This is a genomic window from Pseudomonas orientalis (assembly GCF_001439815.1).
GTDB classification, from domain to species: Bacteria; Pseudomonadota; Gammaproteobacteria; order Pseudomonadales; family Pseudomonadaceae; genus Aquipseudomonas; species Aquipseudomonas orientalis.
Genome location: NZ_JYLM01000003.1, coordinates 1 through 115,343, shown reverse-complemented (window position 1 = coordinate 115,343; position 115,343 = coordinate 1). Strand labels below are relative to the sequence as shown.

The 115,343-nt window shown below is 61.7% G+C and carries 102 protein-coding genes and 3 pseudogenes (1 of these 105 running past the window's edge); 61 read left to right on the top strand and 44 right to left on the bottom strand.

The features are described from left to right. From TU82_RS08600 to TU82_RS08570, 7 genes are all read left to right on the top strand, one after another. On the top strand, window positions 1-2,724 hold the 3' portion of the coding sequence (locus TU82_RS08600) for a 2-oxoglutarate dehydrogenase E1 component (protein WP_057722683.1). The gene continues 108 nt to the left of window position 1, outside the view; the window shows 2,724 of its 2,832 coding nt (coding positions 109-2,832); its start codon lies beyond the left edge, outside the window; the stop codon is at window positions 2,722-2,724. A gap of 44 nt (window positions 2,725-2,768) precedes the next feature. Beyond that, the gene (gene odhB, locus TU82_RS08595) at window positions 2,769-3,992 is read left to right on the top strand and encodes a 2-oxoglutarate dehydrogenase complex dihydrolipoyllysine-residue succinyltransferase (protein WP_057722681.1); all 1,224 of its coding nucleotides are present in this window, start codon (window positions 2,769-2,771) and stop codon (window positions 3,990-3,992) included. Window positions 3,993-4,091: 99 nt separating this feature from the next. Further along, complete coding sequence (gene lpdA / locus TU82_RS08590; RefSeq protein ID WP_057722679.1) at window positions 4,092-5,528, top strand: dihydrolipoyl dehydrogenase; 1,437 nt, start codon at window positions 4,092-4,094, stop codon at window positions 5,526-5,528. 204 nt (window positions 5,529-5,732) lie between these two features. Beyond that, window positions 5,733-6,899: an ADP-forming succinate--CoA ligase subunit beta gene (gene sucC / locus TU82_RS08585; protein ID WP_016979559.1), complete on the top strand. Its 1,167-nt coding sequence runs from the start codon at window positions 5,733-5,735 to the stop codon at window positions 6,897-6,899. Then, entirely contained in the window at window positions 6,899-7,780 is an 882-nt protein-coding gene (sucD, locus tag TU82_RS08580) for a succinate--CoA ligase subunit alpha (protein ID WP_057722677.1), read from the top strand. The genes sucC and sucD overlap by 1 nt, the downstream gene beginning before the upstream one ends. Before the next feature lie 432 nt (window positions 7,781-8,212). Further along, a complete protein-coding gene (brnQ, locus tag TU82_RS08575) occupies window positions 8,213-9,526 on the top strand; it encodes a branched-chain amino acid transport system II carrier protein (protein WP_057722675.1) in 1,314 nt (437 codons plus the stop codon). A 234-nt stretch (window positions 9,527-9,760) separates the two neighbouring features. Next, complete coding sequence (locus tag TU82_RS08570) at window positions 9,761-10,501, top strand: DUF599 domain-containing protein (RefSeq protein WP_057722674.1); 741 nt, start codon at window positions 9,761-9,763, stop codon at window positions 10,499-10,501. Between the two features lie 85 nt (window positions 10,502-10,586). Here TU82_RS08570 and TU82_RS08565 read toward each other — a convergent pair whose 3' ends face one another. Further along, a complete protein-coding gene (locus TU82_RS08565; protein WP_057722672.1) occupies window positions 10,587-10,844 on the bottom strand; it encodes a hypothetical protein in 258 nt (85 codons plus the stop codon). A 155-nt stretch (window positions 10,845-10,999) separates the two neighbouring features. Between TU82_RS08565 and TU82_RS08560 the strand changes: the two genes are divergently transcribed. The 4 genes from TU82_RS08560 to TU82_RS08545 all read left to right on the top strand — a co-directional run bounded on the left by TU82_RS08560 (window position 11,000) and on the right by TU82_RS08545 (window position 14,828). Continuing rightward, a complete protein-coding gene (locus tag TU82_RS08560; RefSeq protein ID WP_057722670.1) occupies window positions 11,000-11,476 on the top strand; it encodes a PaaI family thioesterase in 477 nt (158 codons plus the stop codon). After that, window positions 11,473-11,937 carry a PaaI family thioesterase gene (locus TU82_RS08555; RefSeq protein ID WP_057722668.1) on the top strand — a complete coding sequence of 155 codons (465 nt, stop codon included), beginning with the start codon at window positions 11,473-11,475 and terminating at the stop codon, window positions 11,935-11,937. The genes TU82_RS08560 and TU82_RS08555 overlap by 4 nt, the downstream gene beginning before the upstream one ends. A 75-nt stretch (window positions 11,938-12,012) precedes the next feature. Then, the gene (gene htpG / locus TU82_RS08550) at window positions 12,013-13,917 is read left to right on the top strand and encodes a molecular chaperone HtpG (RefSeq protein ID WP_057723270.1); all 1,905 of its coding nucleotides are present in this window, start codon (window positions 12,013-12,015) and stop codon (window positions 13,915-13,917) included. 182 nt (window positions 13,918-14,099) lie between these two features. After that, on the top strand, window positions 14,100-14,828 hold the full coding sequence (locus tag TU82_RS08545) for a dienelactone hydrolase family protein (RefSeq protein ID WP_057723269.1): 729 nt from the start codon (window positions 14,100-14,102) through the stop codon (window positions 14,826-14,828). A gap of 98 nt (window positions 14,829-14,926) precedes the next feature. Here the strand turns inward: TU82_RS08545 and TU82_RS08540 are convergent, their stop codons facing one another. Then, window positions 14,927-15,793 carry a pirin family protein gene (locus tag TU82_RS08540; protein ID WP_057722666.1) on the bottom strand — a complete coding sequence of 289 codons (867 nt, stop codon included), beginning with the start codon at window positions 15,791-15,793 and terminating at the stop codon, window positions 14,927-14,929. A 66-nt stretch (window positions 15,794-15,859) separates the two neighbouring features. Beyond that, window positions 15,860-16,276 (bottom strand): OsmC family protein, encoded by a 417-nt coding sequence (locus TU82_RS08535; protein ID WP_057723268.1) that lies wholly within the window; start codon window positions 16,274-16,276, stop codon window positions 15,860-15,862. A 170-nt stretch (window positions 16,277-16,446) separates the two neighbouring features. Between TU82_RS08535 and TU82_RS08530 the strand changes: the two genes are divergently transcribed. Further along, complete coding sequence (locus TU82_RS08530; RefSeq protein WP_057723267.1) at window positions 16,447-17,439, top strand: amidohydrolase family protein; 993 nt, start codon at window positions 16,447-16,449, stop codon at window positions 17,437-17,439. A gap of 601 nt (window positions 17,440-18,040) precedes the next feature. Here the strand turns inward: TU82_RS08530 and TU82_RS08525 are convergent. The 3 genes from TU82_RS08525 to TU82_RS08515 all read right to left on the bottom strand — a co-directional run bounded on the left by TU82_RS08525 (window position 18,041) and on the right by TU82_RS08515 (window position 20,566). Then, on the bottom strand, window positions 18,041-19,168 hold the full coding sequence (locus TU82_RS08525; protein WP_057722001.1) for an alkene reductase: 1,128 nt from the start codon (window positions 19,166-19,168) through the stop codon (window positions 18,041-18,043). Window positions 19,169-19,262: 94 nt separating this feature from the next. After that, window positions 19,263-19,940 (bottom strand): type 1 glutamine amidotransferase domain-containing protein, encoded by a 678-nt coding sequence (locus tag TU82_RS08520; RefSeq protein WP_057722000.1) that lies wholly within the window; start codon window positions 19,938-19,940, stop codon window positions 19,263-19,265. Then, complete coding sequence (locus TU82_RS08515; protein WP_057721999.1) at window positions 19,937-20,566, bottom strand: TetR/AcrR family transcriptional regulator; 630 nt, start codon at window positions 20,564-20,566, stop codon at window positions 19,937-19,939. The genes TU82_RS08520 and TU82_RS08515 overlap by 4 nt, the downstream gene beginning before the upstream one ends. Window positions 20,567-20,739: 173 nt before the next feature. On the opposite strand from TU82_RS08515, the gene TU82_RS08510 reads away from it, so the two are divergent. Next, window positions 20,740-21,708 (top strand): GlxA family transcriptional regulator, encoded by a 969-nt coding sequence (locus tag TU82_RS08510; protein ID WP_057721998.1) that lies wholly within the window; start codon window positions 20,740-20,742, stop codon window positions 21,706-21,708. On the opposite strand, the gene TU82_RS08505 is transcribed toward TU82_RS08510, so the two are convergent. Next, complete coding sequence (locus tag TU82_RS08505; RefSeq protein WP_057722595.1) at window positions 21,686-22,192, bottom strand: GNAT family N-acetyltransferase; 507 nt, start codon at window positions 22,190-22,192, stop codon at window positions 21,686-21,688. The genes TU82_RS08510 and TU82_RS08505 overlap by 23 nt on opposite strands. Window positions 22,193-22,369: 177 nt before the next feature. Here TU82_RS08505 and TU82_RS08500 point away from each other — a divergent pair, with 177 nt between their 5' ends. Beyond that, a complete protein-coding gene (locus tag TU82_RS08500; RefSeq protein WP_057721997.1) occupies window positions 22,370-23,242 on the top strand; it encodes an undecaprenyl-diphosphate phosphatase in 873 nt (290 codons plus the stop codon). Here the strand turns inward: TU82_RS08500 and TU82_RS08495 are convergent. The 4 genes from TU82_RS08495 to TU82_RS08480 are packed head-to-tail and all read right to left on the bottom strand — an operon-like array spanning window position 23,182 to window position 26,718. Further along, window positions 23,182-24,069, bottom strand: coding sequence for a sugar phosphate isomerase/epimerase family protein (locus TU82_RS08495; protein ID WP_231982747.1), 888 nt, complete (start codon window positions 24,067-24,069; stop codon window positions 23,182-23,184). The two genes, TU82_RS08500 and TU82_RS08495, sit on opposite strands and share 61 nt — an antisense overlap. 1 nt (window position 24,070) lies before the next feature. After that, window positions 24,071-25,270 (bottom strand): NAD(P)/FAD-dependent oxidoreductase, encoded by a 1,200-nt coding sequence (locus TU82_RS08490; protein WP_057721996.1) that lies wholly within the window; start codon window positions 25,268-25,270, stop codon window positions 24,071-24,073. A 2-nt stretch (window positions 25,271-25,272) separates the two neighbouring features. Beyond that, complete coding sequence (locus TU82_RS08485) at window positions 25,273-25,593, bottom strand: MocE family 2Fe-2S type ferredoxin (RefSeq protein ID WP_057721995.1); 321 nt, start codon at window positions 25,591-25,593, stop codon at window positions 25,273-25,275. Window positions 25,594-25,626: 33 nt separating this feature from the next. After that, entirely contained in the window at window positions 25,627-26,718 is a 1,092-nt protein-coding gene (locus tag TU82_RS08480) for a fatty acid desaturase family protein (RefSeq protein ID WP_057721994.1), read from the bottom strand. Between the two features lie 161 nt (window positions 26,719-26,879). Here TU82_RS08480 and TU82_RS08475 point away from each other — a divergent pair, with 161 nt between their 5' ends. Then, window positions 26,880-27,929, top strand: coding sequence for a LacI family DNA-binding transcriptional regulator (locus tag TU82_RS08475; protein WP_057721993.1), 1,050 nt, complete (start codon window positions 26,880-26,882; stop codon window positions 27,927-27,929). A 590-nt stretch (window positions 27,930-28,519) separates the two neighbouring features. Here the strand turns inward: TU82_RS08475 and TU82_RS08470 are convergent. Then, window positions 28,520-30,481 (bottom strand): sigma-54 interaction domain-containing protein, encoded by a 1,962-nt coding sequence (locus tag TU82_RS08470; protein ID WP_057721992.1) that lies wholly within the window; start codon window positions 30,479-30,481, stop codon window positions 28,520-28,522. Between the two features lie 173 nt (window positions 30,482-30,654). Here TU82_RS08470 and TU82_RS08465 point away from each other — a divergent pair, with 173 nt between their 5' ends. Genes TU82_RS08465 through TU82_RS08455 form a run of 3 tightly spaced genes read left to right on the top strand, consistent with a single transcriptional unit; the run spans window position 30,655 to window position 33,380 of the window. Next, window positions 30,655-31,659: a Gfo/Idh/MocA family oxidoreductase gene (locus TU82_RS08465; protein ID WP_057721991.1), complete on the top strand. Its 1,005-nt coding sequence runs from the start codon at window positions 30,655-30,657 to the stop codon at window positions 31,657-31,659. Further along, entirely contained in the window at window positions 31,656-32,435 is a 780-nt protein-coding gene (locus TU82_RS08460) for a TIM barrel protein (RefSeq protein WP_082631964.1), read from the top strand. The genes TU82_RS08465 and TU82_RS08460 overlap by 4 nt, the downstream gene beginning before the upstream one ends. Before the next feature lie 18 nt (window positions 32,436-32,453). Beyond that, a complete protein-coding gene (locus TU82_RS08455; RefSeq protein ID WP_057721990.1) occupies window positions 32,454-33,380 on the top strand; it encodes a sugar ABC transporter substrate-binding protein in 927 nt (308 codons plus the stop codon). Window positions 33,381-33,861: 481 nt separating this feature from the next. Here the strand turns inward: TU82_RS08455 and yghU are convergent, their stop codons facing one another. After that, on the bottom strand, window positions 33,862-34,689 hold the full coding sequence (gene yghU / locus TU82_RS08450; protein ID WP_057721989.1) for a glutathione-dependent disulfide-bond oxidoreductase: 828 nt from the start codon (window positions 34,687-34,689) through the stop codon (window positions 33,862-33,864). A 45-nt stretch (window positions 34,690-34,734) separates the two neighbouring features. Then, window positions 34,735-35,961, bottom strand: a complete 1,227-nt coding sequence (locus tag TU82_RS08445; protein ID WP_057721988.1) for an MFS transporter — start codon at window positions 35,959-35,961, stop codon at window positions 34,735-34,737. A gap of 64 nt (window positions 35,962-36,025) precedes the next feature. Between TU82_RS08445 and TU82_RS08440 the strand changes: the two genes are divergently transcribed. Then, on the top strand, window positions 36,026-37,012 hold the full coding sequence (locus tag TU82_RS08440; RefSeq protein WP_057722592.1) for an AraC family transcriptional regulator: 987 nt from the start codon (window positions 36,026-36,028) through the stop codon (window positions 37,010-37,012). 153 nt (window positions 37,013-37,165) lie between these two features. Here the strand turns inward: TU82_RS08440 and TU82_RS08435 are convergent, their stop codons facing one another. Next, window positions 37,166-37,933 carry an SDR family NAD(P)-dependent oxidoreductase gene (locus TU82_RS08435; protein WP_057721987.1) on the bottom strand — a complete coding sequence of 256 codons (768 nt, stop codon included), beginning with the start codon at window positions 37,931-37,933 and terminating at the stop codon, window positions 37,166-37,168. A 138-nt stretch (window positions 37,934-38,071) separates the two neighbouring features. Between TU82_RS08435 and TU82_RS08430 the strand changes: the two genes are divergently transcribed. Then, a complete protein-coding gene (locus TU82_RS08430) occupies window positions 38,072-39,220 on the top strand; it encodes an aldose epimerase family protein (RefSeq protein ID WP_057721986.1) in 1,149 nt (382 codons plus the stop codon). 114 nt (window positions 39,221-39,334) lie between these two features. On the opposite strand, the gene araH is transcribed toward TU82_RS08430, so the two are convergent. The 7 genes from araH to TU82_RS08395 form a co-directional block, all read right to left on the bottom strand. Beyond that, window positions 39,335-40,303, bottom strand: a complete 969-nt coding sequence (gene araH, locus TU82_RS08425) for an L-arabinose ABC transporter permease AraH (RefSeq protein WP_057721985.1) — start codon at window positions 40,301-40,303, stop codon at window positions 39,335-39,337. 9 nt (window positions 40,304-40,312) lie between these two features. Next, entirely contained in the window at window positions 40,313-41,815 is a 1,503-nt protein-coding gene (araG, locus tag TU82_RS08420; protein ID WP_057721984.1) for an L-arabinose ABC transporter ATP-binding protein AraG, read from the bottom strand. Further along, the gene (locus TU82_RS08415) at window positions 41,812-42,816 is read right to left on the bottom strand and encodes a substrate-binding domain-containing protein (RefSeq protein WP_057721983.1); all 1,005 of its coding nucleotides are present in this window, start codon (window positions 42,814-42,816) and stop codon (window positions 41,812-41,814) included. Before TU82_RS08415 ends, araG begins: the two co-directional genes overlap by 4 nt. A gap of 138 nt (window positions 42,817-42,954) precedes the next feature. Next, window positions 42,955-43,818 (bottom strand): SMP-30/gluconolactonase/LRE family protein, encoded by an 864-nt coding sequence (locus TU82_RS08410; protein ID WP_057721982.1) that lies wholly within the window; start codon window positions 43,816-43,818, stop codon window positions 42,955-42,957. 36 nt (window positions 43,819-43,854) lie between these two features. Next, on the bottom strand, window positions 43,855-45,435 hold the full coding sequence (locus tag TU82_RS08405; RefSeq protein WP_057721981.1) for an aldehyde dehydrogenase (NADP(+)): 1,581 nt from the start codon (window positions 45,433-45,435) through the stop codon (window positions 43,855-43,857). A gap of 11 nt (window positions 45,436-45,446) precedes the next feature. Then, entirely contained in the window at window positions 45,447-46,436 is a 990-nt protein-coding gene (araD1, locus tag TU82_RS08400) for an AraD1 family protein (RefSeq protein WP_057721980.1), read from the bottom strand. Between the two features lie 14 nt (window positions 46,437-46,450). Continuing rightward, complete coding sequence (locus tag TU82_RS08395) at window positions 46,451-47,773, bottom strand: MFS transporter (RefSeq protein WP_057721979.1); 1,323 nt, start codon at window positions 47,771-47,773, stop codon at window positions 46,451-46,453. A 192-nt stretch (window positions 47,774-47,965) separates the two neighbouring features. Between TU82_RS08395 and TU82_RS08390 the strand changes: the two genes are divergently transcribed. Further along, complete coding sequence (locus TU82_RS08390) at window positions 47,966-49,702, top strand: IlvD/Edd family dehydratase (protein WP_057721978.1); 1,737 nt, start codon at window positions 47,966-47,968, stop codon at window positions 49,700-49,702. 48 nt (window positions 49,703-49,750) lie between these two features. Beyond that, window positions 49,751-50,473 (top strand): FadR/GntR family transcriptional regulator, encoded by a 723-nt coding sequence (locus TU82_RS08385; protein WP_057721977.1) that lies wholly within the window; start codon window positions 49,751-49,753, stop codon window positions 50,471-50,473. A 134-nt stretch (window positions 50,474-50,607) separates the two neighbouring features. Here TU82_RS08385 and TU82_RS08380 read toward each other — a convergent pair whose 3' ends face one another. Further along, window positions 50,608-52,734, bottom strand: coding sequence for a TonB-dependent siderophore receptor (locus tag TU82_RS08380; protein ID WP_057721976.1), 2,127 nt, complete (start codon window positions 52,732-52,734; stop codon window positions 50,608-50,610). A gap of 285 nt (window positions 52,735-53,019) precedes the next feature. Continuing rightward, entirely contained in the window at window positions 53,020-54,111 is a 1,092-nt protein-coding gene (locus TU82_RS08375) for an NADH:flavin oxidoreductase/NADH oxidase (RefSeq protein WP_057721975.1), read from the bottom strand. A gap of 91 nt (window positions 54,112-54,202) precedes the next feature. Between TU82_RS08375 and TU82_RS08370 the strand changes: the two genes are divergently transcribed. Further along, a complete protein-coding gene (locus tag TU82_RS08370) occupies window positions 54,203-54,502 on the top strand; it encodes an ArsR/SmtB family transcription factor (protein ID WP_057721974.1) in 300 nt (99 codons plus the stop codon). Window positions 54,503-54,519: 17 nt separating this feature from the next. On the opposite strand, the gene TU82_RS08365 is transcribed toward TU82_RS08370, so the two are convergent. Then, the gene (locus TU82_RS08365) at window positions 54,520-55,545 is read right to left on the bottom strand and encodes a GGDEF domain-containing protein (protein WP_057721973.1); all 1,026 of its coding nucleotides are present in this window, start codon (window positions 55,543-55,545) and stop codon (window positions 54,520-54,522) included. Between the two features lie 2 nt (window positions 55,546-55,547). Beyond that, on the bottom strand, window positions 55,548-56,399 hold the full coding sequence (locus TU82_RS08360; protein WP_173667466.1) for a hypothetical protein: 852 nt from the start codon (window positions 56,397-56,399) through the stop codon (window positions 55,548-55,550). Window positions 56,400-56,741: 342 nt separating this feature from the next. Here TU82_RS08360 and TU82_RS08355 point away from each other — a divergent pair, with 342 nt between their 5' ends. The 10 genes and pseudogenes from TU82_RS08355 to TU82_RS08315 all read left to right on the top strand — a co-directional run bounded on the left by TU82_RS08355 (window position 56,742) and on the right by TU82_RS08315 (window position 65,151). Further along, on the top strand, window positions 56,742-57,632 hold the full coding sequence (locus TU82_RS08355) for a bestrophin family protein (protein ID WP_057721971.1): 891 nt from the start codon (window positions 56,742-56,744) through the stop codon (window positions 57,630-57,632). Window positions 57,633-57,773: 141 nt separating this feature from the next. Then, a pseudogene (locus tag TU82_RS29545) lies at window positions 57,774-58,856 on the top strand (HAMP domain-containing protein); the annotation flags it as partial. A 345-nt stretch (window positions 58,857-59,201) separates the two neighbouring features. Beyond that, a pseudogene (locus tag TU82_RS29540) lies at window positions 59,202-59,717 on the top strand (methyl-accepting chemotaxis protein); the annotation flags it as partial. 249 nt (window positions 59,718-59,966) lie between these two features. Beyond that, window positions 59,967-60,557, top strand: coding sequence for an amino acid synthesis family protein (locus tag TU82_RS08345; RefSeq protein ID WP_057721969.1), 591 nt, complete (start codon window positions 59,967-59,969; stop codon window positions 60,555-60,557). A 39-nt stretch (window positions 60,558-60,596) separates the two neighbouring features. Then, a complete protein-coding gene (locus tag TU82_RS08340) occupies window positions 60,597-61,430 on the top strand; it encodes an alpha/beta fold hydrolase (protein WP_057721968.1) in 834 nt (277 codons plus the stop codon). Continuing rightward, window positions 61,427-62,908 (top strand): aldehyde dehydrogenase, encoded by a 1,482-nt coding sequence (locus TU82_RS08335; protein ID WP_057721967.1) that lies wholly within the window; start codon window positions 61,427-61,429, stop codon window positions 62,906-62,908. Before TU82_RS08340 ends, TU82_RS08335 begins: the two co-directional genes overlap by 4 nt. 12 nt (window positions 62,909-62,920) lie before the next feature. Beyond that, window positions 62,921-63,406 (top strand): flavin reductase family protein, encoded by a 486-nt coding sequence (locus TU82_RS08330; protein WP_057721966.1) that lies wholly within the window; start codon window positions 62,921-62,923, stop codon window positions 63,404-63,406. 13 nt (window positions 63,407-63,419) lie between these two features. Next, window positions 63,420-63,809: a carboxymuconolactone decarboxylase family protein gene (locus TU82_RS08325; RefSeq protein WP_057721965.1), complete on the top strand. Its 390-nt coding sequence runs from the start codon at window positions 63,420-63,422 to the stop codon at window positions 63,807-63,809. 23 nt (window positions 63,810-63,832) lie between these two features. Further along, window positions 63,833-64,585, top strand: coding sequence for a GntR family transcriptional regulator (locus TU82_RS08320; RefSeq protein ID WP_057721964.1), 753 nt, complete (start codon window positions 63,833-63,835; stop codon window positions 64,583-64,585). A gap of 2 nt (window positions 64,586-64,587) precedes the next feature. Then, window positions 64,588-65,151: an NUDIX hydrolase gene (locus TU82_RS08315; protein ID WP_057721963.1), complete on the top strand. Its 564-nt coding sequence runs from the start codon at window positions 64,588-64,590 to the stop codon at window positions 65,149-65,151. Window positions 65,152-65,291: 140 nt separating this feature from the next. On the opposite strand, the gene TU82_RS08310 is transcribed toward TU82_RS08315, so the two are convergent. Next, window positions 65,292-65,585, bottom strand: a complete 294-nt coding sequence (locus TU82_RS08310) for a DUF1330 domain-containing protein (protein WP_057721962.1) — start codon at window positions 65,583-65,585, stop codon at window positions 65,292-65,294. A 69-nt stretch (window positions 65,586-65,654) separates the two neighbouring features. Between TU82_RS08310 and ribBA the strand changes: the two genes are divergently transcribed. The 5 genes from ribBA to TU82_RS08285 all read left to right on the top strand — a co-directional run bounded on the left by ribBA (window position 65,655) and on the right by TU82_RS08285 (window position 70,858). Then, window positions 65,655-66,761 carry a bifunctional 3,4-dihydroxy-2-butanone-4-phosphate synthase/GTP cyclohydrolase II gene (ribBA, locus tag TU82_RS08305; protein ID WP_057721961.1) on the top strand — a complete coding sequence of 369 codons (1,107 nt, stop codon included), beginning with the start codon at window positions 65,655-65,657 and terminating at the stop codon, window positions 66,759-66,761. Window positions 66,762-66,939: 178 nt separating this feature from the next. Then, window positions 66,940-67,965, top strand: a complete 1,026-nt coding sequence (locus TU82_RS08300) for an ABC transporter substrate-binding protein (protein WP_057721960.1) — start codon at window positions 66,940-66,942, stop codon at window positions 67,963-67,965. Beyond that, entirely contained in the window at window positions 67,950-68,873 is a 924-nt protein-coding gene (locus tag TU82_RS08295; protein ID WP_420892996.1) for an ABC transporter permease, read from the top strand. Before TU82_RS08300 ends, TU82_RS08295 begins: the two co-directional genes overlap by 16 nt. A 6-nt stretch (window positions 68,874-68,879) precedes the next feature. Next, a complete protein-coding gene (locus TU82_RS08290) occupies window positions 68,880-69,689 on the top strand; it encodes an ABC transporter permease (protein ID WP_057721958.1) in 810 nt (269 codons plus the stop codon). A gap of 17 nt (window positions 69,690-69,706) precedes the next feature. Then, window positions 69,707-70,858, top strand: a complete 1,152-nt coding sequence (locus TU82_RS08285; protein ID WP_057721957.1) for an ABC transporter ATP-binding protein — start codon at window positions 69,707-69,709, stop codon at window positions 70,856-70,858. Window positions 70,859-71,144: 286 nt separating this feature from the next. Here TU82_RS08285 and TU82_RS08280 read toward each other — a convergent pair whose 3' ends face one another. Continuing rightward, complete coding sequence (locus TU82_RS08280; RefSeq protein WP_057721956.1) at window positions 71,145-72,551, bottom strand: purine-cytosine permease family protein; 1,407 nt, start codon at window positions 72,549-72,551, stop codon at window positions 71,145-71,147. 318 nt (window positions 72,552-72,869) lie between these two features. On the opposite strand from TU82_RS08280, the gene TU82_RS08275 reads away from it, so the two are divergent. Both TU82_RS08275 and TU82_RS08270 read left to right on the top strand, forming a co-directional pair. Then, complete coding sequence (locus TU82_RS08275) at window positions 72,870-73,355, top strand: flavin reductase family protein (protein WP_057721955.1); 486 nt, start codon at window positions 72,870-72,872, stop codon at window positions 73,353-73,355. A gap of 55 nt (window positions 73,356-73,410) precedes the next feature. Further along, on the top strand, window positions 73,411-74,454 hold the full coding sequence (locus TU82_RS08270; RefSeq protein ID WP_057721954.1) for an LLM class flavin-dependent oxidoreductase: 1,044 nt from the start codon (window positions 73,411-73,413) through the stop codon (window positions 74,452-74,454). A 51-nt stretch (window positions 74,455-74,505) separates the two neighbouring features. Here TU82_RS08270 and TU82_RS08265 read toward each other — a convergent pair whose 3' ends face one another. Then, window positions 74,506-75,807, bottom strand: coding sequence for an Nramp family divalent metal transporter (locus TU82_RS08265; RefSeq protein ID WP_057721953.1), 1,302 nt, complete (start codon window positions 75,805-75,807; stop codon window positions 74,506-74,508). 415 nt (window positions 75,808-76,222) lie between these two features. Here TU82_RS08265 and TU82_RS08260 point away from each other — a divergent pair, with 415 nt between their 5' ends. Further along, complete coding sequence (locus TU82_RS08260; protein WP_057721952.1) at window positions 76,223-78,631, top strand: glucose/quinate/shikimate family membrane-bound PQQ-dependent dehydrogenase; 2,409 nt, start codon at window positions 76,223-76,225, stop codon at window positions 78,629-78,631. 95 nt (window positions 78,632-78,726) lie between these two features. Here the strand turns inward: TU82_RS08260 and TU82_RS08255 are convergent, their stop codons facing one another. Then, complete coding sequence (locus tag TU82_RS08255) at window positions 78,727-79,902, bottom strand: XylR family transcriptional regulator (RefSeq protein ID WP_057721951.1); 1,176 nt, start codon at window positions 79,900-79,902, stop codon at window positions 78,727-78,729. Window positions 79,903-80,041: 139 nt separating this feature from the next. Here TU82_RS08255 and xylA point away from each other — a divergent pair, with 139 nt between their 5' ends. From xylA to TU82_RS08235, 4 genes are all read left to right on the top strand, one after another. Continuing rightward, window positions 80,042-81,358: a xylose isomerase gene (gene xylA, locus TU82_RS08250; RefSeq protein WP_057721950.1), complete on the top strand. Its 1,317-nt coding sequence runs from the start codon at window positions 80,042-80,044 to the stop codon at window positions 81,356-81,358. Between the two features lie 220 nt (window positions 81,359-81,578). Further along, a complete protein-coding gene (gene xylF / locus TU82_RS08245) occupies window positions 81,579-82,580 on the top strand; it encodes a D-xylose ABC transporter substrate-binding protein (RefSeq protein ID WP_057721949.1) in 1,002 nt (333 codons plus the stop codon). 163 nt (window positions 82,581-82,743) lie between these two features. Beyond that, on the top strand, window positions 82,744-84,288 hold the full coding sequence (gene xylG, locus TU82_RS08240) for a D-xylose ABC transporter ATP-binding protein (protein ID WP_057721948.1): 1,545 nt from the start codon (window positions 82,744-82,746) through the stop codon (window positions 84,286-84,288). After that, complete coding sequence (locus tag TU82_RS08235) at window positions 84,289-85,425, top strand: sugar ABC transporter permease (RefSeq protein ID WP_057721947.1); 1,137 nt, start codon at window positions 84,289-84,291, stop codon at window positions 85,423-85,425. Between the two features lie 147 nt (window positions 85,426-85,572). On the opposite strand, the gene TU82_RS08230 is transcribed toward TU82_RS08235, so the two are convergent. From TU82_RS08230 to TU82_RS08220, 4 genes and pseudogenes are all read right to left on the bottom strand, one after another. Then, on the bottom strand, window positions 85,573-86,493 hold the full coding sequence (locus TU82_RS08230; RefSeq protein ID WP_057721946.1) for a substrate-binding domain-containing protein: 921 nt from the start codon (window positions 86,491-86,493) through the stop codon (window positions 85,573-85,575). 17 nt (window positions 86,494-86,510) lie between these two features. Next, a complete protein-coding gene (locus tag TU82_RS29535) occupies window positions 86,511-87,266 on the bottom strand; it encodes a methyl-accepting chemotaxis protein (protein ID WP_420893013.1) in 756 nt (251 codons plus the stop codon). Window positions 87,267-87,368: 102 nt separating this feature from the next. Then, window positions 87,369-87,788 (bottom strand): annotated as a pseudogene (locus tag TU82_RS29530) (HAMP domain-containing protein); the annotation flags it as partial. Window positions 87,789-88,757: 969 nt separating this feature from the next. After that, window positions 88,758-90,008 carry a glycoside hydrolase family 68 protein gene (locus tag TU82_RS08220; RefSeq protein WP_057721944.1) on the bottom strand — a complete coding sequence of 417 codons (1,251 nt, stop codon included), beginning with the start codon at window positions 90,006-90,008 and terminating at the stop codon, window positions 88,758-88,760. 892 nt (window positions 90,009-90,900) lie between these two features. On the opposite strand from TU82_RS08220, the gene TU82_RS08215 reads away from it, so the two are divergent. Both TU82_RS08215 and TU82_RS08210 read left to right on the top strand, forming a co-directional pair. Further along, on the top strand, window positions 90,901-91,209 hold the full coding sequence (locus TU82_RS08215; RefSeq protein WP_057721943.1) for a DUF6124 family protein: 309 nt from the start codon (window positions 90,901-90,903) through the stop codon (window positions 91,207-91,209). A gap of 605 nt (window positions 91,210-91,814) precedes the next feature. Then, window positions 91,815-92,123: a DUF6124 family protein gene (locus TU82_RS08210; RefSeq protein ID WP_057721942.1), complete on the top strand. Its 309-nt coding sequence runs from the start codon at window positions 91,815-91,817 to the stop codon at window positions 92,121-92,123. A gap of 128 nt (window positions 92,124-92,251) precedes the next feature. Here TU82_RS08210 and TU82_RS08205 read toward each other — a convergent pair whose 3' ends face one another. Next, entirely contained in the window at window positions 92,252-93,751 is a 1,500-nt protein-coding gene (locus tag TU82_RS08205) for a CoA-acylating methylmalonate-semialdehyde dehydrogenase (RefSeq protein ID WP_057721941.1), read from the bottom strand. A gap of 108 nt (window positions 93,752-93,859) precedes the next feature. Here TU82_RS08205 and TU82_RS08200 point away from each other — a divergent pair, with 108 nt between their 5' ends. Then, window positions 93,860-94,798 (top strand): LysR family transcriptional regulator, encoded by a 939-nt coding sequence (locus tag TU82_RS08200; protein ID WP_057721940.1) that lies wholly within the window; start codon window positions 93,860-93,862, stop codon window positions 94,796-94,798. Window positions 94,799-94,857: 59 nt separating this feature from the next. Here TU82_RS08200 and TU82_RS08195 read toward each other — a convergent pair whose 3' ends face one another. Beyond that, window positions 94,858-96,132 (bottom strand): glucarate dehydratase family protein, encoded by a 1,275-nt coding sequence (locus TU82_RS08195; protein WP_057721939.1) that lies wholly within the window; start codon window positions 96,130-96,132, stop codon window positions 94,858-94,860. Then, window positions 96,129-97,490: an MFS transporter gene (locus TU82_RS08190; protein WP_057722590.1), complete on the bottom strand. Its 1,362-nt coding sequence runs from the start codon at window positions 97,488-97,490 to the stop codon at window positions 96,129-96,131. The genes TU82_RS08195 and TU82_RS08190 overlap by 4 nt, the downstream gene beginning before the upstream one ends. A 106-nt stretch (window positions 97,491-97,596) precedes the next feature. Here TU82_RS08190 and TU82_RS08185 point away from each other — a divergent pair, with 106 nt between their 5' ends. From TU82_RS08185 to TU82_RS08170, 4 genes are all read left to right on the top strand, one after another. Beyond that, a complete protein-coding gene (locus TU82_RS08185) occupies window positions 97,597-98,502 on the top strand; it encodes a LysR family transcriptional regulator (RefSeq protein ID WP_057721938.1) in 906 nt (301 codons plus the stop codon). A gap of 160 nt (window positions 98,503-98,662) precedes the next feature. Next, window positions 98,663-99,121, top strand: coding sequence for a (2Fe-2S)-binding protein (locus TU82_RS08180; RefSeq protein WP_057721937.1), 459 nt, complete (start codon window positions 98,663-98,665; stop codon window positions 99,119-99,121). Continuing rightward, window positions 99,121-101,349, top strand: a complete 2,229-nt coding sequence (locus TU82_RS08175; RefSeq protein ID WP_057721936.1) for a xanthine dehydrogenase family protein molybdopterin-binding subunit — start codon at window positions 99,121-99,123, stop codon at window positions 101,347-101,349. Before TU82_RS08180 ends, TU82_RS08175 begins: the two co-directional genes overlap by 1 nt. Window positions 101,350-101,365: 16 nt before the next feature. Continuing rightward, a complete protein-coding gene (locus tag TU82_RS08170) occupies window positions 101,366-102,706 on the top strand; it encodes a c-type cytochrome (protein ID WP_057721935.1) in 1,341 nt (446 codons plus the stop codon). 162 nt (window positions 102,707-102,868) lie between these two features. On the opposite strand, the gene TU82_RS28885 is transcribed toward TU82_RS08170, so the two are convergent. Beyond that, window positions 102,869-103,018, bottom strand: coding sequence for a hypothetical protein (locus TU82_RS28885; RefSeq protein ID WP_169794953.1), 150 nt, complete (start codon window positions 103,016-103,018; stop codon window positions 102,869-102,871). Between the two features lie 185 nt (window positions 103,019-103,203). Between TU82_RS28885 and TU82_RS08165 the strand changes: the two genes are divergently transcribed. Together TU82_RS08165 and TU82_RS08160 are read left to right on the top strand one after the other, a co-directional pair. Further along, entirely contained in the window at window positions 103,204-103,458 is a 255-nt protein-coding gene (locus TU82_RS08165; protein WP_057721934.1) for a DUF1652 domain-containing protein, read from the top strand. A 31-nt stretch (window positions 103,459-103,489) separates the two neighbouring features. Next, window positions 103,490-103,786, top strand: coding sequence for a hypothetical protein (locus TU82_RS08160; protein WP_057721933.1), 297 nt, complete (start codon window positions 103,490-103,492; stop codon window positions 103,784-103,786). Between the two features lie 3 nt (window positions 103,787-103,789). On the opposite strand, the gene TU82_RS08155 is transcribed toward TU82_RS08160, so the two are convergent. Together TU82_RS08155 and TU82_RS08150 are read right to left on the bottom strand one after the other, a co-directional pair. Continuing rightward, the gene (locus tag TU82_RS08155) at window positions 103,790-104,290 is read right to left on the bottom strand and encodes a CinA family protein (protein WP_057721932.1); all 501 of its coding nucleotides are present in this window, start codon (window positions 104,288-104,290) and stop codon (window positions 103,790-103,792) included. 18 nt (window positions 104,291-104,308) lie between these two features. Next, window positions 104,309-105,403: a zinc-binding metallopeptidase family protein gene (locus TU82_RS08150; protein ID WP_057721931.1), complete on the bottom strand. Its 1,095-nt coding sequence runs from the start codon at window positions 105,401-105,403 to the stop codon at window positions 104,309-104,311. A gap of 170 nt (window positions 105,404-105,573) precedes the next feature. Here TU82_RS08150 and TU82_RS08145 point away from each other — a divergent pair, with 170 nt between their 5' ends. The 4 genes from TU82_RS08145 to TU82_RS08130 all read left to right on the top strand — a co-directional run bounded on the left by TU82_RS08145 (window position 105,574) and on the right by TU82_RS08130 (window position 107,301). After that, window positions 105,574-106,338, top strand: coding sequence for an OBAP family protein (locus TU82_RS08145; RefSeq protein WP_057721930.1), 765 nt, complete (start codon window positions 105,574-105,576; stop codon window positions 106,336-106,338). A 97-nt stretch (window positions 106,339-106,435) separates the two neighbouring features. Beyond that, on the top strand, window positions 106,436-106,717 hold the full coding sequence (locus TU82_RS08140) for a hypothetical protein (RefSeq protein ID WP_057721929.1): 282 nt from the start codon (window positions 106,436-106,438) through the stop codon (window positions 106,715-106,717). 90 nt (window positions 106,718-106,807) lie between these two features. Further along, window positions 106,808-107,062 carry a DUF6555 family protein gene (locus TU82_RS08135; protein WP_057721928.1) on the top strand — a complete coding sequence of 85 codons (255 nt, stop codon included), beginning with the start codon at window positions 106,808-106,810 and terminating at the stop codon, window positions 107,060-107,062. Further along, window positions 107,062-107,301, top strand: coding sequence for a hypothetical protein (locus tag TU82_RS08130; RefSeq protein ID WP_057721927.1), 240 nt, complete (start codon window positions 107,062-107,064; stop codon window positions 107,299-107,301). Before TU82_RS08135 ends, TU82_RS08130 begins: the two co-directional genes overlap by 1 nt. A gap of 406 nt (window positions 107,302-107,707) precedes the next feature. Here TU82_RS08130 and TU82_RS08125 read toward each other — a convergent pair whose 3' ends face one another. Then, entirely contained in the window at window positions 107,708-108,565 is an 858-nt protein-coding gene (locus tag TU82_RS08125) for an SDR family oxidoreductase (RefSeq protein ID WP_057721926.1), read from the bottom strand. A gap of 307 nt (window positions 108,566-108,872) precedes the next feature. On the opposite strand from TU82_RS08125, the gene TU82_RS08120 reads away from it, so the two are divergent. Further along, the gene (locus TU82_RS08120; RefSeq protein WP_057721925.1) at window positions 108,873-113,018 is read left to right on the top strand and encodes a CheR family methyltransferase; all 4,146 of its coding nucleotides are present in this window, start codon (window positions 108,873-108,875) and stop codon (window positions 113,016-113,018) included. Window positions 113,019-113,024: 6 nt separating this feature from the next. On the opposite strand, the gene TU82_RS08115 is transcribed toward TU82_RS08120, so the two are convergent. From TU82_RS08115 to TU82_RS08105, 3 genes are read right to left on the bottom strand one after another with little or no spacing between them, the layout of a single operon-like run. Next, complete coding sequence (locus tag TU82_RS08115) at window positions 113,025-113,468, bottom strand: DUF421 domain-containing protein (protein WP_057721924.1); 444 nt, start codon at window positions 113,466-113,468, stop codon at window positions 113,025-113,027. 9 nt (window positions 113,469-113,477) lie between these two features. Next, on the bottom strand, window positions 113,478-113,993 hold the full coding sequence (locus TU82_RS08110) for a hypothetical protein (RefSeq protein WP_057721923.1): 516 nt from the start codon (window positions 113,991-113,993) through the stop codon (window positions 113,478-113,480). 13 nt (window positions 113,994-114,006) lie between these two features. Further along, a complete protein-coding gene (locus TU82_RS08105; protein ID WP_057721922.1) occupies window positions 114,007-114,228 on the bottom strand; it encodes a PLD nuclease N-terminal domain-containing protein in 222 nt (73 codons plus the stop codon). A 211-nt stretch (window positions 114,229-114,439) separates the two neighbouring features. Between TU82_RS08105 and TU82_RS08100 the strand changes: the two genes are divergently transcribed. After that, window positions 114,440-114,742, top strand: coding sequence for a hypothetical protein (locus TU82_RS08100; protein WP_057721921.1), 303 nt, complete (start codon window positions 114,440-114,442; stop codon window positions 114,740-114,742). Continuing rightward, a complete protein-coding gene (locus tag TU82_RS08095) occupies window positions 114,742-114,960 on the top strand; it encodes a hypothetical protein (protein WP_057721920.1) in 219 nt (72 codons plus the stop codon). Before TU82_RS08100 ends, TU82_RS08095 begins: the two co-directional genes overlap by 1 nt. The last annotated feature ends 383 nt before the right edge of the window (window positions 114,961-115,343 follow it).

The following is a 115,343-nucleotide window of genomic DNA, read 5'->3' as shown; positions in this document are numbered from 1 at the left end:
GTGCCAGAAGAATGGCGCACCAAATTTCAGACGTTGTCTTCAGACGGCAACGCTGCCACCGATGTATCGCATGCTGCGATTCGCGATCATTTCGTGCTGCTGGCAAAGAACCAGCGCCGCGCCCAACCGGTTTCCGCCGGCAGCGTGAGCAGTGAGCACGAGAAGAAGCAAGTTGAAGTACTGCGACTGATCCAGGCCTACCGCATGCGCGGCCACCAGGCGGCCCAGCTTGACCCGCTGGGGCTCTGGCAGCGTCCTGCACCGGCTGACCTGTCGATCAATCATTACGGCTTGACCAATGCCGATCTTGATACGACCTTCCGTGCCGGCGACCTGTTCATCGGCAAAGAGGAAGCGAGCCTACGCGAAATTCACGAAGCGTTGCAGCAGACATATTGCCGCACCATCGGCGCTGAATTCACGCACATCACCGATTCCGAGCAGCGCCAGTGGTTCCAGCATCGCCTGGAAGGCGTGCGTGGCCGCCCGGTATTGTCCGCCGATGTGCGCAGCCACCTGCTTGAGCGCGTGACTGCCGCTGAAGGTCTCGAAAAATACCTGGGTACCAAATACCCGGGCACCAAGCGTTTCGGCCTGGAAGGCGGTGAAAGCCTGATTCCGATGCTCGACGAGCTGATTCAGCGTTCCGGTTCCTACGGCACCAAGGAAGTCGTGATCGGCATGGCTCACCGTGGTCGCCTGAACGTGTTGGTCAACACCTTCGGCAAGAACCCGCGCGAGCTGTTCGACGAGTTCGAAGGCAAGAAGAAGGTCGAGCTGGGTTCCGGTGACGTCAAGTACCACCAGGGTTTCTCGTCCAACGTGATGACCACCGGCGGTGAAGTTCACCTGGCCATGGCGTTCAACCCATCCCACCTGGAAATCGTTTCTCCGGTGGTCGAGGGGTCGGTGCGTGCGCGCCAGGATCGTCGTAACGACGCCACTGGCGAGAAGGTCCTGCCGATTTCCATCCACGGTGACGCGGCATTCGCCGGTCAAGGCGTGGTCCTGGAAACGTTCCAGATGTCGCAGACTCGCGGCTTCAAGACTGGCGGTACCGTTCACATCGTCATCAACAACCAGGTTGGCTTCACCATCAGCAACCCGCTGGATGCGCGCTCCACCGAGTACGCCACCGACGTTGCCAAGATGATCCAGGCGCCGATCCTGCACGTGAATGGCGATGATCCGGAAGCCGTACTGTTCGTGACCCAACTGGCTGTCGACTACCGCATGCAGTTCAAGCGTGACGTGGTCATCGACCTGGTTTGCTATCGCCGTCGCGGTCACAACGAAGCGGATGAGCCAAGCGGCACACAGCCGTTGATGTATCAGCAGATCGCCAAGCAGCGCACTACCCGTGAGCTGTATGCCGAAAGCCTGACCAAGGCCGGTATTGTTGATGAGGCGCGTGTTCAGGCGAAGATCGATGAATACCGCAACGCGCTGGACAATGGTCTGCATGTTGTAAAAAGTCTGGTCAAGGAACCGAACAAAGAGCTGTTCGTCGACTGGCGTCCGTACCTGGGCCACGCCTGGACTGCGCGTCACGATACGACCTTCGATCTGAAGACCTTGCAGGAATTGTCCGCCAAGCTGCTGGAAATTCCGGAAGGCTTCGTGGTTCAGCGCCAGGTCTCGAAGATCTACGAAGATCGTCAGAAGATGCAAGCCGGCGGCCTGCCGATCAACTGGGGTTACGCCGAAACCATGGCGTACGCGACCCTGGCGTTCGAAGGTCACCCGATCCGCATGACCGGCCAGGACATCGGCCGCGGTACGTTCTCGCACCGCCATGCCGTGTTGCACAACCAGAAAGACGCCGGCACCTACATCCCGTTGCAGAACCTGTACGCAGGCCAGCCGCGTTTCGACCTGTACGATTCGTTCCTGTCCGAAGAAGCCGTACTCGCGTTCGAATACGGCTACTCGACCACCACGCCTCAGGCGCTGGTGATCTGGGAAGCCCAGTTCGGCGACTTCGCCAACGGTGCCCAGGTGGTTATCGACCAGTTCATCACCAGCGGCGAGCACAAGTGGGGCCGTCTGTGCGGTCTGACCATGCTGCTGCCACACGGTTATGAAGGTCAGGGCCCTGAGCACTCCTCGGCCCGTCTGGAGCGTTACCTGCAGCTGTGCGCCGAGCACAACATCCAGGTGTGCGTGCCGACGACCCCGGCGCAGATCTACCACTTGCTGCGTCGCCAGGTGATCCGCCCGCTGCGCAAGCCACTGGTCGTGCTGACTCCGAAATCGCTGTTGCGTCACAAACTGGCCGTTTCGACCCTGGAAGATCTGGCCGAAGGTTCGTTCCAGACCGTGATTCCGGAAATCGATACGCTGGACGCCGCCAAGGTCACTCGCCTGATCCTGTGCAGCGGCAAGGTCTATTACGATCTGCTGGAAAAACGCCGTGCCGAAGGCCGCGAAGACATCGCCATCGTGCGTATCGAGCAGCTTTACCCGTTCCCGGAAGATGACCTCATGGAGATCATCGCGCCTTACACCAACCTCACGAATGTGGTGTGGTGTCAGGAAGAACCGATGAACCAGGGCGCCTGGTACAGCAGCCAGCATCATTTGCGTCGCAGCATCGGCAACCACAACAGGGCCCTGGGCCTGGAGTACGCCGGTCGTGATGCGTCTGCTGCACCTGCCTGTGGTTATGCGTCGATGCACGCCGAGCAGCAGGAAAAACTGCTGCAAGATGCTTTCACCGTTTAACGCTTTCGCGCTGACTGAAACCGAATTTTAAGGACCTACAGATAATGGCTATCGAAATCAAAGCCCCGTCATTCCCGGAATCGGTTGCCGATGGCACCGTCGCCACCTGGCACAAGAAACCAGGCGAGGCCGTCAAGCGTGACGACCTGATCGTCGACATCGAGACTGATAAAGTCGTACTGGAAGTGCTGGCCGAAGCCGACGGCGTGCTGGGCCCGATCGTGGCGGAAGAGGGCGCTACCGTTCTGTCGAACCAGGTACTGGGCTCGATCGAAGAGGGCAGCGCTGCTGCTCCGGCCCCTGCTGCGGCAGCACCGGCTGCCGCTTCGGCACCTGCCGCCGCACCGGCTGCGGGTGGCGAAGACCCAATCGCTGCACCGGCTGCGCGTCAATTGGCTGAAGAAAACGGCATCAACCTGGCTTCCATCAAGGGCACCGGCAAAGACGGCCGTGTCACCAAGGAAGATGTGGTGGCCGCGGTTGAAGCCAAGAAAAACGCGCCGGCTGCCGCACCTGCCAAGCCAGCTGCACCTGCTGCCGCTGCGCCTGTGTTTGCCGCCGGCGACCGCACCGAGAAACGCGTGCCGATGACTCGTGTACGTGCCACCGTGGCCAAGCGCCTGGTTGAAGCACAGTCGAACATGGCGATGCTGACCACGTTCAACGAAGTCGACATGACTGAAGTCATGGCGCTGCGTTCGAAGTACAAGGACCTCTTTGAGAAGAGCCACAACGGCGTGCGCCTGGGCTTCATGTCGTTCTTCGTGAAAGCGGCCACCGAAGCGCTGAAACGCTTCCCGGCAGTCAACGCTTCCATCGACGGCGCCGACATCGTCTACCATGGCTATGCAGACATCGGCGTTGCCGTGTCCAGCGATCGTGGCCTGGTGGTTCCGGTTCTGCGTAATGCCGAGCTGATGAGCCTGGCCGAAATCGAAGGCGGCATCGCCGGCTTCGGCAAGAAAGCCCGTGACGGCAAGCTGACCATTGATGAGATGACCGGCGGTACCTTCACCATCACCAACGGTGGTACCTTCGGTTCGATGATGTCGACGCCGATCGTCAACCCACCGCAAGCCGCGATTCTGGGCATGCACAACATCATCCAGCGTCCGATGGCCATCAACGGCCAGGTCGTGATCCGCCCAATGATGTACTTGGCGCTGTCTTACGATCACCGCCTGATCGATGGTAAAGAAGCCGTGACGTTCCTGGTGACCATCAAGAACCTGCTGGAAGACCCGGCTCGTCTGCTGCTGGATATCTGATTGAAGCCGCTTCAGGTTGCGAGCTACAAGCTGTAGGAAAAAGCAGCTTGGCTTGCAGCCTGGGGCTAGAAGCTTGTCGCAAATAGAGGATCTATTTTCATGACACAGAAATTTGACGTTGTAGTGATTGGTGCAGGCCCTGGCGGCTATGTTGCCGCCATCAAGGCCGCGCAACTGGGCCTCTCCACTGCTTGCATCGAAAAGTACACCGACAAGGAAGGCAAACTGGCGCTGGGCGGTACCTGCCTCAACGTCGGTTGCATTCCTTCCAAGGCGCTGCTGGACAGCTCCTGGAAATTCCACGAAGCCCAGGATGGTTTCGCGATCCACGGTATCAACCACGCCGGCGTGACCATGGACGTGCCAGCGATGGTCGGCCGCAAAGCCAACATCGTCAAAGGCCTGACTTCCGGCGTTGCGACCTTGTTCAAGGCCAACGGCGTCACTTCCCTGCAAGGCCACGGCAAACTGCTGGCCGGCAAGAAAGTTGAAATCACCAAGCCGGACGGCTCGGTTGAAGTCATCGAAGCCGAAAACGTGATCCTGGCACCGGGCTCGCGTCCAATCGACATTCCACCTGCTCCCGTTGATCAGAACGTGATCGTCGATTCCACCGGCGCCCTGGAATTCCAGGCCGTCCCCAAGCGCCTGGGCGTGATCGGCGCCGGCGTCATCGGCCTGGAGCTGGGTTCGGTATGGTCCCGCCTGGGTTCGCAAGTGACCGTGCTCGAAGCCCTGGACACCTTCCTGCTGGCTGCCGACACCGCGGTGTCCAAGGAAGCCTACAAGACCCTGACCAAACAGGGTCTGGACATCAAGCTGGGCGCCCGTGTGACCGGTTCCAAGGTCAACGGCGAAGAAGTTGTAGTGACCTACACCGACAAGGAAGGCGAGCAGACCATCACCTTCGACAAGCTGATCGTAGCCGTTGGTCGCCGTCCAGTGACCACCGACCTGCTGGCCTCCGACAGCGGTGTGAGCATCGATGAGCGTGGTTTCATCCACGTTGACGATCACTGCGCAACCACCGTACCGGGCGTTTACGCGATCGGCGACGTGGTTCGTGGCATGATGCTGGCCCACAAGGCTTCCGAGGAAGGCATCATGGTTGTCGAGCGCATCAAGGGTCACAAGACCCAGATGAACTACGACCTGATTCCATCGGTTATCTACACCCATCCGGAAATTGCATGGGTTGGGAAGAACGAACAGCAGTTGAAAGCTGAAGGCGTTGAAGTTAACGTCGGCACCTTCCCGTTTGCCGCTTCTGGCCGTGCCATGGCAGCCAACGACACCGGTGGTTTTGTCAAAGTCATCGCTGATGCCAAGACTGACCGCGTATTGGGCGTCCACGTGATTGGCCCGAGCGCTGCAGAACTGGTTCAGCAAGGCGCTATCGGTATGGAATTCGGCACCAGTGCCGAGGACCTGGGCATGATGGTCTTCTCCCATCCGACCCTGTCCGAAGCGTTGCATGAAGCGGCGTTGGCGGTGAATGGCGGCGCCATCCACATCGCCAACCGCAAGAAGCGCTAAGCGAGATAATAAGAAACCACGGCGGAGTTGCCCGTCGTGAGCCTTGCGCGCAAGACTCACCGCGGAATATCCGCTGGACGCAGCCTTGTGCAGCTTTACGGGCCATAAGCCCCGCAGGTTGTGCAAGCAGCAGTCACAGGTGGCGCGGCACTCATAATGAGCGCAGCGCCGAATGCGCAGTACCTAACGAAGACGGTAAAAAGCATGAATCTTCACGAGTATCAGGGTAAGCAGCTGTTCGCTGAATACGGCCTGCCAGTTTCCAAGGGCTACGCAGTAGACACCCCGGAAGCAGCAGCAGAAGCCTGCGACAAGATCGGCGGCAGCGAGTGGGTTGTCAAAGCCCAGGTCCACGCCGGTGGTCGCGGTAAAGCGGGCGGCGTCAAGCTGGTTCGCAGCAAAGAAGACGCCAAGGCCTTCGCACAGCAGTGGCTGGGCAAGCGTCTGGTGACTTACCAGACTGATGCCAATGGCCAGCCAGTCACCAAGATCCTGGTTGAATCGTGCACTGATATCGCTAAAGAGCTGTACCTGGGCGCTGTCGTTGACCGTTCGAGCCGTCGCATCGTGTTCATGGCTTCCACCGAAGGTGGCGTGGACATTGAAAAGATTGCCGAAGAAACCCCAGAAAAAATTCTGAAAGCCACTATCGATCCACTGGTCGGCGCTCAGCCCTTCCAGGGTCGCGAGCTGGCTTTCCAGCTGGGCCTGGAAGGCAAGCAAGTTGCCCAGTTCGCCAAGATCTTCGTCGGTCTGGCCAAACTGTTCCAGGATCACGATCTGGCCCTGCTGGAAGTGAACCCGCTGGTGATCAAGGCTGACGGCGATCTGCATTGCCTGGACGCCAAGATCAACATCGACGCCAACGCCATGTACCGTCAGCCGAAGCTGAAGACTTTCCACGATCCGTCGCAGGACGATCCGCGCGAAGCGCACGCCGCCAAGTTCGAACTGAACTATGTGGCCCTGGAAGGTAACATCGGTTGCATGGTCAACGGTGCCGGCCTGGCCATGGGTACCATGGACATCGTCAACCTGCATGGCGGCAAACCAGCCAACTTCCTCGACGTAGGTGGTGGCGCTACCAAGGAACGCGTTACCGAAGCGTTCAAGATCATCCTGTCCGACTCCAACGTCGCCGCAGTACTGGTCAACATCTTCGGCGGCATCGTTCGTTGCGACATGATTGCCGAAGGCATCATCGGCGCAGTGAAAGAAGTCGGCGTTAAAATCCCGGTTGTTGTTCGCCTTGAAGGCAACAACGCTGAACTGGGCGCTAAAGTACTGGCAGAAAGCGGTTTGAACATCATCGCGGCTACCAGCCTGACCGACGCTGCTCAACAAGTTGTCAAAGCTGCGGAGGGCAAATAATGAGCGTCCTGATCAATAAAGACACCAAAGTTATCTGCCAGGGTATTACCGGTTCGCAAGGTAGTTTCCACACCCAGCAAGCCATCGAATACGGCACCAAGATGGTGGGTGGCGTAACCCCTGGTAAAGGCGGCACCGAGCACCTGGGCCTGCCCGTGTTCAATACCGTGAAAGATGCTGTAGAAAAAACTGGCGCTACCGCCAGCGTGATCTACGTTCCAGCACCTTTCTGCAAAGACTCCATCCTGGAAGCGGCATTCGGCGGCATCAAGCTGATCGTGTGCATCACCGAAGGCATTCCTACCCTGGACATGCTGGACGCTAAAGTGAAGTGCGACGAGCTGGGCGTGGTCCTGATCGGCCCTAACTGCCCAGGCGTGATCACCCCAGGCGAATGCAAGATCGGCATCATGCCCGGTCACATTCACTTGCCAGGCAAAGTCGGTATCGTTTCCCGTTCCGGCACCCTGACCTACGAAGCTGTGAAGCAGACCACTGACGCCGGTTTCGGTCAGTCGACTTGCGTCGGCATCGGTGGTGACCCGATCCCGGGCTCCAACTTCATCGACATCCTGAAGCTGTTCCAGGAAGACCCGAAGACCGAAGCGATCGTGATGATCGGCGAGATCGGCGGTTCGGCTGAAGAAGAAGCGGCTGCCTACATCAAGGCACACGTGACCAAGCCGGTTGTTTCCTACATCGCTGGTGTGACTGCCCCTGCGGGCAAGCGCATGGGCCATGCTGGCGCAATCATCTCCGGTGGCAAGGGTACTGCAGACGAGAAGTTTGCTGCCCTGGAAGACGCAGGCGTTAAAACCGTGCGTTCGCTGGCAGACATCGGCAAGGCTTTGTCCGAGCTGACCGGCTGGGCTGTCAAGTAAGCCTCGCGCTTAGCTGACGCTTCATCCACACAAAGGCCACCTTCGGGTGGCCTTTGTGCATTCGGGGTTCAGCAACATATCTGAGGTTGGTAGAGATCCAAATGTGGGAGGGGGCTTGCCCCCGATTGCGGAGTGTCAGTCATGATGATGTGACTGAACCACCGCAATCGGGGGCAAGCCCCCTCCCACATTTGATTGCATTGTCAGATTAAGTATGAAAACGCGACATTTGAATGTCGCTTATCGGACAGTCCGCCCCGCAACAGTGCGTTTGTCAGTCTAATTCTGTACCCTTACCGCCTCTTTATGCGCCCGCATCCCAAAAGGAAGCTGCGCGCCAGACGGTCGGTCCCTATAAGGGCCGGCAGTATTTCCCTCATCCATAGGGAATCCCCCTCTAAATTCCGATTCAGTAGTGTGGTATTTCCTCAAATGAAAGTGTTGAAAGGCCAGGACATCCTGGCGTTGGGCTTTATGACGTTTGCCCTGTTCGTGGGCGCCGGCAATATCATCTTCCCGCCTATCGTTGGCTTGCAGTCCGGGCCTCACGTCTGGATGGCGGCCCTGGGGTTCCTGATAACAGCAGTCGGCCTGCCGGTCGTCACCGTGATCGCGTTGGCCAAGGTGGGCGGCGGTATGGATGCGTTGAGCAGCCCGATCGGCAAGATCGCCGGTGGCCTGCTGGCGGCGGCGGCGTACCTGGCGGTAGGGCCGCTGTTCGCCACGCCGCGTACCGCGACCGTATCGTTCGAAGTGGGCCTGGCGCCGCTGACCGGCGAAAGCCCGCTGGCGCTGTTCCTCTACAGTTCGGTGTACTTCCTGGTGGTGTTCTTTGTCTCCCTGTATCCGGGACGGCTGCTGGATACCGTAGGTCGCTTTCTCGCGCCGCTGAAGATCATCGCGTTGGCCATCCTCGGCATTGCCGCGTTTGCCTTGCCGGCCGGTGACGTCGGTGTCGCAACGCCTGAATACGTCGCTGCGCCGTTCTCCCAGGGCTTTATCAATGGCTACCTGACCATGGATACCCTTGGCGCGCTGGTATTCGGTATCGTCATCGTCAATGCGATTCGCTCCCGTGGCGTCGAGTCGCCGAAGCTGATCACGCGTTACGCGATCATTGCCGGGCTGATTGCCGGCGTAGGTCTGGCGTTGGTGTACGTCAGCCTGTTCCGGCTGGGCTCGGGCAGCCATGAAGTCGCCGCCGGGGCGGCCAATGGCGCCGCTGTATTGCACGCCTATGTGCAACATACCTTCGGCTCCCTGGGCAGTGGCTTCCTTGCCGTGCTGATTTCCCTGGCGTGCCTGGTCACCGCCGTGGGCCTGACTTGTGCCTGTGCTGAGTACTTCAGCAAAGTTCTGCCGCTGTCCTACAAGACCCTGGTGGTGATCCTGGCGCTGTTTTCGCTGTTCGTGTCCAACCTGGGCCTGACCAAGCTGATCGCGTTCTCCATCCCGGTGCTCACTGCGATCTACCCGCCGTGCATCGTGTTGGTGGCCTTGAGCTTCTGTAAGGATTTCTGGCAGGAGCAGGGCCGTATCGTTGGTCCGGTGATGCTGGTGTCGTTTATTTTCGGCTGCATTGATGCACTCAAGGGCGCTGGCTTGGCCGATTGGATGCCGGCGCAGCTGGCTAACTTGCCACTGAGCGAGCAAGGCCTGGCGTGGCTGGTGCCGTCGGTGATGGTGCTGGTTGTGGCGGTGGTGGTTGATCGCCTGTTGGGCAAGCGCAGCGAAGCCATCGCGTAATACCGGTTCAACGCATTACCGAAATGCCCCGTATCAATCGATACGGGGCATTTTTTATGCTTGAGAGGCCACAACCTTCTAAAGTTGGAATGCTTTAAAAATGTGGGAGGGGGCTTGCCCCCGATAGCGGTGGGTCAGTCACAGATGCAGTGACTGGCAGCAAGCCATCGGGGGCAAGCCCCCTCCCACATTTGGTCTGCATTCCGTCACCCAGCACCGTATAAAAGGACCCGCATGTCGTTCGTTCAAACCAATCAAATCCACCTGCTTGCCGCCCTATGGTTCATCCTGTGTTGGGGCGGCTACACCCGTTACGCCACCTGGAAAGCCCGGGACACCGCCTGCCTGGCCAGCGTGCTGCACCTGTATCGCGAAGACTGGATGCGCCGCATGCTGCTGCGCGATAACCGCATCGCCGACGCCAGTGTGATCGGTAACCTGGAGCGTAACGCCTCGTTCTTCGCCTCCAGCACGTTGATCATCCTCGCCGGCATTCTCACCGTGCTGGGCGCTTCGGAGCGGGCGGTGTCATTGCTGGCGGATATCCCCTTGGTACAGCAGGCCTCCCAGGGCATGTCGGAAATCAAGTTGCTGTGCCTGGCGCTGGTGTTCGTCTACGCGTTCTTCACCTTCAGTTGGTGCATGCGCCAGTACAACTTCGCCGCGGTACTGGTGGGATCGGCGCCGATGATCGGCGAGCGGCATGTATCGGAACAGGAGCGCAATGCATTTGCCTTGCGCGCGGCGCGGGTTATTTCGATGGCGGCCAACCAGTTCAACTTTGGCCTGCGAGCTTATTATTTCGGCATGACCATGCTGGCCTGGTTCGTCAGCCCCTGGTTGTTCATGTTGATGAGCAGCGGGGTGGTGTTAGTGCTTTACCGCCGCGAGTTTCACTCCGACGTTTTGCAGGTGATGGTGTATACCCCGACAAATATGCAGGCCCCGGATCCCGCAAAAGACAGCGTGACTTAAAGAGCCTGGATAAACAGCAGACAAAGAAAAGCCCGCTCTAATAAGCGGGCTATCTTTTGCAGCACTACAGCGTTACACCCTGCAATTACTGCTTGGCAGGCTCTGCAGGTGCGGCAGGTGCAGCTTCTTTGGCGGCGGCAGCGTTCGATTCAGCCTGAGCTTTGGCAGCATCGGCGTTTTCTTTCGCAGCGTCGTTCACTTTATCCTGTGCTTTCGCCATGTCTTGCTGAGCTTGCTCAGAATGTGCGGCGGCGTCTTGGGCTTTGTCTTCGGATTTCTTGTCGCAGGCAGCCAGACCGAGAGCAGCGGCCAGCATCATGGAAATAGCTAATGTCTTGCGCATGGGTGTTTCTCCTTATTGAAGATATCTACTGGCCTTTCGAACTCAAGGGGCCAGCATTAGTTCCTTGTGTTCCACAGATATATAAAGCTTTTCGCCAGGAACTTTCCAAATTATTACCTATCCGGCCGATCCAGACTAATAAGAATTTAAAAAACATGAATGAAAGCCCCTTGTTAGACCGCGCTATCCGCTTTGTTTGGGCGCTTCGCCACTGCCAGGTACTGGGGATTACGGTCCATGCCGCGACAGAGCAGGGCATGACTTTGGTGATGCCCTATGGCGCGCATATCGTCGGTGATCCCCGTACCGGCATCATCCACGGTGGCGCGCTGACGTCATTGATGGACACCGCCTGCGGCATGGCCACTTTGTGCGTACTGCCTGAGTTCGAGGTCTGCCCGACCCTGGATTTGCGCATCGACTATATGCATCCCGCCGAACCGCATAAGCCGGTGTATGGCTTCGCCCAATGCTACCGGGTCACCACCGATGTGATTTTTACTCGTGGCTTTGCCTACCAGGACGACCCGCAGCAGCCCATTGCCCATGTGGTGGGCACATTCATGCGCATGGGCAAGCGACTCAAGGGCACCCAGGGCCTGGGCAGCGTGATCAAGGGAGAGCAGGCATGACCCATCGATTCAAGACGCGCCTGGAGCAAGCCCTTGAGCACGGCGATTACGCGGCACTGCTCGATCTGGTGCCCTACGCAAAGCTGATCGGCGTCGAATGCACACGCTCAGGAGACGAATTGCTGTTTCGCCTGCCGGCCAACCGGGACAACATTGGTAACCCTATATTACCGGCGCTGCATGGCGGGGTGATCGCCGGCTTCATGGAGCTGTCGGCGGCACTGCACCTGCTCGTCTTCACCGGCGTCCCGGGTCTGCCGAAAATCATCGACTTTTCCCTGGATTACCTGCGCGCCGGCCAGTTTCGCGACACCTACGCCACCTGCCAGGTGTGCCGCCAGGGGCGGCGTGTAGCCAATGTGGCGATCACCGCCTGGCAAACCGCCCCCACCGAGCCGATTGCCACCGCTCGCGCCCATTTCAAGATCGAGGAATTGCCGCTCTTGAAATCCCGGTCTTAGCCCCCAACTTTGATGACAACCCGCCGCCAACCCTTCCGGGTGCGGCCACTGCCATCCAATTGGAGTTTGATGACCATGAGTGTGGAAACTCAAAAGGAAACCCTGGGCTTCCAGACCGAGGTGAAGCAACTGCTGCACCTCATGATCCATTCGCTGTATTCCAACAAGGAAATCTTCCTTCGCGAATTGATCTCGAACGCCTCTGACGCTGTCGATAAATTACGCTTCGAAGCCCTGTCCAAGCCTGAGTTGCTGGAAGGTGGCGCCGAACTGAAAATCCGTGTGAGCTACGACAAAGACGCCAAGACCGTCACTCTCGAAGACAACGGTATCGGCATGAGCCGTGAAGACGCGATTACCCATTTGGGTACCATCGCCAAATCCGGCACCGCAGATTTTATGAAGAACCTGTCGGGCGACCAGAAAAAAGATTCTCACCTGATCGGCCAATTCGGCGTGGGCTTCTACTCGGCTTTCATCGTTGCCGACAAGGTTGAAGTGTTCAGCCGCCGCGCCGGCCTCGACGCCAGCGAAGGTGTGCACTGGGCGTCCAAAGGCGAGGGCGAGTTCGAAATCGCCACCCTCGACAAGCCTGACCGCGGCACCCGTATCGTGTTGCACCTCAAGGATGGCGAAGACGAATTCGCCGACGGCTGGCGCCTGCGCAACATCATCAAGAAATACTCCGACCACATCGCCTTGCCGATCGAGCTGCCGAAAGAGCAAACGGTTGCCGAAGGCGAAGAGAAGCCGGCCGAGGAATGGGAAACCGTCAACCGCGCCAGTGCTCTGTGGACCCGTCCGCGTACCGAGATCAAGGACGAGGAATATCAGGAGTTCTACAAGCACATCGGTCACGACTACGAAAACCCGCTGAGCTGGAGCCACAACAAGGTCGAAGGCAAGCTGGAATACAGCTCGCTGCTCTACGTACCGGCCCGCGCGCCGTTCGACCTGTACCAGCGCGAAGCGCCGAAGGGCCTGAAGCTGTACGTACAGCGTGTGTTCGTGATGGACCAGGCGGAATCCTTCCTGCCGCTGTACCTGCGCTTCATCAAGGGTGTGGTCGACTCCAACGACTTGTCGCTGAACGTGTCGCGGGAAATCCTGCAGAAAGACCCGATCATCGATTCCATGAAGTCGGCGCTGACCAAGCGCGTGCTCGACATGCTGGAAAAGCTGGCGAAGAACGAGCCTGAGAAATACCAGGGCTTCTGGAAAAACTTCGGCCAGGTCATGAAAGAAGGCCCGGCGGAAGATTTTGCCAACAAGGAAAAAATTGCCGGCCTGCTGCGTTTTGCCTCGACTCAAGGTGACGACGGCGAGCAGGTTGTGTCCCTGGCCGACTACCTGGCACGTGCCAAGGAAGGTCAGGACAAGATCTACTACCTCACTGGCGAAACCTACGCTCAGGTCAAGAACAGCCCGCACCTGGAAGTCTTCCGCAAGAAAGGCATCGAAGTGCTGCTGCTGACCGACCGTATTGATGAGTGGCTGATGAGCTACCTCACCGAGTTCGACGGCAAGTCGTTCGTCGACGTTGCCCGTGGCGACCTGGATCTGGGCAACCTGGACTCCGAAGAGGACAAGAAAGCCGCGGAAGAAGTCGCCAAATCCAAAGAAGGCCTGGTTGAGCGGATCAAGGCTTCCCTGGGCGAAGCGGTCAGTGAAGTGCGGGTTTCCCACCGTCTGACCGACTCCCCGGCGATCCTGGCCATTGGCGAGCAGGACCTGGGCATGCAAATGCGCCAGATCCTCGAAGCCAGCGGGCAGAAGGTGCCGGATTCCAAGCCGATCTTCGAATTCAACCCGGCTCACCCGCTGATCGAGAAACTCGACGGTGAGCAGAACGAGGAGCGGTTTGGCGACCTGTCGCACATCCTCTTCGACCAGGCGGCCCTGGCCGCTGGCGACAGCCTGAAAGACCCGGCCGCCTATGTGCGCCGACTGAACAAGCTGTTGGTTGAACTGTCGGTTTAACACCGTTGTAGAAAAACCCGCTTCGGCGGGTTTTTTCGTTTGTAGGAGCGAGCTTGCTCGCGAAAAGCGTCAACGATAACGCCCACATCCTGAATCAACGCGGTGCGCTGAAGTTTTTCGCGAGCAAGCTCGCTCCTACCGTTGCATTACTGCTTCTGCGTGTACTTCAACTGGAGAAAACGATGAGCCAAGTCACAGTACGTTCAGTGGTCTATCAGATTGATGGCCAGTCTTATGAAAGCCGCCTGGCGTTCGATGCCAGCCACAAGGGCCCGCTGCCGGGGCTGCTGATGGCACCGAACTGGATGGGCGTGAGCGCGGGCGCCGAAGAGATCGCCAAGACCGTCGCCAGCAAGGGCTATGTGGTGCTGATTGCCGACTTGTATGGGCAAACCGTGCGGCCGACCAATGGCGATGAAGCCGGCGCGGCGATGATGCCGTTGAAAAATGATCGCCCGTTGTTGAACAAGCGTATGCAAGCGGCCTTTGAGCAACTGCAAGGCCAGACCGAGGCGGCGGTTGATACGTCGAAGCTGGCGACCTTCGGGTTCTGCTTCGGCGGCTGCTGCTCCCTGGAATTGGCGCGTACCGGCGCGCCGGTGAAGGCGGCTATCTCGTTCCACGGCACACTCGACACGCCGAACCCGGCGGATGCGCAGAACATCAAGGGTGCAGTGCTGGTGCTGCATGGCGCCTGCGACCCATTGGTTCCGAAAGAACAACTGCCGGCGTTCGAAGAGGAAATGAACGCAGCGGGTGTGGATTGGCAGTTGCTCAGCTACGGCGGTGCGGTGCATTCCTTTACCGATCCCCATGCCAATGTGCCGGGCAAGATGATGTACGACGCGAAGACCGCTGCGCGGGCGTTCCAGTCGATGCATAACTTGCTGGATGAAGTGTTCAAGGGCTGATTCTTCAGCGCCTGTTCGGGCCTCATCGGGGGCAAGCCCCCTCCCACACTTGAATTGTGAATACATCCAAAATGTGGGAGGGGGCTTGCCCCCGATAGCTATCTGGCAGGCAACTCAATTCTTTCTAACTCCCCAGGCACCGTCGGCCAATCCCCAGCCGCCCACCTCTGCCGCGCCTGCTCGATCACCGCCGGATCACTCGCCACAAAATTCCAGTTGATCCGCCGCGGCCCATCCAGTGGCGCGCCACCCAACACCACTGCATGGCAATCGGTTTCGGCAAACAGCGTCATCTCCTGCCCGGCAGGCAGAACCACCAGGCTATGCACCGCCAGCGGTTCGCCGTCGAGCTGTGCGTCACCCTCCAGCACATACACCGCGCGTTCTTCATGCTCATCGGGGATCAGCAGGGTAGTGGCCGTCTGCATCCGAACCTCGGCATACAGCGTGGGCGACAGCACCGGTACGGGCGACTTGAGGCAAAACCCGTCGCCGGCGATCAGGCGCACCTGCACGCCCAGGTTATCGCTGACCGGCAAACTGGCCGCCGGGTGATGACTATAGTGGCCCGGCCCGGTTTCGTGGTGCTTGGGCGATGCCAGCCACACCTGCAACCCATGCAGGTTAAAACCGCTGGCCTTGACCGCCTCGGGTGTGCGCTCGACATGAGCAATCGCACCGCCGGCGGTCATCCAGCTGACTTCGCCGGCCTTCACCATCTGGTCCGAACCCAGGCTGTCCTTGTGCTGCAACGTGCCTTCGAACAGATAGGTGAGTGTAGAAAGCCCGATATGGGGATGCTGGCGGATGTTCATGCCGCTGCCCGGTGCATAACGATTGGGCAGCATATGGTCGAAAAACACGAAAGGCCCGACGCTGCGGCGTTCACGCGAGGGCAGGGGGCGCAGGATAGGCTGGCCTTCCACATCTTCGCGGCGCGGGCTAATGACGGTGAGCGTGGTCATGGGATGCATCCCTGTCTGAGCGGGTTCGATGGCACTGAGCATAACCCGCCCGACCGGAAGTTGGCGTTACTGGCTGAAGGCGCCTTCCGACAGTGTTGTCTCGATGCTGACCTCGGCAGTGGTCATCAATTTGTGCACCGGACACTTGTCGGCGACGCGGTGCAGCTCATCGCGCTGTGCGTCGGTGAGCACGCCCTTGAGGGTCAGCTTGACGTTGAGCGTGTACTTACCTTTTTGCTCTTCGGCGGCGTCGTGGGTCACTTCTACCGTAACGCCGGTGAGCGGAATGTCTTTCTTCTGCGCATAGAGCCTGACGGTCAAGGCTTTGCACGACGCCAGCGCTGCATCGAAATAGTCGTGAGGAGAGGGGGCGGAGTCGTCACCGCCCAGGCTCTTGGGCAGGTCGGTAAACAGCTCATGGTTGTTGATCGTGACGCTGTGACGGAAGTTTTCAGCGTTCAACGTATTGACGGTAACAGGCATGGCAAACCTCACAAGGCTGTGGATGACGGTCTTGCAGTAATAGAACATGCCAATACCTGGGTGTTCCAGGTTTTTGTCCGTGCTGAACCCCGATACGCGGCGCAGGGTCTACCCGTATCAGTCCCTACCGAGGTATCACTGTGTTCTGGACCCGTGTGAGTTTTGCCCTGATGCTCGCCGCCAGCAGTCTTGCCGTGCAGGCCCGCGACTATGCCTACAGCGACGCCCACCTGCATTACGTGGATTTTTTCCAGGAAACGGCGGGCATGGACAAGCTGCTCAAGGCCATGGCGGACAATCGCATCGAGCATGTGATGATTTCCGGCATTCCCGTGGCCAAGAAATGGCACGAAGACGAACCCAAGCGCCCGCGCTATTACGCAGGCGACGATGCCGATGCCTATTGGTACAGCGCCACCGATGTCATCGTCGCCGCCGCGGTCAATAAGCTCGCCCCTGAACAGCGCCGACGCTTTCATCCATTCCTGTCCGGTTTCAATCCTAACGACAAGAATTCTGCCGCCCACATCCAGCGCATGCTCGACCTCAACCCAGGGCTGTGGCAGGGCATTGGCGAAGTGTTTACCCGCCACGACGATCTCACCGCGCTGACCTCCGGTGATACACCGCGCGCCAACAACGAAGCCATGACGCGTATCTATCACTTGGCGGCCGAAAACGACCTGCCGGTGATGCTGCACTCCAACATCACCTCCAAGCGCGAGCGCAACCCGTTGTACCTGGCCGAAGTCGAGCAACCGTTGCGCAATCATCCGCATACGCGCTTTATCTGGGCCCATGCCGGTACCAGCAAGGAAATCCACCGCCATCAAGTGCAAATGGATTTCCTGCTGCCTACCCTGAGCCGCCTGCTCGAGGCTTATCCCAACCTGTATATCGACCTGTCCTGGAGCGTGCTCACGCCCTATCTGCTGGATGATGCGGGCACGCCCAGGCCGGAGTGGGTCAAGCTGGTGGAGCGCTTCCCTGATCGCTTCATGCTCGGCTCTGACGTGGTAGGACGCTTCAACAAGCTGGGTAAGGAGATGCGCCGTTTTGATCCCTTCCTCGATGCATTGCCTGAAGACGTTGCCCACAAGGTCGCGCGGGATAACTTTCTGGCCATCCTGCCCAAGTCGACCCGCAATGAGGGTGCGCATTGAGGTCGGGTTTTGGTGTTGCGCAATTGAGGTGATCCTATCGCGCATAGGTATCTCCACAACTGTGTAGCGCCCAACGCAAACCACGATGCGAAGCGAGTCGCTCTTGATCTTGATCTGCTTTTGATCTTAGGCGCCCCGTTAAACCACGCTGGCCGAACGCAGGCTTGAATCCGTGGGTAACCCGGCAGGACGCCGGGTTAGCCGCACTGGGCCAGGGATGGCCCATTGCGGCGGCCCATGGATTCAAGTCTGCGTTCGGGCACACCGAGCCTAAGCGAGGTGCCGAGTGGTGGGGCAAGAGCGTTTTGCTTACTTTTGCGCTTTTCAAAAGTGAGCCGCTGTAAAAGCGGAACCATTAGCAGCCATGACCGCAGAAACGGATATGTACTCGGTCCAATCCAACATCCTGGTCGGCCCGGAGGCCGCCATCGGGGGCAAGCCCCCTCCCACATTTGGATTGTGGAGCATCAGCAAGATAGTCACAGGCTGACGAGTAGCCACGGGGAGCAAGTCGAATCGTCGCACCGCCCCTCCCACATTTGGATCTCGGAGCGTCAGGTAGATACCCGTTAGCTCCCTCGCCACAGGGTAGCTGTCGAGCTCAGCCTGGTTGAATATATTCCGGATAATCCACATACCCCGCGGCAGTCCCGCCATACAACCCCTCAGCCTTCAACGCATTCAACGGCCAGCCATTGAAGATCCGCTGCGGCAGGTCCGGGTTGGCAATGAACGGACGACCGAAGGCAATCAGGTCCGCCAGCCCGGCTTCCACCAGTTTTGCGCCGCGTTCGGCGGTGTAGCGGCCGGCATAGATGATGCGCCCGCTGAAGGTGCTGCGCACGGCCTGGCGGAAGCTGTCGGGCAGGTCGGGGGCATTGTCCCAGTCGGCTTCGGCGATGGAGACATAAGCGATACCCGACTGTTCCAGCACCTTGATCGCTTCGATGTAGGTGTGGTGCGGGTCTTCTTCCACCAGGCCGATGTAGACACGCTCCTGATCGGTGCCACTGAACAACGGCGAAAAACGCACGCCTACGCGCTCAGGGCCCACTACTCGGCACACCGCTTCGACAATTTCGCGCAAAAAGCGCAGGCGATTGTCCAGCGTGCCACCGTATTCATCATCGCGCTGGTTGGAATGGGCCGAGATAAACTGGTTGACCAGGTAACCGTTGGCCGAATGGATCTCCACACCGTCGAAGCCGGCGTCCAGTGCATTGCGCGCGGCCTGTGCGTAGTGACCGACCAGTTCCTCGATCTCCAGCACCGTGAGGGCGCGGGGCACCGGCGGTTGTTTCAGCTCGCCGACGCCCGGAGCGGTTTCGATAAAGGCCTTGGCCTGCAGGGCCTGGATCGCCGAGGGCGCGACCGGCGCGGCGCCGTCGGGTTGCAAGGCGTTATGGGACACGCGGCCCACATGCCACAACTGGGCGAAGATCACGCCGCCCTCGGCATGCACCGCCTCGGTGACCTTGCGCCAGCCGTCAATCTGCGCCGGCGTGTAGATCCCCGGCGTCCACGCGTAACCCTGGCCACGGGGCTCGATCTGGGTGCCCTCGCTGACCATGAAACCGGCGCTGGCGCGTTGGCGGTAGTACGTGGCCATCAAGTCGGTGGCGATATCGCCGGGTTGGGCGCTGCGCTGACGCGTCAAGGGCGGCAATACGACGCGGTTGTTCAAGGTGTGATGCCCCAGTTTTACCGGGGTGTTCAAGGCATGAGCCATGGGAATATTCCAAATTCAGGACGAGCGAAAACACTGGCGGCTCTTGCGAGCCGCCACATGCATCAATCGGCGGGGTTAAGTCGGTAGGGTTAAGTTAAGCGGTGAGTTTCAACAGGGCCTTGGCCACTTCACTGGAGCTGCCGGGGTTCTGCCCGGTTACCAGCAGGCCATCGACGATCACGAACGACTGCCAATCGGCGCCCTTCTCGTACTTGCCGCCCAGTTTTTTGAATTCATCTTCAATCAGAAATGGCACCACCTCGGTCAGTCCCACTGCGGCTTCTTCCGAGTTGGAGAACCCGGTGACGCGACGGCCCTTGATCAATGGCTCGCCGTTGACCGCCTTGACGTGACGCAAGGCGCCCGGGGCATGGCAGACCAGGCCGACAGGCTTGCCGGCACGCTCGAACGACTCGATCAGCGCGATGGACACCGGCGACTCGGCCAGGTCCCACAGCGGGCCGTGTCCACCTGGGTAGAACACGGTGTCGAAGTCATCGGCGTTGACCGAGTCCAATTTCACCGTAGTGGCAAGGGCCTGCTGCGCAGCCGGGTCGGCGTTGAAACGGTGGGTCTGTTCGGTCTGGGCGTCCGGCTGGTCACTGACCGGGTCCAGCGGCGGCTGGCCACCGGCAGGCGATGCCAGCACCACCTCGGCACCGGCGTCCTTGAACGCGTAATAGGGAGCGGCAAACTCTTCGAGCCAGAAGCCGGTCTTGCGGCCGGTATCGCCCAGCTGGTCGTGAGAGGTCAGTACCATTAATACTTTCATTTTCCAGTGCCTCGATCGTGGTGAATAGCAGGGTTTTCGGGGTGGCCCAACAACTGTCGGGTCAGGCCCAGCGCCTCATCGAACGGCGCGGTGGTACGGGTGATCTTGCCCATGACGCTGGTCCCCAGCCACAACGCATACAGGCGTCTGGCCAGGCTTTCGGGCGGTTGCTCAAGCATCAGCGAACCGTCTTGCACGCCCTGCTGCAACGCCATGGCGAGCAACTCGATGGTGCGTGAAGTGCCGCGCTGCAACGCCAGGCGCATCGGCTCTGAAAGGTCTGACACCTCGGCGCCGAGTTTGACGGCAAGGCATTTGCCGGCGTCGGTGCAGCCAGTGTGGTTGTCGATCCAGGCCTGCCAGTAGCGCATCAGCTTGGCGTAGTGGGACATACCCGGTTGGCTGAAAAGCTGCTGCATGCCTTCGACGTAGTGATCGAAGTAGGTGTCGAGCAGCACCACACCGAACGCATCCTTGGAGGTGAAGTAGTGATAGAACGAGCCCTTGGGTACGTCGGCGGCTTGCAGGATTTCATTCAACCCCACCGCGGAAAATCCCTTGGCGCCCACAATCGCCTGTGCACTCTCAAGAATGGTCTGCCGTGCGCTTCTGGTTTCGCTGCTCATGCTTGGCCCCTTTCGATTAGACCAGTCGTCTAGTTCGTTGGGGCAATCTTAGGCACGTGGGGGCAGGCTCACAATGTCATATCCGCAAGGATTACGGACATCCGCCACCGGCAGTTGCCGTTTACCCGGCACGCGCCGACAATCCCCCCTCCCGCGCCCCTTGGAGAATGACGATGCACAGCGTTGCGCTGATGGTTTACCCGAACTTCCAGTCCTTGAGTCTCAGCCTGGGCTCGGTGTTCGAGTGCGCCAACCTGCTGCGGGGCGAGCCGGCCTATGCGTTTCATCTGGTGTCGGAAAGCGGTGGCGCCGTGATGACGTCCCAGGGATTTTCGGTGAACACCACGGCGATCCGTCCCGAGGGCTATGACACGCTGATCGTCAGCGGCTACCTGGAATTTCGCCTGCCGGAAGCCAACCTGATGGAGATGGTCAAGGCGGCGTCTGCGCAATCGCGCCGCGTGGCCTCGCTGTGCATGGGCATTTTCGTGCTGGCCGAAGCCGGTTTGCTCGACGGCAAGCGCACCACCACCCACTGGATCCACGCGCCGGCGTTTCGCAAGCGCTACCCGGATATCCATCTGGAAGAAGACAAGTTATTCGTAGTGGACGGCCAAGTGTGGACCGGCGCCGGCATGAGCGCCGGGGTCGACCTGGCGCTGGCGATGGTGGAGAACGACCTGGGCAGCGACCTGGCGCGGCGCATCGCCCGCAAGCTGGTGATCGCCCAACGGCGCGGCAGTGAGCAATCGCAACTGTCGGCCTTGCTGGAACTGGACCCCAAGTCCGACCGCGTGCAACTGGCCCTGGCCTACGCCCGCGAAAACCTCACCCACGACCTGTCGGTGGACGCCCTGGCCGATGTCGCCCGCCTCAGCCCGCGCCAGTTCAGCCGGGTGTTTCGCGAAGAAACCGGGCAGACGCCGGCCAAGGCCATCGAAGCCCTGCGCGTGGAAGCGGCACGCGCCATGATGGAAACCAGTCGCCACCCGGTCGAAGTCGTGGCCCGGGAAACCGGCTTCGGTGATCGCGAGCGCATGCGTCAGGCGTTTCTCAGGGCGTTCGGGCAACCGCCGCAGGCGATGCAGCAACGGCTCTGCGGGCGGGGCCAGTATTCGATCAATGCAGTGAAGCGCGGGTAACCAGGTAACTCACCAACTGCGGCTCATCGTCCAGTTCCAGGGTCTGCACCGGACGCGGCAGGTTATCCAGCACCGTGCGCCAGAACGCCTGGGACACTTCGTCCTGGTCATAAAAACGCACCAACCAATTGTCCTCGCCGCTGCACAGCACCTGGGTGGCGATGGCGCGGCCGATGCCTTTGCGGCGGTAGCGCTTGAGGATGAACAGGTCGGCCAGTTCCAGGGCATCGATACCCGGCAATTCGCTGCCTTCGATCAGCAGGAAGCCGGCGATATAACCGTCCACCAGTAACAGGTTGGCGCTCCATTGCGGGTCTTGCCAATAACGGGCCAGGTGCTCGTCGTGGATGTAGAAACGGCCATCGGCCTCGACGTCTTCCTGTTCCCAGTCCGAAGACTCATATGCGTAGTACTGATAGAGATTGCGGATCAGCTCGGCGTGTTCAGGGCCGGTCTGGATCAATTCGACGGTGGTTTCAGGCATGGGGCTCTCGGTGAAAAAACGCAGGGCGCCATTGTTCACAAAAGCGCAGGCCAGGCCAATACATTGCCCAACCTTTCTATTGGCTGAACCGATTGCAGATAGCGATCACCCTGGCCGAAATCCTGAAACATTTAGAATAAACTTCGCCGGTTATCCCTTTTTTCAAGGACACCTATTTTGACTAACGTCTGCTCCGCCGGCCTGGATGTGGGGTTCGCCTCCCTGGATTACCTGCAGATTTTCATCCTGGGGGTGATCCAGGGCATCACCGAGCTGCTGCCGGTGTCGTCCACCGCCCACATGCGCGTGGTGCCCGCCCTGCTCGGCTGGCAAGATCCGGGCTCGGCGTTTTCCGCTGCGATGCAATTGGCGGCGCTCGCGGCGGTGGTAATTTACTTCTGGCGCGACGTGCAGCAAGTGGCCACCGGCAGCATCAGTGCCGTACGCCGGGGCGACTACAACGACCGCTGGTTCAAGCTGGCGGTGGCGATTGTGCTGGCAACGATCCCGATCTGCATCGCCGGCCTGGTGCTGTCCTCGACCTTGAACACCTGCAACTCGCCGTTGCGCGGGCTGATGGTGATCGGGATTGCCTGTGTGGTGATGGCGGTGTTGCTGGCGGCGGCTGAACTGCGCGCCCGCCACACCCGCGACGTAAGCCAGATGCGTCTGCGTGATGCGCTGATCGTCGGGGTCGCGCAGATTGGCGCGCTGATCCCCGGCGTATCGCGTTCGGGCTCGACCTTGACCGCGGCGCTGTTCCTGAACTTTAAACGCGAAGAAGCCGCACGGTTCTCGTTCCTGCTGGGCCTGCCCGCCATTGCCCTGGCCGGTTTGAAAGAACTCTGGGTACTGCTGCACGCCGACATGCCCGCCCACGCCTGGCCGCATTTGATTTTCGGCCTGGTGGTGGCGAGCATTTCGGCGTTCTTCGCGATCTGGGGCCTGATGAAGTTTCTGGAACGCTTCTCCACCTGGCCGTTCGTGATCTACCGCGCGCTGCTGGGGGTGTTTTTGATTGTGGCGGTCAGCACCGGATTGCTGGCCTGATGCTGTGTTGTCGCCAGTGAGCGGTGCCACACCTGGCGAATCAATGCTTTGAGCTTCAGCGCCTCGGCCCAGCGATCAGTGAGTTCTCGGCCGTCCGCGCCGGTGATCGCGTAGGGCGGCGGGCCGAGTTCGCAGGTGAACGACAGGCTTGGGGGTGTGTCGGGGCGGGCCAGCCAGTCTTCGATCCCGTAGCGCCACCAGCCGGTAAATCGTTCCACCCACGGCTGATGCTGGGGGAAGTCCAGGCCAACCTGCACCTGTTCACTGCTGGCCACGCGCCCATGAAAGCCCCAGCTATGGCGCAGAATGGTGCGTATCTGCTCATCGTCATCGGCGGCGCCGGGTTCGGGCAATTCGCGCCCGACCACGTAGTGGGACAAGTCCGCGAGCAGTTTCAAGTCAGGCATTTGCGCCAGCAGGTCGAGGGTGAACAACAGGTCACTGGTCAGGCGATAGCGGTGGGTTTCCAGCAGGATCGGGAAATCCACCTGTTCGGCCAGGCGTTGCCAGCCCTCGATCAAGCGGCCCGCCTCGGCCTGGGTACGCGGACGCACGTCGGCTTGCAGGGTGAGGTGATGACAGCCGTAGCGGCTGATCACCTCCAGCGCGCATGCCAGGTCGTCCACCGTCTGCGGGAACAGTTGGCCTTCGATCTGCAAGCCGCGCGCGGCGGTGGCCGCGTGCAGGCGTGCAACCTCGGCGGCCTGCCAGTAGTGATCGGTGACACCATCGAAACCGGCGGCGGCGATGCGGTCCAGCTGCGCCTCGAGCGGGCCGGGTTCGGTGTGCATCGCCCATAAGGATTGAAATACCAGCAATTGGCGCATATCAGCCTCGCAGCCATTGTTTGAGAGAAACAGCCGGATCAGCCAGGGCAGCCGATGACAACGGCACACGGGCGGCGATCAGGCGTTCGCACAGCTTGATGTCCCTGGCCACGCGGTTGCCCGGTGCCCAACCGCAGGCGCCCTGTAACAGCCCATGGTCATCGAGGTAGAACAGCAGCAGGCCGCCCTCGGGCAATGCCCGGCTGACCACGTTCGGCGTCATCACACCGACCGTCTGCAAACCCCAGTCATACTGGTCGGACCAAAACCCCGGCACGGCCTCGAAAGGCAATGCGCGGCCGAGCAGATTCAAGGCCGCATGCCGACCCTGGGCCTCGGCGTTGCGCCAGGTTTCCTGGCGCTGGTAGAGACCGCCGAGACGGAACTCGCAGACGTCCCCGGCCGCGTAGATATCCGCCGCGCTGGTGCGCAACTGCGCGTCGACACGAATGCCCTGCCCCACGTCCAGCCCGGCCGCCGCCGCCAGTTCGAGATTGGGTTGCATGCCGATGCCGACCACCACCAGGTCGCACGGCAGCGTTTGCCCGTCCATCAGGTGCACAGCGTCGGCCTCGATGGACGCCACCGTGACATTCAAGCGTACGTCCACACCCTGCTCGCGGTGCAAAGCCAGCAGCGCGTCACTGATGATCGCCGGCAATACCCTGCCCGCCAGGCGTGGCCCGGCTTCGAGCAGCGTCACCGCACAGCCCAGGCCGCGCGCGGTCGCCGCTACTTCCAGGCCGATAAAGCCGCCGCCGACAACCACCAGCCGAGTACCGGGGCGTAACTGCTCGCGCAGGGCCAGGGCTTCGTCATGGGTGCGCAGGTAAAGCACATTGCACTGCGCCTGCGGCAGACGCCGCGCACGGCCGCCGGTAGCCAGCAGTAGTCCGCTGTAGGGCAGCCAGCGGCCATCGGCCAACTGCAGCCGATGCTGCGGCGGCGCCAGCCGGCTGACCGCGTTGCCCGCGATATGCTCGATACCCAGCTCGGCCAGGCGCACGCTGTCGCACAGGCTGCACCCGGCCAGGTCCTGGCTGCCTTGCAACAGGCCCTTGGACAGGGGCGGTCGTTCGTAGGGCACATGGGGTTCGTCGCCGATCAGGATCAGCCGACCGCTATAGCCTTCTTCGCGCAGGGTCAACGCCGCACGGCCACCGGCATGGCCGGCGCCGACGATAATCAGGGGTACGTCCATCATCAGGCCGTGACGGCGAGCAGCACCCGCCCCGCTTCGACCCGTACCGGGTAGGTTTGCAGATTGACGCACACCGGCGCGCCCAGGGCCTTGCCGGAGCGGTAATCGAAGCGCCCGTTGTGCTTGGGGCATTCGATCACATGGTCCATGACCAGGCCGTCGGCCAGGTGGATTTTTTCATGGGTGCACAGGCCCGCGGTGGCGAAAAACTCATTCTCGGCCGAGCGAAATACCGCGTAGGTGTGCGCCCCATGGTCGAAGCGCAGCACGTCTTCTTCGTCTATGTCGCCCACGGCGCAGACGTCGATCCATTGATCGTTCATGTTTTTTTATCTCTTATTAAAGGGAAACGAACTTCAGCCGGCAGAAACTTCTGCGTGCAGAGAGGCTGGGGCAGATTCAGGCTGCCGTCGGATCGGACGCTGGACGAAATAGGTCGGATCGCTGCGCTGCTTCCAGACCGTCGGGAGGATCTCCTTGTACGCCGCCCACAGATTGGCGTAAGGCGGCGGGCAGTCGCGACGGATCTCTTCGTGCAATTGCGCCAGTGCGTGGTATGGCACCATCGGGTACATGTGGTGCTCGAGGTGGTAGTTCATGTTCATGTAGATAAAGCGCAGCACGCGGTTCATGTAGATGGTGCGGCAGTTGCTGCGATGGTCCAGCACGTCTTCGGCCAGGCCCACGTGCTGGGTAAGGCCGAACAAGTAGCCAAGCCAGGCGCCATAGATGCTCGGCAAGCCCACCAGCATCAGCGGCAGCCAGCTGTGCAGGTACAAGGCGCTGCCGATGATCAGCGCATAGAGGCCCACCCAGATGCGCGCGGCGCGAAATACCTTCGGCCATTCGGATTCGGGGATGAAATCCCGTTCCTGGGCGCTCATCCGGCCGATGGCATGGCGCGCCACGCCACTGAAGGTCTTCCACGCCAGGGGCAGATTGAACAGGCTCAGGAACATCATCAAAAAGCTCGGCGGACGCGGCTCGACGATCTCCGGGTCGCGGCCGACGACGATGGTGTCGGTGTGATGCCGGGCATGGCTCCAGCGCCACACATGGGGTTCGAAAATGCACATGAAGCTCGCCACCTGGTACAGCGCGTCATTCATCCAGCGGGTCTTGAACGCCGTGCCATGGCCGGTTTCGTGCCAGCGCGGATTGGAGGCGGTGCCGTAGAGCACGCCATAGGCCAGGAAGAACGGCACACAGGCCCAGGAGCCCCAGAACCAGTAGCCGCCAAAGCCGGTTGCGAACAACGCCGCGAACCAGATGACCGTGTCGACCAGCGCCGGGCCGTCGCGGCGCTGCATCAGTTCCTTCATGCGTTTGCGCGGTACCGGCGACTGATACCAGCGGGCCGAGACCAGGCCTTTTTCCGCGGCGCGGGCGGCCTCGGGGCCGGTCAGGCTGTAGTCGCGCCGGGCGCGGTGAGCGGTGTGTTCAGGCATTGTTATTATTCTCCGCAGCGGGTGATTTCAGAAACGTTGCGAAACCAACCATAGAGCGCGGCTAAATCACCCTCAAGGCCTTGAATCCATTCCCTATCAAGCTATCATCCAGGCCCAGCGGGGCTTGATAGTTTTCTATCAAGACGCTCAAGGGGCTCGTCATGACCAACCATAAACGCCCGACCATCGCCACCGTTGCCGCCCACGCGGGCCTCAGCGTAGCCACCGTCGACCGCGTGTTGAACGCCCGCGCACCGGTCAATCCGCAAACCGCCGAACAGGTGTTCCAGGCCGCCGAAGCCGTGGGTTATTTCGCCGCGCGGCTGATCGGCCAGCGCATTCGCGAACGGCGCCCGACCTACCGCTTCGGCATTCTCCTGCTGGGCACCGCCCAGGCGTTCTATGCCAACCTGGCCCAGTCCATCGGCGACGCGGCGCAGCATCACGCCACGGCCAACCTGAGTTGCCAGTTCGACTACATCAACGACCGCACGCCCAGCGCCATCGTCGCGCAGATAGAACAGCTGGCCGTGCAGTGCGACGCCCTGGCGGTGGTCAGCTTCGCCCATCCGCTGATCAATGCCTGCCTTGCGCAAATCCGCGAAGCCGGCGTGCCGGTGGTGGCATTGCTTTCGGACATTCATGAGCAAGCCCTGGAACCGTATGTGGGCCAGGACAATCACGTCGTCGGACGCACCATGGGCTGGCTGTTGGCGCGCACGTGCGGCGCGCGCAAAGGCAGCGTGGGCATTCTGCTCGGCGGCCATCGTTTTCTCGGCCACCAGGCGCGGGTCGAAGGCCTGCACAGCTACCTGGCCGAACACGCGCCGGGGCTCAAGCCGCTGGAACCGCTGATCAATCTGGACAACTGCGACATCACTGAGGAGGCCACCCTCGACCTGCTCAGCCGCCACACCGACCTGCGCGGATTGTGCGTAGTCGGCGGTGGCGGCGACGGCGTGATCAGCGCCCTGGCGCAACTGCCCAAGCGCCCGGCGTTGTGCTGCATCCTGCAGGAGTCCACCGAGTTGTCGCGCCAGGCGCTGAGCCAAGGGTTGATCGATGTGGTGATGGACTCGCAACCGCGCCAGACGGCGCTGGCGTTGGTGGAGTTGCTGGTGCAATTGCAGAGCGCCGAGGGGTTCGATGCAATACGGCATCGGGTGCATATCCCGCCGCACATTGTCACCTCGGAAAACCTGGGCACCTGAGACATGTTCAGTAAAATGTGGGAGGGGGCTTGCCCCCGATGGCGGCCTCAGGACCGACCAGGATGTTGGATCAGATCGAGTACATATCCGTTTCTTCGGTAAAGGCTACTTAGGGTTCCGCTTTTACAGCGGCTCACTTTTGAAAAGCGCAAAAGTAAGCAAAACGCTCTTGCCCCACCACTCGGCACCTCGCCCAGGCTCGGTGTGCCCGAACGCAGGCTTGAATCCGTGGGCCGCCGCAATGGGCCATCCATGGCCCAGTGCGGCTAACCCGGCGTCCTGCCGGGTTACCCACGAGTTCAAGCCTGCGTTCGGCCAGCGTGGTTTAACGGGGCGCCTGAGATCAAAAGCAAAAGCGCGGCGGCCTTAGAGCCGACCGGTATCTTTTGCCGATCCGCGATCCAAATGTGGGAGGGGCGGTGCGACGATTCGACTTGCCCCCGATGGCTGTGTGTCAGTCACTGATGTGCTCACTGACTCTCCCTCATCGGGGGCAAGCCCCCTCCCACATTTTGACCTCGGAACGTCAGGTAAATACGCATCGGCTGTCCGGCCGTCACGGGAGCAAGAGCCCTCCCCTGAGTAACCGTTCACAGGCCGCGAAAATCCCCGGCACTCAACCCAAACCGATTCATCTTGTTGTACAGCCCGCCCCGGGACACATTCAGCTGCCGGGCGGCCAGGCGGATATTGCCACCGGTGTTTTTCAGCGCGGCGACGATGGCGTGCATTTCGTGGCTGCTCAAGTTCTGGGAGGGTTGCGGCACATAGGCATGGGCCAATGAACGAGGCTTGCTGTCCAACGGCAAGTCACTCACCTGGATCAACTCACCCATGGCCAGGTTGGTCGCCCGTTCGATGGCGTTTTCCAGCTCGCGTACATTGCCCGGCCAGGCATGAGCGCAAAGCACGGCCAGCGCGTCCGGCGCGAAACCCTGCACCGACTTGCGCAACGAGCGCGCGCAGCGCTTGAGGAAGTACCGCGCCAGCAGCGGGATGTCGTCGCGGCGCATCCGCAGCGGCGGCACCGTCAGGTTCAGCACATTCAGGCGGTAGTAGAGGTCTTCGCGAAACGCACCTTCGGCGACTGCCTGGCTGAGATTGCGGTGGGTGGCGGCGATGATGCGTACATCCACCTGGCGTGCACTTTTTGCGCCGACCCGCGCGACTTCGCCCTCCTGCAACACCCGCAACAGGCTGACCTGGGCATCGAAGGACATGTCACCAATCTCATCCAGGAAAATGGTGCCGCCATCGGCCAGCTCGAACTTGCCCGCCGAGCCGCCACGGGCCGAGCCGGTGAACGCGCCCTCGACGTGCCCGAACAATTCACTCTGCACCAGGTCCCGTGGAATCGCGCCGCAGTTGACCGCCACGAACGGGCCGTGGCAACGCTCGCTGGCGTTATGAATAGCCTGGGCGAACAACTCCTTGCCGGTGCCGCTTTCCCCGAGAATCAGCGTGGTCGAATCACTGCGGCTGGCGATGCGCCCCAGGTGCAGCGCGTCCTGGATTGCCCGCGAGCTGCCCTGGATGGTGTCGAAGGTATAACGCGCCTGGGTGCCGACAAGGCGCCGGGTGATTTCGCGGATGCGGCGGTTTTCGCGCAGCGACACAATCACCCCGCCCTGCTCCAGTGGGCACACCGAGACCAGGCAGGCGAGTTGGCTGCGGTCGTGCAGGTGGAACGTGCAATCCAGGTCGCGCACAGCCTCGCCCAGCGCCTCGCTCAATTCACTGCGGCCCAGGTGCTGGAAAGGACTGCCAATCAGCTCCAGTCCCACCCCGAACAACTGCCGGGCATAGCGGTTGAGCGCCTTGATGCAGCCGCGTTCATCCACCACCACGAGGCCTTCGTTGAGCACCTCGAGCACGGTCTGCTGTTCTTCCAGCAGCGCCTGCAGCGCCATCTGCCGCGACACAGCTTCCGCGGCCGCCTGCACGGTGCCCAGGGTATGAAAGTGAAACCAGCCGGGTTCGGCGGTGAGTGTCAGCACGGCCAGGGTCTGGCCCTGGGCATTCTTGATCGGCGCGGCGGCGCAGTGCATGCGGCGTTGACGCAGGCCGACCGCGAAGTTTTCTTCGGCCAGCACATACACCAGGTGATCTTCAGCCAGCGCCAGGCCGGTGCAGTTGGTGCCCTGGACCGATTCGAGCAGGCGACTGCCCACGGGGGTGATATCCAGCCCGCAGAAATACAAGGTGGTGCCGTGGGCATCAGTGAGGTTGATATGCCCGCGCAGGTTGTACGCCAGCAAGCCCTGCATGACTTGCGCGGCGGCGGCGATCAGCACGCGGTGGCTGGCCAGCGTGGCCGTCAGGCGGTCGGCGGCAATGAAGCGGTACGCGCTGTCGACGGGGTCGATGCCGGCCTTGACGCTGCGCCGCCAGGAATCCCAGATCGTTTGACGCACCTTGTCCGGGCGCTGCACCTGGCCGCGCAGGCAGGCCTGCCACGCCTGCTCCAACGCCGCGACCGGGCCATCGTTGAGCGCAGCGGGCCCGAGCGTCGTCAGGTAATCGAGGTCTTGCGCACTGATTGCCAGGCTCATAAGGGGGGTCCATGTTCATGTTTTCGACATGTCAGCATAGACATGTCATTTAAATGAACACTTTATTTTTTAAACTCTATAGATATCAGTTATTTACATTCTGGCACAGCCTTTGCTCTTGCCCCTTTGCCAGCCAGGATTGTCCTGAGGCCAACAATAAAAAGGGGTCATACATGAATACCAAACGCATTCGCCTGGGCTTGATCGGCGCCGGTCGCATGGGCAGCTTCCACGGCCTTACCGCCGCCAGGCATATTCCCGGCGCCTGCCTCGCCGCCATCGCCGACCCGACCCCAGGGCAAGCCGCACGCCTGGCGGCGGAGCTGGGTGTGGACAAGGTCTACACCGACCCACAGCAGTTGCTCGACGACCCGGACATCGACGCCATCCTCATCGCCGCCCCCGCCCGCAGCCATGCGGAACTGGTGATCAGCGCCGCCCGCGCCGGCAAGGGGATCTTCTGCGAGAAACCCATGGCCATCACCCTCGATGAAGCCGACCGCGCCATCGCCGCCGCGGCCGATGCCCGTGTGACCCTGCAGGTCGGCTTCAACCGGCGTTTTGCCAAGAGCTTTCGCAGCGCCCACCTCGACGTTGCGGCAGGACGCATCGGCACCCCGCAGTTGCTGCGCTCACTGACCCGCGACCCGGCGCTGAACAACCCTGGCGCCTCACCGCAATGGGTGATTTTCCTGGAAACCCTGATCCACGACTTCGACACCCTGCGCTACCTCAACCCCGGTGCCGAAGCGGTGCAGGTGCACGTAATGGCCGACGCCCTGATCGCCCCGGAATACAAAAGCCGAGGCTTGCTCGACACCGCCGTGGTCACGATCCGCTTCGATAACGGTGCCATTGCCACCGCCGAAGCCAGCTTCCAGGCCGTGTATGGCTACGACGTACGCGGTGAAGTGTTCGGCAGCGCCGGCATGCTGACCATGGGCGGCGTGCAGGCATCCGACCTTGTGCGCTACCAGGCCCCAGGCATCCAGGCCGACACCCAGCGCCTGGACACCGACCTGTTGCGCGACGCCTACATCGCCGAGCTCAACCACTTTGTCGACTGCCTGCGCAGCGGCGCCAAACCCCTGGCCAGCGGCGAAGATGCCCGCGCCGCCCTGGCGATTGCGCGCGCGTGTATCGAGTCCTACGAGCAAGGCACGGCGGTGAGCCTGTGATCCCGTTCAAGCTGGCGGTCAGTGCCGAGATGGTGTTCCTTGACCTGCCGTTCGTGGAGCGGGTCAAACGCATTCATGCTCTGGGTTTCAGCGCCGAAATCTGGAGCTGGACAAACAAGGACATCAACGCCCTGGCCGCGACAGGCGCGGACTTCACCTCGATGACCGGCTACATCAGCGGCACGCTGACCGACCCTGACGGTGTCCGCCACTTGCTCGACAGCGCCCGCCAATCCTTGCGCGTTGCCGAGCGCCTGAACTGCCCCAGCCTGAATCTGCACGGTACCGGCCTGGGTGACGGCGGCCTGCCGGTGCAGCCCGTCAGCCGGACCACCGGGCGCATGTGGCTGAGCGCCTGCAAGACCCTGGAAAGGATCGCACGCCTGGGCGAGGACGCCGGCCGCGTGTTCCTGCTGGAAAACCTCAACACCGAGGTGGACCACCCCGGCACCCCGTTCGCCCGCGCCGACGACACCCTGGCCCTGATCGAAGCGGTGGGCAGCGCGCACCTGAAGATGAACCTGGACCTGTACCACGCGCAGATCGGCGAAGGCAACCTGATCGAACTGATCCAGCGCGCAGGCCCCGCCATCGGAGAAATCCAGGTGGCCGACGTGCCCGGACGCCAGGAGCCCGGCACCGGCGAAATCCACTACCCGGCGATTGCCAGGGCGCTGCATGCCATGGGCTACAGCGGCGTGGTCGGCCTGGAAGGTTGGGCCAGCGGCGACAGCGACAGGGCCCTGGAGCGTTTCCGCCAAGCGTTCACCCTATAACAACAAGAGGAACACCTCATGCATCGCTATTCATTGATCGTGGCCACACTGCTATTGCTGTTCAGTCAATCGAGCTTCGCCGCGTATCGCATCGGCGTGAGCATCGCGCGGGTCGACGATAACTTCATGACCTACGTGCGCACCGGTCTTGAAGCGGCCGCCACGCAACAGGACGTGCAGATCCAGTTCGAGGACGCCCAGGGCGACGTGGTGCGCCAGCTCAACCAGGTCGAAGGCTTCCTCAACCAGAACGTCGACGCAGTGATCGTACTGCCGGTGGACACCGCCGCCACCGCCAACATCACCCGTGCCGCCGTCGCCAGCAAAACCCCGCTGGTGTACGTCAACCGTCACCCGGATGAGCGCACGTTGCCCAAGGGTGTGGTCACCGTGGCCTCCAACGACATTGAAGCCGGACAATTGCAGATGCGCTACCTCGCGCAAAAGCTCGGCGGCAAGGGCAACGTGGCGATCATCATGGGCGACCTGGCGCAAAACGCCACCCGCGACCGCACTGAAGGCGCCAGGCAGGTGCTCAAGGACTTTCCCGGCATCAGGATCGTTGAGCAGCAAAGTGCCGAATGGCAACGCAGCAAGGCCATGGACCTGACCAGCAACTGGCTGTTGGCGGGCACGCAGTTCGATGCGATCGTGGCCAACAACGATGAAATGGCGATTGGCGCGGCCATGGCTTTGCAGCAAGCGGGCAAGGCCAAGGGCGAGGTGGCGATTGTGGGGATCGACGGCTTGCCCGACGGGCTGGCGGCGATCCGGCGCGGCGTGCTCAGCGCATCGGTGTTCCAGGACCCCAAAGCCCAGGCGACCCAGGCGGTACAGGCAGCAGTGCGGATGATCAAGGGCGAGCCGATTGAGTCGGAGGTGTGGGTGCCTTTCGAGCTGATCAAGCCCGAACAGGTGGCCGTCTTCGAGCAACGCTACAAATAAATCGAAGGCAAGTCCCCTCCCACAAACAACGTATCCACGATGCGAAGCGAGCCGCTCTTGATCTTGCTTTTGATCTTAGGCGCCCCGTTAAACCACGCTGGCCGAACGCAGGCTTGAATCCGTGGGTAACCCGGCAGGACGCCGGGTTAGCCGCACTGGGCCAGGGATGGCCCATTGCGGCGGCCCACGGATTCAAGCCTGCGTTCGGGCACACCGAGCCCAAGCGAGGTGCCGAGTGGTGGGGCAAGAGCGTTTTGCTTACTTTTGCGCTTTTCAAAAGTGAGCCGCTGTAAAAGCGGAACCCTAAGTGGCCGTCACCTAAATAATGGATATGTACTCGGTCTGATCCAAGATACTTGCCAGCCCAGAGACCGCCATCGGGGGCAAGCCCCCTCCCACATTTGGACCTCGGAGCGTCAGGTAGATACCCGTCGGCTGTCAGGCGGTCACAGGAGCCCCCCCTCCCACACTTGGATTTCACTCAGTCCAGATCACGTGCATCATGGCGCTCGGCCAACTGATCGTCGCCCGACACCCGATTCACCCGCCGCCCGCGCTGCACCGCCGGCCGCGCATCGATCGCATCGGCCCAGCGCAGCACATGCTTGTACTCATGCACCGAGAGAAACTCCGCCGCCCCATACAACCGCCCTTTCACCAAGCCGCCGTACCAGGGCCAGATGGCGATATCGGCAATGGTGTATTCATCACCGGCAATGTACTCGCTCACCGCCAGGCGCTTGTCCAGCACATCCAGCTGACGCTTGGCCTCCATGGCAAAGCGATTGATCGGGTACTCCATCTTGCTCGGCGCATACGCATAGAAATGCCCGAAGCCGCCGCCCAGATACGGCGCGCTGCCCATCTGCCAGAACAGCCACGACAGGCACTCGGCACGTGCCGCAGGTTCGGAGGGGAAGAATGCACCGAATTTCTCGCCCAGGTACTGCAGGATCGCGCCCGACTCGAACACGCGGATCGGCGTCGCGCCGCTGTGATCCATCAACGCCGGAATCTTCGAGTTCGGGTTGACGCCCACGAAGCCGCTGCCGAACTGGTCACCGTCGCCGATCTTGATCAGCCAGGCGTCGTATTCGGCGCCGGTGTGCCCGAGGGCCAACAACTCTTCGAGCAGGATGGTGACCTTCTGCCCGTTGGGCGTGGCCAGGGAATACAACTGCAAGGGGTGCTTGCCCACCGGCAACGCTTTTTCATGGGTGGCGCCGGCGATGGGCCGGTTGATGCTGGCGAAGGTGCCGCCGCTTTCGGCGTCCCAGGTCCAGACCTTGGGGGGTACGTAGTCAGTCATGCTCAGTGCTCCTGGGGGCGTTTGCGATCAACGAAGGGTTTCAGACTAAACCAAAGACTGATGGCGCGTCACACTTCGGTCACCTTCTGGCCCTGGTACCTGCACACGCAGTGCAATAAGCAAGGCCGCGAACAGTATCAACACACCCGCCCCGACAAACACGCCACCAATGCCGCTGACGCTGAACATCAACCCGCCACCGGCAGCGCCTGCGGCGATGGCCGACTGCACCGACGCGACCACCATGCCGCCGGCACTTTCGGCCTGGTCCGGTACCGCTCGCGCCACCCAGTTCGACCACGCCACCGGCACGCCGCCAAACGCCATGCCCCATAGCGCCAGAAGCAGCGCCTGGGTCGGCAGTGACGCAGGCAGCCAGACCAGCGCCAGTGCCGCAATGCCCACCAGCACCGGCATCAACACCAGTGTTGCCCGTGGGTAGCGCACCAGCAACCAACCGGCGAACAGCGTGCCGGCAAAATTCGCTACGCCAAAACCCAGCAGCATCAGCGCCAGCCCTTCGGTACCGACCCCGGTGGTGCTTTCCAGGAACGGCCGGATATAGGTGAACAGCGCGAAATGCGCGGTGTGCACCAGCACGCAGCCGAACATGCCCATGGCGATGCCGGGGCGCTGCAGCACATGCAACACGGTGCGCAGGCGCGCGGTGCCATTGGGTGCCAGGCGCGGCAGCGTGAACGACTGGAACGCCAGGGTCACCAGGCCGACGGCGGCCGCCGCGATAAACGCACTGCGCCAGCCGTACAGGCCACCCAGGTAGCTGCCCAGCGGCACGGCGACCACGGTGCCCAGCGCGATGCCGCTGAAAATGATCGACAGCGCACGGGGCAAGGACGCCGCAGGCACCAGGCGCATCGCCACCGCCGCCGCCATGCTCCAGAAACCGCCAAGGGCGATGCCCAGCAGGATGCGCATCAACAACAGCACCGTCAGGCTCGAGGACAACGCCACCAGCAGGTTGGAGGCGATCATCAGCGTGGAAAAGCCCAGCAGCACGATGCGTCGGTCGATACCACGGGTCAGCCCCGGCACCAGCAAACCGGCGAACAGCGCGACCACCGCCGTCACCGTGACGGCTTGCCCGGCCAGCGCCTCTGTAACGCCCAGGTCCAGGGCCATCGGCGTCAACAGGCTGGCCGGCAAGTACTCAGCCGTGAGCAAGCCGAACACCCCCATCGCCAGGGAAAATACCGCCAGCCAGGCCGGCTCCGCCACAATGCCCGCAGGCGCACGGGCTGCACAATCGGTCATAACAAGTCTCCTCCAGTCATTTACGTGGCGCTCAGTCTAGGTAGGCCCATCAGGATGATCTATGATGCAGAACCTTGAATTCTTGACTGAAACCCCGAATATGACTGCAGTGGACGCTTTCACCGCTTCCTCCGACCTGATCAATGAGTTGCTGCGCGGCATGCGCCTGCGGGGTGTGCAGTACCGGCGCATCCAGGCCGGGCCTACGTTCGGCATCGGTTTTGACGCCAGGCCGGGCCACGCCTATTTCCACTTCCTCGCGGCCGGTAACGCCACGCTGCGCGCCGAAGACGGCAGCCTTTTCGCACTGTCGGCCGGCAACGCCGTGTTCGTGTCCCATGGCGGCGCGCACGCGTTGCTGTCCACAGCGGATGCCGCTGTGCAGGACATCAGCCAGTTCGACAGCGCGCCGTTGGGGGATACCGTCTGCGCCGTGGATGCGTCACCCGATACCGTCCCCGACAGGCTGTTGTTCAGTGCCTGCATGGAGTTCGAGCTCGGCAGCCTCCAGGGCCTGGGCAACCTGATGCCGGCCTTGATGCTGATTGATGCAACAGGCCAGCGTTACCCGGGACTGATGCCGATCCTGGCGGTCATGGAACGCGAAGTGTCCACGGCGCGCGTGGGTTATGCCGGTATTCTCGCGCGCCTCGCCGATGTGGTGGCGGCGATGATCGTACGGGGCTGGGTCGAGTGCGCCTGTGGCAACGCCTCGGGCCTGGCGGCGGCATTGCGCGACCCGCGCCTGGCCCGCGCCCTGCTCGCCCTGCACCAGCAACCGGGCCACGAGTGGAGCGTGGCGGAGCTTGCCGCCCAATGTCATACCTCACGCTCGGTGTTCGCCGATCGCTTCCAGGCCGTCCTCGGCGTACCGCCGCTGCGTTACGCCACGCAACTGCGCATGCGCCTGGCCAGCCAATGGCTGACTCTGGAGCGCATGCCCATCGAAACCGTGGCGCAGCGCCTCGGCTACACCTCCCAGGCGGCGTTCAGCCGTGCCTTCAAGCGCATTACCGGACAGCCGCCCGGCGCGGCGAGGCGTTCGATATGAAGGCCTGGAGCAGCACGCGGCCTTCATAAGCACCACTGTTCAAATGTGGGAGGGGGCTTGCCCCCGATAGCGGTTTGTCAGCCGGCTTATATGTTGATTGGTACACCGCCATCGGGGGCAAGCCCCCTCCCACATTTGGACCGCGGCGTGGGCCTATACCCAGCCACCATCGACGATAAAGTTCTGCGCCGAACACATCGCCGAGGCGTCGGAAGCCAAAAACAGCGCCATATTGGCAATATGCTCCGGCATCACGCTGCCGGGCAGGCACTGGCTGCGGGCGATCAGCTCACGGGCTGCGTCGTCCACCCACATGGACAATTGTTTTTCCGTCATCACCCAGCCCGGCACCAGGGTGTTGATGCGGATGCGGTGCGGCCCCAGCTCCCGGGCCAGGCCGCGGGTCATGCCATGGGCGGCGGCCTTGCTGGCGGCGTACACCGGGTAGCCGGCCGAGGCCATCATCCAGCCGACGGAGCCCAGGTTGATGATCGAGCCGCCACCTTCGTGTTTCATCATCGGCACCACGGCCTTGGCCGCGAAGAAGGCGTGCTTCAGGTTGACCGCGATCAGGCGGTCGAACATGTCCGAATCGATTTCTTCCAGGCTGTGGCGCACATCGTTCGCGGCGTTGTTGACCAGCACCGTGATCGGGCCCAGGGAGTGCTCGAAGCGCCCGATCGCGGCGCGATAGCCAATCTCGTCGGTGATATCGCAGCATTCGAACTCGACGGTATGCCCCTTGGAATTGAGCAACGCCGCCAGGCGTTCGCCCTGGCTTTGTGCGCGGTCCACAAAGGCCACCTTGGCGCCTTGGGCCGCGAAGGCCCGCACCATGAATTCGCCGATCCCGGAAGCCCCGCCGGAGATCATTACGGTCTTGCCCTTGAGGTCGGGATACAGGGCGTGCTCAGTACTCATAACGTGATGCCTCGATCAATTAGTCTTATTTTATTTTACGAAATCGGCGTTAAAGGCTATAAATTCGCTGTCCAAGTGACGAAATATCGCACATTAGTAGAACTATTCAATCCTAAAACAACAAAAGGAAGTTCGACCATGAAGCACCCTCGATACCTGCTGTCCGGCCTGGCGCTGTCCATGTTGATCGCCAGCGGCGGCGCCCAGGCCGCCGGCCTGAGCAGCGAAAACAAACCCTTTGGCAAAACCAATGACGGCACCCCTGTCGAACAATATGTGTTGCGCAACAGCCATGGCATGCAAGCCACGGTGATTACCTACGGCGGTGTGCTGCAGTCGCTGAAGGTGCCGGACAAACACGGCAAGGTCGACGACGTGGTGCTGGGTTTTGACGACGTGCAGGGCTACCAGGCCGGCACCGCGTTTTTCGGCGCGACCATTGGCCGCTTCGGCAATCGCCTGGCCGGCGGTGCTTTCGAGCTCGACGGCAAACGCTTCCAGGTGCCGCTCAACGACGGCCCCAACTCGCTGCATGGCGGCGCCCAGGGCTTCGACAAGCAGGTATGGAAAGCCGAATCGGTCAAGGACAAGGACTCAGTCGGCGTGAAGCTCAGTTACCTGTCCAAGGACGGCGAGATGGGTTTCCCCGGTAACCTGAAAACCGAAGTCACCTACCGCCTGAACGACAAGAACGAACTGCACATCGACTACACCGCCACCACCGACAAACCGACCGTGCTCAACCTCACCAACCACAGCTACTTCAACCTGGCCGGCGCCGGCAACGGCGACATCCTCAAGCAGGTCGCCACCCTGCACGCCAGCCATTACACACCGGTGAACGCCACCCTGATCCCCACCGGCGAACTGGCGCCGGTCAAGGGCACGCCGATGGACTTCCTCAAGCCTACCGCCATCGGCCAGCACATCAAGGACGACCATCCGCAGCTCAAGTTTGCCGAACCGAAACAGGGCGGGTTCGATTTCAACTGGGCGCTGGATACCAAAGGCGATGTGAAGCAACTGGCCGCCGAGGTGCATGATCCTGAGTCGGGTCGACGCCTGCAGCTCTACACCAGCGAGCCTGGGGTGCAGTTCTATACCAGCAACTTCCTGGACGGTTCGATGAAGGGCAAGGGCGGCAAGGCGTACCCGCATTGGAGCGGGTTCACCCTGGAGACCCAGCATTTTCCGGATGCGCCTAACCAGCCTGGTTTTGCCTCGACTCGCTTGAACCCAGGGCAAACCTACACCCAGAACACCGTCTTCAAATTCAGCGCCAATTAAAACTGTGGGAGGGGGCTTGCCCCCGATTGCGGTGGGTCAGCTACAGATGCATCAACTGACCCACCGCTATCGGGGGCAAGCCCCCTCCCACATTTAGTCCTCACATGGCATAACTCAGCGTTGTTTCATACGGTCGATGACCACGGCCAGCAGCAGGATCGAGCCGCGGATCACGTACTGGTAGAAGGTATCGATGTTCTTCAGGTTCATCGCGTTCTCGATGATCGCCAGGATCAACACCCCGGCGATCACATGGCGGATCATGCCGATACCGCCACTCAATGACACCCCGCCCAGCACACAGGCCGAAATCACCGTCAGCTCGAAGCCCTGGCCGATCATCGGTTGGCCGGAGGTCATGCGCGAGGCGAGGATCACCCCGGCCAACGCGCCGATCAAACCGTGCACGGCGAAGATCAGGATCTTGGTGCGATCAACGTTCACGCCGGCCAGCAATGCCGCTTCCGGGTTACCGCCGATGGCCATGGTGTTGCGCCCGTAGGTGGTGTAATTGAGCAACCAGCCGAAGAACAGAAAGCACACGATGGTGATCAGGATCGGCACCGGCACGCCGAACAGCTGGCCGTTGCCGAACACGAAGAACTGATCCTGGGACACGCCCACCGCTTTGCCGTCGGCAAAGATATAAGCCAGGCCACGCACGATCTGCATGGTCGCCAAGGTGGTGATCAACGCGTTGACCCGCAGCTTGGCAATCACGATGCCGTTGATCAAGCCCACCATCAGGCCCATCAACAGCGCCGCGCCGATGCCCAGCATCACGCTGTCGGTGTCGCGCATCACAATCGCCGCCACCACACCGGCGCAGGCAATCACCGAGCCCACCGACAAGTCGAAATGCCCCGACGCCAGGCAGAACAGCATGGTGCACGCGGCAATGCCCACCGTGGAAATCGCCAGGCCCAGCCCGCGCATGTTCAGCGGCGAGAGGAAGTTGTCGATCAGCAAGGCACACAGCACAAAGATGCCCACCGCCGCCAGCAGCATGGCCCAGTTGTCGAGCAAGGCGCGCAGATCGAGGGGTTTGCGTGCCGAGGGCAACGCGTTGTTTTGAATGGTCATGGTCGTCTCTCAGTTCGCCAGGCCGCGCGGCAAGGCCAGCTGCAGCAGGTTGGATTCAGTCGCGTTTTCGCGCAGTTGTTCACCGCGCATGGCGCCTTCGCACAGCACCAGGATGCGGTCGGAAATGCCCATCACCTCCATCAGGTCGCTGGACACCACGATCACCGCAATGCCCTGCGCCGCGAGGTTGTGGATGATCTGGTAGATCTCGGCCTTGGCGCCGATGTCGATGCCGCGCGTGGGTTCGTCCAGCAGCAGCACCTTCATCGGCATCGACAGCCAGCGGCCGAGAATGGCCTTCTGCTGGTTGCCGCCGGACAGGTACATGATCTTCTGTGCCGAGTTCGGGGTCTTGACCTTCATCGCCTTGATCTGATGTTCGGCGTTGCCCTTTTCCCAGCCATCGCGCAACAGCCAGCCGAACGCCGAATGCGCGCCACGTGCACTGATATTGATGTTCTCGGCGACGCTGGACAGCGGAATGATGCCCTCCTTCTTGCGGTCTTCCGGGCACAGCAGCACGCCGGCCGCGATGGCATCGCGCGGTGAGCGCAATTGCAGCGGCTCACCGCACAGCTCCAGGTTGCCGGCGCTGGCCCGCTCCAGGCCGCTGAGCAACCTGAACAGCTCCGTGCGTCCGGCCCCCACCAATCCGAACAGGCCGAGGATTTCGCCTTTGCACACCTGGAAACTGATCGGTTCGCGCAGGCCAGGGCCGAGCAGGCCATCGACCTTCAGGGCGACGTCGCCATGCTCGCGCGGACGGTAGTCATAGATGTCCTGGATATCCCGGCCGACCATGCAGGTCACCAACTGATCGTGGCTCAGCGCGCTCATGTCCTCGAAGGTACGCACGAAGCGACCGTCCTTGAACACCGTCACCGCATTGCAGATACGGAACACCTCTTCCATGCGGTGCGACACGTAGAGCACCACTTTGCCCTCATCGCGCAGGCGCGTGATGATCGCCATCAGGCGGTCGATTTCCCGCGCCGAAAGGCTGCTGGTCGGTTCATCGAAGGCAATCACATGGGCGCCACGGGACAGTGCCTTGGCGATTTCCACCAGTTGGCGCTGGCCCAGGGACAGACGCCCGAGTTTCTCCTCGGGATCGATTTCATCGGCCAGGCCCTTGAGACACGCCAGCGCCTGCTGGCGCAGCAGGCTGCGGTTGACCACGCCAAACCGCGACGGTAAATGCCCGAGAAACAGGTTCTCGGCCACGGTCATTTCCGGTACCAGGTGCAGCTCCTGGTGAATCACCGCGACGCCGCTGGCAATGCTGTCGGCAGCGCATTTGAAGGCCATGGTCTGCTCGCCGATCTGCACCGTGCCGCTGCTGGGGATGTAGGCGCCGCCGAGGATCTTCAGCAGCGTCGATTTACCCGCACCGTTCTCGCCCATCAGGGCGTGCACTTGCCCCGGGTGCGCGGTGAAGCTGATGCCATCCAGCGCCTTGACCCCGGGAAAGGTTTTGCCGATGCCGTCGAATCGCAAGGCGGCAGCGGTCATTTCCACAGCCCGATCTTGGTCAGCTCTTCCTGGAAGTTGGCGCGCGTGATCAGGGTCACTTCGTCCATGGCGGTGTACTTCGGCGGTTCAGTGCCTTTGGTGACCCACTCGTACATCATCAGCGCGGTGTTGTAGCCCTCGATATGCGGGCTGGGCAGCATCGAGCCGAAGAAGCCGCTGTCTTTCTTCTTGAGCTCACCAATGGCGTCGGTGCCATTGATGCCGATGCCGATCACGTTGGCGGCCTTGAAGCCGGCGCTTTCAGTGGCGCGTACGCCGCCGAGCACGGTGTTGTCGTTCATGCCGCCGATGATCAGGTTTTTCGCACCGCTGGGCAGCTTGACCAGGGCCGAGTTGGTGGCGTCCATGCTGCCGGGCACGTCGAGGGTTTTAAGCGCGGCGGTAAGGATGTGGTCCTTGGGAATGCCGGCTTCTTCCAGGGATTTGATCGAGCCGTCGGTGCGTTTCTTGCCGGTGTCGAGTTCGTTGAAGGTGTTGATCACCGCGTAGGTGTCCTTCCAGTCCCAGCCGCGTTTCTTCGCTTCAGCGGCCATGGCGGCGCCCTGCTTCTGGCCGACTTCGAACGCGGCCATGCCCAGGTACGGCACGTCTTCCATAAAGGCGCCTTTGGCGTCGACGAAACGGTCATCCACGGCGATCACTTTGAGGCCATTGGCCTTGGCCTTGGCGACAATTGCCGGGCCCAGGGACACGTCCGGAGGGCAGATAACAAAGCCCTTGGCGCCGTTGGCCGCCAGGCTGTCGATGGCTGAAAGGGTTTTCTCGCCGTCGGGTACGGCGATCTTGATCACGGTGAAACCGTGTTCCTTGCCGGCTTTTTCGGCGAAGGCCCATTCGGTCTGGAACCACGGTTCCTCGGCCTGCTTGACCAGGAAACCGATCTTCACTTCTTCAGCGGCCAGCAACAGGCCGCTCAAGCTCATGGCCGAGACCGCCACAGCGGCGCAGCACAGGGAACGCAAACCACGACGACGATTCATACGGGTGACTCCTTGTTGTTGTTTTGTGTTTTTGTGTAGGAGCGAGCTTGCTCGCGAAAAACCTGAGAGCACCGCGTTCATCCAGGACGAACGCGTTATCGTTGACGTTTTTCGCGAGCAAGCTCGCTCCTACAGGGTTTATCCGGCAAAGCGAGTGCAAGGTTTTCCAGGTACATCAACTTCAATCGCCAGTACCGCACCGTCCAGGGGGTGACCCAGAGGGCTGGCGGCACTGGTGATATACAGAGTGGTAAGGTTGGGTCCACCGAACACGCAACTGGTGGGACGGCTGACCGGCAGTTCGATAATGCGGTCCACCTGACCGTCAGGTGCAAGGCGCAGCAGGCAACTGCCGTCCCAGCGCGCGTTCCAGATATAGCCTTGCGCGTCCATGGCCGAGCCGTCCGGCCCGCCGCGTTCGTGCGGGCCGAACCACACCTGTGAGGGTGCAAGCTGGCCATCGGCTTGGATCGAATGCTGATAGAGCGTGCCATCCATGCTGTCGCCAAAGTGCACCTGGCTACCCTCCTCGTTCCACAGCAAGGTATTGGGAATGCCCAGCCCGCTCAGCAACGGCGTGACCGTCGCATCGGCATCGATGCGAAACAGGCCGCCGGAGCGTCGCGTGATGGGCAGGTCTTCACCCTGCTCGCCGATATTGTTCTGCATGGTGCCCAGCCACAGTCGGCCCTGGGCATCGCAGCGCGCTTCATTGCCACGGTTGCCGGCTTGCGGGTCGGCCACGCACAGCAGCGTCAGGGCTTCGGTGGCCAGGTCGAGGCGATACACGCCGCTGCTCAAGGTCACCAGCGCATCGCCGCTTTCACAGGGAATGAACGCCGAGACGTGTTCGGGTAATTGCCAGATGCGCAACTGCCCGTCCATCAGGCGCAGCGCCTGTTTGCCGGCGATATTGACCCAGTACAGCGCCTGGGTGGGCGCGTCCCAGAACGGGCCCTCCCCCAGTTGCGCGCGATGCGCGGTGACAGCGTGAAACGACATGATGCCTCCTTGAGCGTGGCTGTTCTCAGGTACGCGTTACAGCGATTCGCGTGACGGCGCGCCATCCACCAGCCGCTGGATACGCAGCGGGTTGGCGTTCTTCAGCGCGTCGGGCAGCAGGCTGTCAGGGTAGTTCTGGAAGCATACCGGGCGCAGGAAACGATCGATGGCCAAGGTGCCGACCGAGGTGCCACGGGCATCGGAGGTGGCCGGATACGGCCCGCCGTGCACCATCGAATCGCAGACTTCCACACCGGTGGGGTAGCCGTTGAGCAGGATGCGCCCGACTTTCTGCTCCAGCAGCGGCGTCAGCTCGGCGAACTGTTGCAGGTCGGCCGGTTCGCCAATGATGGTGGCGGTCAACTGCCCGTGCAGGCCATGCAAGGCGGCGCTGAGCTGGGCCTGGTCGGCGACTTCGACAAACACCGTGGTGGGGCCGAAGACTTCTTCCTGCAGCACTTCGTCGCCATCGATCAACAGGCGTACATCAGCCTTGAACAGTTGCGGCTGCGCCTGGTTGCCCGATTGCGCGCTGCCTGCCAGGTGCTCGATCCCGGGGTGGGACAGCAGCTTTTCCAGGCCCTTGCCGTAGCTGCCCAGGGTGCCGGCGTTGAGCATGGTCTGCGCCGGCTGCTCGCCGATCAGTTGCGCCACTTGCTGGGTAAATGCGGTGAATTCGGGCGAAGCGATGCCGATCACCAGGCCAGGGTTGGTGCAGAACTGGCCGCAGCCTTGCACCACCGAAGCGGTCAGGTCGCGGGCCACGCTTTCAGCCCGTGCGGTGAGGGCCTGGGGCAATACAATCACCGGGTTGATGCTCGACATCTCGGCAAACACCGGGATCGGTTGCGGGCGCGCTGCCGCCATGTCACACAGGGCACGACCGCCCTTGAGCGAGCCGGTAAAGCCCACCGCCTGGATCGCCGGGTGCTTGACCAGCGCTTCGCCGACGCCGCCGCCAAAGATCATGTTGAACACACCGGCCGGCATCTCGGTCGCTTGCGCGGCGCGAATGATTGCATCGGCGACCTGTTCAGCCGTCGCCATATGGCCGCTGTGGGCTTTGAACACCACCGGACAGCCTGCCGCCAGAGCCGCTGCGGTATCGCCACCGGCCGTGGAAAACGCCAGCGGGAAGTTGCTCGCGCCGAACACCGCCACCGGGCCTAGGCCGATGCGGTATTGGCGCAGGTCCGGGCGCGGCAGCGGCTGGCGATCAGGCAGTGCCTTGTCGATGCGCGCACCGTAGAAATCTCCACGGCGCAACACGTTGGCGAACAGGCGCATCTGGCCGCTGGTACGCCCACGCTCGCCTTTGATACGCGCGGCCGGCAAGGCGGTTTCGCGGCATACCAACTCAACGAAATTGTCACTCAGGGCATCCAGTTCGTCGGCGATCGCATCGAGGAACTGCGCGCGCCGCGCCGCACTCAACGCGCGGTAGGCGGGATACGCCTGCGCGGCGGCCTTGGCGGCGGCGTCGACTTCTTCCGGGGTGGCCTGGTAGAAATCCTGGGGCAAGGCTTCGCCAGTGGTCGCGTCGACGCTTTGCAGCTTGACGCTGCCCTTGGCGCTGCGCTGGCCGCCGATGTAGTTGTGGCCGAGATACTGGGTCATGAGGCTCTCCTTTAAAGGGTGATGACGTTACCGGGTTCGAATGCCGCATCGCTGCTGCCGACACGGTTGACCAGCGGCGCGCCGAACTCAGCCTGGCTGATCTCGAACACGTCGCCGGCCTGGGTACGTATACCGTCGGCAAATGACAGCGTGGCGGTGCCGAAGAAGTGAATATGCACATCGCCGGGCTTGAGGAACTGGCGGTATTTGAAATGGTGGTATTCGAGGTTTTCCAGGCTGTGGCACATATTGGCCTCGCCACTGAGGAATTCGTTCCGCCAGATTTCCTCGCCGTTGCGCAGGATACGGCTGGTGCCCGACAAATGCTGGGGCAAGTCGCCCACGCGCACCTCGGGGCCATAGCTGCAACTGCGCAGTTTGGAATGGGCCAGGTACAGGTAGTTCTTGCGCTCCATGATGTGGTCGGAGAACTCGTTGCCCACCGCAAAGCCCACACGATAGGGCTTGCTGTCCGGGCCGATGACGTAAAGGCCGCCGATTTCCGGCTCTTCACCGGCATCTTCGGCAAACGGCGGCACCGGGAAGGCGGCGCCCGGGCGCACGACGGTGCTGCCGTCGCCCTTGTAGAACCACTCCGGTTGCACGCCCGCGTGGCCAGCGGCTGGTTTGCCGCCCTCCACGCCCCATTTGAAGATACGCATGGTGTCGGTCAAGGCGGTCTCGTCGCCGGCCTGGTGCATCTTGTCGCGTGCCGAGGCGCTGCCCAGGTGCGTCAAGCCGGTGCCGCTGATCAGCATGTGCGCAGGGTCCGGGTGATCCAGCGGCGGCAGGACCTTCAGGTCGGCCAGCAGGCGTGCGTAGTCGTGGCTGTCGCCCAGACCGAGGCTGTTCACCTGTTGTTCCAGGCCCACGCCCGCTTCGATGGCGGCCAGGGCCAACTCGCGCACGCTGCGCGCCGTGCGCACCTCACGCAGTTGGCTGCCCTCGACAACGCCGACGCGGCGTTCGCCATTGCTTGACTCGAACTGAACTAAACGCATGAATGTTCTCCAGATTAAGATCGTGTAGCGCCACGGGCACTGGCGGCGAATTGGTCGACAGGCAGTACATGCTTGCGCTCCAGCACGCGGTAGACCACGCCGGTCAACACCAGCCCGAACACCATCACCGCAGACAGAAAGTACAAGCCCGACGCCAGGTTGCCGGTGTATTCCTTGAGCGCACCGATCACGAACGGGCCGATATAGCCGCCCAGGTTGCCCACCGAATTGATCAAGGCGATACCGGCCGCCGCACTGGCGCCGGCGAAGAAGCGCCCCGGCAGGGTCCAGAACACCGCCGTGCAGGAAAACATGGCGAATGCCGCCAGGCACAGCGCCGCCATTTGCAGCACCGGCGCACTCAGCCAGGCACTTGAGAACAGGCCGATGGCGCCCAGCACATAGAGCACGGCGAGGTGGCCGTAGCGATCATTCAAACGGTCGGAACTGCGCGGAATGATCAGCAAACCAATGATGCCGAAAATGTAGGGCACGGCGGAGATAAAGCCGGTGGTGAGGTCGCTGCCGCCGAACTGCTTGATCAAGGTCGGCAGCCACAGGCCCAGGCCGTAGATGCTCAAGGTCACCGGCAGGTAGAACAGCGCCAGCAGCAACACGCGCTTGTCTTTCAGCGCATGCAGCGGGTTGCCGTGGCGGGTCTGGCCGTAGGCTTGCAGGTCTTTGTCCAACTCACCCGTGAGCCAGGCCTTTTCTTCCGCGCTCATCCACTTGACCTGTTTGGGACCGTCCGGCAGGTAGCGCAGCACCGGCCAGGTCAGCAGGATCGCCGGGGTGCCGATCACGATAAACAGCCACTGCCAGCCGTGCAGGCCGAGGATGCCGTCCATGCCCAGCAGGCCACCGGACACCGGGCCGGTGATCATCATGGCGATGGGTTGGGAGAGAATGAACAGCCCGAGGATCTTGCCGCGATGGCGCACGGGGAACCACTGGGTGATGTAGTACAGCACGCCCGGAAAGAACCCCGCCTCGGCCGCGCCGAGCAGAAAGCGCATCACGTAGAAGCTGTGCGGCCCCTGCACAAAGGCCATGCCGATGGTGATGGTGCCCCAGGTGATCATGATGCGCGCAAACCAGCGCCGCGCGCCGAAGCGGTCGAGCATCAGGTTGCTGGGAATCTCGAACAGGAAGTAGCCAATGAAGAACAACCCCGCGCCCAGGCCATAGGCCGCATCGCCGATGCCGACGTCGGCGCCCATGTGCAGCTTGGCGAAACCCACGGCGGAACGGTCCACGTAGGCAATCAGGTACAGCAGGATCAGGAAGGGAATCAGTTTCAGCGTGATGCGCCGAATAAGCCGCAGTTCCTGGCTCATGGGGTCGATCTCCGATTGTTGTTTTTATAGAAGCTCGGGGGACGCCTCTCGCGAAAATCCGCCAGGGTCATACCTCAGTTGAGAAAGACTATATAGTAGGACTATTTACAAAACAACTCTTCCAAAGCTTGGTCTTTGCGCTTATGTTTAGCCACGGTTAGAACATATAGTCATACAATAAGAGAATCGATCATGTCTGATAAAAAGCCCGGCCTACGCTCCGCCCAGTGGTTCGGTACTGCCGACAAGAACGGCTTCATGTACCGCAGCTGGATGAAGAACCAGGGCATTGCCGACCATCAGTTCCATGGCAAGCCGATCATCGGCATCTGCAACACCTGGTCGGAGCTGACCCCGTGCAACGCGCATTTCCGCCAGATCGCCGAGCACGTCAAACGCGGCGTGATCGAAGCCGGTGGCTTCCCGGTGGAATTCCCGGTGTTCTCCAATGGCGAATCCAACCTGCGCCCTACCGCCATGCTCACGCGCAACCTGGCGAGCATGGACGTGGAAGAAGCGATTCGCGGCAACCCGATTGACGGCGTGGTGCTGCTGACCGGCTGCGACAAAACCACCCCGGCGCTGCTGATGGGCGCCGCCAGTTGCGATGTGCCGGCTATCGTCGTCACCGGCGGGCCGATGCTCAACGGCAAGCACAAGGGCCAGGACATCGGCTCGGGCACGGTGGTGTGGCAGCTCAGCGAACAGGTCAAGGCCGGCACTATTACCCTGGATGATTTCCTTGCGGCCGAAGGCGGCATGTCGCGCTCGGCGGGCACCTGCAACACCATGGGCACCGCGTCGACCATGGCCTGCATGGCCGAGGCGCTGGGTACGTCCCTGCCCCACAACGCGGCGATCCCGGCGGTGGATGCGCGGCGTTATGTACTGGCGCACATGTCGGGCATGCGCGCGGTGGAGATGGTGCGCGAAGATTTGAAACTCTCGAAGATCCTCACCAAGGAAGCCTTCGAAAACGCGATCCGCGTGAACGCCGCCATTGGCGGTTCGACCAACGCGGTGATTCACTTGAAAGCCATCGCCGGGCGCATCGGCGTCGAGCTCGACCTGGATGACTGGACCCGCATCGGGCGCGGCATGCCGACCATCGTCGACTTGCAGCCGTCGGGGCGCTTCCTGATGGAAGAGTTCTACTACGCCGGCGGCCTGCCCGCCGTATTGCGCCGTCTCGGTGAAGCCAACCTGATCCCGCACCCGAATGCCTTGACCGTGAATGGCAAGTCCCTGGGCGAGAACACCAAGGATTCGCCGATCTACGGCCAGGATGAAGTGATCCGCACCCTCGACAACCCGATCCGCGCCGACGGTGGCATCTGCGTGCTGCGCGGCAACCTGGCGCCCCTGGGTGCGGTGCTCAAGCCCTCCGCCGCCAGCGCGGAGCTGATGCAGCACCGTGGCCGCGCGGTAGTGTTCGAAAACTTCGACATGTACAAGGCACGCATCAACGACCCGGAGCTGGACGTGGACGCCAACTCGATCCTGGTCATGAAAAACTGCGGGCCCAAGGGTTACCCAGGCATGGCCGAAGTCGGCAACATGGGCCTGCCGGCCAAGCTGCTGGCCCAGGGCGTGACGGATATGGTGCGCATTTCCGATGCGCGCATGAGCGGCACCGCTTACGGCACGGTGGTGCTGCACGTGGCCCCGGAAGCCGCTGCCGGCGGGCCGTTGGCCGCGGTGAAGGAAGGCGATTGGATCGAACTGGACTGCGCCAACGGCCGTCTGCACCTGGACATCCCCGACGCAGAGCTGGCGGCGCGCATGGCGGACCTGGCGCCCACCGAAAAACTCATCGTCGGCGGCTATCGCCAGCTGTACATCGACCATGTGCTGCAGGCCGACCAGGGCTGCGACTTCGACTTCCTGGTGGGCTGCCGTGGCGCCGAAGTCCCACGGCATTCCCACTAATTGGGATGCTATGATGCGGCGAATCTAAGCCAGAGCCTGCCCGTCGTTATGGATCACCAGCCGCCCAAGCCGCGCAAGAGCATGCATGCCCAGATCGTTCAGGACTTGGGCATGCACATCGTTTCCGGTCGCTTCAAGCCGGAAGAAAGACTGCCCATGGAAGCTACGCTGTGCGAGGAATACAAGGTCAGCCGTTCGGTGCTCCGCGAGGCAACGCGGGTGCTCAGCGCCAAGGGCCTGGTGTATTCCAAGCCCAGGGTGGGCGCCGTGGTGCGGCCACGCCTGAAATGGCACCTGCTCGACCCGGACGTGCTGTCCTGGTTGATGCAGTCCACGCCCCACAGTGAATTTTTCAATACTCTGGCCGGGGTGCGGCGCATTCTCGAACCGGAAATCGCCGCCATGGCCGCGACCACCGCCACCGATGAAGACATCGCCACCATCGAACACGCCTACCAGGGCATGGAAACCGCCAAGACCCACGACGAGCTGTTGCAGGCCGACCTGGACTTTCACCGCGCGATTGCCGACGCCACCCGCAACGACCTGCTCGCCTACATGTGCAACATGCTCTCGCTGCCGTTGCGCGAATCGATCAACATCACCAACCGCCGCCCGGACATCCAGGGCCTGAGCCTGCCCCGGCACAAGGCGATTCTGACTGCGATAAAAAACCGTGATGCACTGGGCGCGCGGCATGCTTCGCTGGTGCAGCTGGATGACACGCGAGTGGCGCTGGATACGGTGATGAATGTGTTGACGCCGTTGTAACGGGCCCTGGGTGTAAATGAGATCAAATGTGGGAGGGGGCTTGCCCCCGATGACGGTGTATCAGTACTCGATAATCTGACTGACCCACCGCTATCGGGGGCAAGCCCCCTCCCACATTTGCACTGTGTACAGCGTCAGAGGGTGTAGGCGATTCCGACCTGCACCGTGCGCGGCTCGCCCGGGTAGGCATAGAAGTTCTGGAACGAGCCCTCTTCGTATTCACGGTTGAACAGGTTCTTCACATCCAGGTTGAGCCGCACGTTCTCGTTGACCTTGTAGTAACCGAGCAGATCGACCACCGTGTACGCGTCCATGGTGAAGGTGGAGTTGGTGGTCTGCCCGGCACGATCAGCCACGTATTTGCCACCGGCGCCAAGGCCGAGGCCCTTGAGTGCGCCATCCTGGAATTCATACACGTTGAGCAGGCTGAAGCTATTGCGCGGGATGTTGGCCAGACGCGTGCCGGTACGAACCGCCGTGTCCTTGGTAACGGCGGCGTCCACATAGGCATAGCCGCCGATCATCCGCCATTCAGGCGTGAGGTTACCGGCCACGTTCAGGTCGAAACCACGGCTGCGCACCTGACCGGTCGCCACGTTGAAGGCAGAGTCGAGCGGGTCGACGCCCTGGACGTTCTTCTTTTCGATCTGATAGATCGCCGCATCGACGCTCAGCTGTTTATCCAGCGCTTCCCATTTCACGCCCATCTCATAGGACTTGCCCTTCTCCGGCTCGAACCCGCCACCTTGACGGCTGGCACCGGTGTTCGGCTTGAAGGAACGCGCGGCATCGGCGTAGATCGCGACGGTGTCGGTCAGGTCATACATCACGCCGACGCGCGGGGTGACCGCGTTGTCGGCCGCGTTCCACGGTTTAACGCCCGCCACGTAGGATTCGTACTGGTGCTCGAAACGCTCAAGGCGTGCGCCCGCGAGGACTTTCAATCGTTCGGTCAGCGCGACCTGGTCCTGGACGAAGACCGCATAGGTCTTGAGGTTTTCTTTATCGTGGGTCGGCGTGCGGGTCAGCGCCGGACGTGGCTGGCCGTAGACCGGGTTGAAGATATCGATCGGGAAAGCAGCGCTGGAACGCTGGATGATCGACTTGTAGTCGTAATCCTCGTATTCGATGCCAGTCAACAAGGTGTGCTCGAAACCGCCAGTGGCGAAGTGCCCGGTCAGATTGAGCTGGTAGTCCTTGTCGGTCCACTCCAGCTTGCGGTAGTTGAAGTTGCGCTGCAGGGTGCGGCCGTCAGCCCCCAGGCTGCTCGCGTTATTGGCCTCCACGCCATTGCCCTTCATCGTGCCGTCCAGCCACTGGAAACCACCGCCCAGGGTCCAGTTGTCGTTGAGCAGATGCTCAAAGCGCAACTGCGCCGTGTTGTTATCGTTGTGCAGATCACCGGCGTATTTTTCACCCCAGAAGGTGTCGCGCGACGGCGTGCCGCGCTGGTTGGCAAAGCGGGTCAGGCCACGATCCAGCGGGTGGTTGTTACGTATGAAGTCGCCTTCGAAGATCACCTTGGTCTCATCGGTAGCCTGCCAGGTCAGCACCGGGGCCACGCCGTAGCGTTCGGTGGAGACATGGTCGCGGAACGTATCGCCGCCCTCGCCCACCACATTCAGTCGATAGGCCAGGCGGCCGTCTTCATCCAGCGGGCCGGAAGCATCCAGAGTGCCGCGTTTCATGCCTTGATCATCCAGTTGGCTGCCCAGTGTGACCGTACGCTCGGCCAACGGCTGCTTGGACACCACGTTGAAGGTGCCGCCGGGATCGCCCCGGCCGTAGAGCATGGTCGCCGGGCCGCGCAACACTTCAAGACGTTCGATCGTGTTGGCGTCGGGCATGGCCGGGTAGCCGCGGTTCACGGGGAAACCGTTGCGATAGAACTCGGCAGTGGTAAAACCGCGCACGGTGAAACTGGTGAGGCCCTGGCCGCCGAAGTTATTCGCCCGGCCTACCCCGCCCGCGTAATCGAGCGCATCTTGCAGACGGGTCGCACCAATGTCCTCGACCACGTCTTTGGAGACCACGGTAATGGACTGCGGTGTTTCATGGATGGATGTATCGGTACGCGTCGCACTGGCTGAACGTGTGGCGTGGTAGCCCTTGACCGGTCCTTGAGCCGTCTCGAAATCCGCCGTGCCGGTCACAGTGGTCGCTTGCAACTCAAGGCTGGTTTTTTCGGTGGGGGCACTATCTGCCCAACTGAACGGCGAAAACGCCTGAAGCACACAAATGGAAATCAGGGTACGACGCATGGATGTTGAACCTAGTGAATGAGCCAGATGGGGCGGCAAACCTGCCAAGAATTCGCCGCGCATCATATATCAAACAATTCTCGTTTGATATCGGTTCTCATTTGTTGTTTTTCGTGTATCAGCTTTGTACGGCGTGGCGCGGATTGTCTGATGGATGAAAAACAAAATGTGGGAGGGGGCTTGCCCCCGATGGCGGTGTATCAGTCAAAAATATTGAGACTGACCCACTGCTATCGGGGGCAAGCCCCCTCCCACAGTAAAGCGGTTACCCTACAACCCGCTGGCTCAGCGATAGCGCTCCAACCAGTGCGCATAAGGCGCCGGCAAGGTCCAGGACGACTTTTCCACGCCCAGCTCCTTGGCCGCAAAGTACGCCCAATGCGGGTCCGCCAGGTGCGCGCGGCCCACCGACACCAGGTCAAGATGCCCGGCCTGCAGCGCGCCTTCGGCCAGTTGCGGCGTACCAAAGCCCCACGCCGACGTGACCGGGATGCCCGCCTCGCGGCGCACACGCTCGGCAATCGGGCCCATGAACGCAGGACCCCACGGGATGTTGGTGTCGGGAATGGTAAACCCGACGCTGACGCTCAGCAGGTCCAGGCCACCGGCCTTGAAGCGGCGGGCCAGTTCGATGGACTCGGTGAGGGTCTGCTCATCACGGCCGTCGTATTCGATCACGCCAAAACGTGCGGTAAGCGGCAGGTTTTCCGGCCAGACTTCACGCACGGCGGCCAGGGTTTCCAGGAGGAAGCGGCTGCGGTTGTCGAAGCTGCCGCCGTAGGCGTCGGTGCGCTGGTTGGAGTGTTCGGAGAAAAAGCTCTGGCCCAGGTAGCCGTGGGCGAAGTGCAATTCGATCCACTCGAAACCGGCATCACGGGCACGCCGGGCGGCATCGACGAAGTCCTGCTGGACGCGGGCGATATCCTCCAGGGTCATGGCACGCGGGACGTTGGGCAGGTTCGCGCCGAACGCAATCGCCGACGGGGCGATGGTCTCCCAACTGCGGGCATCGGACGCCGGGATATGGTCGTCACCTTCCCATGGGCGGTTGGCGCTGGCTTTGCGCCCGGCGTGGGCAATCTGGATACCCGGTACGGAGCCCGCAGCCTTGATGGCCTTGACCATCGGCACGAACGCCTCGGCATGGGCATCGCTCCAGATACCGGCGCAGCCTGGGGTGATCCGCCCCTCAGGCGCAACGGCGGTGGCCTCGACCACCAGCAGGCCGGCCCCGCCGCGGGCCATGCCGGCCAGGTGCACGTGGTGCCAGTCATTGACCATGCCGTCGTCGGCCATGTATTGGCACATCGGCGGAATGGCAATGCGATTGCGCAGGGTAACGTCTTTTAGTTTGAACGGTTCGAATAACGCGGACATCAGAGACTCCATGGGAAGGGTGTGTGATTCGATAGTTCGATGGTAATCGAACTATGGTATTCAGTGCTACCCCCCTGTTATGATTCGCCCCATGCGCGCCTTCAAACACCCTACCCTGCAAGAACTCACGCTGGAGCGTCTGCTCTACGCCCTCAGCGACCCCGTGCGCCTGGACATCGTGCGCTGCCTGGCCGGCGTGCCCGAAGCCACCTGTGGCGAACTGGACGGTGGGCGGCCCAAGTCCAGCATGTCCCACCACTTCAGGGTCTTGCGCGACGCGGGCCTTGTGAACACGCGCAATGTGGGCACCACCCATATGAACTCATTGCGGCGTGACGAGCTCGAGGAGCGCTTCCCCGGGTTGCTGGCCAGTGTGCTGGCCCAGCGCTGAACAACACGGGCTGCGCTTCAGGCCGCGACGGGCCGCAGCGGCGCGCCGTCCAGGTGCACACAGTCCTTGCCATTGCGCTTGGCGCCATACAGGTTCTTGTCGGCAATCTTGAGTACCATCGACAGTTCGTCACCTGACGCAAAGCGCGCCATGCCGGCACTGCACGTGTAGTTGTGCGGCGCCGCGACGCTGCAACGGATCGCCTGCAGCAGATCCAGCACATACTCGCAGGCAAGCGCCGGGTCATCGCCCTGCAACAGCACGCCGAATTCTTCCCCGCCGATCCTGCCAAAGCTGTAGCTGCCTTTGGCGTTTTTCAGGCAGAGCGCCATGGCGCGTAGAATCTTGTCGCCGACGTCGTGGCCATAGCGGTCGTTCATGGCCTTGAAACTGTCGATGTCGAGCATGATGAAGTAGCCGCCCTGGCCACTGTCGAGCAACTTTTCGAAGCTTTGCATGAACGCGCGCCGGTTGAGGATGGAGGTCAGGTAATCGGTCTCGGCCAAGGCGCGAAACTCGCTTTCCACCAGCAACACCGAGCGCAGGTTCTTCAGGTACGAGTAACTGAGGATAAAACCGATCGACACCGACGAAGCGCAAAATATCAGCAGATAGCCCTGGGTTGCTGCATACAGCTCGGCCTGCATGGGCGACCACAGAATGAGCCACACCGACAGCGCGCCGACCAGATAATCCTGGACACTGATAAACAGAATCGCGCTGCCAACCACCAGCGTGACGGCCAAGGGCAAGCCATAGATACGCAGTTGCGGATTCAAGTGAATGACATAGGCGAACCCTACGGACAACAGCACGATATAGGTCACCCCGAGCAATCGCCACAGCACAAAGTTCGTCGTCAGCGAATGAGCACGGCAAACAAGCAACAGGCCAAGGGTGACACTCAACATGCAGAGGTCGAACAGCGTGGCCTGGATCCAACCGATACCGATCCAGGCAATGATGCCTATCCATTCGGCTTGCGTGACCGCAGGCGACAGCAACCTGCGCATCCTGGGTCTTAACTTCAAGTGAGCCGGCATCCTTACGCTCCCATTTCAATAGCATGCAGGCCCACCGCAAATGAAAAGGCCATGAACCGCTTTACCAGGCTGACGAAGGGTGGCAGCACTTCCAGGCGGGTCTTGGAGTGCGCTTTGAAATAGCCCTTGTCCACGCCCTCTTGAACCATTCGGATAACGTGAGTCTTGGACACCGAAAGTTGCTTGGCCAATGCCAGATAGGACGAAGACCTGAACGTTGCCCGATCATTTTCGGGGGCAAAGGCATCGTTATAAATGGCCAGCATCAACAGGTGCCCGGCGTCTCTTTTCACCAGCCAGTAACATTCGGGCAGCAATACATCGACCGTCAGGTCGGCGTCGAGAATGATGGCAAAGCCCTTGAAATAGAGCGCCAGGAAGCCGCGGTCATCCAACTCGCGCATTTGCCGGAAGATCGCCCGATCGGGGTACAGCCGCGCCAACGACTCGGTGAGCGAGGTCAACATCAAGCGTGCTTCACGGCAGGCTTCATCCGAGGGCGCATAGACCCGGAAACGACTGTCTTCCGGGTGCGGCGCCACGTCCATGAAGCCCAGCGCGCGCAATAACAGAAACATTGACTCCAGGCTGTTTTTCGAACAATACCTGCGCGTCACGCACAGGGTTTTAACTTCGGACAACAACGGTAACGGTGTGGCGAAGTACTCACTCAATAACGCAAACGACACCATCAAACGGCTGTATTTAAGTGCACTCTTATAGAAAAACGGTCGTCTGGAATAAGGCACGAGCAGCACGTGGTAATGCGCCCTCAAGCACGATTCAAAATCCTTATGACGTTCGAGCGCTTGCGCGGTATTACACATAGCCGACTTCAACGAACTGACATGCATGAAAGAGCCCTGATCATCCAACTTGATTCCTGATCTCAGCTACGAAATCCCTGCAGCCCGGCCCCAAAACAAATCACGTGGTAAACCCTGCGGTTAATGGCTTTTTGCCTCGAACGCAATGTACAGCGATTGCCGCGCAAGACGTCATCAGTACCAAAGTTGTTCCAGTTTTCTCGCCGGCCCGTGGCATCGGCCGTTCGAAGATACTTCCTGTTACATTCACACCGGCATCGGGTCTTGCATTGACTAGAACATCCAACCGGGTCTCGTCGGGCGAACCTTCACCCGTCACTGGCGTCGTAACCTGGCACTGTCGCCAACCGCACGCCGCGAGGTTCTCGTTTGAAAGCTGCCCTTCTCAAGAAATACCGCCTGATCATCAAGACCATGGGCTATGTGGGCTGGGCCCTGTTCTGGCTGTTGCTGTGGGATATCGCCGTCACGGTGGATTTCATGCTGTTCCTCAACTCCAAGATCAACCTGCCGCTGATGCCCCTGACCTTGCTGGGTTCGGCGCTGGTGGTGCTGATCAGCTTTCGTAACAGCAGCGCCTACAACCGCTGGTGGGAAGCGCGCACCTTATGGGGCTCGATGGTCAACAACTCGCGCAGCTTCGCGCGCCAGGTGCTGACCCTGCTGGACGACCCCGACAGCGAAGTGAACCCGATCAAATCCACCCTGCTGCGCCGGCATGTGGCCTATGTGAATTGCCTGGCCGCGCACCTCAAGGGCGAGCCCTGCCCGGAGGAAGTGCGCGCGTTCATCCCTGACGAGGAATTCGCACGCAATGGCGCCACCAACAACTTTGCCAACGATATTCTGACCGGCTCGGCCGCCTTGCTCGCCCGGGAATACAAGGCCGGGCACCTGGACAGCATCCGCCTGGCGCGGCTGGAGTCGACGCTGGTGGATCTGTCCAACGCCCAGGGCGGCATGGAACGCATCGCCAACACGCCGCTGCCCTACCCCTACGTGTATTTCCCACGGCTGTTCATTTCGCTGTTCTGCCTGATCGTCCCCGTGGGCCTGGTGGAATCCCTCGGCTGGTTCACCCCGCTGGCCTCCACGGTGGTGGGCTTCATGCTGCTGGCTATCGAACGCATCGGCACCGACCTGCAAAGCCCGTTTCGCTCCAGTGAACATCAGATCCAAATGGAAGCGATCTGCGAAACCATCGAGAAAAACCTGCAGTCGATGCGCCGTGACGCCCTGGCCGGCGATCAGATCGGCTGAGCCCCCGCCCTTCCCCTCAAGTGCCGGCGCCCTCGGTCGATAAACCGAGGGTACGCATGGCCTCGGCCCCATAACAACGCATGCGACGCTTAGCACGACCGTTTCCCCTTGCCAAAACTATAAATACCCGCGGGTGAAGTCATGAATATCAAGCAGAAGCTGACATGGGCATTTGCGGCCATCGCGTGCGTGCCGGTCATCCTGGTCGCCGTTATCGTGGTGCTGAACGTGCGCGAAGGCGCCCTCGCCAACTTTCTCGACAGCAGCGGTCGCGAGATCCGTCAGATCGACAACGGCATGAAGCAATTCTTCGACGGCATCAGCCAGAACGTCGAGTACGTGGCCAAGGACCCGCGTGTTATCGCGGCCAAGGACCTGAAAAGCTACGCCGGCGCGGACGCGGCGCAAATCCCGCTCACACCGACCAATACCGAACTGCTGGCGATTTTCGACCAGTTCGCCAAAAGCCATCCCAGCACCGCTTACCTGTCCCTGGGCCTGAGCGACGGCGGCTACGCCAGTTGGCCGGACGACACCAAGCTCAACAACTACGACCCACGCGTGCGCCCCTGGTACCAGGCCGCCGTCGCCGCGCCGGGCAAGACCGTGCGCACCGGCGCCTACTACTGGGCGCCGGATGACGTGGTGCTGATCGGCACCGTACGCACCGTCGCCGATGCCACCGGCAGCATTCTCGGCGTGGTCGGTCTGGACGTGTCACTCAAGCAACTGACTGAGCTGGTGCGCACCATCAAGCTTGGCGACAGCGGCTACCTGATGCTGGTGGAAGGCAACGGCAACGTGCTGGTGGACCCCAGCGATGCCAAGCACAACTTCAAGCCGCTGGCCGACCTGGGCCCGAACTACGCGGAACTGGCCAAGGGCGGCGACGGCGTGACCCGGATCGACATCGACGGCGTCGCCTACATGGCCAACGTGGTCAGCTCCAAAGACCTGGGCTGGCGCTTTATCGGGCTGATCAAGCGCGATGAAGTGATGGCCGGCGCCACCCGCCTGACCTGGTTGATCGCGGCCATCGCCGCCGTATTGGCCGTGGTGTTCGCCATTGTCGGCGCCAGTTTCGCCAGCATGATCGTGCGCCCGATTCGCGGTGTGGCCGATGGCCTGCAAGAGATCGCCGAAGGTGAAGGCGACCTCACGCGCCAGCTCAAGGTGCAAGGCAAGGACGAAACCGCCAGCCTCGCCGGCTGGTTCAACCAGTTCCTGGGCATGATTGCCCAACTGGTGCAGCGCATCGGCAACGCGTCCTCGGACCTGCAATCGGCCGCCGCCGACACCAGCGAAGTGGCCAATAACATGAACCAGGCCGCCGGTCGCCAGCGCGAAGCCGTGGAACTGGTGAGCACCGCCTTCAACGAGATGGTGGCTACCGCCAATGAAGTGGCCCGCTCATGCAGCGCCGCCGCGGTAAGTGCCGACGAAGGCTATCGCGACGTCCACAACGGCCAGCAGCACATCGGCGAAGCCACCGGCAGCGTGCTCAAGCTCAGCGAAGACCTGCAGAAGTCGACCCAGACCATGCAGTTGCTGGAGCAGGACAGCCAGAACATCAACACTATCCTCGACACCATCCGCTCGATTGCCGAACAGACCAACCTGCTGGCGCTCAACGCCGCGATCGAAGCCGCCCGCGCCGGTGACCAGGGCCGAGGGTTCGCCGTGGTGGCCGACGAGGTCCGCGCCCTCGCCCGACGCACCGCCGATTCCACCGGCGAGATCGACAGCCTGTTGGGCAATCTTGCCCGCCGCACCCAGGAAGTCACCCAGCAGATGCAAGGCAGTTTGCTGGTGTCGCACACCAGCGTGGAACGCATCCAGCAGGCCCGCGACAGCTTTGACAAGATCCGTGGCTCGGTGGATTCGATCCGCGACCAGAACACCCAGATCGCCACGGCCGCCGAAGAGCAGCACCAGGTGGCCGAGGAGATCAACCGGCACATCGCGCAAATCCATGCCGATGCGCAGCTGGTTGAAGGTTTCGCCCACACGGCGCAGACCGGGTCAGGTCGGTTGACCGATATTTCCGGCCAGCTCAAAGGCCTGGTGGGCCGCTTCAAGTACTGACTCTCCCTCCCGAAACAGGCGGTGAGCCCTTCACCGCCTGATCGCTGCACCCCTTCCCCCTCTCAAGCACTGCCAGCGATCAACTGTAGGAGCGAGCTTGCTCGCGAAAAACTTCAACGATAACGCGTGCTTCCTGAATGAACGCGGTGCCTGTGAGTTTTTCGCGAGCAAGCTCTCTCCTACAGCTATTGCGCTTCTCGTATTATGGTATACCATCATACGCAGACCCTCACTTAGACGGAGCAGCCCATGAGTTTCGAAATCCGCAAGATCGTCAGTTATGTAGAAGAGACCTTTATCGAGGGCGGCAAAGCCTCCGACACGCCCGTGAAAATGGTCGGCTTGGCCGTGGTGCTGAAAAACCCTTGGCTGGGCCGTGGTTTCGTCGACGACCTGAAGCCGGAGATCCGCGCCAACTGCTCCGATCTCGGCGCACTGATGGTCGAGCGTCTGGTAGCCATCATCGGTGGCGCCGAAAACATCGAGGCCTACGGCAAAGCCGCCGTGGTGGGTGCCGATGGCGAGATCGAACACGCGAGCGCGATCATCCATACCCTGCGCTTCGGCAACCACTACCGTGAAGCGGTCAAGGCCAAGAGCTACCTGAGCTTCACCAACAAGCGCGGCGGCCCGGGCACTTCGATCCAGATTCCGATGATGCACAAGGACGACGAAGGCCTGCGCTCGCACTACATCACCCTGGAAATGCAGATCGAAGACGCGCCGCGCGCTGACGAAATCGTCGTCGTGCTGGGCTGCGCCGATGGCGGCCGCCTGCACCCACGGATCGGCAACCGTTACATCGACCTGGAAGAGCTGGCGGCTGAACAAGCCCAGTAAGCAACACCGGCCATAAGAAAAAGCATGCAGGAGCGCTCCATGATTCGGCTCACCGCTGAACGCACCCCGGCCGGCACCAGTTATCTGGCGACCGGCCAAGGCCAGCCTGTGGTTTTGATCCACGGCGTGGGCCTGAACAAAGAAATGTGGGGCGGGCAAGTCGTTGGCCTGGCCACGAACTACCACGTGATCAGCTATGACATGCTCGGCCATGGCGCCAGCCCGCGCCCGGCCGCCGGCACGCCGTTGCTCGGCTATGCGGACCAGTTGCTGGAGCTGCTCGACCACCTGCAACTGCCCCAGGCTACGGTGATCGGGTTTTCCATGGGCGGCTTGGTTGCACGGGCGTTCGCCCTGCATTACCCCGACCGTCTCAAAAGCCTGGTGGTGCTTAACAGTGTGTTCAACCGCAGCCCCGAGCAGCGCGCCGGCGTGATCGCGCGCACCGCCCAGGCCGCCGAGCACGGGCCGGATGCAAATGCGGAAGCGGCGCTGTCGCGCTGGTTCAGCCCTGAATACCAGGCGGCCAACCCAGCGCAGATCGCCGCGCTGCGCCAGACCCTGGCGGGCAATGACCCCCAGGGCTACCTGACCACCTACGAGCTGTTTGCGACCCAGGACATGTACCGCGCCGATGACCTCAAGGGGCTGCGCGCGCCCACCCTGGTCGCCACCGGCGAACTGGACCCCGGCTCGACGCCGGAAATGGCCCGGCAACTGGCCGACCGCATTCCCGGCGCCACGGTTGCGGTGCTGGCCGAGCAACGGCATATGATGCCGGTGGAATCACCGCGCCTGGTCAATAGCCTGCTGCTGGGGTTCCTGGCCAATGTGTACGCCCAAAACACTCCAATAAAGGGGATCGTTGCATGACACTCGCACGCTTCCAGATGTGCATCGGCGGTGAATGGGTCGATGCCCTGTCCGGCAAGACCTTCGACAGCCTCAACCCGGCCCTGGCCGAACCCTGGGCGCAACTGCCCGATGCCGATGAAGCCGACGTGGACCGCGCCGTACAGGCCGCGCAAACGGCTTTCGAAAGCCCGGCCTGGCGTGGCCTCAGCGCTACCGCACGGGGCAAGTTGCTGCGCCGCCTGGGCGATTTGATCGCCCAGAACACCGAGCAACTGGCGCAGCTGGAAAGCCGCGACAACGGCAAGCTGATCCGCGAGACCCGCGGCCAGGTCAGCTACCTGCCGGAGTTCTTCCACTACACCGCAGGCCTGGCCGACAAGCTCGAAGGCGGCACCCTGCCGCTGGACAAACCGGACCTGTTCGCCTACACCGTGCACGAAGCCATGGGCGTGGTCGCCGCGATCATTCCGTGGAACAGCCCGCTGTACCTGACCGCGATCAAGCTCGCGCCGGCCCTCGCGGCGGGCAATACCATCGTGATCAAACCTTCGGAACACGCCTCGGCAACCATTCTGGAACTGGCGCGCCTGGCCCTCGAAGCCGGGATTCCGCCGGGCGTGGTCAATGTGGTGACCGGCTACGGCCCGAGTACCGGCGCCGCCCTCACCCGCCACCCGCTGGTGCGCAAGATCGCCTTCACCGGCGGCGCGGCCACCGCACGGCATGTGGTGCGCAGCAGCGCGGAGAACTTCGCCAAGCTGTCGCTGGAGCTGGGCGGTAAGTCACCGAATATCATTTTTGCCGACGCCGACCTCGACAGCGCCATCAACGGTGCGATAGCCGGTATCTATGCGGCTTCCGGCCAGAGCTGCGTGTCCGGTTCGCGCCTGCTGGTGCAGGAGGAAATCTACGACGAGTTCGTCGAGCGCCTGGTGGCACGTGCCCAGCGCATCCGCATCGGCAACCCTCTGGACGATGCCAGCGAAATGGGCCCCATGGCCACCGCCCAGCAACTGGCGGTGGTCGAAGGCCTGGTCGCGGACGCCATCGCCGAAGGCGCGCGCCTGCGCACCGGCGGCAAGCGCCCGCAGAACCTCGGTGCAGGCTGGTTCTATGAGCCGACGTTGTTCGAGTGCGACACCAACTCGATGAAAATCATGCAGGAAGAAGTGTTCGGCCCGGTGGCTTCGGTGATCCGTTTCAAGGACGAAGCCCAGGCATTGGCGATCGCCAACGACTCGCAGTTCGGCCTCGCCGCCGGCATCTGGACCCGCGACCTGGGCCGCGCCCATCGACTGGCCCGGGACGTGCGTTCGGGGATCATCTGGGTCAACACCTACCGCGCCGTCTCGGCCATGGCGCCCATCGGCGGCTTCAAGAACAGCGGCTACGGGCGCGAAAGCGGCATCGATTCGGTGCTGGCCTACACCGAGCTGAAGACGGTGTGGATCAACCTGTCCCAGGCACCCATGCCTGATCCCTTTGTGATGCGTTAAGAGTCCACAACCATGATCGAACCCGGCATTTACAAAGACGTCATGAGCTCGTTCCCTTCGGGCGTGACGGTGGTCACCACCCTCGACCCGGACGGCGGCATCGTCGGCATCACCGCCAGCGCATTCAGTGCGCTGTCGATCGACCCGGCCCTGGTGCTGTTCTGCCCCAACTACGCGTCGGACACCTACCCGATCCTGCGCGACAGCAAGCGCTTCGCGATTCACTTGCTGTCCGCCGGCCAGACCGCCGAAGCCTATGCCTTCGCCAGTAAAGGCAAGGAAAAGGCCAAGGGCATCGCGTGGCACCTCAGCGACTTGGGCAACCCGCTGCTGGCCAACGCCACGGCCATTATCGAGTGCGAGTTGTGGCGCGAATACGACGGCGGCGACCACGCGATCATTGTCGGCGCGGTGAAGAACCTGATCCTGCCAGCGCAGCCGGTAACGCCGATGATTTACCACAAGGGCAAGCTGGGCCCGCTGCCGACCCTGGCCTGAGGAGCGCTGAAGCATGAGCAACGAAAAATATGAACAGGGCCTGAAAATTCGTACGCAAGTCCTGGGTGAAGCCTACGTACAGCGTTCAATCGACAACGCCGACGACTTCACTCGGCCGCTGCAGGACATGGTCACCGAGTACTGCTGGGGCCATGTGTGGGGCCGGGAGGGTTTGTCGCTTAAAGAACGCAGCATGATAAACTTGGCAATGATTTCGGCCCTCAATCGGCCTCACGAACTCAAGCTGCACGTGCGCGGCGCCTTGCGCAACGGGCTGAGTCGTGAACAAATACGCGAAATTCTGCTTCAGGTCGGCATTTATTGCGGGGTTCCCGCCGCCGTGGACAGCTTCCGGCTGGCCCGTGAAGCCTTCGCCGAAGCCGATGCCGAGGCCTCCAGTTAACCGCTACATTCAGAGCAGACCCCATGAAACGCGCGCCCCTCGACGACAGCTTCAAGGTCAATCACAACCCGGTCACCCTGCGCGAAATCGTGCTGGAGAAACTGCGCAGCGCCATCATGAATTTCCAGCTGCTGCCCGGTGACCGCCTGGTGGAGCGCGACCTGTGCGACCGCCTCGGCGTCAGTCGCACGTCGGTACGCGAAGCGTTGCGCCACCTGGAGTCCGAAGGCCTGGTGGAATTCGCCGATGCCAAAGGCCCGCAGGTGGCAATCATTACCCTGGCCGATGCCGTCGATATCTATGAACTGCGCTGCGTGCTCGAAGGCTTGATCGTGCAACTGTTCACCCTGCGCGCCAAGGCCAAGGACATCAAGGCCCTGGAAAAAGCCCTCGAGGAAAACCGCAAGGCCCTCAAGGAAGGCGAACTGCAGCAAGTGATCGACTCCGTGCAGGGCTTCTACGACGTGTTGCTCGAAGGCTGCGGCAACCACGTGGCCGCCACCCAACTGCGCCAGTTGCAGGCGCGTATCAGCTACCTGCGCGCGACCTCGGTGTCCCAGCAGAACCGGCGTGGCGCCAGCAACCAGGAAATGGAACGCATGGTCCAGGCGATCAAGAGCGGTGACCCCCTCGCCGCCCACCAGGCCTGCGTCGACCACGTGCGTGCAGCGGCCGCCGTGGCCCTGGATTACCTCAAGCGCAAACAGGAAGAAACCGGCAAGCTCCCCGAGATCACCCTGCCCATCGCGCTCAAAGAACCACGCATAGGTCACTGACCGTGCCCAGCCCCAGCTTCTGTCCGACCTGCGGCGGCCGTGACCTCGGTCACCAGCTGCCACCGGGCGACACCCACGAGCGTCTGATGTGCCGGGGCTGCGGCTACATCCACTACATCAACCCCAAGATCATCGCCGGCTGCATCATCGAGCAGGACGGCAAATACCTGCTGTGCCAGCGCGCAATCCCCCCGCGCCCCGGCACCTGGACGCTGCCGGCCGGCTTCATGGAAGGTGGCGAAACCACCGAAGAGGCGGCGTTGCGCGAAGTCTGGGAAGAAAGCGGCGTGCGCGCCGAGATCGTGTCGCCCTACTCGATCTTCAGCGTGCCCAGAATCAGCGAGGTGTACATCATCTTCCGCGCCATCGCGCTGGAGATCACCGGCCAGTTCGGGCCGGAAACCCTGGCCTACACCTTCTTCGCCCCCGAGGACATCCCCTGGGACAGCATCTACTACCCGGCGATCCGGCAGATTCTCGAGCGCTATATCGAAGAGCGCCAGGCCGGGGTGTACGGGATTTACATGGGCAATGACGACAACGGCAAGATTCACTTCATGCGCTGATCTTCAGCCTGAACACGGTTCAACATGTGGGAGGGGGCTTGCCCCCGATGGCGGCCTGTCAGTCAGCGTGTTTATAGCTGACCCACCGCCATCGGGGGCAAGCCCCCTCCCACATTTGGACCACACTCGGTCTGGTAGGCCTAGGGCGCCACACCTTCCACAATAATGATCTGCGCCTCACCCGCCCCCGCTCTGTGCCCCTTCGCCGCCTGATATTCGGCGGACTCATAGCACGCCACCGCCTGCTCATAGCTCTCAAACTCGATCACCACATTGCGCTGCCGTGCCGGCCCGCCTTCCAGCGCCGCGCTGCGCCCGCCCCTTGCCAGGAAGCGCCCGCCGAACTTCGCAAAGGCCGCCGGCGCGCGCTGGGTGTACTGGGTGTATTGCTCTGCATCGGACACATCCACATGGGCAATCCAATAGGCTTTCATCGGGACATCCTCTTGTTCGAATTTTATGGTATACCATAATACATACAACCAATAACTTGAGCATCCCCCATGCCCTTCAACAGCATCGCAGACATCATCGAAGACTACCGCCAGGGCAAGATGGTGCTCCTGGTGGACGACGAAGACCGGGAAAACGAAGGCGACCTGTTGCTGCCTGCGGCGTGCTGCACCGCCGAGACTATCAGCTTCATGGCCCGCGAAGCCCGTGGCCTGATCTGCCTGACCCTCACCGACGAACACTGCCAACGCCTGGGCCTGGAACAGATGGTGCCCAGCAATGGCAGCGTGTTCAGCACCGCATTCACCGTGTCCATCGAAGCCGCCACCGGCGTGACCACCGGCATCTCTGCGGCCGACCGCGCGCGCACCGTGGCGGCGGCCGTCGACAGTAACGCCGGCCCCGCCGACATCGTACAGCCCGGGCATATCTTCCCGCTGCGCGCCAGGGATGGCGGCGTGCTGACCCGCGCCGGCCACACCGAAGCCGGTTGCGACCTGGCGCGCCTGGCCGGGCACACGCCGGCCTCGGTGATCGTGGAAGTGATGAACGACGACGGCACCATGGCCCGCCGCCCCGAGCTGGAAGCTTTTGCCCGCAAGCATGGGATCAAGATCGGCACCATCGCCGACCTGATCCACTACCGCCTCAGCACCGAACGCACCGTGGTGCGCATCGGCGAACGCGACCTGCCCACGGTGCACGGCACCTTCCGCCTGATCACCTTTGAAGACCGCATCGACGGCGGCGTGCACATGGCCATGGTCATGGGCCAGTTGCGCCGCGATGAACCGGCGCTGGTGCGTGTGCATGTGATCGACCCGCTGCGCGACCTGGTCGGCGCCGACTACAGCGGCCCCTCCAACTGGACCTTGTGGGCCGCCCTGCAACGCGTGGCGGCAGAAGGCAGCGGCGTGGTGGTGGTGCTGGCCAACCATGAATCGTCCCAGGCATTGCTCGAACGCGTACCGCAGTTGACCCAGGCGCCGCGTCAGTTCAGCCGGTCGCAGTCACGGATTTACTCGGAAGTGGGTACCGGCGCGCAGATATTGCAGGACCTGGGCGTGGGCAAACTGCGCCACCTCGGACCACCACTGAAATACGCGGGCTTGACCGGTTACGACCTGGAAGTCGTGGAAAGCATCGCCTTCATCTGACGGTAAAACCCAGCGTCAGCGGATAGCCGGTATGGCAAAGTGCTTGCGCAAAGTTTGGAATACCATAATATGATATTCCATAGTCCGGACAGCTCAAAAAACAGGGTCCGGACCGATTGCTCCCGATAGGCGGGCACTCCTAAGCCCCGCTCATAAACACAACAATGAGGGCGTAAACATGGTGTTGAACAAAGGTGCAACCGCGGCGCTGTTCGCGGGTCTGTTGAGCGTGGCCAGCCACGCGGCCATGGCAGCCGAAAGCGTGAATTTCGTCAGCTGGGGCGGCAGCACTCAGGATGCGCAGAAGCAGGCGTGGGCCGATCCTTTCAGCAAGGCCAGCGGCATCACCGTGGTCCAGGACGGCCCCACCGACTACGGCAAACTCAAGGCCATGGTCGAAAGCGGCAACGTGCAGTGGGACGTGGTGGATGTCGAAGCCGACTTCGCCCTGCGCGCCGCCGCCGAAGGCCTGCTCGAGCCCCTCGATTTCTCGGTGATCCAGCGCGACAAGATCGACCCGCGTTTCGTCTCCGACCATGGCGTCGGTTCGTTCTTCTTCTCCTTCGTGCTCGGCTATAACGAAGGCAAGCTCGGCGCCGGCAAACCGCAGGACTGGAGCGCCTTGTTCGACACCAAGACCTACCCCGGCAAACGCGCCCTCTATAAATGGCCAAGCCCAGGCGTACTGGAACTGGCGCTGCTGGCCGACGGTGTTGCAGCCGACAAGCTCTACCCCCTGGACCTGGACCGCGCCTTCAAGAAACTCGACACCATCAAGAAAGACATCGTCTGGTGGGGCGGCGGCGCGCAGTCGCAACAGTTGCTGGCCTCCGGCGAAGTGAGCATGGGCCAGTTCTGGAACGGCCGCATTCACGCCTTGCAGGAAGATGGCGCGCCGGTGGGCGTGAGCTGGAAGCAGAACCTGGTGATGGCCGACATCCTCGTCGTCCCTAAAGGCACCAAGAACAAAGCCGCCGCGATGAAGTTCCTGGCCAATGCCAGCAGCGCCAAGGGCCAGGCGGATTTCTCCAACCTGACCGCCTATGCCCCGGTGAACATCGACAGCGTGCAGCGCCTGGATTCGGTGTTGGCGCCCAACCTGCCGACGGCGTATGCCAAGGACCAGATCACCCTCGATTTCGCCTACTGGGCCAAGAACGGTCCCGCCATTGCGACACGGTGGAATGAATGGCTAGTCAAATGAAAATGACGGCAACCACGCCGGCCGCGGGCGCCCTCGGCGGTGCCGTTGGCGCCAGGGCCGGGGCGCCATCCCTGGGGCAGCGTTGGCGCGGGTCGAGCAACCTGATCCCGGCGTTGCTGTTCCTCGGCCTGTTCTTCCTGGCGCCGCTGATCGGCCTGCTGCTGCGCGGCGTGCTGGAGCCGGTGCCGGGCCTGGGCAACTACGAACAGCTGTTCGCCAACTCGGCGTATGCGCGGGTGCTGCTCAATACCTTTTCGGTGGCCGGCCTGGTGACGCTGTTCAGTCTGCTGCTGGGCTTTCCGCTGGCCTGGGCGATTACCCTGGTGCCGCGCGGCTGGGGCCGCTGGATCCTGAATATCGTGCTGTTGTCGATGTGGACCAGCCTGCTCGCCCGCACCTATTCCTGGCTGGTATTGCTGCAAGCCTCGGGCGTGATCAACAAGGCGCTGATGGCCATGGGCATCATCGATCAACCGCTGGAAATGGTGCATAACCTCACCGGCGTGGTGATCGGCATGAGCTACATCATGATTCCGTTCATCGTGTTGCCGCTGCAGGCGACCATGCAGGCCATCGACCCGATGATCCTGCAGGCCGGTTCCATCTGTGGGGCCAGCCCCTGGACCAACTTCTTCCGGGTGTTCCTGCCGCTGTGCCGGCCGGGGTTGTTTTCCGGCGGGTTGATGGTGTTCGTGATGTCCCTCGGTTACTACGTTACCCCGGCCCTGCTGGGCGGTGCGCAGAACATGATGCTGCCCGAGTTCATCATTCAGCAGGTGCAATCATTCCTCAATTGGGGCCTGGCCAGTGCCGGTGCGGCGTTGCTGATTTTGATTACGCTGGTGCTGTTCTACTTCTACCTGAAGCTGCAGCCGGAATCCCCGGTTGGCGCCAGCAACGCGAGGTAAGCCGTCATGCTCCTGACCCCCAACGCCATGAGCCGCAGGATGCGCCTGGGCCTCTACACCACCACCGGTTTGATCGGCCTGTTCCTGCTGTTGCCGATCGTGTTTATCGTGCTGCTGTCGTTCGGCTCGTCGCAATGGCTGGTGTTCCCGCCACCGGGCTGGACATTGAAATGGTACGGCCAGTTCTTCTCCAACCCCGACTGGATGAACGCGGCAATGGCCAGCCTCAAGGTGGCGGTGCTGACCACGATCTTCGCCGTCGCGCTGGGGCTGCCGACGGCCTTTGCCCTGGTGCGCGGGCGCTTCCCCGGCCGCGAGCTGCTCTACGGCCTGTTCACCCTGCCGATGATCGTGCCGCTGGTGATCATCGCCGTGGCGGTGTACGCGCTGTTCCTCAAGCTCGGCTACACCGGCACGATGTTCGCCTTTGTGGTCAGCCATGTGATTGTCGCGCTGCCGTTCACCATCATCTCGATCATCAACTCGCTGAAGCTGTTCGACCAGTCGATTGAAGACGCCGCGGTGATCTGCGGTGCCTCGCGCTTGCAGGCGGTGTTCAAGGTGACCTTCCCGGCGATTCGCCCAGGCATGGTGGCCGGTGCGCTGTTCGCCTTTCTTGTCTCCTGGGACGAAGTGGTGCTCAGCGTGATGATGGCCAGCCCGACCCTGCAAACCCTTCCCGTCAAAATGTGGACCACCCTACGCCAGGACCTGACGCCTGTGATCGCCGTCGCCTCGACGTTGCTGATCGGCCTCTCGGTGCTGGTCATGGTGATTGCCGCCGCCCTTCGTAGGCGCACTGAAACCAGCGCCTAAGCGCCCAGGAGTAGAACATGAGTGCAGTGATCCAAGATGTGCGCAACCCTGGCCAACCCCTGGTCAGCCTGCGCAACCTGAACAAGTACTACGGCGACTTTGCCGCCGTGGACGACATCTCCCTGGACATCAAGGACGGCGAGTTCCTCACGTTCCTCGGTTCCAGCGGCTCGGGCAAAAGCACCACCCTGTCGATGCTCGCCGGTTTCGAAACGCCGAGCAGCGGCGAGATCCTGGTCAGCGGCCAATCCCTGGTCAACGTGCCGCCGCACAAGCGCGACATTGGCATGGTGTTCCAGCGCTACTCGCTGTTCCCGCATTTGTCGGTGCGCGACAACATCGCCTTCCCCCTGGCCATCCGCAAACTGGCCGGCGCCGAACGCGAGAAACGCGTCGACGCCATGCTCAAGCTGGTACAGCTTGAGCAATTTGCGCATCGCCGCCCTTCGCAACTCTCCGGCGGCCAGCAACAACGCGTCGCCATCGCCCGCGCGCTGGTGTACGAGCCGCGCATCCTGCTGATGGACGAACCCCTGGGCGCCCTCGACAAGAAACTGCGTGAAGACCTGCAGGACGAACTGCGCCAGTTGCATCGGCGCCTGGGCATCACCATCGTCTACGTGACCCACGACCAGGAAGAAGCCATGCGCCTGTCCCAGCGCATCGCGATTTTCAGCCACGGCAAGATTGTCGGCCTGGGCAGCGGTTTCGACCTGTACCAGAACCCGCCGAACGCGTTCGTGGCGTCGTTCCTCGGCAACTCAAACTTCCTCAAGCTCAAGGCCCAGGGCAATGCGGCGGCGTCGTTCGAAGGCCAGTCGCTGTCGATCCGCCTGACCAGCGGGCTGCACACCGAGCAGGATGTATTGCTGATGGTGCGCCCGGAAAAGGCCTTGGCGCTGAGCGTCGAACAGGCTGCAGAGCAACCGTTGGCGGCGGGCTGGAATGAGGTCTCGGCGATTGTCGGCGAGGTGCTGTTTCTGGGCGAGAGCCAGACCTGCGCGGTGAAGACCCTGGGCGGTACGTCGATGACGGTCAAGGCGCTCTCGGCGGCGGGCATGCCGCTCAAGGCCGGCGACCCGGTGCGGGTGCGCTGGGCCACGGCGGATGCATGTGTGTATACGCAGTGGACGGAGAGTGATTTGAACAAGGCGGCCGGAGCGCACTGACACCTGACGAATGCATCACCTTCGGGTCGCTACGACGTCGGGTCGTAGCGGCCTTTTTTTGTTTTTATCGAGGATACAAAAATGCCCGGCACTGGCCGTAATGCCGTTCAGTTAAGGCCTTTTGTAGGAGCGAGCTTGCTCGCGAAAAACGCACAGGCGTCGCGTTCATTCAGGAAGCACGCGTTAATGTTGACGTTTTTCGCGAGCAAGCTCGCTCCTACAGAGGGCGATATACGCTTAACTGAACAGCATTACGGCACTGGCCGGGCACTTGAGCCAATTGGGTCTAGTCGGTGTAACCCAGCTTCACCGCCCTGACCTTCTGCGCCTGCCCACGCGTCGCCAGGCAGTAATACAACGGACACGTCACCACCAACCCCACCAGCCACGACAAATCCGCGCCTTCCACCAGGTTGGCCCACGGCCCCACGTACAACGACGTATTGGCAAACGGCAGTTGCACGATAATCCCGATGAAATACGCGACGATCGCATGCAGGTTGAACCGCCCATACACCCCGCCATCCGCCTGGAAAATCGAGGCAATGTCATACACCCCGCGCTTGATGAGGTAGAAATCGATCAGGTTGATCGACGCCCACGGCACCAGCACCAGCAGCAGCGCGAGGATCAGCCCGATGAATTGCGCGATGAAGTCCGCCGACGCACCCAGCGCCACCAAGCAGCAGCCGGCGAGGATCACGCCTGACAGCACCACGCGCACCTTGATGCTGGGGGTCCAGCGGCTGGCGAAGGTCTGGATCGAGGTGATGATCGAGAGCACCGCGCCGTACAGGTTCAGGGCGTTGTGGCTGATGATATTGAGCAAAAACAGCACCATCAGGACCGGCCCCAGCGCGCCGGTGGCTTGTTTGACCGCGACCATGGCTTCGGTGCCTTCCGGTGTGGCCAGGGCCGCCACCAGGCCGAAGGCGAACGACAGGATGGTGCCCAGCGTCGCGCCCAGGTAGGTGGCGATAAACGGCCGGGTGATGCCGATGTCCGCCGGCAGGTAGCGCGAATAGTCGCTGGTGTAGGGCGAGAAGCTGATCTGCCAGATCACCCCCAGCGACACTGTGGCCAGCCAGCCGGCGGCGTTGAAGCCGCCACGGGTGAGGAAGTCCGCTGGCAGGTCATGGGCAAAGATGTAGGCAAAACCGGCGAGCAACGCGCTGCCCATCACCCAGGTGCCGATGCGGTTCAAGGTATGGATAAAGCGGTAACCGATCACGCCGATGGCCGTCGCGCTGAGGGCGCCGATCAGGATGCTCGCCGGCACCGGCATCGAGGGCACGATACCGACGATGGATTTGCCGGCCAGCACGATATTGGAAATGAAAAAACCGATGTAGATCAGCGCCGCGAAAAACACGATCAGCAGCGCGCCGTAGCGCCCGAACTGACCGCGGCTCTGCACCATCTGCGGGATGCCCATGCGCGGGCCCTGGGCCGAGGCAAGGGCAATCACCACACCGCCCAGCAGATGCCCGAGGGCAATCGCCAACAGCCCCCACATCAGGTTGAGGTGAAACACCTGGGCCACCATCGCGCCGGTGACGATGGGCAGCGGCGCGATATTGGTGCTGAACCACAACGTGAACAGGTCGCGGGCCTTCCCGTGGCGCTCTGCGAGGGGGACGTAATCGACCGTGTGATGCTCGATCAGGGGGTCTTGCCGGGACATCTGAGGCATAGGAATAACTCGCGTTTGTCTGATCTTATAGTTGTTTGACGCCAACCGAGGAGAGCGCCATGGCCGCCCCTCAGATGAACACCATATTATGGTATTCCAAGCTTTTAACAAGACTGATCCGCTGTTTCAGCCCGTCCCTGATCCGAAAATTGCGACTCGATAAAGCCCGCTATCAGGGTAAAAATCCCCGTAGCAGAGGGTCTTGGCGGGTTCTGGGCACGTTTATCGCCCGCTCAAAAAAGCCCTTGCAACTCCTGTATTACGGTATACCATCAGACCTACAAATTTAAGAAAATCGCTCATACCAGAGGACCATCCATGATTGATGCCGCCATCTACAAACAAGTGATGGGCTCGTTTCCGTCCGGGGTCACCGTAATCACCACGCTCGATGACGACGGGCAAATCGTCGGCCTCACCGCCAGCGCGTTCAGCTCGCTGTCCATGGACCCGGCCCTGGTGCTCTTCTGCCCCAACTACAGCTCCGACTCCTACCCCGTGCTGATCAGGAACAAGCGCTTCGCCATCCATGTGCTGTCCGGCGGGCAGCAAAGCGAAGCCTACGCCTTTGCGCGCAAAGGCAAGGACAAGGCCCAGGGCATCGAGTGGACCCTGAGTGCATTGGGCAATCCGATCCTGGCCAACGCCACGGCGGTCATCGAATGCGAGTTGTGGCGCGAATACGAAGGCGGCGACCACGCCATCATGGTGGGCTCGGTCAAGAACCTGATCGTGCCTGCGCAGCCGAACGGGCCCCTGGTGTATTGCCACGGCAAGATGGGTACCCTGCCGGTGCCTGCCTGATACCCCGCTGAACCCGTTTTTTGCGGAAAACAACAATAGATCCGAGGTACGCGTCATGAAATTTTCGCTGTTCGTACACATGGAACGCTGGGATGAAAGCGTCAGCCACCGTCAGTTGTTCGAAGACTTGACCGAACTGACCCTGATGGCCGAAGCCGGTGGTTTCAGCACCGTGTGGATTGGCGAACACCACGCGATGGAATACACCATATCGCCAAGCCCGATGCCGCTGCTGGCTTACCTCGCGGCCAAGACCACCACTATCCACCTGGGCGCCGGCACCATCATCGCGCCGTTCTGGCACCCGTTGCGGGTGGCGGGCGAATGCGCGTTGCTCGACGTGATCAGCAACGGGCGCATGGAAGTGGGCCTGGCCCGTGGCGCTTACCAGATCGAATTCGACCGCATGGCCGGCGGCATGCCAGCCTCCAGCGGCGGCCAGGCCCTGCGTGAGATGGTGCCGGTGGTGCGCGCCCTGTGGAAAGGCGACTACGCCCACGACGGCGATATCTGGAAATTCCCCACCTCCACCAGCGTGCCCAAGCCAATCCAGCAGCCCAGCCCACCGATGTGGATCGCCGCCCGCGACCCCGACTCGCACAATTTCGCAGTCGCCAATGGCTGCAACGTAATGGTCACGCCGCTGATGAAGGGCGACGAAGAAGTCCTGGACCTCAAGAACAAGTTCCAGGCCGCCCTGGACAACAACCCTGGCGTGCCGCGCCCGCAACTGATGGTGCTGCGTCACACCCATGTGCACGCCGCCGATGACCCGCAAGGCTGGGAAGTCGGGGCCAGGGCGATCTCGAAGTTCTATCGCACCTTCGACGCCTGGTTCGGCAACAAGAGCGTGCCGGTCAACGGCTTCCTTGAGCCAAGCCCGGAAGAGAAGTTCGCCGCACGCCCGGAATTCGAACTGGAAAGCCTGCACAAAACCGCGATGATCGGCACCGCAGAAGAAATCATCCCGCGCATCCGCTACTACCAGGAACTGGGCGTGGATGAGTTCAGCTTCTGGTGCGACAACAGCCTGCCCCATGCCGAGAAGAAGAAGTCTTTGGCACTGTTTATCGAACAGGTAGTGCCGGCGTTTCGTTGATCGCCCGCAGGCGTCGCATCAAGCCGATGCGACGCCTGCACGACCGGGTGATCAGTTGAACAGCTCGACGCCCAACTGGAACGCGACCCACAACGCCAGCCCCGTGGCGAAGAGCAACGCAATGTTCTCGAACAGGTTATTGCGGTACTCCTTGCCGAGCAGCGACTTTTGGTTGGACATGATCAGCAAGCCGAGGGAAATCACCGGCAGGCCAATGATGTTCAACGCGCTGACGCCGATGGTCAGGGTGACGAAGTCCGGCATGCCCGGCAGCGACCAGATCAGGGGTGTCACCAGGATGAACAGCATGAACCACTTGTGCATCGGGTCATGGTGGAACTCTTTGCCGTAGCGTTCCCGGCGTCCGGGGCGCACGTGCTGGAACGCATCGGTGATCAGCATCGGAAAGGCCGTGGTCTTGCCCGAGATGCTGGCGAACAGCGTGGCGAACACACCGATAAAGAAGATGTACCAGCCGATCGGGCCGAAGAAGAGTTCCAGCGCCTTGCCCAGATCGCCCAGGGTCTTCACTTCAATGCCGTTGGGCCGCAGGATCTCGGCGCCGACTATCCAGATCGCCAGGTTGATCACGATGCCGACAAACACCGCAAACAACAGGTCGTTACGCTGGATACGCTTGTGCTGCGGGCCGATCCAGCCCTTCTGGCGCATCACATAGGGGTGCACGAAGTTGGCGATCGAGCCCGCCACCGCGCCGATTACCGACACCGCCACCAGCAACGCCCCGTGCACGCCCTCATCCGGCGGAATGCTGAAACCGATCGTGCCTCTGACAATGCCCGCCATGTCCGGCCCGGACATCACCGCCAAGGCAATGAACGCCAGGGTCATGATCGCCAGCAGGCCCTTCATCACGCCTTCAATCATCGAATAGATATTGCGTCCCACCAGCAGCCACACCGCCAGCACCACGGCCACCGAGCACAGCAGCGCATAGTCGGTCTTGAACAGCATGGCCAGCGCTTCACCCGCGCCCTTGATCATGTAGGCATTCATCAAATGCCCCATCAGCAGCGCATACACCAGCAGGAACCAGGCGAAAAACGGGTTCAACTGGGCATAGCCCTGAAGGATGGTCATGCCCTGGTTATTGCACAGCTGGAACCGCGCAATGATGTTGACGATCAGGTACCTGAGCAGCAGCGATACGGCGAGCACCCACATCATGGCGTAGCCGTAGTTGGCGCCGGCAACGGAGGAGGTAATCAGATCGCCTGCGCCCAGCCAGGACAGTACCGCGATAACGCCGGGGCCGAGCAGCTTTAGAAGTCGTACGACATGGCCGGGCGCAGGCGCCGCAGCCTTGCCTTCGACGGAAGGAAAACCGGTCATAGGGGAGAGTCTCCGTTATTTTTTTTGTGAGAGCGCTGATAGTCGAACACAGTTGATACGACGTCGTACAACCACAAAAGCGGGTTAATTATTAATAAATGTTTCATGCCGCGCCGGCTGTCCGCGATGCGCTGAAATCATCGCCCTGCGACAAAATGTACTAACCAGTTACTTATATTGCTAAAATCACGGCCTTGCCCTAATGCCAGTCAGTTAGCGCCGATCCCTGTGGGAGGGGCGGTGCGACGATTCGACTTGCCCCCGATAGCGGTGGGTCAACCAACATCAGTGTTTGCTGGGCCGACGTCATCGGGGGCAAGCCCCCTCCCACAGGGGATCTTCGCTGCTTTAAGCATTTCGTTCGCTTAACTGACTGGCATTAGGCCTTGCCCTCTCTCACTCGAGTCCTTTCGACATGAAACGAGCATCGCGCGCCGCTGGCGTCTCTAAAATCCTACTCCTGGGCCTGGGCGTGATCATCGCCCTGCTCGGCCTTGCGCTCGCCGTCGGCGGCGCCAAACTGATCAGCCTGGGAGGTTCCTGGTACTTCCTGATCGGTGGCGTGGCCATGGTCATTGCCGGGCTGCTGATTGCCCGGCGCAACCCGGCGGGGGCCTGGCTGTTCGCCGCGTTCCTGGTCGGCACGGCCGTATGGGCCGTCGCGGACGTGGGCCTGGTGTACTGGCCGCTGTTCTCGCGCCTGTTCATGTTTGCGGTGATCGGTATCGTGGTCGCGCTGGTGTATCCGCTGCTGGTCGGCAAACCGGCGCGTGCTGCGTACGGCGTCGCCGTCGTGCTGGCGCTGGGCGTGGCGGTGGCGGCGGGCAATATGTTCGTCGCTCACCCTAGCGTCGCGCCGACCGGAGCCGGCCCCGGCATCACCCCGGTGGCTGCGGCCGATGCCCAGAAAGACTGGGCGCACTACGGCAACACCGAAGGCGGCAGCCGCTTCGCCGCGCTGGACCAGATCAATCGCGACAACATCGACAAGCTCAAGGTCGCCTGGACCTACCACACCGGTGACGTGGCGATAAGCGACGGCAACGGTGCCGAGGACCAGCTGACGCCCCTGCAGATCGGCAACAAAGTGTTCATCTGCACCCCGCACAACAACCTCATCGCGCTCGACGCCGACACGGGCAAGGAACTGTGGAAGAACCAGGTCAACGCCCAATCGGCGGTTTGGCAGCGTTGCCGTGGCATGGCGTATTTCGACGCCACTGCGCCGATTGCCCAGCCGACCCAACAAGGCAGCTCGCCGATCCTTGCCGCCAGCGTTCCTGCCGGTGCGCAATGCCAGCGTCGCCTGCTGACCAACACCATCGATGCGCGCCTGATCGCCGTGGATGCCGACACCGGCCAATTCTGCGAAGACTTCGGCACCCACGGCCAGGTGGATTTGAAGGCCGGCCTGGGGAATGTGCCGGACAGTTACTACCAACTGTCCTCGGCGCCGCTGATTGCCGGTACCACCGTTGTGGTGGGCGGTCGCGTCGCGGACAACGTGCAAACCGATATGCCCGGCGGCGTGATCCGTGGTTTCGATGTGATCAGCGGCCAGATGCGCTGGGCCTTCGACCCCGGCAACCCTGAAGACAGACAAGCGCCGGCCGATGGCGGCACCTACGTGCGCAGCACCCCGAACAGCTGGGCGCCGATGTCCTACGACCCGCTGATGAACACGGTCTTCCTGCCAATGGGCAGCTCGTCCACCGACATCTATGGCGTGGAGCGTACCCGGCTCAATCATAAATACGGTGCTTCGGTACTGGCGCTGGACGCCTCCACCGGTGCAGAGAAATGGGTGTACCAGACGGTCCACAATGACCTGTGGGACTTCGATCTGCCGATGCAGCCCAGCCTGATCGATTTCACCCCGCCGGGCAGCGCCAAGGCGGTGCCCGCCGTGGTGATCGGCACCAAGGCCGGGCAGCTCTATGTACTCGACCGCGCCACCGGCAAGCCGTTGACCGACGTGCAGGAAGTGCCGGTCAAAGCCGCGAACATTCCCAACGAGCCGTACTCCCCTACCCAGCCCAAATCCCTGGGCATGCCGCAGATCGGCGCGCAAACCCTGACCGAATCGGACATGTGGGGCGCCACGCCGTATGACCAATTGCTGTGCCGCATCGACTTCAAGGGCATGCGCTACGACGGCCTGTACACCGCGCCGGGCACCGATAAATCCCTGAGCTTCCCGGGTTCCCTGGGCGGCATGAACTGGGGCAGTATTTCCACCGACCCGGTGCACGGTTTTATCTTCGTCAACGACATGCGCCTGGGCCTGTGGATCCAGATGGTGCCGTCGCAGAACAAGGCCCTGGCCGCCTCCGGTGGCGAAGCGCTGAACACCGGCATGGGCGCCGTGCCGCTCAAGGGCACGCCGTATGCGGTGAACAAGAACCGCTTCCTGTCGGTGGCCGGCATTCCGTGCCAGGCGCCGCCGTTCGGCACCTTGACCGCCATCGACATGAAGACGCAAAAAATCGCCTGGCAAGTGCCGGTGGGCACCGTCGAAGACACCGGCCCTCTGGGCATCCGCATGCACCTGCCGATCAAGGTGGGCCTTCCGACCCTCGGCGGTACGCTGTCGACCCAAGGTGGCCTGATCTTTATCGCCGGCACCCAGGACTTCTACCTGCGCGCCTTCAACAGCGGCAACGGTGATGAAATCTGGAAAGCCCGCCTGCCGGTCGGCAGCCAGGGCGGCCCGATGACCTACGTATCACCGAAAACCGGCAAGCAGTACATCGTCGTCACCGCCGGCGGTGCGCGCCAGTCCAGCGACCGTGGCGACTACGTGATCGCCTACGCCCTGCCGTAACAACCCCTTGTCAGCGCGGTGCGCCCGCACCGCGCTTTTGTGCCTGGAAAATCCCGCATGAACCCTGCTGCTCATACGTCCCTTGGGCGCCTGCTCTAGGCCGCGCCCTGCTGGTACTGCCTGGGCGTACACCCGAACTCGCGGCGAAACACCGTGTGCAGGTATTGCGCCGAGGTGAACCCGCAGGTCTGCGCAATATCGGCAATCGCAAGGGCCTGGTTTTCCAGGCCCTTGGCGGCGGCGGCAAGTTTGAAGCGCAGGATCTCGTCATGCACGCTGCAGCCGCGCACCTTGCGAAAGTGCGACTCCAACGATGAACGCGACACCCCGACATACGCCGCCACCTGGGCGGTCTTGATGCCCTGGCAGGCGTACTGGCGGATAAACAGCAGCGCCTGCATCACATAAGGGTTGCCCAACGGTTGATGCAGGCTGGAGGCCTGCACGTTGATCGCGTCCGGCGGCACCAGCACCTGCGTGCCGGCACAGGGCTTGCCATGCAACATCTGGTGCAGCAGCGCGGCGGCGGTGCGGCCCATGGTTTCGGTGCCCTGGATCACCGAACTGAGCGGCACCCGCGTCAGCGTGCGGGTCAGCGGGTCGTTGTCGATGCCGATCAACGCCACCTCTTCCGGCACCGCAATGCCCGCTGTCAGGCAGGCCTGCAACAGCTGCCGGGCACGGGCGTCGGTCACCGCGATAATGCCGATGGGCTTGGGCAGGCTGTGCAGCCAGGCAATCTGCTGCTCTACCGCGCTGTCCCACAACGGCGCGCTGGTCCCCAGGCCGCGATAGATCTCCACCTGCAAACCATCGCGCTGCATCAACCCGCGAAACGCCTTCTCACGCTCCTGGGCCCAGCGATTGGCCTGGGCTTCGGGCAGGCTGAAACAGGCAAACCGCGTCAACCCCGCCTCGATCAGGTGCTCGTAGGCCAGCTTCATCAGGGCATGGTTATCGGTCGCCACATAGGGAATGCCCTTGGGGTACAGGCTGACGTCCGCATACGACCCGCCCACCGCCACCACCGGTATTCGACTGCCGGCCAACGCCTCGCCGATCAGCGGGTCGTCGAAGTCGGCAATGATCCCGTCGCCCTGCCAACGCTCGATGCCGCGCAGGCGACAGAGAAAATCCTCCTCCAGGAACAAATCCCAGGACGCGCGGGTGCTGCTCAGGTAATTGCCGATGCCGGCGATGATGCCACGGTCGTAGATTTTGCTGCCGTTGAAGAGCAAGGCGATGCGGTGCACGGGCGGTAGGGTTTTCATTGTTTTTGTCCTGGGGCCGGTTGAGACAGGTTAGACCCGACTGCACAAAATCGCACCACCCCTTGGTGATTTTCATAATCAGCAGCCCCGGTGCCATTGCTAGTATCCAGACACCGCCAAGAACAATAAGGAAAACGCCATGCCGTACTTCCCCGGTGTCGAGCAGGTTCGCTTCGAAGGCCCTGCCAGCGACGCTCCCCTCGCCTTTCGTCACTACGACGCCAACAAGCTGATCCTCGGCAAGCCCATGCGCGAGCACCTGCGCATGGCCGCCTGTTACTGGCACACCTTTGTGTGGCCGGGGGCGGATATGTTTGGGGTGGGCACCTTCAAGCGTCCGTGGCAGCGCAGCGGCGATCCGATGGAGTTGGCCATCGGCAAGGCGGAGGCGGCCTTTGAGTTTTTCTCCAAGCTGGGTATCGACTACTACAGTTTTCACGACACCGACGTGGCGCCCGAAGGCAGTTCGCTCAAGGAGTACCGCAACCACTTTGCGCAGATGGTCGATCACCTGGAGCGTCATCAGGAACAGACCGGCATCAAGCTGCTGTGGGGCACCGCCAATTGCTTCAGCAACCCGCGTTTTGCCGCCGGCGCCGCGAGCAACCCCGACCCTGAGGTGTTCGCCTACGCCGCTGCCCAGGTGTTCAGCGCGATGAACGCCACGCTGCGGCTCAAGGGTTCCAACTATGTGCTGTGGGGTGGCCGCGAAGGCTATGAAACCCTGCTCAACACCGACCTCAAGCGCGAACGTGAACAGCTCGGCCGGTTCATGCGCATGGTGGTGGAGCACAAGCACAAGATCGGCTTTACCGGCGACCTGCTGATCGAGCCCAAGCCCCAGGAGCCGACCAAGCACCAGTACGATTACGACAGCGCCACGGTGTTCGGCTTCCTCCATGAGTACGGCCTGGAGCACGAGATCAAGGTCAATATCGAGGCCAACCATGCGACGCTGGCCGGGCACAGCTTTCACCATGAGATTGCCACCGCCGTGTCCCTGGGGATCTTCGGCAGCATCGACGCCAACCGTGGCGACCCGCAGAACGGCTGGGACACCGACCAGTTCCCCAACAGCGTCGAGGAAATGACCCTGGCCACCTATGAAATCCTAAAGGCCGGCGGATTCAGGAACGGCGGCTACAATTTCGATTCCAAGGTGCGCCGCCAGAGCCTGGACGATGTGGACCTGTTTCACGGCCACGTCGCGGCGATGGATGTGTTGGCCCTGGCCCTGGAACGCGCGGCCGCCATGGTGCAGAACGACCGGCTGCAACAGTTCAAGGACCAGCGCTACGCCGGCTGGCAGCAGCCGCTGGGCAAAGCCGTACTGGCAGGCGAGTTCAGCCTGCAATCCCTGGCCGAGCATGCGTTTGCCAACGAACTGGACCCGCAGGCCGTGAGCGGTCGGCAGGAGATGCTGGAAGGTATCGTGAATCGGTTTATCTACACCTGACGCCCCTCTGTAGGAGCGAGCTTGCTCGCGAAGAACGCCAGAACGACACGGTTAACCCGGTGTCTCGCGTTATCGTTGACGTTCTTCGCGAGCAAGCTCGCTCCTACAAGGGCAGTGACATTTGCGCGACAAATCTTTGCACCGGGCGTCGAATGACGCTCTACAGTTGAACCCGCACCACGCTGTGTCTTTTCCAACAACAATAAAAGGACGCACCACCATGAAGTCATTCAAACGTACGCTGCTCGCCACTGCCCTGGCCCTGCTCGCCCTGCCGGTGATGGCCGATTCGGCTCACCCGAAAATCGGTTTCTCCATCGACGACCTGCGCCTGGAGCGCTGGTCCCGTGACCGCGACTACTTCGTCGCCGCGGCGGAAAAACTCGATGCCAAGGTGTTCGTGCAGTCCGCTGATGCCAACGAGCAGAAGCAAATCTCCCAGATCGAAAACCTGATCTCCCGGGGCGTCGATGTGATCGTGATCGTGCCGTTCAATGCCACGGTGCTCACCAACGCGGTGGCCGAAGCGAAGAAGGCCGGAATCAAGGTGGTCTCCTATGACCGCCTGATCCTCAATGCGGACATCGACGCCTACATCTCCTTCGATAACGAAAAAGTCGGCGAGATGCAGGCCAGCGGCGTGCTGCAAGCCGCGCCCAAGGGCAATTACTTCCTGCTCGGCGGCGCGCCCACCGACAACAACGCCAAGGTGCTGCGCGAAGGCCAGATGAAGGTGCTGCAACCGGCCATCGACAAGGGCGACATCAAGATTGTCGGCCAGCAATGGGTGAAAGAGTGGAACCCCACCGAAGCCCTGAGCATCGTCGAAAACGCCCTGACCCGGAACAACAACAAGATCGACGCCATCGTCGCCTCCAACGACGCCACCGCCGGCGGTGCGATCCAGGCCCTGGCCGCGCAGAAACTGGCGGGCAAGGTGCCGATTTCCGGCCAGGACGCGGACCTCGCGGCGATCAAGCGCGTGATCGACGGCACCCAGACCATGACCGTCTACAAGCCGCTCAAGCTGATCGCCACCGAGGCGGCCAAACTCTCGGTGCAGTTGGCGCGCAATGAAAAACCCACCTACAGCTCGCAGTACGACAATGGCAGCAAGCAGGTCGACACCATCCTGCTCACCCCGACGCCGCTGACCAAGGCCAATATCGACGTGCTGGAGAAGGACGGGTTCTACACCAAAGAGCAGATCGCCGGGCAATGATGATGGCCTCGATAAAACCTCGCTCCCTGTAGGAGCGAGCTTGCTCGCGAAAAACCCGAGAGCGCCGCGTTTATCCAGGAAGCGCGCATTATCGTTGACGTTTTTCACGAGCAAGCTCGCTCCTACAGGGGTGGGGGTCAGCCTTTTTGTGTGAGCCTTTCCCATGTCCGACTACCTGCTGCAAATGAACGGCATCGTCAAAAGCTTTGGCGGTGTCAACGCCCTCAACGGCATCGACATCAAGGTACGGCCCGGCGAGTGCGTCGGGTTGTGCGGCGAAAACGGCGCCGGCAAATCCACCTTGATGAAGGTGCTGTCGGCGGTCTACCCGTACGGCACCTGGGAGGGCGAAATCCTCTGGGACGGGCAGCCGCTCAGGGCCCAGTCGATCAGCGAAACCGAAGCCGCCGGCATCGTCATCATCCACCAGGAACTGACCCTGGTGCCCGACCTGTCGGTGGCCGAGAACATCTTCATGGGCCACGAGCTGACCCTGCCCGGTGGGCGTATGAATTACCCGGCGATGCTGCACCGCGCCGAGGCGTTGATGCGTGAACTCAAGGTGCCGGACATGAATGTGGCGCTGCCGGTGTCGCAGTACGGCGGTGGCTACCAGCAGTTGGTGGAGATCGCCAAGGCCTTGAACAAGCAGGCGCGGCTGCTGATCCTGGACGAGCCCTCCTCGGCCCTGACCCGCTCGGAAATCGAGGTATTGCTCGACATCATCCGCGACCTCAAGGCCAAGGGTGTGGCCTGCGTGTACATCTCGCACAAGCTCGATGAAGTGGCGGCCGTGTGCGACACCATCGCCGTGATTCGTGACGGCAAGCACATCGCAACCACCGCCATGGCCGACATGGACATTGCGCAGATCATCACCCAGATGGTCGGCCGCGAGATGAGCAACCTCTACCCCACCGAACCCCATGAGGTGGGCGAGGTGATGTTCGAGGCGCGCAACGTCACCTGCTACGACGTCGACAACCCCAGGCGCAAACGCGTTGACGATGTTTCCTTCGTGCTCAGGCGTGGCGAAATCCTCGGCATTGCCGGGCTGGTCGGCGCCGGGCGCACGGAGCTGGTGTCGGCACTGTTCGGCGCCTACCCCGGGCGCTATAGCTGCGAAGTGTGGCTGGAAGGCAAGGTGATCGACACGCGCACACCGCTCAAGTCGATCCGCGCCGGGCTGTGCATGGTACCCGAGGACCGCAAGCGCCAGGGCATCATTCCCGACCTGGGCGTGGGCCAGAACATCACCCTGGCGGTGCTCGACAGCTATGCCCACCTGACCCGCATCGACGCCGAAGCCGAACTGGGCAGCATCGATCAACAGATCGCCCGCATGCACCTGAAAACCGCCAGCCCGTTTCTGCCGATTACCAGCCTCTCAGGTGGCAACCAGCAAAAGGCCGTGCTGGCAAAAATGCTGATGACCAAGCCCAAGGTACTGATTCTGGATGAGCCCACGCGCGGGGTGGATGTGGGCGCCAAGTACGAGATCTACAAACTGATGGGCGCGCTGGCGGCCGAAGGCGTGGCGATCATCATGGTGTCGTCGGAACTCGCCGAAGTGCTCGGCGTGTCGAACCGCGTGCTGGTGATCGGCGACGGCCAGTTGCGTGGCGACTTCATCAATCAGGGGCTCACCCAGGAACAGGTACTCGCCGCTGCGCTCAGCCACAATAATAACGATCGGAAGACCGCGTAGATGAATCAGGTCAAACAGCTTTTCACCCGCTACAAAATGCTCGCCCTGGTGATCGCCGTCGCGTTCATCTGGCTGTTTTTCAGCTGGCAGACCGAGGGTGGCTTCCTCACGCCGCGCAACCTGTCCAACCTGCTGCGGCAGATGTCCATCACCGGGATACTGGCGTGCGGCATGGTGCTGGTGATCATCAGCGGCGAAATCGACTTGTCGGTGGGTTCATTGCTGGGCTTGCTCGGCGGGCTGGCGGCGATCCTGGACGTGGTGTATCACATCCCGCTGCTGGCCAACCTGAGCCTGGTGGCGTTGTGCGGTTTGATGATAGGCCTGGCCAACGGCTATATGACGGCGTATCTGCGCATCCCTTCGTTCATTGTCGGCCTTGGCGGGATGCTGGCGTTTCGCGGGATCCTGCTGGGGATTACCGGCGGCACCACCATTGCGCCGGTGTCGCCGTCGCTGGTGTACGTGGGCCAGGGCTATCTGCCGCACACCGTGGGCATCGGCCTGGGTGTTCTGCTGTTTGCTCTGACCTTGTTCCTCACCTGGAAACAACGGCGCAACCGCGCCCTGCATGGCCTGGCGGCGCACTCGCTGGTACGTGACGTGGTGCGCGTGGTGCTGATCGGCGCAGTGCTGGCCGGGTTCGTCACCACCCTCAACAGCTACGACGGAATCCCGGTGCCGGTATTGCTGCTGCTGATGCTGCTCGGCGTGTTCAGCTACGTCACCAGCCAGACCGTGTTCGGCCGCCGGGTGTATGCGGTGGGCAGCAATATGGAGGCGACGCGGCTGTCGGGTATCAACGTGCAGGCGGTGAAACTGTGGATCTTCGGCATCATGGGCGTGATGTGCGCGCTGGCCGGCCTGGTCAACACCGCCCGCCTGGCCGCCGGTTCACCGTCAGCGGGGAACATGGGCGAACTGGACGCAATTGCCGCGTGCTTTATCGGCGGCACCTCGATGCGCGGCGGCTCGGGCACGGTGTATGGCGCATTGCTCGGAGCACTGGTGATTACCAGCCTGGATAACGGCATGTCGATGCTGGACGTGGACAGTTACTGGCAGATGATCGTCAAGGGCAGCATCCTGGTGCTGGCGGTGTGGGTGGATGTGAGTACACGGGCGGGAAGGCGCTGAACCCACTTCCTACCAACACTGAATAACCCTGTGGGAGGGGGCTTGCCCCCGATGACGTTGGGTCAGTCAACATTCATTTATCTGACCCACCGCTATCGGGGGCAAGCCCCCTCCCACAGTTGATCGCATTCCAAGGTGGGATCGCCCCTATTCAAACGTCTGACGATTCTCGGGCGTGATCAGCTTGAACGGCACCCATACCACCGCAGACTCCAGCACCTCACCGCGCACCAGGCGCAGCGCGGTGTCCACGGCGCCGGCGGCCTGGCCGGCGGCGTCCTGGAACACGCTGACCGCCATCTTGCCCTCGGCCATCAGTTTCAACCCGTCCGGTGTACCGTCGATGCCGCCGACCCAATAATCCTTGGCCTGCTTGCCGGCCTTTTCCAGCCCCATGATCGCGCCGATCGCCATTTCGTCGTTATTGGCCGCGATGATCGAAAAATCGACACCCTGCTTGACCCAGTCAATGACAATCGTGGCGGCCTGGCTACGTTCCCAGTTACCGACCTTTTTCTGTACGACTTTCATATCCGGGTATTTGGCGACGACTTTTTCCACGTCTTCGGTGCGCATCAAAGAGGACGCGTTGGCCGGGTCGCCCACCAGAATCACCACGTTGCCTTTGTAACCGGCACGGCGCGCCAGCTCTTCCATCTGCAACGTGCCCGACTCCAGCTCGTTGGAGCCGACAAACGCGGTCTGCGCCGGCCACTTTTCCGGGTTCGGGTTGCGGTTGACGAACACCAGCGGGATCTTGGCGTCAGAAGCCAACTGCATCATCTGCGCGGCACTTTTGCCATCGACCATCGCGATGATGATCGCATCCACTTTGGAATTGACCAGGTTGCGGAACTGGCGCATCTGCAAATCGACGCTGTCCTTGCCATTCTCCATAAAGATATTGGCGTTCATGACGCCGGCCTGTTGCTGCACCCCGTTGCGCAGCAGGGTCTGGAAGTTATCGTCATACTTTGCCATGCCTACACCCAGCAAAGGGGTGGCGGCCTGGGCGAAGCCCGGAACGAACAGCGTCGCTCCCAGGGCGAGCATCAACCATGCTTTCATGTTCTGACTCCTGCGGCTCAAACGCTGAAATGATGGAGCAGCTCACGCTGCACTTTGGCCATGTTCGACAGCTCCTGGCTGCTGATGGCGGACTGTTCGGCGCCGTCGGCCGTCTGCTGGGCCGAATCGTTGATCTGGATGACCATCCGACTGGTTTCCTGCACCGTGGCGCTCTGCTGCACGGTGGCGGCGGCAATCTGGATATTCATGTCGCGGATGCTGTCGACCGCGCCGCTCATGGACAGCAACAAGTCACCGGCGCCCGAGGCCAGGGACACGCATTGGCTGGACTGCGCCTGGCTTTCGTTCATGACCTGCACCACCGAATGAATTTTTTCCTGCATGAGCCCGATCATGTCCTGGATTTCGCTGGTCGAGGTCTGGGTACGGCTGGCCAGCGACCGCACTTCATCGGCCACCACCGCAAACCCACGCCCCTGCTCGCCGGCACGGGCCGCTTCGATTGCCGCGTTCAGGGCCAGCAGGTTGGTCTGTTCGGCAATGGTACGAATGGCCACCACGATGCCTTCGATGTTCTGCCCGTACTTCTGCAGCTCATCGGTCACCTGCGTGGCTTTGTTCACCTGGTCGGCCTGCTGACGGATATTGACGATGGTCTCGGCCACGCGCGCCTGCACCTTGTGCGTGAGGTCACTGGTGTCGTCCACCGCCTGGCGGGTGTCCTGCGCGCGCCGAGCCACCTCCTCGACCGTGCTTTCCATCTGCGTCATGGCCGAGGCGGCCGATTGCAAACGGTCCTTCTGCTCATCCACCACACGGGTGGTCTGCTCGCTGTTCAAGGCGTTGCTACCGGCGGTCACGGCCAGCGCATCGGCAGAACGGATCAATTCACGGAAGGTTGTCTGCAGGGCCTTGGTCAGTTCGTTCAGGTAACCGCCCAACTCACCGAACTCATCTTTACGGCTGACATCGAAACTGACCCGCATGTCCCCGGCAGTGAGCGTCTTGAGCACGTCGCGAAATGCCGCCAGCGGACGCCGCAGGCTGAAGGCCACCCACGTACCAATCGCCAGCGCCGCCAGCACCGCCAGCACACAGGCGATCAACAGCACGCTGCGGCTGGTGCCGATGGTTGCATTGGCCGAGTGACTGGCCTGGTTGGCGACCTCCAGGGACTGGCTGCCGAACTCGGCAATCCGGTCCAGGGTGGCTTTGAGCGCCGCGTCAACCGCCGTGCGCTGTTGCTGAACCTGCGCGGCGAGCTTGGCCTCCACCTGATAGGCCTGGAACAGGCCGTCAGCGGCGGTCAGGTCCGTAAGCAGGCGATTGACCATGACGCCGGCGATCCGCCCGACTCTCGGGTCAATCGCCGTCAGGGCCTGGGCGCGGGTGCTGATCACTTCGTCCTGCAGGTTGAGCACGCGCTGTAGTTTATCAATGGCGGGCGTGACGGTGTGGGCTGCGAAACCATCGTAGGATTTGTTGACTTCCAACAGGAGTTTTTCTGCGGCGGCCACCTGCTGCGGCTCGCCGGCGGTGCGTGCCTGTGCGATGTAATCACGCAAGTAGCTGGTCAGCTGCATCGCCTGTGCACTGCTGTAGCCCTGCAGTGTGCGTGTCAGCGCCAACTGCTGCACATGCTGCAAGTGGGACGTCATCAACCCCTGCGCCTGCTCGGCGTAGGCCGCGACCTGCTGGCGCTGCTGCGCCAGGTTGGCCCGCAGCGCCTCATGCTCGCCGGTATAGGCCGCGGTGCTGTCGAGCAACTGAGTGAACTGGGCAATGCTCTCGGTGAACGGCTGCTTGCCGTCCTCGATCTGCTTGGGGTCGGTGCTGATCTGAATGGCCAGCAACGCCTGGTTGGCACGCAGGATGTGCACGTAGAGCTCACTGGCGGCCCGGCTCAACGGCGCCGACTGGCCGGTGATGATGGACAAGCGACTGCCGATGGACTGCGTGTTCTGATAGCTGATCCCGGCCATGATCAGCAGCAACAGCACCAACACCGCAAATCCGCCGATCACGCGCTGCAATATGGTCATGGCTACCCCTTTTTGATTGTTATTCGTTGTCCTGAGATGACCAGGCGTGCACGCCCCGAGCTCGGGAACGCTCGGGGGGCTAGAGCTTGTATCGGCCCGGTGGGCGGGGACTTGATGAGCGCAGTAAAAAAAGTGGGAGGGGGCCTGCTCCCGATGGCGGTGGGTCAGTCAATGTAAATGTCGACTGACCCACCGCTATCGGGGGCAAGCCCCCTCCCACATTTGCAGCATTTTATCTGCTGATAAATTGCCGTCAGACAGTCACTGGTTCAACACGACATCACGCATTGCGGGGATGTACCCATAGTCATAAGCCTCCTGCACAAACGAGCGGTCACCCTTCAATACGATCCTGACGGTGGGCGCTTCGGTGCCGCCGATGCGGTAGTCATCGCCGTTGGTGGGCACGCTGTCGATAAACGACGTTACCAGGCCGTTGGGCATCACGCAGTGCGAATACGTCTGGAACGGCTGCGAAGGCGGGTTGCCGAGCACCAGCCCGGAGGCATTCATGGGTGTGTAAGGGCCGAACAGATGATCGCTGACGAACCCATAGACGCCATCCGGCCCCGTCACGCCATCGGCGTAGGTGAATTTGTGACTGATGGTGAACAGGTAATACTTGCCGTCCTGAAACACATAGTGCGGCCGCTCGGTTTGATCGTTCACGCCGACGGCGGTCACCAGCGGCGGCAGGATCTCCCATTCGTCACCGTTGAGGTCCTTGGCGACGGCAATGCCGATGCAGCCGACCTGATAGCGCGCCCCGCCCACGTCCTCGTGCCCCGGTGGCACCAACCCCAGCTCATTGGGGCCCACTTCATGTGTCCCGCGCTCGCCGGCGACGTTGCCTTCAAACACCATGTACAACTTGCCATCCACAGGGTCGATAAACGGGCTGGGATCGCGGAAGTTCCAGGTCGCGTTCTGCGCTTCGGTTTGGTAATAGGTGCCGTCGGCGTCGAACAGCGACTTGACCTGGCTAAAGCCTTGCAGCTCCACACCGCTGTCGGAGGTGACAACCCGGCCGCGCACTTTGGCAATCGTCGCTCCGGGGGTGACACAGGTGTAATACAGGTCGATATCACCGGCGTTATTGAGCAGGATTGGTGTACCGGCCCATTCACGGGTGGTCGGCGAAACCCCTTCGGCCATGACACGACCGCCGAAGATCCAGTCCTTGCCGGTGCGCGAGTACCAGTAGCAGATACGCGCATGGCCATGGCGATCTTCCCAGTCGCGCTTGATGTCGTAGCGGCCGTCGGCATTGATGAATTGCGGATCGTGGGGACGGCGGTCGGCGGTGAGTGTGAAGATCACCGACCAGCCATTGACGGATACCACGGTGCCATCGAGTTCACGCAATGGCATGGTGTCCCAGATAAATACCGTGTCACTCATGACAGGAAAGTCAGGACGCACTAACGGCTGCGTGGTCGTCGGGTCATTCTCATTAACTTTCAGCGCATCGGCCCGAGTCCAGCGAGTGGGTGTGTGATTCGCGTGTTTCATGATGATGTCCTTTTACTGACGCTTAAGTGACAAGCGAAGATTGAATAACACATGACAGCCAGCAACTTGCTGCTGACTGAAAAGAGCGAGCCAGAGTTGGCCTTAACGTGCGGAGCAAGGTTTAACATGGAAGCCTGGCTGTCGCAACGTGAAGAATTATTTAGATTACAAAGGCCATCACTGTATTTATATCCTTGATATAAAGACAGTGGCACTTACAATCAACGATCAGCAACTAGAAAGCTAGCTACTCAACTACCAGACAGGAGGGTTGCGGGCCGGGGCCGTTATTTTTCTGCACTTAATGGTATTGCACGCCAAATTAAACCGAGCGCTTAGTTGTCAGCTTAGTTGCTGTCGACATAAAAGCACTCGCAGCGCATCCCCTCTACGACCCACACTTACGAAGTATCAAAACGGTTAGTGAAGACGCGGCGAGCCGTCGAATACTTTATTGTTTAATATGGAGGGAGATTTGTCAGCCTTTGAAAGTTGTGTAGATACCCAAGGCTATCGCAGGCAAGCCAGCTCCCATCTTGCCCGCATTCCACTGTTGGATCGGCGGGGTTAGTGGCATTTGGTCATGGTTTTTAAAGGGCCAGCAAGGCGTGTCCCTTTAAATTGCAGGACGTTTCCTAGACAATCCCTGCCGCCTTGTGCCTGCTGGAATCGCTGGCTAGTCTGCGCTCCGTCACTGCTCATCAGTGATCGGGTTTAGTCGCCCGGATTTGAACAGGCGCATGTCCCATGAAGCTTCATGGTGGCTGTGCGCAGGGCGCCCTCGGGCGCGCCGGGTTCCTGTTCTGACCGGTCGACTAACCTGCGTACAGCCGCCACCTTCGTTTAGTCGCGAAACGTGTCAGCTCCTTGATATTCAGACAGGAAAGACACCATGAACAAAGTCCTACCCGACCCACCCCACGATCCCGCAAAAGACCGCGCCGCCTTCAACCGCGCCATCGACCACTACCTGCCCACCCAGGGCTTCCACTCGGTCAACGAAGACCTGAGCTTCGAAGACGCCCTGCTCTACACCGCCAGTTTGCTCGACAGCGCCTCCGCCACCGCCCTGGACTGTGGCGAACTGCTGCAAAGCCCCGAGCGGGCAAAGATCCTGGCGGTATGGCACTTACTGGAAATTGCCAAGACCACGGTAGATCGCTCCATCGAATGCCTGACCTGTACAAAACCCGCTGCCTGAACGCGGTAAAAACTAGTGACTGACACTCAGCCATCGGGGGCAAGCCCCCTCCCACATTGGTCTGCATTCCAACAGTGAGGTTGGTGGCATGGCCGGAAGTTGCCAGGACCACGCTCCATCGAGTGCCGGACCTGTACAAAATCCACTGCCTGAACGCGGTCAAACTGTGGGAGGGGGCTTGCCCCCGATGGCGGTGGGTCAGATAAATGGATATTGACTGACCCACCGCTATCGGGAGCAAGCTCCCTCCCACATTTTGTCTGCATTGCAAAACTTGGGATTGGTGGCATTTGGTCATGGTTTTTAAAGGGCCAGCAAGGCGTGTCCCTTTAAATTGCAGGACGTTTCCTAGACAATCCCTGCCGCCTTGTGCCTGCTGGAATCGCTGGCTAGTCTGCGTTCCGTCACTGCCAATTCAGTGATCGGGTTTAGTCGCCCGGAATGTCACAAGGCGCATGGTCCATCAAGTTTTATGGTGGCTGTGCGCAGGGCACCTCCGGGTGCGCCGGATTTTCCTTGTGGCCGGTCGACTAACCTGCGTACAGCCGCCACCCATCGTTTAGTCGCGCCGGGGGTCGGTACCAAACCACACGAGGAATTGCAGCATGAATAAAGTCCAGCCAGATCCACCGTTTGACCCCGCAAAAGACCGCGCCGCGTTCAACCGCGCCATCGACCACTACCTGCCCACCCAGGGCTTCCACTCGGTCAACGAAGACCTGAGCTTCGAAGACGCCCTGCTCTACACCGCCAGTTTGCTCGACAGCGCCTCCGCCACCGCCCTGGACTGTGGCGAACTGCTGCAAAGCCCCGAGCGGGCGAAAATCCTGGCAGTGTGGCACCTGCTGGAAATTGCCAAGACCACGGTGGATCGATCCATCGAGTGCCTGACCTCTACAAAACCCACTGCCTGAATGCGGTAAAACCTGTGGGAGGGGGCTTGCCCCCGATAGCAGTGCTTCAGGCACATCGAGGGTGACTGATACTCCGCTATCGGGGGCAAGCCCCCTCCCACACTCGGATCTACAGGGCCTGTGAGACTTTACTTGGACACGGGCATCGCAAACTCCGCGCCCTGCTCGATACTCTCCGACCAGCGCTGCATGATCGACTTCTGCTTGGTATAGAAACGCACGCCTTCGGTGCCATAGGCATGCATGTCGCCAAACAGGCTCTTCTTCCAGCCACCAAACCCATGCCAGGCCATCGGCACCGGGATCGGTACGTTGATGCCGACCATGCCCACTTCGATGCGCCGCGCAAATTCGCGGGCGATGTGGCCGTCGCGGGTGAAGCAGCTGACGCCGTTGCCGAACTCGTGGTCGTTGACCAGCTTCACGGCTTCGGCAAAGTCGTTGACGCGCACACAGGCCAGTACCGGGCCGAAGATCTCTTCGCGGTAGATGCTCATGTCCCGGGTCACGTGGTCGAACAGCGTGGCGCCGAGCCAGAAGCCCTTTTCCAGGCCGGGTTCGGTGGGCACGTAGTCACGGCCATCGAGCAGCAAGTGCGCACCGGCTTGGACGCCCTGCTCGATATAGCCACGGATGCGTTCCAGCGCCACCTTCGACACAATCGGCCCCATTTCGGCTTTCAAATCGCGGCCATCGGTGATGCGCAGGGTCTTGGCGCGTTCGGTCAAGGCCGCAATCACTTTGTCACCCACATCCCCCACCAGCACCGCCACCGAGATCGCCATGCAGCGCTCGCCGGCACTGCCGTAGGCGGCGCCCATCAGGGCATCGACGGTGCGCTCGATATCCGCGTCGGGCATCACCACCATATGGTTTTTCGCACCGCCCAGGCCTTGCACGCGCTTGCCGTTGCGCGCGCCGCTCTCGTAGATGTATTGGGCAATCGGCGTGGAACCGACAAAGCTCACCGCCTTGACGTCCGGGTGTTCGATCAGCGCGTCCACCGCTTCCTTGTCGCCCTGCACCACGTTGAACACGCCCTTGGGCAAGCCCGCTTCGCGCAGCAACTCGGCCATGAACAACGAGGCGCTCGGGTCGGTGGGGCTTGGCTTGAGGATGAAGGTGTTGCCCGCCGCAATGGCAATCGGGTACATCCACATCGGTACCATCACCGGGAAGTTGAACGGCGTCACGCCGGCCACTACGCCCAGGGGCTGGCGCAGGGTCCAGTTGTCCATGCCACGGGAAACCTGGTCGGAATGTTCGCCCTTGAGCAGGTTGGGAATGCCGCAGGCGAATTCGAGGATGTCGATGCCACGGTCGACTTCGCCCTGGGCATCGGTAAAGACCTTGCCGTGTTCGGCGACGATGATGCGCGCCAGATCGTCCTTGCGTTCGCGCAGCAGGTGCAGGTATTGGAACAGCACACGGGCGCGGCGGATCGGCGGGGTGTCGGCCCAGCCGGCGAAGGCGGCCTGGGCGGCGCCGACGGCTTCGGCCACGGTCTGGCGGCTGGCCAGGGCCACGCGCGCGGTGACTTCACCGGTGGCCGGGTTGTAGACGTCCTGATAGCGATCATCGCGGCTCACGCGCTGGTCGTTGATGTAGTGCTCAAGGGTAGTGGACATGGCAGGCGCTCCAGGTAGTTGGCGTTGGCACCCACCTTAGGCTTTCGCTTTGTTCCGAACCAGAGCAGAATCCTGAACTTATTGTGCAACCTGGCGAACAATACACCCATGGAAAAAGCCGAGATCGAAGGGCTGTGGACCCACATTCACTGGCTGTCGGTGCTGGAAGAACAAGGCACCTACACCGCCGCCGCGACGCGCCTGGGCGTGAGCAAATCGGCGGTGAGCCAGCGTATTTCCGACCTGGAAAAGGCCACCGGCACCCGGCTGGTCACACGCACCACGCGCAGCGTTCGGCTGACCGACGCGGGGCTGTCGTTGACCCGCGAGGTGCGCAGCGCCTATGAACACATCGCCCGCAGCTTTTCTTCGGTGCGCGACCAGGCCGGGGAAGTCCGTGGCCTGGTGCGGCTGACCGCCCCGGTGGCGTTCGCCCGGCAACAACTGGTGCCGCACCTGCCGCAATTCTTGCTGCAATACCCGCAGGTGCGCATTCAACTGGACGTGTCCGACGCCTTGAGTTCACTGGTCGCCGAAGGCTACGACCTGGCCGTGCGCCATGGCTTCCAGATCCCCGAAACCCATGTGGCCTGGAAACTCTGCGACACCGCCTCGGTGCTGGTCGCCACCCGCGAGTATCTGCAGCGCCATGGCGAACCCGGCGCGCCGAGCGAGCTGTCGGCGCACAACTGTCTGTTCTACCCGCGCGGCACCGACCAGCCGGCCTGGACCTTCGAACGCGGCAGCCAGCACATCGAACGCCTGACCGTCCCCATCGCCGGCAGCTTCGCCACCAACAACAGCGAAGCCCTGCGCGACGCCGCGCTCAACCACTTGGGCATCGCCCTGCTGCCGGACTTCAGCGCCCACGCGGCGCTGGCCGAGGGCAAGCTGGTGCAGGTATTGAAAGGTTGGACGCTCAAGGGCGCGTTTGCCGATGAGATCTACCTGATCCGGCCGTACTCGCCCCATGTGCCGAAGTCGGTGAGTGCGCTGGTGGGCTTTTTGAAGGCGCAGTTGGCCGGCGGGTTTCGATTCGTCGACTGAGGGAAAAAAAGCCCGGCGACACACGCGGATGCGTCACCGGGCAAAGCAAGCGACCTGCTTCAGAAACGCGGCTTGAGCGTTTTCCAGTCCGGTTGATAGCGCTGCATCTGTTTCACGTCATCACGCTGACGGATGCCGCAACTGAGGTATTGGTCATGCAGCTTGGCCAACTGATCGTGGTCAAGCTCCAGCCCCAGCCCCGGCGCACGGGTGATGCTCACGCAGCCGTCGACGATGGGCACCTTGCCGCCCTTGATCACTTCTTCGTCCGGCTCCTGCCACGGGTAGTGCGTGTCGCAGGCATAGTCGAGGTTGGGCACCGCGGCCGCTACATGGGCCATGGCCATCAGGCTGATGCCCAGGTGCGAGTTGGAGTGCATCGACACGCCCAGGCCAAAGGTGTGGCACATTTTCGCCAGCACCTGGGTATCGCGCAGGCCACCCCAGTAATGGTGGTCGGCGAGCACGATCTGCACGCTGTTCAACGCCACGCTGCGGCGAAACTCGTCAAAGTCGGTCACTACCATATTGGTCGCCAGGGGCAAGCCGGTGCGTGCGTGCAACTCGGCCATGCCGTCCAGGCCGGGCGTCGGGTCTTCGTAATATTGCAGGTCGTCGCCCAGCAGTTCGGCCATGCGAATCGAGGTGTGCAACGACCAGTTGCCGTTCGGATCAATGCGCAGCGGCACCCCCGGAAACGCCTTTTTCAGCGCCTTGATGCAGCGCACCTCGTGCTCAGGCTCCAGCGCACCGGCCTTGAGCTTGATGCTTTTGAAGCCGTAGGTTTCAAGCATGCGCCGGGCCTGGGCGACGATCTGCACTTCACTCAGGGCCTCGCCCCAACTGTCGGGTTTGTAGGGCGAATCGATATGTTCGGCGTATTTGAAAAACAGGTAGGCGCTGAACGGGATCCGGTCACGAATCGCCCCGCCGAGCAGGTCCACCAGCGGCACATCCAGCGCATGCGCCTGCAGGTCGAGAAACGCCACTTCGAACGCCGAATAGGCATTGCTCACGGCTTTGCTGGCATGTGAGCCCGGCGCCAGCTCCGCACCAGCAATGCTCTGCGGTCTGTACGCCGCCACGGTGGCCTGGACCACAGCACGCAGGCCATTGAGGTTGAACGGGTCGAGCCCGATCAGCTGTGGCTGGACCTGTTGCTGGATCGCCAGTGCCGGCGCATCGCCATAGCTTTCGCCCAGGCCGATGTAACCGGTGTCGCTTTCAATCTCGATGATCGAGCGCAGTGCGAAAGGTTCGTGGATGCCACTGGCGTTGAGCAGCGGCGGGTCACGAAAGGCAATCGGGGTGACGGTGACGCGGACAATTTTCAAGAGACGGCTCCCTGTGGACCTGAACGCACGGTGTGATGTGCCGTGGATGAAATGGACGGTGTACCGCCGCGCGGTGCGGTGCGGGCAAAAAACACCAGCACCGCCGCCACCAGTGAAGTGGCCGCCAGGCCGTAGAGGCCGCCCTCGATCGACCCCGTGGTCTGCTCCAGCAAACCGAACGTAGTGGGCGCCACGAAACCGCCCAGGTTGCCGACCGAATTGATCAAGGCAATCACTGCCGCCGCGACCCGCGCGTCCAGGTACCCCTGGGGAATCGGCCAGAACAGCGCCGAAGCGGCCTTGAAGCCGATGGCGGCAAAACAGATGGCGACGAACGCAAACACCGGCCCGCCGGTGGTGGACATGAACATGCCGAACGCGGCGATCACCAGCATCAGCGACACCCACGCCTGCTGGTGCTTCCACTTGCTGGCCAGCGAGGCGAAGCCGTACATGGCGACGATGGAAATCAACCAGGGAATGGAATTGAACAGGCCCACCTGGAAGTCACCCAGGTCGCCCATTTTCTTGATCATGCTCGGCAGCCAGAACGTGGCGCCGTAAATAGTCAGGGCGATGGAAAAGTAGATAAAGCAGAACAGGGCGATCTGCGCATCGGCGAGCAGTTTGAACATCGACGGCCGCACGCCCCGGCTCGCCTCGCGCGCCTGTTGCTCGAGCGCAATGGCACTGACCAGCGCGTGTTTTTCCGCGGTACTGAGCCACTTGGCCTGGTGCGGATGGGACTGCAGCCAGAACCACACGAAGCCGCACAGCACGATGGAGGCGAAGCCTTCGATCAGGAACATCCATTGCCAGCCATGCAGGCTCAACCCGCTGACATTGAGCAACGCGCCCGACACCGGCCCGGAGATCACCGAGGCAATCGCCGAACCACTGAGGAAAACCGCCATGGCCTTGCCGCGCTCGCTGGCCGGCAGCCACTGGGTGAAGTAATAGATGATGCCGGGAAAGAACCCGGCTTCGGCGGCGCCCAGGATAAAGCGCAACACGTAGAAGCTGGTTTCACCCTGCACGAACGCCATGCCCATCGCGGCCGCGCCCCAGGTGAACATGATGCGCGTCAACCAGGCCCGCGCGCCGTAGCGTTGCAGCAGCAGGTTGGAGGGCACTTCGAAGATCGCATAACCGATGAAAAACAGCCCGGCGCCCAAGCCATAGGCCGCCGCGCCAATGCCCAGGTCGGTTTCCAGATGGCTGCGCACGAAGCCGATATTGACCCGGTCGATGTAGTTGACGATGAACATCACCACGAACAACGGCAGCACATGGCGCTTGACCTTGGCGGCGGCGCGCGCAAGCACGCTCGGGTCCGGCGCATTTTGAAGGGTATCCACGGGCAACTCCCTTTCATTATTTTTTTGGGGACGGCTCGATGATGGACGCCAGGCATTGTTCCCGTCTAATCTAACCTGGCATTGGATTGATACCGGAATTAGATCAATGTTCGAATTGACGCAACTGCGCTGCTTCACCACCGTGGCCACCGAGCTGAACTTTCGCCGCGCCGCTGAACGCCTGAACATGACCCAGCCGCCGCTGAGCCGGCAGATCCAGTTGCTCGAGCATCATCTGGGCGTGGAGCTGTTTGTGCGCACCACCCGCAGCGTCGCGCTGAACGCCGCCGGCCGGGCCTTTTTCATCGAGGCGCAGTACCTGCTGGAGCGCGCCCAGCAGGCGGCTGTCACCGCGCGGCGCTTTGCCGAGGGCGATATCGGTACGGTCAACATCAGTTTCGTCGGCAGCGCGGTGTATGAGTTTCTGCCCAAGGTGATCGCCGAGGCGCGGCTCAAGCAGCCCCACGTCAAGATCGACCTGTCCGAGATGAACACCTACCAGCAATATGAAGCCTTGCGCGCCCGGCGCATCGACCTGGGCATCGTGCGCGCGCCGCTGCTGGAGCCCGGCTACGCCACCGAATGCCTGGTGCGCGAGCCATTTGTGCTGGCGGTGCCGAGCAGTCATCGGCTGGCCCAGACAGAGACGGTCAGCGTGCACGACCTGGATGCGCAACCGTTCCTGATGTACGCCCATTCCGCCTACCCGCCGTTCAATGAATTGCTCACCGGCCTGCTGCGCTCGGCCCGCGTCGCGCCGCAGTATGTGCAGTGGCTGGGCTCGTCGCTGACCATCCTTGCGCTGGTCAACGCCGGCATGGGCCTGGCCCTGGTGCCGCGTTGCGCCAGCAGTGTGGTGTTCAAGAACGTGGTGTTCCGCGATATCGACCTGGGCGAAGGCGCACAGAGCGAACTGCACCTGATCTGGCGCGAGCACAACGACAACCCGGCGTTCACGATGTTGCTCGAGGGTATCCGCCAGGCGGTGGGCGAGAACCTGCCCGAGCATTGACCCAATCCTGTCGATTACTTGCCTGATCCTCTGAACTTGCAGGCGATTGCATAGATAGCCCTTGCGCGTTGGTCTAGAGTTCGACGATGGGCGACGTACCGTCGCACCGCACCTATAAGAACTTATGCAGCACCAACCGATGATCAGCAGGTGAGCCGCCATGCAATTACGTATTAACCAACAGGCCTATGAGGTCGATGCCGACGCCGACACGCCGTTGCTGTGGGTGATCCGCGACGACCTGGGCCTGACCGGCACCAAGTACGGCTGCGGCCTGGCCCAGTGCGGCGCGTGTTCGGTGCTGGTGGACGGCAACGTGGTGCGTTCGTGCGTCACGCCGGTGGCGGCGCTGGTCGGGCGCGAGATCACTACCATCGAAGCCATCGAGGTCGATGACGTGGGCAAGCGCGTGGTCGCGGCCTGGGTCGAGCGCCAGGTGGCCCAATGTGGTTATTGCCAGTCCGGGCAAGTGATGGCGGCCACCGCGCTGCTCAAGCACACCCCCGCGCCCACCAGGGACCAGATCGACGCGGCGATGGTCAACCTGTGCCGCTGCGGCACCTACAACGCCATCCATGCCGCCATGGCTGACCTGGCCGCCGGGAAGGAGACCGCCTGATGAGCACTGTCCTGCCTGACGTAACCCTCGACGCGCCGATCAACCTGTCGCGTCGGCGCTTCCTGGCGAGCACCGCCGTCGGCGCGCTGGTGATCGGCTTCGGCCTGCCCCTGGGCGCATCCCGGGTGCAGGCCGCCACCGGCGCCGCCGAACGCGGCACCCAGGTGCCGGCATTCCTGGAGATTCGCCCGGACGGCAGCGTGCGCCTGCTCAGCCCCTTCATGGAAGGCGGCCAAGGCACACACACCGCCATGGCGCAGATCATCGGCGAAGAACTGGATGCCGACCCGGCTACGTTCAGCGTTGAAGCCGCGCCGCCCGGCGAGGCCTATGTGGTGATGGAAAACGGTATGCGCATCACCGGCGGCAGCATGTCGGTGCGCATGAGCTACCCGACCATGCGACGCCTCGGCGCCCTCGCCCGCGCCATGTTGCTGCAGGCCGCCGCCGAGCAGCTCGGTGTGCCGGTCGCCCAATTGACCACCCAGCCCGGCCGCGTGGTGCACGCCGCGTCGGGCCGCTCGCTGGGTTACGGCGAGTTGGCCGGCCGCGCCCTGGACATGCCGGTGCCCGACCCTGCCGGTATCACCCTGCGCGATCCCAGCCAGTTCCGCTGGATCGGCAAGCCGGTCAAACGCCTGGATGCCTATGACAAATCCACCGGCAAGGCGCAGTACTGCATCGACCTGAAAGTCGACGGCATGCTCCACGCCGCCGTGCAGCACGCACCGCGCCTGGGCATGACCGTGGGCAGCCTGCGCAACCAGGCCCAGGTCGAGGCCATGAAAGGCGTGCATTCGGTGCATACCCTGCCCGGCGCCGTGGCAGTGGTGGCCGAACGCTGGTGGCACGCCAAGCGCGCCGTTGAAGCGATCCAGGTGGACTGGCGCGAAGCCGCCGCCGACTCCACATTACGCGCAATGCCGGCGGACTTTTCCAGCGACAACTACCGTGACTTTCTCGCCACTCAAGAAGGTCCGGCCCGCGACGAAGAAAACGCAGGCGACGTAGCCGCCACGCTGGCCAGCGCCAAGACCCGCGTCGACGCCACCTATCACAATCAATACCTCAATCACGCCCAGTTGGAGCCGCCCTCGGCGCTGGCGCGCTACAACCCCGACGGCACGCTGGAGGTGTGGCTGCCCAACCAGGCGCCGGATATGTTCCGCGCCGACATCGCCAAGCGCACCGGCCTGGCCATCGAGCAAATCACCCTGCACTCCCCGCTGCTGGGCGGTTTTTTCGGTCGGCACTTCCTGTATGAGTCGGCCAATCCGTATCCACAGGCCATCGCACTGACCAAGGCCGTCGGCCGCCCGATCAAACTGATCTGGAGCCGCGAGGAAGAGTTCGTGCGCGATGTGCTGCGCCCGGTCGCGGTGGTCAAGTTCCGCGCCGCGCTGGATGACAAAGGCCTGCCGCTGGCCATCGAAGCGGTCAGCGCCACCGAAGGCCCCACCGAAGCGATTGCCGGCAAACAGGGCGACAAGCTCGACCCTACGGCCCTCGAAGGCCTGTCGGGCAAGAGCTATGCGATCCCCAACAAGCGCATCGCGCAGATCTACGTCAAGGGCCCGGCGATGCTTGGCTACTGGCGTTCGGTGGGCAATTCGCTGAATGACTTCTTCTACGAAGCGTTCCTCGATGAGCTGGCGGACAAAGGCGGCCATGACCCCTACGAACTGCGTCTGCACCTGCTGCGCGACAACGCGCGGCTGACTACCCTGCTGCAGGCGGTGGGCGAGCTGTCCGGCGGCTGGAAGCGCGGGCCGTTCACCGCCGCAGACGGCAGCCGACGGGCGCGTGGCGTGGCCATGGCTTCGCCCTTTGGCTCCCACGCGGCGGTGATCGCCGAGGTGTCGATCGAGAAGGGCCAGGTCAAGGTGCATGACATCTGGCAGGCCATCGACCCCGGCAGCATCGTCAATCCGGCGATCATTGAAGCCCAGGTCAACGGCGCCGTGGCCCTGGGCCTGTCGCAAACCCTGCTGGAGGAAGCGGTGTACGTGGACGGCATGCCACGTGCGCGCAACTACGACCTTTATCCGATCCTGCCGCCGTCGCGGATGGCGCGGGTGCACGTGAAGATCGTCGAGAGTGGCGAAAAGATGGGGGGCATCGGCGAACCGCCGTTACCGGCCGTGGCACCGGCGGTCGCCAATGCGGTGGCCCAATTGACCGGCCAGCGCATCCGCAGCCTGCCATTGAGCCGCTACACCTTCAGTTAACCCACAGGGAACGCCCATGAACAACCGCCGATTCGCAAGAACCGCAGGCTGGCTGGCGCTGCCCTGCCTGGTCGTCGCCGGCCTCCTGGCCTGGTACGTCACCCGCGAGCCCGCCTCGCCGTTCGAACAGGAACACGCCACAGGCTTTGACCCGGCACTGGTCAGTCGCGGCGAGTATGTCGCCCGTCTGAGCGACTGCGTGGCCTGCCACAGCCTGGCGGGCAAAGCGCCGTTTGCCGGTGGCCTGGAGATGGCCACGCCGCTGGGGGCCATCCATGCCACCAACATCACCCCCGACCGCGACCATGGCATCGGCCGCTACAGCCTGGCCGACTTCGACCGCGCCGTGCGCCACGGCGTGGCACCGGGCGGGCGCCGCCTGTATCCGGCGATGCCCTACCCGTCTTACGTGAAGCTCAGCGACGACGACGTGAAAGCGCTGTATGCGTTCTTCATGAAAGGTGTGCAACCGGCCAGCCAGGTGAATATTCCCAGTGATATTCCCTGGCCGCTGAATATGCGCTGGCCCATCGCGCTGTGGAATGGCGTATTCGCACCCACTGCGCCCTATGCGGCCACCCCCGGCCAGGACGCGTTGTGGAACCGTGGCGCTTATATCGTCCAGGGCCCCGGCCATTGCGGCAGTTGCCACACGCCGCGTGGCCTGGCATTCAACGAGAAGGCCCTGGACCAGTCCGGCGCGCCCTTCCTTGCCGGCGCGCTGCTCGACGGCTGGTACGCGCCGAGCCTGCGCCAGGACCCCAACACCGGTCTGGGGCGCTGGAGCGAGGCGCAGATCGTGCAGTTCCTCAAGACCGGGCGCAACCAGCATGCGGTGGTCTACGGTTCGATGACCGAAGCGTTCAACAACTCCACGCAGTTCATGGCCGATGACGACCTGGCCGCCATCGCCCGCTATCTCAAGTCCCTGCCCGGCGACCCGCAACGTGATGGCGCGCCCTGGCAGTATCAGGTGGCCGATAGGCGCCAGGACATCCCCGGCGCCCACACCTACGCGACCCGCTGCGCCTCTTGTCACGGCCTGGACGGCAAGGGCCAGCCGGCGTGGATGCCGCCACTGGCCGGCGCCACCTCGGCGCTGGCCAGGGAAAGCGCCTCGGCGATCAATATCACCCTCAACGGCTCGCAACGGGTGGTGGCCGCCGGGTTGCCGGACGCCTACCGCATGCCGGCGTTCCGTGAGCAATTGTCCGATCAGGAGATCGCCGAGGTGCTGACTTATGTACGCAGCACCTGGGGCAACCACGGCGGCTCGGTCGAGGCCCAGGCGGTAGGCGAACTTCGCGGGCATACCGACCCGGCAAGCAGCAGCCCGATCATTTTGCACATGCGTTGATACACAGCGATCCAATGTCTTTGATCGTTCCCACGCGGAGCGTGGGAACGATCATTCATGTGGGAGGGGGCTTGCCCCCGATAGCGGTAGGTCAGTCACCTCTTCATTGACTGACGCCCTGCCATCGGGGGCAAGTCCCCTCCCACATTTTGCTCCAGGCGCCTACTTGCTCTCGTCCGCCTTGCCTTCCTGCATCTGCACCGAAGACTTGCTTCCACTGGTGTTGTCCTTGGTGGTGTTATTGGAGTTGTCGAAACACCCATGCAGCAGGAACACGCTGCAAAGGCCCAAGCACATGTAAAACTTCTTCATGAAAACCACCTGATGAGTGAAGGAAATAGTCGTCAACCCTTGATGCATGTGGCCAGTACCGGAGCACGAACGTTCCACGCAAGGGTAATGAGACTGACGAATGGTTTGCTATTAACCTGCCAGCATTTACGCACGGCATATTTGCGCTACCCTTCATCCGCCAAGGCCTGTTATCCGGTGATCCCATGGACACGTTGACCAAAGCGCAAATCCAGCGCGCGCTGTCACAGCGGCTGCGCAATTGCCGTGTCACCTGCACGATCAATCCGGACAGCAGCCTGTCCGTTACGGTGCTCGCGCCCGACGCAAATCAATTCACCATCGCCAATATCAACCGCGCCCGCTACCACGGCGCGTCAGGCATCAACCGGCTGGTGCGGGAGATCCTGGAAGATATGGTGGTTTCGCGAAAAACGTCGCGCCTTTCATCCGTCGGTTAACTGCATTTACACGAACAGAACGAGGCTTCCCATGCCGGATTCCGCTGCTGTCCCCTCGCAACACTGCACCATCGATTTTCTTGAAGACACGCTGTTTGGCGTCAATCCGCTCTCCCATGCCTGCACAGCGCAGATTACCCAGGCGGGCGACGGCCTATCGCTAAGGGTGCTATGGCCGTGGCCGAAAGCATTGACTGAAGCCCATAATGTTTCGATCAAGACCGACAACCACACTTATCATGGCGCGCTGGTGGATGCCCAGGCGTTCGGCACCGACGAGTTGCTGTTAAAAGTGGACCTCAAACCTGAAGCGGCCAGTGCTCACTGAGCGCTAACCCCGCTCACCGGCCAACGCACGCTGGTGGAAATGCGTCAGCCGCCTCAAGGCATGCAGCGCGGCTTGAAGCTGCACGTCTTCGCGCGACCCCATGAAGCGCTCCTTGCGGCTGAACACGCTGAGCGTCTTGCCGATTCGATAGGCCCAGGCAAAACAGATAGTCCCGGCCGGAATCCCGTCCATGTCATCCGGGCCAAGCAGCCCGGTAGTGGCGACGGCGACCTGCGCCGTACTGTCACGCAACGCGCCTTCGGCCATCTCCCGGGCGACTTCGCAACTGGTGAGGTTGAACGTGTCAATCGTATAGGCGCGTACGCCCAGCAAGCGCTGTTTGGCCTGCGGCGAATAAACGACGTAACCACTTTCGATGCACGAGCCGCCGCCCGCCACCTCTGAGAGCAGCGTGATGATTTTGCCCGCCGTGCACGACTCGGCGCTGGTCAGGGTCATCTGGTGTTGTTTCAGGTAGTGGATCGTGCCAGCGGCTATGTCCATCGTTACAGTCTCCCGCGTTCAAAAGGTTGCAAGGTAGTCGGCCAAGGTCAGCGCACAGGCCTCGATCGCGCCATCCACAATCAGCTCATAGCCGTGGGTATTCTCGGTTGGAATCGCCAGGCAACCGCCGCGTGCCGAGGTGCCGTTACTCATGACGGCGCTGGCGTCCGAGGCAAAGTCCACCAGCAACGCATATTGCGGCGTATAGCCGCTGCGTTGCGCGGCAGCCGCCAGGCCGGTGACCACCGAGCGGGTGTAATAGCCTTTGAGGTCACCGGTATTGATGATCGGATCGACACTCAGGCGCGTGCCGTACTCGCTCATCACCGGGCCCACCTCCACCGCGAGGGTGGTATCGCCCGGCAGTGTCTGCGCCGCATACATCGCGCCGGCATTGCACTCTTCCTCCAGGGTGGTGAAGACAAAATACACATCGCATGCCAGTTCCTGCCGGCGCTGATCCAGGCACTGCACGCTGTGGAGTACGGCGGCGATGGGCGCGCGGTCGTCGAGAAAATGCGCGGCTGTCGCATCCCCCACCCGAAACGGCGCACGCCAATGGCGGCTCAGCGTGACGCGGCTGCCGGGACGCACACCGTATTCACGCAAGGCCTGCACCGAGCAACGGGTGATCACATGCACGTCGTTCCAGTGCACATCCCCCGACTGCACATCGGCGCCCTGAGGCGCATTGCCGGTCGCATGCATCGAACCAAAAGACAGCACCCCCGGAATGAATTGGTGATCGCCGAGTATGTCCACCGGGCACATGCCGAAGTTCACCGGATTGGCGCCGCCCAATGCGGTCACCCGCAAGGTGCCATCGGTGTCGACATGCTTGACCACCATGGCAATTTCATCCATGTGCGCCATGACTCTCACCGCACGCCGGGGCGCGCCATCGTCCTGCGCGCCTTTGACCAGGCCGACGACATTGCCGGCAGGGTCCACCCAGGTCTCGTCGCAGAGCGGACGCAGGCGCTCCAGGCAAATGGCGCGCACCTCATCCTCCTGGCCACCAGGACCACGGGCGAGCAGCAATTGCTCAAGCAAGTGGGGAATGGTGTGGGCTTCGGTCAAGGCGGTGTGGTCAGGTAGGGCGTCGTTTGGCATCCGGGATGGTCTCCATTCGCGGGGTTGAACACTTATTAAAAGTGACCCGGCACGTCGAGCGGTTGTTCCACAAATCTTCTTCGAATACGCAAGTGCATCAATCCGGTTGAACACCCACTTCGGCAGGCTTTCTAGATGTGCTCTACAACCGCTCATGGAGGGAGTCCCCAATGACCATCACCCGCTTGCAACCCACCCTGCATTCGCTGTGCCTGGCGATTTCGATTGCCGCGCTGACCGCCTGCGCCGGCAACGACTCAGCCTCGAACGTGGTCGCGCCCGGCGCAGCCAAGTCCCCCACCACGCGCAGCCTCGACGCCGGCGCCGCCCTGCTGCAATCGCGCCCGCCCATCGACGCACTGAATGCCTACCTGGACGGTTTTCACTTCTACAACGGCCATCCCGACGTGCAGATGGAAGCCCATCACTACTGCGCCATCCTCAACGAGGAGGTGATCCAGTGCGTGATCTACGACGGCAACCGCAAGGACGCCAAGTTGATGGGCGTGGAATACATCATCAGCGAGCAGCTATTCAACACGCTGCCCACGGCGGAAAAGGCGTTGTGGCACAGCCATGTGCATGAGGTGAAATCGGGCCAATTGGTCGCCCCCGGTATTCCCCAGGTGGCCGAACACGCGTTGATGGAAAAACTGGTGCACACCTACGGCAAGACCTGGCACACCTGGCATACCGACCTGCACAAGCGCCTGCCGCTGGGTGTGCCGCAATTGATGATGGGGTTCACCGCCGACGGCCAGGCCGATGCGAAGATGGTCGCCGAGCGGGATCAGCGGCTGGGGGTCGACAGCGCCGAGGAGAAGACCAACCGCGCCGACATTCCCGCCCCGCCGATTGCACCCGGTGCGGATGCCTGGCGCCAGGGCAACATCATCCAGATCGTCGACCCCACCCAGACCGACCACCAGCACTGACGGCAGCAGCCGGTCATTTGGATTGAACGATCATTTGCCGGCGCTTGCCTCACAAGAATCGGGGCGCATGTGTGCCCTTCGCACGAGGAATCCGTATATGTCCTATGACCATCAAGGCACCGTCAGCCTAATCACTGCTTCGCGCCATCTGGGCACCGAAGATGATGAAGTGTTGAATGAGAACGTCGATATAAAAATGACCAGCAGCGGCAAGCCCACCATTGTTCGCGTGGATTTTCCCACCCCGTTGCAATGGCCCGGTCATCCCAATTTCGTCACGGTCAATTTGCCCGGCGGCACGTCCGTTGGTGGTGTAATCGTAGCGCTGGAACGCCCGGCTGACGGGCCAGGCTGGGTCACCTTCACGGTGGACGATTGAGCCTGCGCGCACGTCATCGCATTGTCCGACAAGTTCTTTGAATTTTTTTTGACGTCAAATATCTGTACTTCATGAGCATAGGGAGTCCTCATGAACAAGAGCGAATTATTCACGATCAACTATCAGCTTCACGGCAAGCCCAGGTCCTTTATCGTGCGCGCGGCGCGCATGAATAATGCTGAAGCATGGCACTGGGCCAGTTGCGATGCCGGCGTGGCGGTCATCCCCAGGTTCGGGCAAAACAACCTCAAGCGTGTCTCCAAGCCGATGGCGGAAAAATACGGCATTACGGACGTGCGCTGGTGCAGTGCGGCAGCCATTCAGTGGGCGGAGGGCATTACATAATGAACAGTCAGGTGCTGGGCTTTACCAAGCGGCAGGCAGTGGACGACGAGGTGGCGCAAAACACGCAGATGTTTTTCGAAGCGGATCGACTCGATGCCCTGGCGTATAAAATCATCGAATCCTACAGCGGCGATGCGGCCACCTGGGCACGCTTCACCGAGGCCAAGAAGGTGGCAGACGCACAGCGTACCGCCGCTTATCGAGAGTGGATGCGCATTCACCGCGCGAGGAAAAAGTAAACCAATAAGCCGAAAGCACTGAATACCCAATATGGGAGGGGGCTTGCCCCCTATGGCGATCTGTCAGTTATAGAGCGTTGACTGATACACCGCTATCGGGGGCAAGCCCCCTCCCACATTTTGGATTTGCACAGTTCCCGACATCGTCAGCAGCCTCCGCCTGAGTCAAACGTACCGCCGCTTATCGAGCGTGGATGCGCATTCACCGCGCGAGGAAGAAGTAAACCAATAATCCGAAAGCACTCAATACCCAATGTGGGAGGGGGCTTGCCCCCGATGGCGATCTGTCAGTCATAAAGCGTTGACTGACACACCGCTATCGGGAGCAAGCCCCCTCCCACATTTTGGATTTGCACAGTACTCGGCATCGTCGGCAGCCCCCGCCTGAGTCAGCGGGGGCGCAGGTTCAGAGAATCGGCTTGCCCCCCGTCACGCCGTAGCGCTCGCCGGAGATATAGCTGCCCTCATCCGAAGCCAGCAGCACATAGATCGGCGCCACTTCCACCGGCTGGCCTGGCCGTCCCAATGGCGTGTTGCCACCAAATTCCTTGACCATGTCTTCCGTCATCGTCGACACAATCAACGGTGTCCAGATCGGCCCGGGTGCCACGCTGTTCACGCGAATCCCGCGTTCGCCCAACATCTGCGCCAGACCTGCGGTGAAGTTGGCAATCGCGCCCTTGGTGGCCGCATAAGGCAGCAGTGACGGATTGGGCATATCGGAATTGACCGAGGTGGTGTTGATGATCGAACTGCCCTCGGCCATGTGCGGCAACGCCGCCTTGCAGATCCGGAACATCGCGGTGATGTTGACGTTGAAGGTTTTTACCCAGTCTTCGTCGGGAATGTCTTCCAGGGATTTGTAGGTCATTTGGAACGCCGCGTTGTTGACCAGCACATCGATACGCCCGAACTGCTTGACCGTGTCATTGACGATGGCGCTGCACTGCGCCGCCTCGCCAAGGTCGCCGGGCAACAGCAGGCACTGACGCCCCGCCGCTTCGACCCAGCGCGCGGTCTCTTTTGCATCCTCATGCTCATCCAGGTACGACACCGCAACGTCGGCACCTTCGCGGGCAAAGGCAATGGCCACCGCGCGCCCGATACCGCTGTCGGCGCCGGTGATCAAGGCAATCTTATTGGCCATCCGGCCCGAGCCTTTGTAGCTTTGCTCACCGCAATCGGGCATCGGCTCCATCTTGCGCTGGTCACCGGGGACAGGCTGCTGCTGTGGCTTGAAGGGTGGTTTCGGGTAGTGGGTCATCGGGTTTCCCTCCTGTGTGTGGATAGTCTTGCGAGGGTTGGCCGGGCACGATAGTTCAGAGCAATTTTCAGAAAATCGGATGACCGTTCCAGCGCATTGCGCCACTCGTCAGATTGAGTAAACCTTTGCGACGATCTATCCCTCAACCGAAGGGTGAACGCCCGTTGAGGGTATCGAATGAAGGGGTAGCGTTCTGTTGCAGAGCGTTTTTCGGCTATATTCCGCTATTCGTTTATCTCTCATCCCGTTTTGAATTCGTGCCCTTGATCACGTTGTTCTCGTGCGCAGTTAACCAAGGTTGGTATTTATGAAGTCTGCCCCCCCGCGGTCGCCCAACGTTCCGCAACGCAAGGATCTGATCCCCAGCACCTTGAACTTTCCAGTCGTGGGTATCGGCGCATCAGCGGGCGGGTTGCAGGCGGTGAAGGCGTTTTTCGAACACATGCCCCAGGACTGCGGCATGGCCTTTGTGGTGATCCTGCACCTGTCCCCCGATCATCAGAGCGTGGCGGACAAGATCATTCAGGAGTCGACCCGCATGCCGGTGCAGCAGGTCAACGAGACGACACCCATCGAGAAGAACCGGGTATATGTGATTTCGCCCGCGCAGCACTTGCTGATGAATGATGGCTATCTGGCCGTCGCGCCGTCGGCGCGCGAAGGCGGTTCGCATATCGCCATCGACCTGTTTTTTCGCGACCTGGCGGACACCCATAAGGAACATGCGTTTTGCCTGATCCTCTCGGGCACCGGCTCGGACGGTGCGGTGGGGCTTTCGCGTATCAAGGAACAAGGCGGCGTCACCCTGGTGCAATCGCCGGAAGACGCGGAATACGACGGCATGCCACTGGCCGCCATCGAAACCCAGATGGCCGACCTGGTGCTGCCCGTGGTGGAGATGCCGCAGAAACTGCTGGAGCTGTGGCGCAACGCCCAGTCCATCATCCTGCCCACCGCCAACGACCCCGAGATCAAGACCACGCCGCCCGCCAATGAACGCGACGCGGCGGTAGCCGAGCAGTTGCTGCTGGATATTCTGATTCAACTGCGGCTCAGCACCGGTCACGATTTCAAGCACTACAAGCGCGCCACCGTTCTGCGTCGCATTGAACGACGCCTGCAGGTCACGGCTCAATCCGACTTGGCCAGCTACTACGAATACCTCCAGGGGCACCCGGAAGAAACCAAGGCGCTACTCGGTGACATGCTGATCGGCGTGACTAATTTTTTCCGTGACCGCGAGGCTTTCGAAGCGCTCGAACGCGATGTGATTCCCAACCTGGTGAAGTCACTGGAAGACAGCGTGCCCAAACGCGAAGAGGTGCGTATCTGGTCGGCCGGTTGCTCCACCGGCGAAGAAGCCTACAGCCTGGCGATGCTGGTCGCCGAGCAACTGGCGCTGGATGCCAGCGACGCAAAAATGCAGGTATTTGCCACCGATATCGACGAGCGGGCGATCAACCATGGGCGTAACGGCGCTTACCCCGAAGCGATCATTACCGACGTGCCGCCGCCACGCCTGCGCCAGTACTTCGCCAAGGAAAAAAACCAGCACTATCGGGTGCGCAAGGAGATACGTGAAAAGGTGCTGTTCGCCAAGCACAGCCTGCTGAGTGACCCGCCCTTTTCGCAGATCGACCTGATCGTGTGCCGCAACCTGCTGATCTACCTGGACCGCGAGGTGCAGCGCGACATCCTGCAGATGTTCCACTTTGCGTTGCGCCCCGGCGGCTACCTGTTCCTGGGTTCCTCGGAGTCCGCCGACGGTTGCCTGGACCTGTTCGTGCCGGTGGACAAGCGCAACCGCATCTTTCGCGTGCGTGCCGGTTCAGCGGCCATGCGCCGCGCACCCACCATGCCGCGCGGTGGCTACCTGCGCCCGAACGCTTCGACCGCGGCGGCACAGGTCAAGATACCGAACAAGATTTCATTCGCCGACATTCACTTGCGCGCGCTGGAAAAGGCCGCGCCGCCGAGCGTGATTGTGGATATGCAGGCCGACATCCTGCACATGAGCGAAGGCGCGGGCCGCTTCCTGCGCCATGTGGCCGGGGAGATGACCCGCAACCTGCTGGCCCTGGTGCACCCCGATCTGCGCCTGGATATCCGCACCACGCTGTTCCAGGTCCAGCAATCGAGCCTTGCGGTGACGTCGCGCAAAGTGCGCATCGAGCGCGATCACGCGCAGTACCTGGTGGATATCGCTGCGCTGCCCTACCGGGACGAAGCCACCGAAAGCGATTATGTACTGGTGATTTTCCAGGAGACCGAAGTCGACCCGCAGCACGCCGAAGAAACCGCCATCGGCCACGCCGAAAGCCAGATAATGAGCAACCTGGAGCGCGAGCTGCAACGCACCAAATTACACCTGCAGGACACCATCGAGCAGGCCGAAGTCTCAAGCGAAGAACTCAAGGCGTCCAACGAGGAAATGCAGGCGGTCAATGAAGAGCTGCGCTCGGCCACCGAAGAGCTGGAAACCAGCAAGGAAGAGTTGCAGTCGATCAACGAAGAACTGCTGACGGTCAATTTCGAACTCAAGACCAAGGTGGAAGAGACCGACAAGGTCAATGACTACCTGACCAACCTGATTGCCTCCACCGATATCGCCACGGTGTTCGTCGACCGCAACATGCGCATCCGCTGGTTCACGCCACGGGCCACTGACCTGTTCAACATGCTGCCGGTGGACACCGGGCGCTCGCTGATGGACATCACCCATCGTCTCACCTACCCGGAAATGATCGACGATGCGTCGACGGTATTCGAGTCGCTGAGCATGATCGAACGTGAAATCAGCAGCAAGGATGACCGCTGGTACATTGCACGCCTGCTGCCCTACCGCTCCAGCGAAGACCATATCGACGGCACGGTGTTGACCTTTATCGACATCACCAAGCGACGCCAGGCCGAAGAAGAACTGCGCCTGGGTGAAGAGCGCATGCGCCTGGTCGCCGACAGCACCCATGACTTTGCCATCATCATTCTGGATGACCACGGCACCATTACCGATTGGAACACCGGGGCTGAATTGATCTTCGGCTACGCCAAGCAGGAAGTGCTCGGCGCCTATTACGATCTGATCTTCTCGCCCGAGGACCGCACCGCCGGCATCCCCGAAAACGAGCTGCGTGCCGCTCGCGAACACGGGCGCGGCGAAGACGAGCGCTGGCATGTGCGCAAGGATGGCAGCCGGTTCTATTGCAGCGGCGAAGTCACCCTGCTGACCGGCAACAGCCTGCAGGGCTATGTCAAGATCGCCCGCGACCTCACAGGCCACAAGCGTACTCAGGATGAGCAGAGTCAGCGGTTGATGGAAACCCAGACCAACAGCCACCTCAAGGACGAATTCTTCGCGGTGATGTCCCACGAACTCAAGCACCCGCTGAACCTGATCCAGCTCAATGCCGAGCTGCTGCGGCGCCTGCCGGCCACCAAGGCCACGGGCCCGGCGATCAAGGCGGTGAACACCATCTGCGAGGCGGTCTCCAGCCAGGCGCGCATCATCGATGACCTGCTCGACGTAGCCAGGGTGCGCACCGGCAAGCTCAAGCTGAAAAAACAACGCATCGACCTGATCCGCACGCTGGAGGATATCCACGCTGTGGTGCTCGCTGATGGTCATCACTGCCAGGTCACCTTGCAAAAACCAACGGCGCCTGCGGCCTTGTTCGTCGACGCTGACCCGACGCGCCTCGAACAAGTGGTGTGGAACCTGGTCAATAACGCGCTCAAATTCACTCCGGAACACGGCCGCGTGCAACTGATGGTCAGCCGGACCGAGGGCTTCGCGCGGCTGGACGTGATCGACAGTGGCGCCGGGCTCGCCGAGGACAGCCTGGAGAAGATCTTCGATCTGTTCGGGCAGGCGGAAAATCAACATCAGACCCATCAGCGCGAAGGGCTGGGGATCGGCCTGTCCCTGGTGCGCCAACTGGTGGAGGCCCACGGTGGCACGGTCAGCGTGTACTCCGAGGGGTTGGGCTTTGGCTGCACCTTCTCGGTATCGCTGCCGCTGTCCGCACAGCAGGATCGGCCGCCCTTCGCCGATGCCGCGCAGTCATCGGATGAACGCCTGAGCGGCGTTAAGGTGTTGCTGGTCGACGACTCAGAAGATGTGCTGGAAGTGTTGAATATGCTGCTGGAAATGGAAGGCGCCGAGGTGAGTGCGTTCAATGACCCGTTGAACGCACTGAAAGTGGCTGGCGATAAAACCTACGACCTGATTATTTCAGACATCGGCATGCCGAAAATGAACGGCCATGAACTGATGCAGAAACTGCGGCAGATCGGCCACCTCAAGCAAGTGCCCGCGATTGCCCTGACAGGCTACGGTGCCAGCAGCGACCAGAAGAAAACCGCCGACTCAGGCTTCAGCACCCATGTCAGCAAACCGGTCACCCATGATGCGTTGATCAGCCTGATCGAATCCTTGTGCCGTTCGCAGAGCTAGGTGGGGTCATTCGTAAGGGATCACCGAGATCTTGCCGTTGCGCTCAAGGATCGCGAAGCGGATCTGCCTGATCTCGAGAATGCCCTGGGACGAGCGCGCCGCCTCGAGGATATCGTCCTCATCCAGGCGTGCGCGCTTGAGGCGTTCTTGGAGTACCCGGCCCTGTTCGACCACTACGGTCGGCCCGCCGTCGAGCAGGCGCGAGAACCACAGCGAACGCTGCTTGACCAATGAAAAACCAATGTCGATGGCGATCAGCGTGACGATCACCAGCACGGCATTGGTCAGGGAAAAATCATCGCCCAACAGCGCCTGCTGGGTGGCCTCACCGATCACCATCAACAACACCAGGTCGAAGGTAGTAAGTTCCGCGAGGGAACGCCTGCCGGCGATTTTGAACAGGACCAGCAACACCAGGTAAATCGCCGCTGCGCGCAGGACGGAGTCCATGATTGCCCCCTAGGGATAAATGAACTGTGATAAGTCCACGGTAGCGCCGTTGCTCAGCGAGACCTGGGTGTCGAAGCTGCCGACGCCGTCACTGCGCAAGGTCAGATACAGCGTCGCCCGCCCTTGATCGTCGCTCAGCGTCCACAGCTTCACGCCCTCGCCCGCCGTGCTGGCCTTCAGAGGCTGGGGCTGGAGCATTTCCACGTTGAAGCCCTGCAACAGCTCGCCGTTGATCGCGACTTCCAGTGGGGTGCGTGCGGGGCCTTGCAGATGGATCACCAGTGCGTCGGAAGAGCCATTGCGCAGGAAGCGCTGGTATTCGACGCGTACGTGGCCGTCGGCGCTGCGCACTTCGCTGGTGCTCAGCGGCCCTTTGGAAAACAGCCCCGCCAGCGTCAGCCCGATCAGAACGATGAGCCCATACCAGCCCAGCCGCTCTAAGCGCCAGACCTTGCGCTGCAACGCCATATCCTCGCGTACCGGATAGTCGCGGCTGTGCAGGTCGTCAGGCCCTGACTCGCTCATGTCCCGCCCTCTTTCAGCCCTTGCTGTGCTCCGGCGAAGACGGCCCCTTGGTCACGCCGCGCGGGCCGGACACGGCCCATATCACCGCCCCCAGGAACGGCAGCAGGACCACCACGGCGGTCCAGCCTGCCTTGCTCCCCGAGGAATGTTCGCTACGCCACACGCTGTTGAGGACCCACAGGTCGAGCAACAGCAGGATGATCATCAGGCCAATCCAGAAATAGGTCGTTTCCATGGTGCACCTCCCGGTTATGAAACATTAGGTTTACCGGACGCTCATAGGGTTCAGAATTTTTCGGCGGGCAGGCGCTGAATCTAAAAAAACGATAGTTGCGACGGAACTGAATCGTTGAATTGATCAATATTTCAGGGGCAATCAAATTGATACCGTCGCTTTTCAGGCCGGTCACAGCCTTATCGGAACCTGTTGAAGAAGGATTTACGCCATGCACCACACCGACACCTACGCAAAACGGATGGCCTGCCGCCAACTGGCGATGGAGCAAAACCAGAAGCTTTTCGATGAGGCCAACGCCCTCAGCCGCAGCGCATTCGACCTGTTGGAATGCGCCGATTTCGACAGCGAAAAGTTCGATCAGTACCTGCGCCTGCGAGCCAAGGCCGAAGCGCTGTTCCGTGAGGCGATTGAGCATCTGGGGGTGCTCAACACGCATTTCCCGACGCCCGCATCCAGCGTGGCCAATAATGAGGGTGTGAAGGTTGTCATCCGTGAACGGGAGGTGGCGTGATGAACACCTCAAAGCAGGCCTGGGAGCTGGCGATGGTGCTGGTCGCCAACGGCAAGATCCCGTTCGACCCTGCCAACCCGAGCGGCTCGGTAAAGATCCTTTCGCGGCACTTGGAAGCGCTGGAAACCGCCCTGCATGAAGAAGCGATGGCAAACACACCGGTTGAGCACTTGCGCAAGCTCGGCAACCGCCGGTCTGCCTTGGCATGTGCCGATTGAGCTGGAGCAGAGCAAGGCCAATGTGGGGCTCGCCATAATCCAGTCAGTCAATGCTTTTTTGTAGGAGCGAGCTTGCTCGCGAAAAACTCACGGGCACCGCGTTCATTCAGAAAGCACGCGTTATCGTTGACGTTTTTCGCGAGCAAGCTCGCTCCTACAGAGGGCATGCCCATGGGTGTCGACACAACGCTGCAGCGCCCAACGCTAACCACGATGCGCAGCGAGCCGCTCTTGATCTTGATCTGCTTTTGATCTTAGGCGCCCCGTTAAACCACGCTGGCCGAACGCAGGCTTGAATCCGTGGGCAACCCGGCAGGACGCCGGGTTAGCCGCACTGGGCCATGGATGGCCCATTGCGGCGGCCCACGGATTCAAGCCTGCGT

Bases quoted from the DNA above. Each gene is read 5' to 3' on its own strand.
- odhB (WP_057722681.1), top strand. From the start codon at position 2,769: ATGGCTATCGAAATCAAAGCCCCGTCATTCCCGGAATCGGTTGCCGAT.
- lpdA (WP_057722679.1), top strand. From the start codon at position 4,092: ATGACACAGAAATTTGACGTTGTAGTGATTGGTGCAGGCCCTGGCGGC.
- sucC (WP_016979559.1), top strand. From the start codon at position 5,733: ATGAATCTTCACGAGTATCAGGGTAAGCAGCTGTTCGCTGAATACGGC.
- sucD (WP_057722677.1), top strand. From the start codon at position 6,899: ATGAGCGTCCTGATCAATAAAGACACCAAAGTTATCTGCCAGGGTATT.
- brnQ (WP_057722675.1), top strand. From the start codon at position 8,213: ATGAAAGTGTTGAAAGGCCAGGACATCCTGGCGTTGGGCTTTATGACG.
- TU82_RS08570 (WP_057722674.1), top strand. From the start codon at position 9,761: ATGTCGTTCGTTCAAACCAATCAAATCCACCTGCTTGCCGCCCTATGG.
- TU82_RS08565 (WP_057722672.1), bottom strand. From the start codon at position 10,844: ATGCGCAAGACATTAGCTATTTCCATGATGCTGGCCGCTGCTCTCGGT.
- TU82_RS08560 (WP_057722670.1), top strand. From the start codon at position 11,000: ATGAATGAAAGCCCCTTGTTAGACCGCGCTATCCGCTTTGTTTGGGCG.
- TU82_RS08555 (WP_057722668.1), top strand. From the start codon at position 11,473: ATGACCCATCGATTCAAGACGCGCCTGGAGCAAGCCCTTGAGCACGGC.
- htpG (WP_057723270.1), top strand. From the start codon at position 12,013: ATGAGTGTGGAAACTCAAAAGGAAACCCTGGGCTTCCAGACCGAGGTG.
- TU82_RS08545 (WP_057723269.1), top strand. From the start codon at position 14,100: ATGAGCCAAGTCACAGTACGTTCAGTGGTCTATCAGATTGATGGCCAG.
- TU82_RS08540 (WP_057722666.1), bottom strand. From the start codon at position 15,793: ATGACCACGCTCACCGTCATTAGCCCGCGCCGCGAAGATGTGGAAGGC.
- TU82_RS08535 (WP_057723268.1), bottom strand. From the start codon at position 16,276: ATGCCTGTTACCGTCAATACGTTGAACGCTGAAAACTTCCGTCACAGC.
- TU82_RS08530 (WP_057723267.1), top strand. From the start codon at position 16,447: ATGCTCGCCGCCAGCAGTCTTGCCGTGCAGGCCCGCGACTATGCCTAC.
- TU82_RS08525 (WP_057722001.1), bottom strand. From the start codon at position 19,168: ATGGCTCATGCCTTGAACACCCCGGTAAAACTGGGGCATCACACCTTG.
- TU82_RS08520 (WP_057722000.1), bottom strand. From the start codon at position 19,940: ATGAAAGTATTAATGGTACTGACCTCTCACGACCAGCTGGGCGATACC.
- TU82_RS08515 (WP_057721999.1), bottom strand. From the start codon at position 20,566: ATGAGCAGCGAAACCAGAAGCGCACGGCAGACCATTCTTGAGAGTGCA.
- TU82_RS08510 (WP_057721998.1), top strand. From the start codon at position 20,740: ATGCACAGCGTTGCGCTGATGGTTTACCCGAACTTCCAGTCCTTGAGT.
- TU82_RS08505 (WP_057722595.1), bottom strand. From the start codon at position 22,192: ATGCCTGAAACCACCGTCGAATTGATCCAGACCGGCCCTGAACACGCC.
- TU82_RS08495 (WP_231982747.1), bottom strand. From the start codon at position 24,069: ATGCGCCAATTGCTGGTATTTCAATCCTTATGGGCGATGCACACCGAA.
- TU82_RS08490 (WP_057721996.1), bottom strand. From the start codon at position 25,270: ATGGACGTACCCCTGATTATCGTCGGCGCCGGCCATGCCGGTGGCCGT.
- TU82_RS08485 (WP_057721995.1), bottom strand. From the start codon at position 25,593: ATGAACGATCAATGGATCGACGTCTGCGCCGTGGGCGACATAGACGAA.
- TU82_RS08480 (WP_057721994.1), bottom strand. From the start codon at position 26,718: ATGCCTGAACACACCGCTCACCGCGCCCGGCGCGACTACAGCCTGACC.
- TU82_RS08475 (WP_057721993.1), top strand. From the start codon at position 26,880: ATGACCAACCATAAACGCCCGACCATCGCCACCGTTGCCGCCCACGCG.
- TU82_RS08470 (WP_057721992.1), bottom strand. From the start codon at position 30,481: ATGAGCCTGGCAATCAGTGCGCAAGACCTCGATTACCTGACGACGCTC.
- TU82_RS08465 (WP_057721991.1), top strand. From the start codon at position 30,655: ATGAATACCAAACGCATTCGCCTGGGCTTGATCGGCGCCGGTCGCATG.
- TU82_RS08455 (WP_057721990.1), top strand. From the start codon at position 32,454: ATGCATCGCTATTCATTGATCGTGGCCACACTGCTATTGCTGTTCAGT.
- yghU (WP_057721989.1), bottom strand. From the start codon at position 34,689: ATGACTGACTACGTACCCCCCAAGGTCTGGACCTGGGACGCCGAAAGC.
- TU82_RS08445 (WP_057721988.1), bottom strand. From the start codon at position 35,961: ATGACCGATTGTGCAGCCCGTGCGCCTGCGGGCATTGTGGCGGAGCCG.
- TU82_RS08440 (WP_057722592.1), top strand. From the start codon at position 36,026: ATGCAGAACCTTGAATTCTTGACTGAAACCCCGAATATGACTGCAGTG.
- TU82_RS08435 (WP_057721987.1), bottom strand. From the start codon at position 37,933: ATGAGTACTGAGCACGCCCTGTATCCCGACCTCAAGGGCAAGACCGTA.
- TU82_RS08430 (WP_057721986.1), top strand. From the start codon at position 38,072: ATGAAGCACCCTCGATACCTGCTGTCCGGCCTGGCGCTGTCCATGTTG.
- araH (WP_057721985.1), bottom strand. From the start codon at position 40,303: ATGACCATTCAAAACAACGCGTTGCCCTCGGCACGCAAACCCCTCGAT.
- araG (WP_057721984.1), bottom strand. From the start codon at position 41,815: ATGACCGCTGCCGCCTTGCGATTCGACGGCATCGGCAAAACCTTTCCC.
- TU82_RS08415 (WP_057721983.1), bottom strand. From the start codon at position 42,816: ATGAATCGTCGTCGTGGTTTGCGTTCCCTGTGCTGCGCCGCTGTGGCG.
- TU82_RS08410 (WP_057721982.1), bottom strand. From the start codon at position 43,818: ATGTCGTTTCACGCTGTCACCGCGCATCGCGCGCAACTGGGGGAGGGC.
- TU82_RS08405 (WP_057721981.1), bottom strand. From the start codon at position 45,435: ATGACCCAGTATCTCGGCCACAACTACATCGGCGGCCAGCGCAGCGCC.
- araD1 (WP_057721980.1), bottom strand. From the start codon at position 46,436: ATGCGTTTAGTTCAGTTCGAGTCAAGCAATGGCGAACGCCGCGTCGGC.
- TU82_RS08395 (WP_057721979.1), bottom strand. From the start codon at position 47,773: ATGAGCCAGGAACTGCGGCTTATTCGGCGCATCACGCTGAAACTGATT.
- TU82_RS08390 (WP_057721978.1), top strand. From the start codon at position 47,966: ATGTCTGATAAAAAGCCCGGCCTACGCTCCGCCCAGTGGTTCGGTACT.
- TU82_RS08385 (WP_057721977.1), top strand. From the start codon at position 49,751: ATGGATCACCAGCCGCCCAAGCCGCGCAAGAGCATGCATGCCCAGATC.
- TU82_RS08380 (WP_057721976.1), bottom strand. From the start codon at position 52,734: ATGCGTCGTACCCTGATTTCCATTTGTGTGCTTCAGGCGTTTTCGCCG.
- TU82_RS08375 (WP_057721975.1), bottom strand. From the start codon at position 54,111: ATGTCCGCGTTATTCGAACCGTTCAAACTAAAAGACGTTACCCTGCGC.
- TU82_RS08370 (WP_057721974.1), top strand. From the start codon at position 54,203: ATGCGCGCCTTCAAACACCCTACCCTGCAAGAACTCACGCTGGAGCGT.
- TU82_RS08365 (WP_057721973.1), bottom strand. From the start codon at position 55,545: ATGCCGGCTCACTTGAAGTTAAGACCCAGGATGCGCAGGTTGCTGTCG.
- TU82_RS08360 (WP_173667466.1), bottom strand. From the start codon at position 56,399: ATGCATGTCAGTTCGTTGAAGTCGGCTATGTGTAATACCGCGCAAGCG.
- TU82_RS08345 (WP_057721969.1), top strand. From the start codon at position 59,967: ATGAGTTTCGAAATCCGCAAGATCGTCAGTTATGTAGAAGAGACCTTT.
- TU82_RS08340 (WP_057721968.1), top strand. From the start codon at position 60,597: ATGATTCGGCTCACCGCTGAACGCACCCCGGCCGGCACCAGTTATCTG.
- TU82_RS08335 (WP_057721967.1), top strand. From the start codon at position 61,427: ATGACACTCGCACGCTTCCAGATGTGCATCGGCGGTGAATGGGTCGAT.
- TU82_RS08330 (WP_057721966.1), top strand. From the start codon at position 62,921: ATGATCGAACCCGGCATTTACAAAGACGTCATGAGCTCGTTCCCTTCG.
- TU82_RS08325 (WP_057721965.1), top strand. From the start codon at position 63,420: ATGAGCAACGAAAAATATGAACAGGGCCTGAAAATTCGTACGCAAGTC.
- TU82_RS08320 (WP_057721964.1), top strand. From the start codon at position 63,833: ATGAAACGCGCGCCCCTCGACGACAGCTTCAAGGTCAATCACAACCCG.
- TU82_RS08310 (WP_057721962.1), bottom strand. From the start codon at position 65,585: ATGAAAGCCTATTGGATTGCCCATGTGGATGTGTCCGATGCAGAGCAA.
- ribBA (WP_057721961.1), top strand. From the start codon at position 65,655: ATGCCCTTCAACAGCATCGCAGACATCATCGAAGACTACCGCCAGGGC.
- TU82_RS08300 (WP_057721960.1), top strand. From the start codon at position 66,940: ATGGTGTTGAACAAAGGTGCAACCGCGGCGCTGTTCGCGGGTCTGTTG.
- TU82_RS08295 (WP_420892996.1), top strand. From the start codon at position 67,950: ATGGCTAGTCAAATGAAAATGACGGCAACCACGCCGGCCGCGGGCGCC.
- TU82_RS08290 (WP_057721958.1), top strand. From the start codon at position 68,880: ATGCTCCTGACCCCCAACGCCATGAGCCGCAGGATGCGCCTGGGCCTC.
- TU82_RS08285 (WP_057721957.1), top strand. From the start codon at position 69,707: ATGAGTGCAGTGATCCAAGATGTGCGCAACCCTGGCCAACCCCTGGTC.
- TU82_RS08280 (WP_057721956.1), bottom strand. From the start codon at position 72,551: ATGCCTCAGATGTCCCGGCAAGACCCCCTGATCGAGCATCACACGGTC.
- TU82_RS08275 (WP_057721955.1), top strand. From the start codon at position 72,870: ATGATTGATGCCGCCATCTACAAACAAGTGATGGGCTCGTTTCCGTCC.
- TU82_RS08270 (WP_057721954.1), top strand. From the start codon at position 73,411: ATGAAATTTTCGCTGTTCGTACACATGGAACGCTGGGATGAAAGCGTC.
- TU82_RS08265 (WP_057721953.1), bottom strand. From the start codon at position 75,807: ATGACCGGTTTTCCTTCCGTCGAAGGCAAGGCTGCGGCGCCTGCGCCC.
- TU82_RS08260 (WP_057721952.1), top strand. From the start codon at position 76,223: ATGAAACGAGCATCGCGCGCCGCTGGCGTCTCTAAAATCCTACTCCTG.
- TU82_RS08255 (WP_057721951.1), bottom strand. From the start codon at position 79,902: ATGAAAACCCTACCGCCCGTGCACCGCATCGCCTTGCTCTTCAACGGC.
- xylA (WP_057721950.1), top strand. From the start codon at position 80,042: ATGCCGTACTTCCCCGGTGTCGAGCAGGTTCGCTTCGAAGGCCCTGCC.
- xylF (WP_057721949.1), top strand. From the start codon at position 81,579: ATGAAGTCATTCAAACGTACGCTGCTCGCCACTGCCCTGGCCCTGCTC.
- xylG (WP_057721948.1), top strand. From the start codon at position 82,744: ATGTCCGACTACCTGCTGCAAATGAACGGCATCGTCAAAAGCTTTGGC.
- TU82_RS08235 (WP_057721947.1), top strand. From the start codon at position 84,289: ATGAATCAGGTCAAACAGCTTTTCACCCGCTACAAAATGCTCGCCCTG.
- TU82_RS08230 (WP_057721946.1), bottom strand. From the start codon at position 86,493: ATGAAAGCATGGTTGATGCTCGCCCTGGGAGCGACGCTGTTCGTTCCG.
- TU82_RS08220 (WP_057721944.1), bottom strand. From the start codon at position 90,008: ATGAAACACGCGAATCACACACCCACTCGCTGGACTCGGGCCGATGCG.
- TU82_RS08215 (WP_057721943.1), top strand. From the start codon at position 90,901: ATGAACAAAGTCCTACCCGACCCACCCCACGATCCCGCAAAAGACCGC.
- TU82_RS08210 (WP_057721942.1), top strand. From the start codon at position 91,815: ATGAATAAAGTCCAGCCAGATCCACCGTTTGACCCCGCAAAAGACCGC.
- TU82_RS08205 (WP_057721941.1), bottom strand. From the start codon at position 93,751: ATGTCCACTACCCTTGAGCACTACATCAACGACCAGCGCGTGAGCCGC.
- TU82_RS08200 (WP_057721940.1), top strand. From the start codon at position 93,860: ATGGAAAAAGCCGAGATCGAAGGGCTGTGGACCCACATTCACTGGCTG.
- TU82_RS08185 (WP_057721938.1), top strand. From the start codon at position 97,597: ATGTTCGAATTGACGCAACTGCGCTGCTTCACCACCGTGGCCACCGAG.
- TU82_RS08180 (WP_057721937.1), top strand. From the start codon at position 98,663: ATGCAATTACGTATTAACCAACAGGCCTATGAGGTCGATGCCGACGCC.
- TU82_RS08175 (WP_057721936.1), top strand. From the start codon at position 99,121: ATGAGCACTGTCCTGCCTGACGTAACCCTCGACGCGCCGATCAACCTG.
- TU82_RS08170 (WP_057721935.1), top strand. From the start codon at position 101,366: ATGAACAACCGCCGATTCGCAAGAACCGCAGGCTGGCTGGCGCTGCCC.
- TU82_RS28885 (WP_169794953.1), bottom strand. From the start codon at position 103,018: ATGAAGAAGTTTTACATGTGCTTGGGCCTTTGCAGCGTGTTCCTGCTG.
- TU82_RS08165 (WP_057721934.1), top strand. From the start codon at position 103,204: ATGGACACGTTGACCAAAGCGCAAATCCAGCGCGCGCTGTCACAGCGG.
- TU82_RS08160 (WP_057721933.1), top strand. From the start codon at position 103,490: ATGCCGGATTCCGCTGCTGTCCCCTCGCAACACTGCACCATCGATTTT.
- TU82_RS08155 (WP_057721932.1), bottom strand. From the start codon at position 104,290: ATGGACATAGCCGCTGGCACGATCCACTACCTGAAACAACACCAGATG.
- TU82_RS08150 (WP_057721931.1), bottom strand. From the start codon at position 105,403: ATGCCAAACGACGCCCTACCTGACCACACCGCCTTGACCGAAGCCCAC.
- TU82_RS08145 (WP_057721930.1), top strand. From the start codon at position 105,574: ATGACCATCACCCGCTTGCAACCCACCCTGCATTCGCTGTGCCTGGCG.
- TU82_RS08140 (WP_057721929.1), top strand. From the start codon at position 106,436: ATGTCCTATGACCATCAAGGCACCGTCAGCCTAATCACTGCTTCGCGC.
- TU82_RS08135 (WP_057721928.1), top strand. From the start codon at position 106,808: ATGAACAAGAGCGAATTATTCACGATCAACTATCAGCTTCACGGCAAG.
- TU82_RS08130 (WP_057721927.1), top strand. From the start codon at position 107,062: ATGAACAGTCAGGTGCTGGGCTTTACCAAGCGGCAGGCAGTGGACGAC.
- TU82_RS08125 (WP_057721926.1), bottom strand. From the start codon at position 108,565: ATGACCCACTACCCGAAACCACCCTTCAAGCCACAGCAGCAGCCTGTC.
- TU82_RS08120 (WP_057721925.1), top strand. From the start codon at position 108,873: ATGAAGTCTGCCCCCCCGCGGTCGCCCAACGTTCCGCAACGCAAGGAT.
- TU82_RS08115 (WP_057721924.1), bottom strand. From the start codon at position 113,468: ATGGACTCCGTCCTGCGCGCAGCGGCGATTTACCTGGTGTTGCTGGTC.
- TU82_RS08110 (WP_057721923.1), bottom strand. From the start codon at position 113,993: ATGAGCGAGTCAGGGCCTGACGACCTGCACAGCCGCGACTATCCGGTA.
- TU82_RS08105 (WP_057721922.1), bottom strand. From the start codon at position 114,228: ATGGAAACGACCTATTTCTGGATTGGCCTGATGATCATCCTGCTGTTG.
- TU82_RS08100 (WP_057721921.1), top strand. From the start codon at position 114,440: ATGCACCACACCGACACCTACGCAAAACGGATGGCCTGCCGCCAACTG.
- TU82_RS08095 (WP_057721920.1), top strand. From the start codon at position 114,742: ATGAACACCTCAAAGCAGGCCTGGGAGCTGGCGATGGTGCTGGTCGCC.